The 115,343-nt window shown below is 45.2% G+C and carries 110 protein-coding genes, 1 other RNA gene and 1 pseudogene (1 of these 112 running past the window's edge); 81 read left to right on the forward strand and 31 right to left on the reverse strand.

Features of this window, described 5'->3' with window-relative positions:
* Positions 1 to 1,651: 1,651 nt before the first annotated feature.
* The 8 genes from AB1K83_RS11445 to AB1K83_RS11480 all read left to right on the forward strand — a co-directional run bounded on the left by AB1K83_RS11445 (position 1,652) and on the right by AB1K83_RS11480 (position 8,700).
* Entirely contained in the window at positions 1,652 to 2,545 is an 894-nt protein-coding gene (locus AB1K83_RS11445) for an NERD domain-containing protein (RefSeq protein ID WP_413058326.1), read from the forward strand.
* Between the two features lie 333 nt (positions 2,546 to 2,878).
* On the forward strand, positions 2,879 to 3,403 hold the full coding sequence (locus tag AB1K83_RS11450; RefSeq protein ID WP_413058327.1) for a hypothetical protein: 525 nt from the start codon (positions 2,879 to 2,881) through the stop codon (positions 3,401 to 3,403).
* 168 nt (positions 3,404 to 3,571) lie between these two features.
* Positions 3,572 to 4,495, forward strand: a complete 924-nt coding sequence (locus tag AB1K83_RS11455; protein ID WP_413058328.1) for a restriction endonuclease — start codon at positions 3,572 to 3,574, stop codon at positions 4,493 to 4,495.
* Between the two features lie 306 nt (positions 4,496 to 4,801).
* On the forward strand, positions 4,802 to 5,524 hold the full coding sequence (locus AB1K83_RS11460; protein ID WP_413058329.1) for a hypothetical protein: 723 nt from the start codon (positions 4,802 to 4,804) through the stop codon (positions 5,522 to 5,524).
* Between the two features lie 64 nt (positions 5,525 to 5,588).
* On the forward strand, positions 5,589 to 5,843 hold the full coding sequence (locus AB1K83_RS11465; protein WP_413058330.1) for a hypothetical protein: 255 nt from the start codon (positions 5,589 to 5,591) through the stop codon (positions 5,841 to 5,843).
* A gap of 61 nt (positions 5,844 to 5,904) precedes the next feature.
* Complete coding sequence (locus tag AB1K83_RS11470; RefSeq protein ID WP_413058331.1) at positions 5,905 to 7,284, forward strand: M20/M25/M40 family metallo-hydrolase; 1,380 nt, start codon at positions 5,905 to 5,907, stop codon at positions 7,282 to 7,284.
* A gap of 955 nt (positions 7,285 to 8,239) precedes the next feature.
* The gene (locus AB1K83_RS11475) at positions 8,240 to 8,509 is read left to right on the forward strand and encodes a hypothetical protein (protein ID WP_413058332.1); all 270 of its coding nucleotides are present in this window, start codon (positions 8,240 to 8,242) and stop codon (positions 8,507 to 8,509) included.
* 14 nt (positions 8,510 to 8,523) lie between these two features.
* Positions 8,524 to 8,700 (forward strand): hypothetical protein, encoded by a 177-nt coding sequence (locus tag AB1K83_RS11480; RefSeq protein WP_413058333.1) that lies wholly within the window; start codon positions 8,524 to 8,526, stop codon positions 8,698 to 8,700.
* A 203-nt stretch (positions 8,701 to 8,903) separates the two neighbouring features.
* On the opposite strand, the pseudogene AB1K83_RS11485 reads toward AB1K83_RS11480, so the two are convergent.
* Positions 8,904 to 9,812 (reverse strand): annotated as a pseudogene (locus AB1K83_RS11485) (catalase family peroxidase).
* Positions 9,813 to 10,071: 259 nt separating this feature from the next.
* Here AB1K83_RS11485 and AB1K83_RS11490 point away from each other — a divergent pair.
* On the forward strand, positions 10,072 to 10,980 hold the full coding sequence (locus tag AB1K83_RS11490; RefSeq protein ID WP_413058334.1) for an Rpn family recombination-promoting nuclease/putative transposase: 909 nt from the start codon (positions 10,072 to 10,074) through the stop codon (positions 10,978 to 10,980).
* 192 nt (positions 10,981 to 11,172) lie between these two features.
* Here the strand turns inward: AB1K83_RS11490 and AB1K83_RS11495 are convergent, their stop codons facing one another.
* Both AB1K83_RS11495 and AB1K83_RS11500 read right to left on the reverse strand, forming a co-directional pair.
* Complete coding sequence (locus AB1K83_RS11495) at positions 11,173 to 11,535, reverse strand: staygreen family protein (RefSeq protein WP_413058335.1); 363 nt, start codon at positions 11,533 to 11,535, stop codon at positions 11,173 to 11,175.
* A complete protein-coding gene (locus tag AB1K83_RS11500) occupies positions 11,513 to 11,632 on the reverse strand; it encodes a staygreen family protein (RefSeq protein WP_413058492.1) in 120 nt (39 codons plus the stop codon). The genes AB1K83_RS11495 and AB1K83_RS11500 overlap by 23 nt, the downstream gene beginning before the upstream one ends.
* Before the next feature lie 286 nt (positions 11,633 to 11,918).
* Here AB1K83_RS11500 and AB1K83_RS11505 point away from each other — a divergent pair, with 286 nt between their 5' ends.
* On the forward strand, positions 11,919 to 12,290 hold the full coding sequence (locus AB1K83_RS11505; protein ID WP_413058336.1) for an SET domain-containing protein: 372 nt from the start codon (positions 11,919 to 11,921) through the stop codon (positions 12,288 to 12,290).
* Between the two features lie 65 nt (positions 12,291 to 12,355).
* On the opposite strand, the gene AB1K83_RS11510 is transcribed toward AB1K83_RS11505, so the two are convergent.
* The 3 genes from AB1K83_RS11510 to AB1K83_RS11520 form a co-directional block, all read right to left on the reverse strand.
* Complete coding sequence (locus AB1K83_RS11510) at positions 12,356 to 13,507, reverse strand: CaiB/BaiF CoA transferase family protein (protein ID WP_413058337.1); 1,152 nt, start codon at positions 13,505 to 13,507, stop codon at positions 12,356 to 12,358.
* A gap of 441 nt (positions 13,508 to 13,948) precedes the next feature.
* Positions 13,949 to 14,704, reverse strand: a complete 756-nt coding sequence (locus tag AB1K83_RS11515; RefSeq protein ID WP_413058338.1) for an SDR family NAD(P)-dependent oxidoreductase — start codon at positions 14,702 to 14,704, stop codon at positions 13,949 to 13,951.
* Between the two features lie 157 nt (positions 14,705 to 14,861).
* Complete coding sequence (locus AB1K83_RS11520; RefSeq protein WP_413058493.1) at positions 14,862 to 15,011, reverse strand: sugar diacid recognition domain-containing protein; 150 nt, start codon at positions 15,009 to 15,011, stop codon at positions 14,862 to 14,864.
* 533 nt (positions 15,012 to 15,544) lie between these two features.
* Here AB1K83_RS11520 and nhaC point away from each other — a divergent pair.
* The 3 genes from nhaC to AB1K83_RS11535 all read left to right on the forward strand — a co-directional run bounded on the left by nhaC (position 15,545) and on the right by AB1K83_RS11535 (position 18,774).
* Positions 15,545 to 16,999 (forward strand): Na+/H+ antiporter NhaC, encoded by a 1,455-nt coding sequence (nhaC, locus tag AB1K83_RS11525; RefSeq protein WP_413058339.1) that lies wholly within the window; start codon positions 15,545 to 15,547, stop codon positions 16,997 to 16,999.
* Positions 17,000 to 17,337: 338 nt separating this feature from the next.
* On the forward strand, positions 17,338 to 18,021 hold the full coding sequence (locus AB1K83_RS11530; RefSeq protein ID WP_413058340.1) for an NUDIX hydrolase: 684 nt from the start codon (positions 17,338 to 17,340) through the stop codon (positions 18,019 to 18,021).
* A gap of 45 nt (positions 18,022 to 18,066) precedes the next feature.
* Complete coding sequence (locus tag AB1K83_RS11535; protein ID WP_413058341.1) at positions 18,067 to 18,774, forward strand: SDR family NAD(P)-dependent oxidoreductase; 708 nt, start codon at positions 18,067 to 18,069, stop codon at positions 18,772 to 18,774.
* 99 nt (positions 18,775 to 18,873) lie between these two features.
* Here the strand turns inward: AB1K83_RS11535 and AB1K83_RS11540 are convergent, their stop codons facing one another.
* A complete protein-coding gene (locus AB1K83_RS11540) occupies positions 18,874 to 20,583 on the reverse strand; it encodes an ABC transporter ATP-binding protein (RefSeq protein WP_413058342.1) in 1,710 nt (569 codons plus the stop codon).
* Between the two features lie 229 nt (positions 20,584 to 20,812).
* Here AB1K83_RS11540 and AB1K83_RS11545 point away from each other — a divergent pair, with 229 nt between their 5' ends.
* From AB1K83_RS11545 to AB1K83_RS11580, 8 genes are all read left to right on the forward strand, one after another.
* Positions 20,813 to 21,574 carry an SDR family NAD(P)-dependent oxidoreductase gene (locus AB1K83_RS11545; RefSeq protein WP_413058343.1) on the forward strand — a complete coding sequence of 254 codons (762 nt, stop codon included), beginning with the start codon at positions 20,813 to 20,815 and terminating at the stop codon, positions 21,572 to 21,574.
* Positions 21,575 to 21,862: 288 nt separating this feature from the next.
* A complete protein-coding gene (locus AB1K83_RS11550) occupies positions 21,863 to 22,273 on the forward strand; it encodes a topoisomerase (RefSeq protein WP_413058344.1) in 411 nt (136 codons plus the stop codon).
* Positions 22,274 to 22,855: 582 nt separating this feature from the next.
* Complete coding sequence (locus AB1K83_RS11555) at positions 22,856 to 23,296, forward strand: NUDIX domain-containing protein (RefSeq protein WP_413058345.1); 441 nt, start codon at positions 22,856 to 22,858, stop codon at positions 23,294 to 23,296.
* 101 nt (positions 23,297 to 23,397) lie between these two features.
* Positions 23,398 to 23,907: a DinB family protein gene (locus AB1K83_RS11560; protein ID WP_413058346.1), complete on the forward strand. Its 510-nt coding sequence runs from the start codon at positions 23,398 to 23,400 to the stop codon at positions 23,905 to 23,907.
* A 280-nt stretch (positions 23,908 to 24,187) separates the two neighbouring features.
* Entirely contained in the window at positions 24,188 to 25,426 is a 1,239-nt protein-coding gene (locus tag AB1K83_RS11565; protein ID WP_413058347.1) for an HAD-IIA family hydrolase, read from the forward strand.
* Positions 25,427 to 25,732: 306 nt separating this feature from the next.
* The gene (locus AB1K83_RS11570) at positions 25,733 to 26,332 is read left to right on the forward strand and encodes a hypothetical protein (protein WP_413058348.1); all 600 of its coding nucleotides are present in this window, start codon (positions 25,733 to 25,735) and stop codon (positions 26,330 to 26,332) included.
* An 82-nt stretch (positions 26,333 to 26,414) separates the two neighbouring features.
* Complete coding sequence (locus AB1K83_RS11575) at positions 26,415 to 26,588, forward strand: Zn-dependent hydrolase (RefSeq protein WP_413058349.1); 174 nt, start codon at positions 26,415 to 26,417, stop codon at positions 26,586 to 26,588.
* On the forward strand, positions 26,575 to 27,150 hold the full coding sequence (locus AB1K83_RS11580) for a Fic/DOC family protein (protein ID WP_413058350.1): 576 nt from the start codon (positions 26,575 to 26,577) through the stop codon (positions 27,148 to 27,150). Before AB1K83_RS11575 ends, AB1K83_RS11580 begins: the two co-directional genes overlap by 14 nt.
* Positions 27,151 to 27,183: 33 nt before the next feature.
* Here the strand turns inward: AB1K83_RS11580 and AB1K83_RS11585 are convergent, their stop codons facing one another.
* Positions 27,184 to 27,384, reverse strand: coding sequence for a hypothetical protein (locus tag AB1K83_RS11585; protein WP_413058351.1), 201 nt, complete (start codon positions 27,382 to 27,384; stop codon positions 27,184 to 27,186).
* Between the two features lie 74 nt (positions 27,385 to 27,458).
* Positions 27,459 to 27,842 carry an SLAP domain-containing protein gene (locus AB1K83_RS11590; protein WP_413058352.1) on the reverse strand — a complete coding sequence of 128 codons (384 nt, stop codon included), beginning with the start codon at positions 27,840 to 27,842 and terminating at the stop codon, positions 27,459 to 27,461.
* Between the two features lie 114 nt (positions 27,843 to 27,956).
* On the opposite strand from AB1K83_RS11590, the gene AB1K83_RS11595 reads away from it, so the two are divergent.
* The 7 genes from AB1K83_RS11595 (at position 27,957) to AB1K83_RS11625 (ending at position 38,426) form a co-directional block, all read left to right on the forward strand.
* Complete coding sequence (locus AB1K83_RS11595; RefSeq protein ID WP_413058353.1) at positions 27,957 to 31,808, forward strand: DEAD/DEAH box helicase; 3,852 nt, start codon at positions 27,957 to 27,959, stop codon at positions 31,806 to 31,808.
* A 12-nt stretch (positions 31,809 to 31,820) separates the two neighbouring features.
* On the forward strand, positions 31,821 to 32,576 hold the full coding sequence (locus tag AB1K83_RS11600; RefSeq protein ID WP_413058354.1) for a hypothetical protein: 756 nt from the start codon (positions 31,821 to 31,823) through the stop codon (positions 32,574 to 32,576).
* A gap of 75 nt (positions 32,577 to 32,651) precedes the next feature.
* Complete coding sequence (locus tag AB1K83_RS11605; RefSeq protein WP_413058355.1) at positions 32,652 to 33,743, forward strand: GerAB/ArcD/ProY family transporter; 1,092 nt, start codon at positions 32,652 to 32,654, stop codon at positions 33,741 to 33,743.
* Positions 33,744 to 33,768: 25 nt separating this feature from the next.
* Complete coding sequence (locus AB1K83_RS11610; protein ID WP_413058356.1) at positions 33,769 to 35,232, forward strand: spore germination protein; 1,464 nt, start codon at positions 33,769 to 33,771, stop codon at positions 35,230 to 35,232.
* Positions 35,225 to 36,373, forward strand: coding sequence for a Ger(x)C family spore germination protein (locus AB1K83_RS11615; protein WP_413058357.1), 1,149 nt, complete (start codon positions 35,225 to 35,227; stop codon positions 36,371 to 36,373). The genes AB1K83_RS11610 and AB1K83_RS11615 overlap by 8 nt, the downstream gene beginning before the upstream one ends.
* A 199-nt stretch (positions 36,374 to 36,572) precedes the next feature.
* A complete protein-coding gene (locus AB1K83_RS11620) occupies positions 36,573 to 37,964 on the forward strand; it encodes an MFS transporter (protein ID WP_413058358.1) in 1,392 nt (463 codons plus the stop codon).
* Between the two features lie 12 nt (positions 37,965 to 37,976).
* Complete coding sequence (locus AB1K83_RS11625; protein ID WP_413058359.1) at positions 37,977 to 38,426, forward strand: DUF3237 domain-containing protein; 450 nt, start codon at positions 37,977 to 37,979, stop codon at positions 38,424 to 38,426.
* A 92-nt stretch (positions 38,427 to 38,518) separates the two neighbouring features.
* Here the strand turns inward: AB1K83_RS11625 and AB1K83_RS11630 are convergent, their stop codons facing one another.
* Together AB1K83_RS11630 and AB1K83_RS11635 are read right to left on the reverse strand one after the other, a co-directional pair.
* Positions 38,519 to 39,403, reverse strand: coding sequence for a TIGR01777 family oxidoreductase (locus AB1K83_RS11630; RefSeq protein WP_413058360.1), 885 nt, complete (start codon positions 39,401 to 39,403; stop codon positions 38,519 to 38,521).
* Between the two features lie 186 nt (positions 39,404 to 39,589).
* Positions 39,590 to 39,778, reverse strand: coding sequence for a hypothetical protein (locus tag AB1K83_RS11635; protein ID WP_413058361.1), 189 nt, complete (start codon positions 39,776 to 39,778; stop codon positions 39,590 to 39,592).
* Between the two features lie 238 nt (positions 39,779 to 40,016).
* Between AB1K83_RS11635 and AB1K83_RS11640 the strand changes: the two genes are divergently transcribed.
* Entirely contained in the window at positions 40,017 to 42,554 is a 2,538-nt protein-coding gene (locus AB1K83_RS11640; protein ID WP_413058362.1) for an EAL domain-containing protein, read from the forward strand.
* Between the two features lie 258 nt (positions 42,555 to 42,812).
* Positions 42,813 to 44,180, forward strand: a complete 1,368-nt coding sequence (locus AB1K83_RS11645; RefSeq protein ID WP_413058363.1) for a cyclic 2,3-diphosphoglycerate synthase — start codon at positions 42,813 to 42,815, stop codon at positions 44,178 to 44,180.
* A gap of 55 nt (positions 44,181 to 44,235) precedes the next feature.
* On the opposite strand, the gene AB1K83_RS11650 is transcribed toward AB1K83_RS11645, so the two are convergent.
* Positions 44,236 to 44,508 (reverse strand): amphi-Trp domain-containing protein, encoded by a 273-nt coding sequence (locus tag AB1K83_RS11650; protein WP_413058364.1) that lies wholly within the window; start codon positions 44,506 to 44,508, stop codon positions 44,236 to 44,238.
* A 194-nt stretch (positions 44,509 to 44,702) separates the two neighbouring features.
* On the opposite strand from AB1K83_RS11650, the gene yfkAB reads away from it, so the two are divergent.
* Both yfkAB and AB1K83_RS11660 read left to right on the forward strand, forming a co-directional pair.
* The gene (yfkAB, locus tag AB1K83_RS11655) at positions 44,703 to 45,818 is read left to right on the forward strand and encodes a radical SAM/CxCxxxxC motif protein YfkAB (protein WP_413058365.1); all 1,116 of its coding nucleotides are present in this window, start codon (positions 44,703 to 44,705) and stop codon (positions 45,816 to 45,818) included.
* Between the two features lie 216 nt (positions 45,819 to 46,034).
* A complete protein-coding gene (locus tag AB1K83_RS11660) occupies positions 46,035 to 46,118 on the forward strand; it encodes a putative holin-like toxin (protein ID WP_413058494.1) in 84 nt (27 codons plus the stop codon).
* Between the two features lie 406 nt (positions 46,119 to 46,524).
* Here AB1K83_RS11660 and AB1K83_RS11665 read toward each other — a convergent pair whose 3' ends face one another.
* Both AB1K83_RS11665 and AB1K83_RS11670 read right to left on the reverse strand, forming a co-directional pair.
* Complete coding sequence (locus tag AB1K83_RS11665; protein ID WP_413058366.1) at positions 46,525 to 47,082, reverse strand: YusW family protein; 558 nt, start codon at positions 47,080 to 47,082, stop codon at positions 46,525 to 46,527.
* 83 nt (positions 47,083 to 47,165) lie between these two features.
* Positions 47,166 to 48,257 (reverse strand): CotH kinase family protein, encoded by a 1,092-nt coding sequence (locus AB1K83_RS11670; protein WP_413058367.1) that lies wholly within the window; start codon positions 48,255 to 48,257, stop codon positions 47,166 to 47,168.
* Positions 48,258 to 49,541: 1,284 nt separating this feature from the next.
* On the opposite strand from AB1K83_RS11670, the gene AB1K83_RS11675 reads away from it, so the two are divergent.
* A complete protein-coding gene (locus AB1K83_RS11675) occupies positions 49,542 to 50,075 on the forward strand; it encodes a DUF1572 family protein (RefSeq protein ID WP_413058368.1) in 534 nt (177 codons plus the stop codon).
* A 61-nt stretch (positions 50,076 to 50,136) separates the two neighbouring features.
* On the opposite strand, the gene AB1K83_RS11680 is transcribed toward AB1K83_RS11675, so the two are convergent.
* Both AB1K83_RS11680 and AB1K83_RS11685 read right to left on the reverse strand, forming a co-directional pair.
* Positions 50,137 to 50,373, reverse strand: a complete 237-nt coding sequence (locus AB1K83_RS11680) for a YkuS family protein (RefSeq protein WP_413058495.1) — start codon at positions 50,371 to 50,373, stop codon at positions 50,137 to 50,139.
* 194 nt (positions 50,374 to 50,567) lie between these two features.
* Positions 50,568 to 51,617 carry an LLM class flavin-dependent oxidoreductase gene (locus AB1K83_RS11685; RefSeq protein WP_413058369.1) on the reverse strand — a complete coding sequence of 350 codons (1,050 nt, stop codon included), beginning with the start codon at positions 51,615 to 51,617 and terminating at the stop codon, positions 50,568 to 50,570.
* 488 nt (positions 51,618 to 52,105) lie between these two features.
* Between AB1K83_RS11685 and AB1K83_RS11690 the strand changes: the two genes are divergently transcribed.
* The 11 genes from AB1K83_RS11690 to AB1K83_RS11740 all read left to right on the forward strand — a co-directional run bounded on the left by AB1K83_RS11690 (position 52,106) and on the right by AB1K83_RS11740 (position 64,802).
* Positions 52,106 to 52,399, forward strand: coding sequence for a WXG100 family type VII secretion target (locus tag AB1K83_RS11690; protein WP_413058370.1), 294 nt, complete (start codon positions 52,106 to 52,108; stop codon positions 52,397 to 52,399).
* An 81-nt stretch (positions 52,400 to 52,480) separates the two neighbouring features.
* Positions 52,481 to 52,720, forward strand: a complete 240-nt coding sequence (locus AB1K83_RS11695; protein WP_413058371.1) for an EsaB/YukD family protein — start codon at positions 52,481 to 52,483, stop codon at positions 52,718 to 52,720.
* 13 nt (positions 52,721 to 52,733) lie between these two features.
* Entirely contained in the window at positions 52,734 to 54,095 is a 1,362-nt protein-coding gene (gene essB / locus AB1K83_RS11700) for a type VII secretion protein EssB (protein WP_413058372.1), read from the forward strand.
* A 54-nt stretch (positions 54,096 to 54,149) separates the two neighbouring features.
* Entirely contained in the window at positions 54,150 to 58,628 is a 4,479-nt protein-coding gene (gene essC / locus AB1K83_RS11705) for a type VII secretion protein EssC (protein ID WP_413058373.1), read from the forward strand.
* Positions 58,625 to 61,453, forward strand: a complete 2,829-nt coding sequence (gene esaA, locus AB1K83_RS11710; protein ID WP_413058374.1) for a type VII secretion protein EsaA — start codon at positions 58,625 to 58,627, stop codon at positions 61,451 to 61,453. Before essC ends, esaA begins: the two co-directional genes overlap by 4 nt.
* A gap of 4 nt (positions 61,454 to 61,457) precedes the next feature.
* Positions 61,458 to 61,985, forward strand: a complete 528-nt coding sequence (locus AB1K83_RS11715; protein WP_413058375.1) for a type VII secretion EssA family protein — start codon at positions 61,458 to 61,460, stop codon at positions 61,983 to 61,985.
* Positions 61,982 to 62,335: a DUF5082 family protein gene (locus AB1K83_RS11720; protein ID WP_413058376.1), complete on the forward strand. Its 354-nt coding sequence runs from the start codon at positions 61,982 to 61,984 to the stop codon at positions 62,333 to 62,335. The genes AB1K83_RS11715 and AB1K83_RS11720 overlap by 4 nt, the downstream gene beginning before the upstream one ends.
* A 23-nt stretch (positions 62,336 to 62,358) precedes the next feature.
* Complete coding sequence (locus tag AB1K83_RS11725) at positions 62,359 to 62,667, forward strand: YwqI/YxiC family protein (RefSeq protein WP_413058377.1); 309 nt, start codon at positions 62,359 to 62,361, stop codon at positions 62,665 to 62,667.
* Positions 62,664 to 64,046: a ribonuclease YeeF family protein gene (locus AB1K83_RS11730; protein WP_413058378.1), complete on the forward strand. Its 1,383-nt coding sequence runs from the start codon at positions 62,664 to 62,666 to the stop codon at positions 64,044 to 64,046. The genes AB1K83_RS11725 and AB1K83_RS11730 overlap by 4 nt, the downstream gene beginning before the upstream one ends.
* A gap of 48 nt (positions 64,047 to 64,094) precedes the next feature.
* On the forward strand, positions 64,095 to 64,262 hold the full coding sequence (locus tag AB1K83_RS11735) for a hypothetical protein (protein ID WP_413058379.1): 168 nt from the start codon (positions 64,095 to 64,097) through the stop codon (positions 64,260 to 64,262).
* 87 nt (positions 64,263 to 64,349) lie between these two features.
* Complete coding sequence (locus AB1K83_RS11740) at positions 64,350 to 64,802, forward strand: hypothetical protein (RefSeq protein WP_413058380.1); 453 nt, start codon at positions 64,350 to 64,352, stop codon at positions 64,800 to 64,802.
* 98 nt (positions 64,803 to 64,900) lie between these two features.
* On the opposite strand, the gene AB1K83_RS11745 is transcribed toward AB1K83_RS11740, so the two are convergent.
* On the reverse strand, positions 64,901 to 65,164 hold the full coding sequence (locus AB1K83_RS11745) for a KGG domain-containing protein (protein ID WP_413058381.1): 264 nt from the start codon (positions 65,162 to 65,164) through the stop codon (positions 64,901 to 64,903).
* 111 nt (positions 65,165 to 65,275) lie between these two features.
* Positions 65,276 to 65,860, reverse strand: coding sequence for a protein-L-isoaspartate(D-aspartate) O-methyltransferase (locus AB1K83_RS11750; RefSeq protein ID WP_413058382.1), 585 nt, complete (start codon positions 65,858 to 65,860; stop codon positions 65,276 to 65,278).
* Positions 65,861 to 66,028: 168 nt separating this feature from the next.
* Here AB1K83_RS11750 and AB1K83_RS11755 point away from each other — a divergent pair, with 168 nt between their 5' ends.
* Both AB1K83_RS11755 and AB1K83_RS11760 read left to right on the forward strand, forming a co-directional pair.
* A complete protein-coding gene (locus AB1K83_RS11755; protein WP_413058383.1) occupies positions 66,029 to 66,271 on the forward strand; it encodes a PepSY domain-containing protein in 243 nt (80 codons plus the stop codon).
* Between the two features lie 225 nt (positions 66,272 to 66,496).
* On the forward strand, positions 66,497 to 67,162 hold the full coding sequence (locus AB1K83_RS11760; RefSeq protein WP_413058384.1) for a hypothetical protein: 666 nt from the start codon (positions 66,497 to 66,499) through the stop codon (positions 67,160 to 67,162).
* A 493-nt stretch (positions 67,163 to 67,655) separates the two neighbouring features.
* On the opposite strand, the gene AB1K83_RS11765 is transcribed toward AB1K83_RS11760, so the two are convergent.
* Positions 67,656 to 68,027 carry a DUF2512 family protein gene (locus AB1K83_RS11765; RefSeq protein ID WP_413058385.1) on the reverse strand — a complete coding sequence of 124 codons (372 nt, stop codon included), beginning with the start codon at positions 68,025 to 68,027 and terminating at the stop codon, positions 67,656 to 67,658.
* 137 nt (positions 68,028 to 68,164) lie between these two features.
* On the opposite strand from AB1K83_RS11765, the gene AB1K83_RS11770 reads away from it, so the two are divergent.
* Positions 68,165 to 68,632 (forward strand): low molecular weight protein-tyrosine-phosphatase, encoded by a 468-nt coding sequence (locus AB1K83_RS11770; protein ID WP_413058386.1) that lies wholly within the window; start codon positions 68,165 to 68,167, stop codon positions 68,630 to 68,632.
* 66 nt (positions 68,633 to 68,698) lie between these two features.
* Positions 68,699 to 69,193, forward strand: coding sequence for a DUF1648 domain-containing protein (locus AB1K83_RS11775; protein WP_413058387.1), 495 nt, complete (start codon positions 68,699 to 68,701; stop codon positions 69,191 to 69,193).
* 96 nt (positions 69,194 to 69,289) lie between these two features.
* Here AB1K83_RS11775 and AB1K83_RS11780 read toward each other — a convergent pair whose 3' ends face one another.
* Positions 69,290 to 70,543, reverse strand: a complete 1,254-nt coding sequence (locus AB1K83_RS11780) for an erythromycin esterase family protein (protein WP_413058388.1) — start codon at positions 70,541 to 70,543, stop codon at positions 69,290 to 69,292.
* A 111-nt stretch (positions 70,544 to 70,654) separates the two neighbouring features.
* Here AB1K83_RS11780 and AB1K83_RS11785 point away from each other — a divergent pair, with 111 nt between their 5' ends.
* From AB1K83_RS11785 to AB1K83_RS11800, 4 genes are all read left to right on the forward strand, one after another.
* Entirely contained in the window at positions 70,655 to 71,428 is a 774-nt protein-coding gene (locus AB1K83_RS11785; protein WP_413058389.1) for an alpha/beta fold hydrolase, read from the forward strand.
* A 50-nt stretch (positions 71,429 to 71,478) separates the two neighbouring features.
* A complete protein-coding gene (locus AB1K83_RS11790; RefSeq protein WP_413058390.1) occupies positions 71,479 to 72,330 on the forward strand; it encodes a dimethylarginine dimethylaminohydrolase family protein in 852 nt (283 codons plus the stop codon).
* A 287-nt stretch (positions 72,331 to 72,617) separates the two neighbouring features.
* The gene (locus AB1K83_RS11795) at positions 72,618 to 73,037 is read left to right on the forward strand and encodes a DUF948 domain-containing protein (protein WP_413058391.1); all 420 of its coding nucleotides are present in this window, start codon (positions 72,618 to 72,620) and stop codon (positions 73,035 to 73,037) included.
* Positions 73,038 to 73,060: 23 nt separating this feature from the next.
* Positions 73,061 to 73,609 (forward strand): DUF948 domain-containing protein, encoded by a 549-nt coding sequence (locus AB1K83_RS11800; RefSeq protein ID WP_413058392.1) that lies wholly within the window; start codon positions 73,061 to 73,063, stop codon positions 73,607 to 73,609.
* Positions 73,610 to 73,652: 43 nt separating this feature from the next.
* Here the strand turns inward: AB1K83_RS11800 and AB1K83_RS11805 are convergent, their stop codons facing one another.
* On the reverse strand, positions 73,653 to 74,102 hold the full coding sequence (locus AB1K83_RS11805) for a DUF948 domain-containing protein (RefSeq protein ID WP_413058393.1): 450 nt from the start codon (positions 74,100 to 74,102) through the stop codon (positions 73,653 to 73,655).
* Between the two features lie 22 nt (positions 74,103 to 74,124).
* Positions 74,125 to 74,625 carry a DUF948 domain-containing protein gene (locus AB1K83_RS11810; protein WP_413058394.1) on the reverse strand — a complete coding sequence of 167 codons (501 nt, stop codon included), beginning with the start codon at positions 74,623 to 74,625 and terminating at the stop codon, positions 74,125 to 74,127.
* Positions 74,626 to 75,110: 485 nt separating this feature from the next.
* Between AB1K83_RS11810 and AB1K83_RS11815 the strand changes: the two genes are divergently transcribed.
* Both AB1K83_RS11815 and AB1K83_RS11820 read left to right on the forward strand, forming a co-directional pair.
* Positions 75,111 to 75,479 carry a YppE family protein gene (locus AB1K83_RS11815; protein WP_413058395.1) on the forward strand — a complete coding sequence of 123 codons (369 nt, stop codon included), beginning with the start codon at positions 75,111 to 75,113 and terminating at the stop codon, positions 75,477 to 75,479.
* The gene (locus tag AB1K83_RS11820) at positions 75,476 to 77,746 is read left to right on the forward strand and encodes a DEAD/DEAH box helicase (RefSeq protein ID WP_413058396.1); all 2,271 of its coding nucleotides are present in this window, start codon (positions 75,476 to 75,478) and stop codon (positions 77,744 to 77,746) included. The genes AB1K83_RS11815 and AB1K83_RS11820 overlap by 4 nt, the downstream gene beginning before the upstream one ends.
* A 62-nt stretch (positions 77,747 to 77,808) precedes the next feature.
* Here AB1K83_RS11820 and AB1K83_RS11825 read toward each other — a convergent pair whose 3' ends face one another.
* Together AB1K83_RS11825 and AB1K83_RS11830 are read right to left on the reverse strand one after the other, a co-directional pair.
* Positions 77,809 to 78,873: a type I restriction endonuclease gene (locus AB1K83_RS11825; RefSeq protein WP_413058397.1), complete on the reverse strand. Its 1,065-nt coding sequence runs from the start codon at positions 78,871 to 78,873 to the stop codon at positions 77,809 to 77,811.
* Positions 78,874 to 78,970: 97 nt separating this feature from the next.
* Positions 78,971 to 79,381, reverse strand: coding sequence for a helix-turn-helix domain-containing protein (locus AB1K83_RS11830; protein ID WP_413058398.1), 411 nt, complete (start codon positions 79,379 to 79,381; stop codon positions 78,971 to 78,973).
* A 504-nt stretch (positions 79,382 to 79,885) separates the two neighbouring features.
* Between AB1K83_RS11830 and AB1K83_RS11835 the strand changes: the two genes are divergently transcribed.
* The 9 genes from AB1K83_RS11835 to AB1K83_RS11875 all read left to right on the forward strand — a co-directional run bounded on the left by AB1K83_RS11835 (position 79,886) and on the right by AB1K83_RS11875 (position 89,030).
* Positions 79,886 to 80,059, forward strand: coding sequence for a hypothetical protein (locus tag AB1K83_RS11835; protein WP_413058399.1), 174 nt, complete (start codon positions 79,886 to 79,888; stop codon positions 80,057 to 80,059).
* A 172-nt stretch (positions 80,060 to 80,231) separates the two neighbouring features.
* Positions 80,232 to 81,002, forward strand: a complete 771-nt coding sequence (locus tag AB1K83_RS11840) for a hypothetical protein (protein WP_413058400.1) — start codon at positions 80,232 to 80,234, stop codon at positions 81,000 to 81,002.
* A 207-nt stretch (positions 81,003 to 81,209) separates the two neighbouring features.
* Positions 81,210 to 81,785 carry a Zn-binding domain-containing protein gene (locus tag AB1K83_RS11845; protein WP_413058401.1) on the forward strand — a complete coding sequence of 192 codons (576 nt, stop codon included), beginning with the start codon at positions 81,210 to 81,212 and terminating at the stop codon, positions 81,783 to 81,785.
* On the forward strand, positions 81,775 to 83,055 hold the full coding sequence (locus AB1K83_RS11850) for a ribonuclease H-like domain-containing protein (RefSeq protein ID WP_413058402.1): 1,281 nt from the start codon (positions 81,775 to 81,777) through the stop codon (positions 83,053 to 83,055). Before AB1K83_RS11845 ends, AB1K83_RS11850 begins: the two co-directional genes overlap by 11 nt.
* Positions 83,056 to 83,144: 89 nt before the next feature.
* Positions 83,145 to 83,444, forward strand: a complete 300-nt coding sequence (gene gpsB / locus AB1K83_RS11855) for a cell division regulator GpsB (protein WP_413058403.1) — start codon at positions 83,145 to 83,147, stop codon at positions 83,442 to 83,444.
* A 74-nt stretch (positions 83,445 to 83,518) separates the two neighbouring features.
* An RNA gene (rnpB, locus tag AB1K83_RS11860) (RNase P RNA component class B) lies at positions 83,519 to 83,902 on the forward strand.
* 289 nt (positions 83,903 to 84,191) lie between these two features.
* Complete coding sequence (locus AB1K83_RS11865; protein ID WP_413058404.1) at positions 84,192 to 85,937, forward strand: putative bifunctional diguanylate cyclase/phosphodiesterase; 1,746 nt, start codon at positions 84,192 to 84,194, stop codon at positions 85,935 to 85,937.
* Positions 85,930 to 87,060 carry a THUMP domain-containing class I SAM-dependent RNA methyltransferase gene (locus AB1K83_RS11870; RefSeq protein ID WP_413058405.1) on the forward strand — a complete coding sequence of 377 codons (1,131 nt, stop codon included), beginning with the start codon at positions 85,930 to 85,932 and terminating at the stop codon, positions 87,058 to 87,060. Before AB1K83_RS11865 ends, AB1K83_RS11870 begins: the two co-directional genes overlap by 8 nt.
* Positions 87,061 to 87,119: 59 nt before the next feature.
* Entirely contained in the window at positions 87,120 to 89,030 is a 1,911-nt protein-coding gene (locus AB1K83_RS11875) for an ATP-dependent DNA helicase (protein ID WP_413058406.1), read from the forward strand.
* Positions 89,031 to 89,094: 64 nt separating this feature from the next.
* On the opposite strand, the gene AB1K83_RS11880 is transcribed toward AB1K83_RS11875, so the two are convergent.
* Positions 89,095 to 89,553, reverse strand: coding sequence for a chemotaxis protein CheX (locus AB1K83_RS11880; RefSeq protein WP_413058407.1), 459 nt, complete (start codon positions 89,551 to 89,553; stop codon positions 89,095 to 89,097).
* Positions 89,554 to 89,715: 162 nt separating this feature from the next.
* On the opposite strand from AB1K83_RS11880, the gene AB1K83_RS11885 reads away from it, so the two are divergent.
* From AB1K83_RS11885 to AB1K83_RS11895, 3 genes are read left to right on the forward strand one after another with little or no spacing between them, the layout of a single operon-like run.
* A complete protein-coding gene (locus AB1K83_RS11885; RefSeq protein ID WP_413058408.1) occupies positions 89,716 to 93,318 on the forward strand; it encodes a dynamin family protein in 3,603 nt (1,200 codons plus the stop codon).
* A gap of 9 nt (positions 93,319 to 93,327) precedes the next feature.
* Positions 93,328 to 94,140, forward strand: a complete 813-nt coding sequence (locus AB1K83_RS11890) for a sulfurtransferase (RefSeq protein WP_413058496.1) — start codon at positions 93,328 to 93,330, stop codon at positions 94,138 to 94,140.
* Positions 94,141 to 94,180: 40 nt separating this feature from the next.
* Entirely contained in the window at positions 94,181 to 94,771 is a 591-nt protein-coding gene (locus AB1K83_RS11895) for a metallophosphoesterase family protein (RefSeq protein ID WP_413058409.1), read from the forward strand.
* Between the two features lie 298 nt (positions 94,772 to 95,069).
* Here the strand turns inward: AB1K83_RS11895 and AB1K83_RS11900 are convergent, their stop codons facing one another.
* Complete coding sequence (locus tag AB1K83_RS11900) at positions 95,070 to 95,471, reverse strand: ribonuclease HI family protein (protein ID WP_413058410.1); 402 nt, start codon at positions 95,469 to 95,471, stop codon at positions 95,070 to 95,072.
* 85 nt (positions 95,472 to 95,556) lie between these two features.
* Between AB1K83_RS11900 and AB1K83_RS11905 the strand changes: the two genes are divergently transcribed.
* Positions 95,557 to 95,745, forward strand: a complete 189-nt coding sequence (locus tag AB1K83_RS11905) for a zinc-finger domain-containing protein (RefSeq protein WP_413058411.1) — start codon at positions 95,557 to 95,559, stop codon at positions 95,743 to 95,745.
* Positions 95,746 to 95,782: 37 nt separating this feature from the next.
* On the opposite strand, the gene AB1K83_RS11910 is transcribed toward AB1K83_RS11905, so the two are convergent.
* The 4 genes from AB1K83_RS11910 to AB1K83_RS11925 all read right to left on the reverse strand — a co-directional run bounded on the left by AB1K83_RS11910 (position 95,783) and on the right by AB1K83_RS11925 (position 98,302).
* A complete protein-coding gene (locus AB1K83_RS11910) occupies positions 95,783 to 95,992 on the reverse strand; it encodes a cold-shock protein (RefSeq protein WP_413058412.1) in 210 nt (69 codons plus the stop codon).
* A 132-nt stretch (positions 95,993 to 96,124) separates the two neighbouring features.
* Positions 96,125 to 96,505, reverse strand: a complete 381-nt coding sequence (locus tag AB1K83_RS11915; RefSeq protein WP_413058413.1) for a DUF2500 domain-containing protein — start codon at positions 96,503 to 96,505, stop codon at positions 96,125 to 96,127.
* An 87-nt stretch (positions 96,506 to 96,592) separates the two neighbouring features.
* Positions 96,593 to 97,132, reverse strand: a complete 540-nt coding sequence (locus AB1K83_RS11920; protein WP_413058414.1) for a transcription repressor NadR — start codon at positions 97,130 to 97,132, stop codon at positions 96,593 to 96,595.
* 15 nt (positions 97,133 to 97,147) lie between these two features.
* Positions 97,148 to 98,302: an IscS subfamily cysteine desulfurase gene (locus AB1K83_RS11925; protein ID WP_413058415.1), complete on the reverse strand. Its 1,155-nt coding sequence runs from the start codon at positions 98,300 to 98,302 to the stop codon at positions 97,148 to 97,150.
* A gap of 99 nt (positions 98,303 to 98,401) precedes the next feature.
* On the opposite strand from AB1K83_RS11925, the gene nadB reads away from it, so the two are divergent.
* The 14 genes from nadB (at position 98,402) to AB1K83_RS11995 (ending at position 115,089) form a co-directional block, all read left to right on the forward strand.
* Positions 98,402 to 99,976: an L-aspartate oxidase gene (gene nadB / locus AB1K83_RS11930; RefSeq protein WP_413058416.1), complete on the forward strand. Its 1,575-nt coding sequence runs from the start codon at positions 98,402 to 98,404 to the stop codon at positions 99,974 to 99,976.
* The gene (nadC, locus tag AB1K83_RS11935; protein ID WP_413058417.1) at positions 99,945 to 100,790 is read left to right on the forward strand and encodes a carboxylating nicotinate-nucleotide diphosphorylase; all 846 of its coding nucleotides are present in this window, start codon (positions 99,945 to 99,947) and stop codon (positions 100,788 to 100,790) included. The genes nadB and nadC overlap by 32 nt, the downstream gene beginning before the upstream one ends.
* Positions 100,791 to 100,803: 13 nt before the next feature.
* Entirely contained in the window at positions 100,804 to 101,913 is a 1,110-nt protein-coding gene (nadA, locus tag AB1K83_RS11940; protein WP_413058418.1) for a quinolinate synthase NadA, read from the forward strand.
* A 145-nt stretch (positions 101,914 to 102,058) separates the two neighbouring features.
* Positions 102,059 to 102,907 (forward strand): neutral zinc metallopeptidase, encoded by an 849-nt coding sequence (locus AB1K83_RS11945; RefSeq protein ID WP_413058419.1) that lies wholly within the window; start codon positions 102,059 to 102,061, stop codon positions 102,905 to 102,907.
* 257 nt (positions 102,908 to 103,164) lie between these two features.
* Positions 103,165 to 104,868 carry a methyl-accepting chemotaxis protein gene (locus AB1K83_RS11950; RefSeq protein ID WP_413058420.1) on the forward strand — a complete coding sequence of 568 codons (1,704 nt, stop codon included), beginning with the start codon at positions 103,165 to 103,167 and terminating at the stop codon, positions 104,866 to 104,868.
* Between the two features lie 154 nt (positions 104,869 to 105,022).
* Positions 105,023 to 105,991, forward strand: a complete 969-nt coding sequence (locus AB1K83_RS11955; protein ID WP_413058421.1) for a proline dehydrogenase family protein — start codon at positions 105,023 to 105,025, stop codon at positions 105,989 to 105,991.
* A gap of 167 nt (positions 105,992 to 106,158) precedes the next feature.
* Entirely contained in the window at positions 106,159 to 106,800 is a 642-nt protein-coding gene (locus tag AB1K83_RS11960) for an FMN-dependent NADH-azoreductase (RefSeq protein WP_413058422.1), read from the forward strand.
* A 156-nt stretch (positions 106,801 to 106,956) separates the two neighbouring features.
* On the forward strand, positions 106,957 to 108,549 hold the full coding sequence (locus AB1K83_RS11965; protein ID WP_413058423.1) for a long-chain-fatty-acid--CoA ligase: 1,593 nt from the start codon (positions 106,957 to 106,959) through the stop codon (positions 108,547 to 108,549).
* A 165-nt stretch (positions 108,550 to 108,714) separates the two neighbouring features.
* Positions 108,715 to 110,598, forward strand: coding sequence for an ABC-F family ATP-binding cassette domain-containing protein (locus tag AB1K83_RS11970; protein WP_413058424.1), 1,884 nt, complete (start codon positions 108,715 to 108,717; stop codon positions 110,596 to 110,598).
* A gap of 73 nt (positions 110,599 to 110,671) precedes the next feature.
* Positions 110,672 to 111,808, forward strand: coding sequence for a conserved virulence factor C family protein (locus AB1K83_RS11975; protein ID WP_413058425.1), 1,137 nt, complete (start codon positions 110,672 to 110,674; stop codon positions 111,806 to 111,808).
* Positions 111,809 to 111,859: 51 nt separating this feature from the next.
* The gene (locus AB1K83_RS11980) at positions 111,860 to 112,294 is read left to right on the forward strand and encodes a BrxA/BrxB family bacilliredoxin (protein ID WP_413058426.1); all 435 of its coding nucleotides are present in this window, start codon (positions 111,860 to 111,862) and stop codon (positions 112,292 to 112,294) included.
* Positions 112,291 to 113,070 (forward strand): class I SAM-dependent methyltransferase, encoded by a 780-nt coding sequence (locus AB1K83_RS11985; protein WP_413058427.1) that lies wholly within the window; start codon positions 112,291 to 112,293, stop codon positions 113,068 to 113,070. The genes AB1K83_RS11980 and AB1K83_RS11985 overlap by 4 nt, the downstream gene beginning before the upstream one ends.
* A 287-nt stretch (positions 113,071 to 113,357) precedes the next feature.
* The gene (locus AB1K83_RS11990) at positions 113,358 to 113,957 is read left to right on the forward strand and encodes a YpjP family protein (protein WP_413058428.1); all 600 of its coding nucleotides are present in this window, start codon (positions 113,358 to 113,360) and stop codon (positions 113,955 to 113,957) included.
* A gap of 154 nt (positions 113,958 to 114,111) precedes the next feature.
* Entirely contained in the window at positions 114,112 to 115,089 is a 978-nt protein-coding gene (locus AB1K83_RS11995; protein WP_413058429.1) for a thymidylate synthase, read from the forward strand.
* 56 nt (positions 115,090 to 115,145) lie between these two features.
* Here the strand turns inward: AB1K83_RS11995 and AB1K83_RS12000 are convergent, their stop codons facing one another.
* On the reverse strand, positions 115,146 to 115,343 hold the end of the coding sequence (locus AB1K83_RS12000; RefSeq protein WP_413058430.1) for a sigma-54 interaction domain-containing protein. 1,170 nt of this gene lie beyond the right edge of the window; only the last 198 of its 1,368 coding nucleotides appear in the window; its start codon lies beyond the right edge, outside the window; the stop codon is at positions 115,146 to 115,148.

Raw genomic sequence — 115,343 nt, forward strand, 5'->3', positions numbered from 1 at the left:
ATCGGGAGACGTTATTTTAAGCGGAAAGTGTCCAAATTTAACGAGCAAAAAGTGTCCAAAACTACTTGACGGTTACAAAAAGATAAGGATGGAAGAGATTATAGTATTTCAGTTCATGGTAATAGGATAGTATCCTATTTAGTATTTGAGGACATAGATTCTTCGATATTAAAAAATCCTTCATTTGACCTTTCTAGATATATTAAAGAAACAAACATAGATGATCACGTGCAATGTAACTATGAATTATTAGTTCAAATTATTAATGACTTTTATGAAAATGCTGTACTTCCAACTTTATTTAAAAACCTTAAAAAGTGTCAACATATTGTTGAGGAAATAAACAAAATAAAAACAACGATCAGTGAATCGCTTGTTTAAAAAGAATATAAACTATCAGTGATGTTTTTAGGATCCCAATTACTCTTTATATATATTTTGCTTTGAAGTCAGTCATGATGACTTCATTACGTGGCTTATAACGACGATAGGCGGTTCATGGATTGATTCAGCCCAAGGCAGCAAGGAAAACTCTATTTCTATATAGTGTAAGGTGATAGCCTGTTCGCTTTATTTGCGGAGTAAGGAAAAATAAGGATATAAAGAATGTTAATTAGGTACTCAAACTAAAAAAAGAAACAAGTGTATTATTCTGTCTTTTGATAACAAAGTTATGAAAAGTGAAAGTAGTGATAGAGCATTGCCCCCGCAACGTGTTTTTTCTCAAACGTAGTCAAAAACGTAGTCAAACATTTGGAATAGCAGTCAAAAACCCTTATAATTAGCTGTATTATAGCGTTTATCCTCGTGGCGGGTTCGACTCCCGCCGTCTCCATAGTTTAATTTCATTTAGTTTCATTGAACGTCACAAATCTTGTCATTTCAAGGTTTGTGCGTTTTTCTGTGTCGTAAGCCCGTAATATAAAAAATGTACGCCCATAAAGGCGCACAGCACAAATAGCCCTGGCATTCGAGTTTTTACGAATGCAGGGCTATTCTCTTCCCAGGAAAGACGGATGGTCTTAGACCAAGGCAAATAATTGTATAGATGGCTTAGGCTAATACGCTGGGACCTGCGATACTCCGTTGAATGGCCGGCTGCGGCGCCTTGCCGCGTACAATTTGGGCAGGGAGAGATATATACATCATTCTTACAGTGTGTACATTCATATGCCTGTTTCGGGCGTATTGTATTTGAATTTCTCCGTCTTGGATCCATAAAGAAGCTTGGTCAGATTTTGCACTTGCTGGGTGAGTGATTCGATTTGTTTTGGTAAGTTGCAGGACCTATTCGTTGGAATGGACCATCTGGTCTTCTAATAGCCGGATAATCTTTTCGTTAGATGACTTATTTGTCATCTCGCTCACCGCTTTCCGTTCCGTTTTGTTTCTTCTATTATAATGGGTTCAAAGGACGGAGGAAAGATGAATATTAGAACGCGCCTTTCGGCGATGCTTGAATCGCCGAAAGGCTGTTGAATGGACAATCCTTTGAGCAGCCAGCGAAGCTTCTACTGAGTTAAGTTCTCAGTAGACTTTATTTGATTAAGGGTTTACTAAAAAAAGGAAGCTTTCCAAGTTTTATGGTATTATTGTAATATCTATAAAAGTAGTTATATTGGCGTTGTTGCCAATTGAATGGGGGGATTTCATGAATGCAGGTAACAATATGATCTCGGGATTTTATGAGGGTATTTGGATTGCAATCAAGATGTTCATTTCATCAAGTGTGTTTCCATTTGTCGTCCTATTTGTTATTTTGTCGATCATAGTGCAGTGGAAAATGCCCGTTTTTAAAGGGAAGTATGGGGAGTGGGTTGTAAGGTCAAAGCTCCGGAATTTAGGGGATGCGTACACGGTTTTCCATGATGTGTATATTCCCAATGGCAAGTGGGGACTGACGCAAGTGGACCATATTGTGACTTCAGTGCATGGCATGTTTGTCATCGAAACAAAGCATTACGGAGGATGGATTTTTGTCGATGAATACAAACCGTACTGGACACAAGTCTTCTATAAACGAAAAACAAAAATGCACAATCCAATCCGGCAAAACTATGGTCATATTCAAGCTTTCCTTACTTACATAGGACAAAAGGAAATGCAAGATGTCCATTCCATCATCGCCTTTTCACCTAACTCCACTTTTAAGTTCAAAAAGGAATTCACCTCCGCGCACGTTATCCAGTTTCCTGAATTGCTTTCAACAATCGGACAGTACAGGGAGCGACGTATTAGTGAGGATATTGTGAAAGAGATTAACGAGAAGCTTGCGGGATTGTTAGTAAAGGATAAAAGTGACAAGAAGCGTCTAAAGGCAGAGCATATGCAATCGGTACGAAAAGCGAAAGGTGCCAAGCGACCTGCTCCTGTACAAGCTGGCCATGCAAAAAATGAAGCTAGGCAGGTTGCCCCCTCATCTTGTCCTAAGTGTGATGGTCAACTGACCTTAAAGACAGGTCGGTACGGGAATTTTTATGGTTGTAGTAATTATCCAGAATGTCGGTATACGGGGAATGTGAATGTCGATCGGCAAAGTGTTTAAAATAATTACCAGGCAATCGAACAATTACGAATTGAATAGATGCCTGGTGTCTCAAACTCATATGATATTGAAAGGCAAAATTTTTACAAAGAGATTTGCAAGCTAATTTGGAATGTTGATTTGCTTAACAAGAAACACCTTCTAAACGTATCAGGGTGAGAATCACTTTTCTGTGATTGAATTGTCATAGAATATTACACGGAAAAATGCCATGGTCACAGTAAAAGAATTGCGTAGTGGATATGAGGATTGTTTTCTAGTTATTCCATAAACGTACGGGTGGTTTTATTTTCCTGTAAACGGGTATGTCGGTACTAGCAGGAGGGAGATACATTGAAAAAAGTGCTAATCGCGTTTATGACACTCGGACTACTGACAGCCTGCACCGATGTGGAAGAAGAGCCAGAAAAGGAATCTATACCAATTGAAACGCCAGTTGAATCTCCGACTCAAGATGAGGCACAGGAAGTTATAGAGGAAAAGCCCGATCTTAAAACGCAATCAGAAGCGAATGCAATAGAGCATCCCCCGAAACCAGGCGCGATGTTATACGATAAAACTGAATCAAAGTTTAAGGGTATGAATTATCATTTTAAAGGCACGCTGGTTAAAATTGAGAAGCTAGAAGGGTTATTCGGCAAAGTGACAGATGCTTTATTGGTCAAAAACGAACAAGGATATGTAATGCCGATTTTCCCTCCTTACGAAGTTACTACATCTGAAGGTGACGAAATAGAAGCATGGGGTCCTCTATCAGGTGATGGGTATGCCTCATCTGACCTCGGGGTAGATAATGTGGTAGGAGTTGCCGGTGCAATGAATGCGTCATTGATGAGTGTGAACGGTGAAATGCAATAAGTATAGAAGGGGCATCCGAAAAGTCGGATGTCTTTTTAAATTTCTTGAGAAAGGATGAACGTCTTAAAGAAGCCGGCTAAACCTGTTATTCTTACTAATAATAATTACCAAGCATGTGGTAATATATTGTAAAAGCGCGTTGCTAAAAAGTGGCGGATTACTTATGAGGTGATTACTTTGGCAATTCCAGGTTACCAGGATTTCATGTACCCCTTCCTAGCCCAATTGGATGACGGTGAGGAATGTACTTTGCAGGAGATGTATCAAACGCTTGGAGATTATTTCAATCTAACGGAAAGTGATCGGGAAGAGCTGTTGCCAAGCGGCAATCAAAGGGTTTTTCACAATCGAATTGGCTGGGCAAGAACGTACTTAAAGAAGGCGGGTTTAATTGATAATGTGCGCCGAGGGATCTTTAAAATAACGGAAGAAGGAAAGAGTGTGTTGTCTGATCCGTCTATTTCAAGAATAGACAACAGTTTTTTAATGAGGTACAAGAGGTTTCGTATTTTCAAAGGTGTTGGAATAAAAGACAACCCACATACTGTAATAATTGAGGATAGTACGAACATGGAGAAAACACCCCGTGAACTACTGGATGAGAATTATAAATTGTTAAAAGAGGAAACGACGAGTGAATTATTGACTAAGATTTTAGAAAACAATCCGTCGTTTTTCGAGAAGCTAGTGGTGGATCTTCTGGTTGCCATGGGGTATGGAGGCTCGGTATCTGATGCAGGCCGTGCAATAGGAAGATCAGGAGATGAAGGCATTGATGGTATCATTAAGGAAGATGTCCTTGGACTCGACATGATTTATATTCAAGCTAAGCGTTGGAGAAATACGGTTAGTCGTCCGGAAATACAAAAATTTGTCGGTAGTTTAGAAGGGCAACGGGCCAAAAAAGGAATTTTCATCACTACATCCGACTTCTCTGATGGCGCACATGATTATGCTGGAAAAATTGACAAGAAAATTATATTAATCGATGGTCGCAGATTGACGGACTTAATGTTTAAATATGATGTCGGTGTTTCTAAGGAAGAGATTTTTGTTACGAAGAAGATAGATTTAGATTACTTTGAGGTTTAGTGTCTTGCAATGAAATAGAAATAACATGAGGTACCAGTTTCATTTTTCTCTTTACTGCCACTGGAAAGGGTAATTTAATGAGATAAAAAGTTAATATGAGATGACCTTTCTGTTTGAAGTATGATTGAGGAAAAACGGAGTGCTGCGGCTACACCGAATCGGGAAGCACTTCATTAGGATTTCCGAGAAGTAATATCGGTAGGAAAACCAACTTGAAACCTCTGGCTGAAAAGAAGGAACGGAAGCCTAAAGTGTAGATAGTAGTTTATCATTTTTCTTTATCCCTAAAAGTAAGGAGATCTATTCATGAAGTCATTAAAAACCCTCTCCATCGACGAGCTCCTTGACCGTCTTGATGAGCTGAACGAAGCCCGGATTGGCGGGGAAGATTATCACCTTTATCAAATTATCGCGATTGAAGAGATGCTCATTAGAAAGTTTAGCAAAGAAGAAGATGGCCAATATGGTGTGGAAAAAACTAAAAAAGATCTTATTGTCCATCTTGTAAAATACGGAACCTATTTAAAAACGGAGTATAAAAAGGATGATAATTCAGCCAAGCTAACATTAAAAAAAGCATTGCAATACGATAAGGAAATCCCCCAGGCACATTACAGACTTGGATTCCTTGCATATAAAGAAGAGAACTATGCTACTTCCCTTCAGTACTTTCAGAAGGCACTTCGGTTTCATAACGGAAATCCGAGACATGCTTTCGGCCTTTTCAAGCAGCAACAATACAATGCCAATCTGTATTTAAGTAATTGCGCGCTTTATATTGCAGCAGATGCGCAGAAGGTGAGCGAGGAACTGGCGGAGGATATCGATGTGGAAGAGAAGCGAATCGATAGCTTGGCACTTTCTCCTTTATATGATTTGATTGCCGAAAATGATATGTGTTTGATGAAACACGCATACACCCTGCTTACTCCTTTGGGTACTCGCACTTGTTCTAGGGAGGATTACGAACAACTGGACAAGGAGTATCTAGATCATATTCTTCTTAACTTGGCGGGGGGCGAAGCCTAGTATTGGCTATAGAGGACAAAGTGTATATATACCTATCGGACTTGCAGAGGTTCTGCTCATCTTAATGAAAGACGCCAGTATGGATAGCCCGGCAGAGAAGGATAAGATGGAAAGTGTTTTGCAAAGTAAGGCCGGTGAGTTAGATACGAATACGTACAGTCAAACAATCCGGCGCATCCGTGAAAAGTTGAAGGCAATTGGATTACCTGGTGAGGTGATTGTCACGGTGCCGAAGACGGAAAAGCGTGATACGGCATACTACTATGATGCTTCCCTTATACCTTTTATAGTGATTCAGAGAACCGATGATATCCGATGACAAGGGTGTCATCGGCTTTTTTATATACTACAGTTACCAAATCAAAAGGAGCTGTTGAGATATGAAAAAGATGAAGACCTGGAATCAATTGTTTGTGCGGCATGGATGGGTAATGGAGAGGATAGAGGGGAACGTATTTGATTGTAAAAACGAAACAAAAGCGAACCTGGCCTTTCTGTTGGATTGTTTGAACGAGGCGGGTGTGCAGTATCGGTTTACTGGTTCCACACTTGAATTTCTGGAGAATACCTTTGATGAAAACCTGCTTATTCCTGTGCTCGAATGTGAAGAGCGAGGCGTTACGGGAAGAGTAGGACGCTATGAGGATAAGGAACAACTTGTTCTTCGGGATCTTGATACGTATATCAGTGGGGTTGTTCGACAACTGGAGCGGCTCGGCTTTCCGACTGTTTACTCTTGTGATGGGCATGAGCGTCGCCGTCCGTTTATTGCCATTTTGAAAGATGGGGATATCAATCAGTTGGAGGAATTGCTACTGGTATTAGGCGTAGCGTCTCGAGTAAATCGTGATAGAAGGCAACATGATACTGTTTACTTGCAGACGAATCGCACCTTCCTTTTAGATTTGGCAGAGTCGTTAAGCTTAGTCGAACCGGACTGGTTGACGGAAGGCCCGGATTTTATTAAAGAGGAATTGTTCTACATCATGCTGGAAGAACTACTAAATGTACCGGGAGCAAGCGGCAATGAAGAGGCCATACGCGCCGTCGTTAAAGAAAAATTAGCCCCCTTTGTGGATCGGATGACTACAGACCGTCATGGGAACTTGCTTGCCGAAAAAGTGTATCGCACTGGAAATGGACCGGTAATTATGTTGAATGCACATTTGGATATCGTTACGGAATTGGTGCCGGGGCGGCAAATTGTGAAAGAGGATGGGGTTTGGCGCAGCGATAAAGGAATTCTTGGCGCGGATGACCGAGCGGGTGTTGCCATCACCCTCCAAATTGCTAAGAACCTGGCTAAGTCTTCATTTAACGGGAAAGTGAAGTTTGTATTTACTGTAAAAGAAGAATGCGGTTTAGTAGGTGCTTCACTAGTGGATGAGTATTTCTTGTGGGACGTGGATGCTGCATTTGTGGTGGATCGTCGCGGGACGGGTGATATCGTTACATCATGTGGTGGCTATATCCCATTTTGCAACGAGGCATTCGGCCATTGCATTGAAGAAATTGCAGAGAGAACAGCGACCGGAAAATGGGCGTGTACAGCTGGCGGCAGCAGCGACACCAGAATCTGGGCAGCTCATGGAATCCAGAGTGTTAATTTGTCAGTGGGTTATTGGAACGAGCATACGGAAGATGAATCGCTTGATGTTGGTGCGTGTTATCAGACTGTCTCTTTACTTGAAGGGGTTTTTGAACACTCGAGGGATATTCGTACGATTGCAAGGCGGACTGGATTGCAGGATGTGATGTGAGGTATCGATTCATAGCAATTCATCAAAGGAATAGAAATAGAGAGACCTTCACATCAGTCTAAAAACTGATGTGAAGATCATTTGTTAAATTACTACAAGATCTACATTGCAACATTAATATTTGAAAATGACGAATTAATGTATCTAAGAAAGCTAATTATTTTATTTGGGAGAGTTAATAAATTAGATATAACGGTTTGTTAATTTAAGTACGGGATCAAAATAAGCATGATAAAAAGAGGGAACAGATGTACAGGTGACGTGATTCCTTTCTATCTCACGCAAAGGCAAGTATGTATGACTTGAGTTGCGTGGTTCTAAAATTCATACCAAGAACCTTAAATATGTAGGTCAGCGCTATACTGTATAAAACCAGCGATTGATGTAAAAGTCTCGTTGTAAATGAAGGGAATTATTGGGGGTTCTTGAATCGAATGAGGAGAAACAATCCAATTAAATTGTTTCAAACCGGTAGTGACTCTACGGCAGCAGTGAATGGGTTCAAAAATCGCTCTCAATATAACCAAATTGCAAATTATGTATATACGGAACAGGTTGTTAATTTAGCCATAAAAAATTAAGCACCTAAAGAGTATTTGGAAAGGTTCAGGAGCAATGTCTGACAGAAGGTCTCAAGATTGGTGAGATTAAAGATGCCGAAGAATTAAAGGGGAATTTGGAAGAAAATTGTATTCCGGAATCAATTTTTACAATGACTGCAGTGGATTATGCTGATTTCCTTGAAGAGTGTCGTAAAATGATGGCTCAAAAGATTAAAAGATTTTACCAGAGTCTATAATTCCCAATAACCCCCAGGCACCTAAACAATTCCGAATTGAATAGGCGCCTGGTATTTCAAACATATGGCAAGAGCAAATGGGGCAATATAGAAATCGATGTAGGAGGAAGTTATGAATAAGTCAGTGTCAGTCGTTTTTAAGCCAAAGCCTGAATCGTGGGGGCTCGAGGTGATCCATATTTATGGGATGAATTAGAGCAGGCTTTTGCAACTATTTCATTATCTTGCTCCAAGGCGTATTTTATCGACCAATTTGAAAAGTTCTTTCAAGAGCTTACAAATCATACTTTTAAGGATAATAAAGAATGTGAAATTTTTGTGGAAAAATACGCCCGTGGCGGTATGTCAAGTGGTAGTATCAGCATGGAATTTTGGCAAAGGGAAGCTCTACCACTATTACTCAATCGTTTAGAAAAAGCTAAATGAAAAGGAGTGGTGTTTTGAAAATGACACCCGATGAACTTGAGAAATGGATTAAAGGCGTACCTGTTGAACGTGATGAAGAAGATGAAATAAGTGATTTATATGGTTTGGACAAAGATGATTGTCTTGCACGTACTTACCCTGGGGTTTCCGATGAGGAAGAAGTAACTGCTCGCATGCCTTACAGATCATAAGAGCAACATTATCTTTAATTCATATATAAGGTGATTCAAAGTTGGTCGGTGTAACTGTAAGGTGGAATTGGTTCTTATGCACTTTTGGAGCGTAGTTATGCGAAACCAAGCGAGCCTTCTAATAGGATATTAAAGATGACCATCCCAAATTGGGGCTGTCCATAGCGGGCAGTCCCTATTTGTAGATACTGCCGGGGAGAAGATTATAACCTTGCTTTCCGTCGCCGGGCAGATTCTGCATAGACGGCAGATCGGTATTGAAGGACTGGATCATCTGTCAGTTCGATGCCCGGGACAAGGACTGTCGGATCGAAGACAATTTCCTCTGCGCCATCATTTCGGATTTTTTGGAGGGTGAGTATGCCTGCTTCGATGAGTTTCCGTTCTTCAGGCCACATCGCACTCGGATCATTTACCGGATCGTCGGCTTCCGCTATTTGAAAAAGCAACTTGAATTTTACAGGCATCCTCTCGAGACGATCGGAAAGTTCATCCTCCAAATTATTTATATCGCCATGGCCTTTTACTTGTGACGCATCTATAGGCTCCCAGCGAAAACGCACAGCTTGTCGTTCACCCGCTTCATTCACTAAATAATATGCGTGTATGGTGTGGTACGTCTCCGTCGCGAAGGTGGAAGGCGGCTTCATTTGTTAGGGCAGTTCCGGAATCGAGGAGTATTCCGGGGAATCGCACAAGATTTTGAATTTCTCGGAAAGTGGCAAAGGCTCCTTTGTCATTGTTTGCATGAGTCGAACGAAAGCTTCCGGTGTTTTGGTAATAAAAACGGGGATATTGGCCATCGTCAAATGAGTGAATGATCCATCAGGCAATTGAAAGCGGACTGCCATTCCTTTAATCGGTACGAGCGCCTCGATCGGGTCAGGCGAGGGCCAGCTATGGGAAAAGCGGACAATCGTCGGAATCGGACTGTTCTGCAAATGGCCGGCAGTCGTAAAAGGAGTTGCTGCTCCATTTGGTTGAAACACCGCATCACAGGCGATTCCTTTCGTATGCGCTCGTCTGCAGCCCGGATGCTTCCCGGCAATCTGTTCAATCGTATCAATGGCTTCCTTCGGGAGTATCGGCTTTTGTTGTTTCGTCACATTCATCTCTCCTCACTTCTACCATTACCATACCCATCCACTAGGAACAAAACACCGCCCCTAAATAAACTCTCTCTTGTTGTTATAAAAGAAGAAAGAAGAAGATGGAAGTTTATGTATTGAACGTATGTTCGATTATTGGTATAATTAATCCAATAATAAAATAATTATTGGGGGTGTTATGTAAGTGGCTATGGTATGGGTTATGGAAGAAACAATGCACTATGACGGAAAAGCGGTCGATCAGGATGGTTTGTGGAAAAAGGTGATCGAAGAACTGTTCGGAGACTTTTTGTTATTCTTTGCACCAGAATTGTACGGACACATTGATTTTGGTAAAAAGCCGGATTTCTTAGATAAAGAATTGTTTCAGGAAGTTATGGATAAGAAAAAAGGCAGGCGTTTTGCAGATCAATTGGCCAAAGTGCGTTTGAAAAACGGAACAGAGCAATGGATTTTGATTCATGTGGAAATCCAAAGTAGAAAAGAGCAAGAATTTCCAGAAAGAATGTTTCGCTATTTTTACCGCATCTATGACCGTTACCAAGAAAAAATCGTTGCGATTGCTGTCCATACGTCCCCAAGTAACAATGCTGTACCTGAACATTTCACATACAATTATTTTGATACGCAGCTGCACTATTCGTACAGAAACTATCGAACAGAATCATATGCAGATGATGAACTGGAACAATCGGATAACCTTTTTAGTAAAGTTATTTTAGCTTCAAAAGTACTGCATCAAACGAAAGATGAAAATCATCAACGTTATTTGTTCAAAAGAAAGCTAATGCGTGAACTCTTCCGCAATCCAAACTATTCACGTACAGCGGTTCAAGCTGTTTTTCATTTTATCGACTACTTGTTACAATTGCCAGAAGCATATACAAAACAATTATCGGAAGAATTTCGACCGATAATTAGAGAGGAGACGGAACTGATGGAACTATATAATAGAGAAAATGCTTCCCCTACGATTAAAAACGCATTTGATTTGGAGTTGGAGAGGGGAATTGAACAAGGAATAGAACGGGGAATTGAGCAAGGTTTGGAGCAAGGCGTGAAAAAAGTGGTCCTTGAGATGTTGAAGAAAGGACTTGCGACAGACCTCATTATGGAAGTTACACATTTAGAAGAAAGTGAAATTGAGAAGTTACGTGAAATGCTGCAGTAATAGAACGGCTAGGCCAAACCACCAACAACAGATCCCCTGTTGAAATCTGGTATAGACCAAACAATTTTTCTCAAAACAACTGAATTGACGATGTTCAGCTCCCGGTAGTCGAATGTAGTAACTTGTTGTAGTCGAGAAAAGGTTGCCATGGCCTACTCAATCAAAGTCGATTCGAGTGGGGCATGGCAACGGTCAATTTTGATGGCGGGGAAGATCAGGAGATTGGATAGATTGGTTCAAATATTGACGAGGTGTACCATAAAAAGCAACGTGTCGATATTGCGGATAACTGGATAAGTAATAGATATAGATCGGTGCATCAACAAGGAAAGGATAGTGTATGTAAAATGGACGGTCACCATAGACAATTCCATTAAGTGCAGTCGCCATCTCTTTTTTGAAGATGGTAAAACGTGTTTCTGCAACTTTTCGGCTGAACTCCCCACCATCTACATACGCTGTTCCGATTAAATTTAAACAACCATGTACATCTATTTTCCATTCTGCTAATACTTCATCACGCATTATGGGGTTAATGGATTGATAGTTGTACACATATCCAATATCTAAAAAATAATTCCGCTGTGCGATCTGAATGCGTGAGTGTATATTTTCTTCCTTCAACGGGCTGAGCGAAAGTGGCCGGTGGCATAAGTTTTACGGATAATTTCTGTGGATCAAAAACCGACAAATAATCCCCCCTATATGTAAGATGAATCTTCTTCTATTAGACCGCCTGACGTTCGCCGCAACGAGCAGTCCTTTTCATTTTATTCCTTACCCACAAATCTATTCTTGTTATCTGTATTTTATTGTTATTCATTACCATCGAAGCTATTTCCTCGATTCTTCAGCTAGCCAGGATCGTGAAAAGAGCTCCACGTCCAATTTTATGGTACAGTTAGAAAGTAAATTTAAAAAGTGAGTAGGCGAACTATATGATAGAAATAAGAACATCTTCCATAAGTGATGGGGAATTCAATAGAGGAGTATTCGCAACATGTGATATCAAAAAAGGGCAGATTTTACATGAGGCGCCTGTTATTTCGTATCCGAACGAGCAGCATCATCACATTGAGGAAACATTACTCGCGGATTACGCTTTCGAATATGGCATCAATCATACGGCAATCCTTCTGGGATACGGTATGTTGTTTAACCATTCGTATGAACCGAATGCGACGTATGAGATTAATTTTGGAAATCACACGTTTGACTTCTATGCTTTCACCGATATTAAAGCGGGGGATGAGATCCTCATTAATTATAATGGGGACGTGGATGACAAGGAAAAACTGTGGTTTAATTAACACAGCTGCAATTGATCGATCAGTTAAAGGGGTTATGCAATTTGAAAATTGCATAACCCTTTTTTTTATTGAGATAAATTAAATTTAGACAGGATTTCCTGATTATGCTCTCCCGGATCCGGTGGATGAAGGTCATACGTAACGGGTGTCCTGGAAAGTTTCAACGGGCTGCCGATTGCTTTTACCGTCTCTGCTGTAGGATGTTCGTACTCTATGAACATTTCTCTTTCCCGCAGTTGCGGGTCCCTACTGACTTCCGCAATCGTTTGGATCGGTCCGCACGGGATGTTATGCGCATGACATTTCTCAAGCCAATAGGCAGTTGGTTTGGTTTCCATGACCTCCTGTAATAGAGAAACGAGGAGCTCCCTATGTTGCACTCGGTCCGCATTCGTGCGGAACCTGGGATCCTTGCTTAACGAAGGCTTTTCTAATATAGAACATAACTGTTTAAATTGTTGATCGTTCCCCACAGCGATGACCATTTCGCCATCCTGCGTGGTAAAGGTTTGATAAGGAACAATATTGGCGTGGCTATTCCCAAGGGCAGTCGGAACTTTACCGGACATTAAATAATTACTGCCCACGTTCACGAGTGAACTGACGGCGGAATCGTAAAGGGATATATCCAGCTTTTGTCCTTTGCCGGATTGTGTTCGTTCCAGCAATGCGGACTGGATGCCGATGCACGCATATAAACCGGTTAAAATATCGGTAATGGCAACCCCCATTTTTTGAGGGCCAGATTGTTCGGTGCCGGTAATACTCATCAGCCCACTCATCGCTTGGATGATAAAATCATACCCCGGCAAATCTTTGTAGGGCCCAGTTTCCCCAAATCCGGTTATGGAACAGTACACAATCCTCGAATTCAGTTGTGCGACGGTTTCATAATCGAGACCGAAACGCTCCATTGTTCCAACTTTAAAATTGTTAATAAGGACATCAGATTCAGCAATTAACTGTTTGATGAGTGTGATGCCTTCCTCTGATTTCAGATCCACAGTAATGCTTTTTTTATTACGATTCGCACACAGATAATAGGCACTGACATTATTTTGGAAAGGCGGGCCCCATCCACGGGTTTCGTCACTGCCACCTGGAGCTTCCACTTTGATCACCTCGGCACCCAGATCCCCCAGAATCATCGTGCAATAGGGACCCGCCAGCACGCGGGTGAGGTCCAACACTTTAATACCGTTTAAGGCACCAGTCATTTATAATTCCTCCTATACCATTTTGTTAATAAAAAAAGCCAGCTCAAATGAATGCAAAATCTGCAATTCAATTGAACTGGCTTTTACTTGTTGGTCCATGCTTGGATTAGGCATGTGAACAAATTAGGCAGTTATTATGAATATTAAATGGGAGTAACATGTATTGTATACTATTCTGAAAAGTATGTAAATAGGTCTCCTGCGAATCTCAATATTGTACTTCCATAATACAAATAATCCATCCATGAGTGGCTAGCTCTAATAGGATGGATTATTTCATCTTAGCGCTGATCCCCCTGTTGGGAACCTGCTATTACATTGACCATTCTATGTTGCTGCATGGAACGGTTTTTTTATTTTATACATTCTCTACCACCGGTATACCTTTTCAAACTCCTTGGTTCAAGTAGGGAATAGCTGATGAAATATATCTTAACCCACTCACCGCAACATAATCGACCCGCCATCCACCATAATCGTTTGTCCTGTGATGTATTTGGAATCGTCGGAGGCTAGGAAGACCGCGACTCGTCCGATATCTTGCTCGATGTCGCCAAAGCGCCCCAAAGGGATTTTGTTGAGGACTTCTTGGTAGTACTCCGGTTGTGCTTCTGCCCAGGCGCGCACTCCGGGAGAGTCGGCGATTGGGCTGATCAGGTTGACGTTGATACCGAAACGCCCCCATTCATTGGCTGCAACCCGTGAAATGGCGCGGATTGCTTCTTTCGCTGCGGCATAGGCGGCCTGTGTTTCGTGCCCAGCTAGCCCAGCACCGGATGCGAAGTTGATGACTTTTCCTTTGGATTCCTTCAGGTGTGGCAGAGCGGCTTGCATTAGATAGAATGTCGGATAGAAGCCTGTCCCGAATGATAAATCCAAATCCGCTTGGGTGGTCTCTTCGAAGGTCGCTTGTTTGGACGCATGCGCATTATTTACTAGCACGTCCAATTTGCCGTATGTGTCGATAACGGTTTGAATGATGTCGCCTAAAGTTTCCCGTTCCATCAAGTTCGCCTGAAGGAACATGGATTTTGGGGAGATTTCCTGCAATTCTTTTTCCGTTTGTTTGCCAGTCTCTTCATTTAAATCGACGATGACCACGATAGCGCCTTCTTTGGCCATGGCTCTTGCCATCCCACTGCCAATTCCTCCAGCTCCGCCTGTAATCACCGTTATTTTGTCCTGCAGTCTGCCCATTCGCAACCTCTCCTTCTTATGGTAGAATTCTTCTCTATTGTAACCATTGGGGATTAGGGGAGACAAAGAATTGGTATTTTGTTTATTGAATGGACATGTTACGAGTGCTCTGTTTGTGAGGCAGCCATCTTCTTACTACCTAGATCTGCTACTTAACTTATGTTTGATCATCCACGCCTTCCAGTAACTTATCGTATAATCCTAATCTCTTTCTTTCGGACACGCCGATAAGAATTCCCTTTTCATTTGAAATACTGACAGGGTACCCAATAATCTTCTTCGTATTATCTGATAGTTTTTGGGCGATTTATTTTAAGATCTATCCTTCTATTCTTTCTAAAAACGACTATAGTGATTCTTACGCTTTTAGTTAACTTGGCCAATTCAGAAGTCAAACATGATGAATGTACATGCACAAAAATGAAAGGCGATTCCAGCATCAACGGGGGACAAGCCTCCTCAGAGGAGAAGTGGTGTATGGTCTAGAAGAACTATTCTTCTTGTTATGACACGACATAATTATGCAAGTTGCACATTTATAATGACCAACTATTTTAAATTATTGTTTAATTTATCCGTAGATTTGGCTGCCTGGATAAACTACACTTAGAGTTAGAAAATTCAATCAGACGCCTGCTCACTGTTGACACATCTTCTTTCATCTTGAAGAAAGGCGGGCGCGCTCAGAAAAATCTTTGATGTAGTAGGAGATGACGAGGAATGGGTCCGCCTACCTTTGAAAGCGCTTTCCGGTGGAGTGAAGGGAATAGCACTTGTTGACAATGGTACATACACAACTGGTTTATGGAAGTGAAATAATAATAGGGGAGTTGTGAAGGTATGAAAGAAAAACAAATTCGTCTACCCAGTTCATTTGAACTTTTACTTGTCATGGGATTGTTTTTGGCCATCATGTATTTTTCGCTCGCTGTGTTTGAACTACCTATTCATCTAGCCTTGATCGCTGTATGGTTTGTACTTATTTTTCTTGGTTTACGCTTAGGTCATTCCTATGACAATTTGCAGAAATCAATTGCCACAGGTATTTTCACTGGGTTGGAAGCGATCCTTATTATTATTTTTGTCGGGACGTTAATCGGATCGTGGATTGCAGGAGGAATTGTCCCAACGCTCATTTATTTTGGACTCCAGATCATTCATCCCAGTATATTCCTCGTAGCTACCTTACTTATTTGTGCGTTAACTTCACTAGCGACGGGAACGTCCTGGGGAACAGCGGGAACTGCAGGGATTGCGATGATGGGTATCGGTGAAAGTTTTGGTTTGCCGTTAGCACTTGTAGCGGGAGCTGTCGTGTCAGGTGCCTATTTTGGGGATAAATTGTCGCCGATTTCCGATTCTACGGTGATGACGGCTTCTTTAGCGAAAGTGGATCTGATTGCCCATGTTCGATCCATGCTACTCATCAGTTTTCCAGCACTTGTTCTATCGGGAATCCTATTTCTAATTGCCGGCTTTTTCTATACGAGCAAAGGGAACGACCTCAGCATCGTTACAAATAATATTCAAGCATTAAGCGCCAATTTTAACGTCTCGTGGTACATGCTGATCCCAATGGTCGTCGTCATTGTCATGTTGGCGAAAGGGATACCGGCTATGCCGACTTTAGCGTTCGGATCTGTGCTAGGCATTATATGGGCCACCATTTTCCAGGGGGTCGACCTCATACCAGCAATCGGTACATTATATAGTGGTTTTGTGATTGAATCAGGTGTCCCTTTTATCGATTTATTATTTAATCGCGGGGGCATTGAATCGATGTTAGGTGTCATTGCCATTATGATTTTAGCTTTAGGGTTTGGCGGTCTTATGGAGCAGGTCGGTATCTTGGCGGTTATGACCAATATATTGTCGAAGTGGATTACGACGGCGGGACGATTGACATCGTCAACCATTTTTGCAGCCTTTTTAGGGAACTTCTTTGGAAGTGCCGGCTATGTTTCGTTAATTACCGGATGTAAAGTGACGGAGAAGAACTACGACCATTTAAAAGTTGACCGACGTGTATTATCAAGAAATATGGAAACGGGAGGAATCTTAACATCACCCTTAGTGCCATGGGCCGATAATGGGATCTATATGGCGGCTGTTCTCGGCGTGTCCACGATGTCTTATCTTCCCTTTGCCTGGTTAAATCTTATTGGTCTTGCCATTGCGTTATTTTATGGCTTCTCTGGTAAATTCATCTGGTATACAGAGGAAGTCGAGAGCGATGTCAAACAGGATAGCCAACATACAATTACAGTAGAGAAATCTGAACAACCGATTATTTAAGATGGGAGCATTGACAGTTACGAAAGGGCGTTATTTGGACCCAGTTAATCAGGAGGCAGGTGTATTTTACAATGACCATGGCCTGTACAGTGATTATACCGGGGTATGATGTGAATGATTAATTGAATAGTTTGGGGTAAAAAAGTGTCAAGTCAGGTAGAAATTTTAATTACCGAGAACTTGACGCTTTTTTTATTGGGCTAGGAAACTTTTGCTGTCTTTTCGATGATCGCTTGCTTGGGCGTAAGTATGTGAATAATCCACTTCGTCTCTCCTTTATCTATCCACCAGCAAGTGATACGATGAAAGGAAGAACAAGTAAGGCGAGGGATTTTTTCATGTTCCTAGACAAATTGAAAGAACAGTTACATCAACATAAATCCCGGTTTATCGGTGAGGAAACCGCTATGCGTTCTGCGGTTTTGATTCCATTGGTTCAAGTGGATGACGAGTGGCATATTCTTTTTGAAGTGCGTGCTTCCACGATGAGGACCCAGCCGGGTGATATCTGTTTTCCCGGAGGCCGAATCGATGCCACAGATCCGTCCCCGCATGCGGCAGCTTTACGGGAAACGCATGAAGAATTAGGGGTGGATCCAACTACGGTAGACATGTTAGGGCAGTTAGGTCCGTATGTTGCATCGCCTTCCTTTGTTGTGTACCCGTTTGTAGCGACTGTAGCATACGATCAAATTATTCATTCTTTCAACAAAGATGAAGTGGAAGAAGTATTTACCGTGCCCGTCCAATGGCTGTTGGACTATGAACCGTATATGCATCGGGTGGCTGTGGAAATGGTGCCTCCAGCTGATTTTCCATTTGATAAAATTATCAACGGGGCCCAGTATCAGTGGAGAACCCGATACGTGGAAGAATGGTTTTTTGAATATGGACAGTATACGATTTGGGGATTGACCGGAAAGATTTTACAACATTTTATTGGGATTTTGAAGCAAGATAATCTGCTGCTTCAAAGCGCGAAAGATGTATTGGAATCGCCGCAGGACTCGCTTCCATCTTAACTTCAAAGGGCTAGCTAGCAAGCCTCGCATAATAGGAGGGAACTCATGGAATTCCAAGACAAGGTCGTTGTTGTCACAGGTGGTGCTGCCGGGATTGGGAAGACGATAGCGGAGGAGTTTCGCAAAGAGGGCGCTATTGTTTGCATCATCGACATGAGCGAGAATGATTACTTTGTAGGAGACATAGCTGATGAACAGACACTTGAAGCATTTGCTGAGAAAGTGATTGCAGAACATGGCCGTGTGGATTGCCTGATCAACAATGCCATGCTTAGCCGTGGCGGTATACGGGATTGCTCTTATGATGATTTTACTTATGTACTGCGAGTTGGAGTGAGTGCACCATTTATGCTGGCTAAGCTTTTCTCTGCTTCTTTTGGGCCAGGCGCAAGTATCGTGAACATCTCTTCTTCGAGGGATCGGATGAGCCAGCCCAACACGGAAAGCTATACAGCGGCCAAAGGGGGGCTGTCCGCCTTGACCCATTCGTTGGCAGTAAGTCTAGCCGGAAAGGTACGTGTCAATTCCATCTCTCCGGGTTGGATCGATACGGATTTCACGGCCTACCAAGATGCCAATGCCTATCAACACCCGGCCGGACGAGTCGGAAATCCACTGGACATTGCCAATATGGTGCTCTATTTGTGCAGCCCCAAAGCGGGTTTCATCACAGGTGAGAACATTTGTATTGATGGGGGAATGACCCGACAGATGGTGTATCATGATGACTTCGGATGGACTTTTAAGATGTAGTTTTATTCCCTCCAATGTTTTTGTCGTTTCTTTTTCTTCATTTTCAACTGTAGAACAGTAAAAGAACTGCTCAGGTTTATACCCGGGCAGTTCTTTTATTTACACTTGATTCGCATGCAATCTTGCAAACATCCCACCTTGCTCGACCAGCTCCGCATAAGTCCCTTCCTCTTCAATGCCGTCCGCTGTGACGACGATGACGCGGTCGGCGTTGCGGATGGTGGTGAGTCGGTGGGCGATGACGAGTGTCGTCCGGTTTTCGGACAGCTCTTCCAGTGATTCCTGGATGATCCGTTCCGTCTCGGTGTCGAGGGCGGAGGTCGCTTCGTCCAAGATGAGGATCGGCGGATTTTTCAGGAACATTCGGGCGATGGCGAGTCGCTGTTTTTGCCCGCCGGATAGTTTCAATCCGCGTTCGCCGATTTGGGTTTCATATCCTTTTGGTAGATTGTCGATGAATTCCTCCAGATGAGCACGTTTGGCGGCTTCTTCAATTTCCGCATCGGTGGCATCGAGCTTGCCATAGGCAATATTTTCCCGGATGGTGCCTGTAAAGAGGAACACGTCTTGCTGGACGATGCCGATCTGGCGGCGCAGCGATTTCTGTGTCATCTGGCGGATATCGAGACCGTCGATCGTGATCTTTCCTTCCTGTACATCATAAAACCGTGGAATGAGGGAACAGATTGTCGTTTTTCCAGCACCCGATGGCCCGACAAATGCCACGGTTTGTCCCGCTTTGATAGTTAAACTGATGTTTTGCAGGACCGGTTTGTTGTTTTCGTAGCCGAATGTGACATCGGACAGTGTGATATCGCCATTCAAATGAGGGACTTCGATGGCGTCCGGTGCATCTTTGATCTCAGGCTCCTCGTTCATCAATTGGCGGAATCGGCTGAAGCCGGCCATTCCTTTTGGATACATTTCCAGCAATGCGCTGATCTTATCGATCGGCTTCGTCAGAATGTTGACGAACAGAATGAAACTGACAAGCTCACCGTATGTCAACTTTCCATTGTATGTGAACCATGCACCGAGAACTAGGATGACGAGGGTCATGAGCCGTGTCGACATGTAAATGGAAGAAGAGGTCCATGACATCACTTTATAGGCGACCAATTTGGAGAGCCTGAAATTGTCGTTGTCTTTGTTGAACCGCTTCATTTCAAAGTCTTCGTTCGTAAAGGATTTTACGACGCGGGATCCAGAAACCGAGTCTTCCACGCGACCGTTCACTTCTGCGATTTTGCCGTACATATTATGCCAGGCTGCGTTCATTCGCTTGTTGCAGTACGTGATGATAACAACGAGAATCGGAATCATGACAAAGGTAATGAGCGCAAGTTCCGGATTGATGGAATACATGATCCCGAATGCACCGAATATCGTCATGATGGCGATGAAGGCATCCTCCGGCCCGTGGTGCGCAAATTCTCCGATATCGAACAAATCGGTCGTGATCCGGGTCATAATATGCCCGGTCTTCGTATTGTCGAAAAATCGGAAAGATTGCCGCTGGACATGTTCAAAGAGCTCCCTGCGCATGTCCGTTTCAATATTGATGCCGAGCTTATGTCCGAGATAGTTGACGATGAAATGGAGAAAGGTGCTGAGCACGTAAATGAAGAGTAACAGCACGCTGATTGCTGTGATGCGCCCCCAATCGCCGGAAGGGAGCAGGCTGTCGATGAACCACTGGACAGCGACCGGAAATGCGAGCTCCAGCAAAGCGACAAACACCGCACTGGAAAAGTCGATGATGAACAGTCGACGGTGCGGTTTATAATAGGAGAAAAATTGTTTTAACATAGCGTTTCCTTTCTAATGAGGTAGACCTTTCAAAAATAAAAAGAAACCATTATATAGTGAAGGCTACCGTGCAATTGAGATTGTTTCTCAATAGGAAGTATATCATAGATTCACCCAATGCCACTGTTTTTTCAGACACTATGGTTCATTATGTTGCAAAACAACCCATAAAAAGGGTTTACCGTGCCATTGTCGAAATTAGGTCTATACTTTAAAGGGGGTTACAGGAATGGGGAAGTTGATGCAGGATAAGGTTGGAATTGTTACAGCGGCCGGAAGCGGAATCGGCCGGGCGAGCGCCTTGGCGTTTGCTGAAGAAGGAGCGAAGGTAGTAGTATCGGATATTAATGAAGAGGCAGGTATGGAAACTGTACGCCAAATCGAAGAAAATGGCGGGGATGCGATTTTCATTTACTGTAATGTGGCAGAAGAGCAGCAAGTCATCGATCTGGTGAAACAGACGGTTGCGCATTATGGACGCTTGGATTGGGCTCATAATAACGCAGGAATCGGTGCGCCGACCAAACCCATTGCGGACACCGAGACGTCGGACTGGGATCGTTGTGTTCAAATTACACAGACCAGCCTCTATTTTTCATTGAAACATCAAATTCCCGCCATGCTGGAGTCCGGAGGGGGAGCCATTGTCAATACAGCATCCACTGCCGGCTTAATGGGCTCGGAAAACTTGGCGACCTATAGTGCGACCAAATGGGCCGTTAACGGAATGACCAAGTCCGTCGCTCTGGAATATGGAAAGAAGGGAATCCGGGTCAACTCCATCTGCCCTGGGATGACATTAACCGCTGCTGTGGAAGCCTGGTCAAAGGAAGTGCCCGAGCAGGCCAAATACGTAGAAAACGATATTCCCCTAGGACGGATGGGTCGGGCAGAGGAACAGGCACAAGCCGCCGTTTTTCTTTGTTCGGACAAGGCCTCTTATATCACAGGCGTCAACTTGGCCGTGGACGGCGGAGTAACGGCTAAGTAAGGAAGGTGCTGGGTCTAAAAGGAACCTGGAATTTTACTATATGAAAGAATGCCAAGTTTCGCATGGACGTTGCATGGAACTCGGCATTTCAATAAAAGGGACACAATTCGCATATGAATTGTTGTCCCTTTATAGTTGTTGCATCATTATGTTACAACAATTGGCATGTTAGTTTAACAAGATTATATTTCAACGTGAAACTTTTACCAAATAGATACCGTCGAAATTACGTATAGAGACTTGTTGTAGAATCTGTAATTTATTTTGTTGAAAGGGGAAGTAGAAGTATTGAAAAAAGCTATAATTTCAGGAATTGTATTTAGTTCAATTTTGTTAGTTGGGTGTAATGGAAACAAGAACGAAGAACCTGTTCAAGTATTAGCTGAACAAGACGTAGTAGTTACTTCACAAAACGGTGAAAGCGATGCAAATGTATCACCAGAATCAAATTTATTATCTGAATTACACAATGAAATAACAAGTTCTATTTCAGAACAAACCGAACTTGGTGAGTCAATGGCAATCTCGTTAGGTGGTAATTCTGAAGAAATTTCTGTATCAGTAAGTTTTCCAAAGGATGTAAAAGTTGATAATACGATGATTCAACAAATAGTTGAAGATTCTATAAAGAAAGTTTCTGAAACAGAAAACGTAACCATTAGCGAAGAAAATATAACAATAAAAATTGAGGAATACTAACCGAGAAGTTTTTATTCAACATAAATAAAGATTAAGGGAGGTTGTTTACCTGGGCATTTCTGAAACTATAATGCTGGTATTGATTTACAGTGGGCTTCTAATTTTCTTTTTGGTTCCATTTTCTAAAAAAAAGCAATCGATAGTGAGTACAGGATCAATGTGTTTCCGCTCCATTTTTAAGGAGAACTTAGTTGAAATGGTCTTTCAAAGAAAGGCTATATTTGCCTTCGTGTTGTTCGGGTTTGCGTTAATCAGTATTCAATCGGGGTTTGCCGGTGCGCAATGGCACTATAATGCTCATAGTGGTTATGCTCCGATGAGTAATAGATTACCTGCCTTATTCACTATGGGAAGTGTAGTGATCTATACAGTTATGCTATGGCTGGCACTAGGATATATCAGGGCGATAAAGAGCATGAAGGATACGTCAAAAATCAAAATATGATTTCCAATAGATTACTTTTTAGTTGCATAGTAAATAAAATACTTTCTTACTATGTTAAAATAGATTGAACAGTTTATATGTTATAAATAACCTTTGTTCATGCAAAGGGTTATTTTCGTGTAGAAAGGAGTTTTGATTTGAAAAAGATTGACGCTTTAAAAGCGGGAGTTGCTGTAATTATTTTGAACCAAGAGAATCAAGTTCTACTGCAAAAAAGAGCTGATGTGGGCTTGTGGGGAATCCCTTCAGGACATGTGGAAATTGGGGAAACAGTGTCTGAAGCAGTTATAAGAGAAGTAAAAGAAGAGACAAATTTAGATATTAGAATTGAAAAGCTGATTGGTGTTTATTCCGATCCCGATTCACAAGTTTTCAATTATCCAAGTGGCAAAACAGTGCATTTTATAACGACTTGTTTTCTGGCTGAAATTACAGGTGGGGAACTTACATGTAATTCAGATGAATCGCTTGAAATTAAATTCTTTAGTCAAGACAACTTGCCGGAAGATCTGTTAACCATGCACCCTCAATGGTTAGAGGATGCTCTCTCAAAAAAGGAAGCGGCTTTTATTCGCTGACTTAGCAGGAGTCAAAACTATTACAAAGTATTGAATTGTCGATTAACTTTTACGACTCTAGTATAATGGATGGAGAATTTACATAAGGGGGATTGGTTAAGATGACAATTGAAAAACTACGAGAAGGTTCGGCAACGATGAATGCAGCAATCCAAGGGATGGTAGAATTGATTGAAGCAACGGACACATCGCTATTGTACAAGAAGCCATCTGCAGAAGAATGGTCCGTCATGCAAATTGCCTGCCATGTCATTGAAGCGGTGGAATTCTGGGCAGCAGATTTGGAAGCGTTGCTCATCGTGCCAGGAGCCAAATGGGGCCGCAATCATGAACACGTCCGGCGCTTGGCGGCGATTGAAGAAAATTCAGTGGCTGCTGTTACGAAAGAACAAGCAACGGAACGTCTTCAGTCGCTGATGCCACAAGTAGAACGGGTATTTGCAAAAGTGCAGGAGGAAGACTTGGAAAAAACAGCCCCGAGCTACAACCCGAATTTTGATGGCAAACCGCTATCCTTCCTGATTGATCATTTACTCATTAAGCATGCGGTTGGCCACTTAGGCCAGATGGAACGTCATTTGGCGAAAGTCCAAGAACAACCAGTTAACTAAGAGGATATTCGCCACTTCATCCTTAAAAGGTATCCTTGAAAAAGGTCTCATCAATCAATTTCCGTAGCTCTCCGGTGAAATACCCTGGAAGCCTGCGGATTTTTTTCTTTTTAGATGCCATGACGGTAATCAGTAGAGCGCGGTACATAACGCAATAGGGACTATACGAAAAGGGGGCTTACGGAATGGGGAAGTTGATGCAGGATAAAGTGGATAAATCGGCAGTTGACCAGGGTCTTGGTAGTGTCGCTAAATTAGCTATTCATAAGGAGAGAATATTATGCTAGTTGATGAATTTGATGTATTTTTGTTTGATTTAGATGGAGTGATTTATATAGGACCTGAACCACTTCCAGAAGCGGTAGAATCGCTCAAACGTCTTCGGCAAGATAAGAAAATGATTCGGTTTTTAACAAATGATCCATGTACAACACGTGAAAAAACAGCAAGACGGTTAAATAGTCTTGGTATAGATGCAAGTAGCGAAGAAGTAATTACATCAGGTTGGGCGACTGCCCAATATTTAAAAAGTGAAAAGATCAGAACTGCACTTGTTTTAGGTGATGAAAATTTAAAATGGGAATGTCAACAGGTAGGTATTAATACTGACAATCAAAACGATGTTGAAGCCGTTGTTGTCGGGTGGGACAATGATGTGTCTTTTCATGACATCCAGCAAGCAGCAAAATTAATTCATAAAGGATCAAAATTTATTGCGACAAATGCTGATAGAACGTTTCCAACTCCAGAAGGTCCTTTACCTGCCACTGGAGCGATGGTAGAAGCGATTCGGATTTCAACAGAGAAGAGACCTATCATTGTGGGAAAACCATACCCATATATGTTTAAAAAAGCTCTTGAAGATTTTAGCCCATCCTCCAGAGCAGTAATGATTGGTGATAATCCATATACTGATGTTTTAGGTGCACATCAGGCGGGGATTCCAGCCATTTTAGTATCAGACCAAAAGATAAAAAAATTTCCATCAGAAAAAGATTTTCGTAATCCAGATGCTACCATACCAAATTTAAAGAGTTTATTTGACAGTAATATAAACATTAAAAAATGGATTTCTCCTTCCTTTACTTGGCCCGAGAATATTAAAGCAGGAGTAGCAGGTATTATTTTTGATAGAAAACAGCGAGTGCTTCTGATGAAACGTGCAGATAACGGTTTATGGGGGATTCCTTCGGGCCATGTTGAACCGGGAGAAACTGTAGAAGAAGCAATCATCAGAGAAATTAGGGAAGAAACGGGTTTAAGCGTCAAAGTAAATCGGCTTATCGGAGTATATTCTGATCCTGTTTCCCAAGTTTTTTCATATCCAAACGGGAAAGTGAGTCACTTTATTACAACTTGTTTCGAATGTGAAGTTGTGGAAGGAACTCTAAATAAGGAAAATGAAGAAACATTAGATGTGAATTACTTTGATCTAAATCATTTACCAGAAAATCTCTTACACATGCATCCAAGATGGATTAAAGATGCCTTGGAAGAAAGTATTTCTTATATCCGTTAATATGGACCCTTCGATAGAATAGGAGAATGAAAAAAGACTGGAGGTTAAGACTTCGAGTCATTTTCATTTTGATAACAATAACTAGTAGTGGTAATTCCAACTTTGAAGGAGAAGCTAGAAATCATATGAAAAAATTTGAAAAACACAGTGGATATTCGAGAACATTTAAGGCAAATAATCTTACGTTTGTAATCGGTGCCTGTGTCCGAAACAAACATGAATTTTAAAACATTCATGTTTATTCAAACTAACACGATTGTTTTAGTGCCTGGCACCGTGAAACTACTGCAAAGGAAAGGAGATCCGATGACTTCAAAACTAAACATCAACAAGCCGGTGGCAGCGGATAATCTTATTGTTTTTACATTTTTTCTGCACCTTTTGTTACTGTTAGTTGCCAGCTCTGTCCCAGAAGGACGTTTCCTCTTTTGGCTGCCCATCAATCTGATAGTGGAGGCTTTCATTATATTCCGACTCCTCCTATTGTGGAGGCGTTATAGTAAGCACGAACCGAGGCGGTACAACTCCCTCCAGTTGTATTGGATACTTACCGGACTTTCTATTTTTGCAATGATGCCTTTTGTTAGGGCGACATATGGTTCGGTAGCTTTTTGGCCATTCCTGATCGCTACAATATTTTTATTCCTATTGAGTCATTTATGGAAAGAGCGGATTACCTCAGTATTTGTGAATCCCCGCAAAACAAAGCAATTCGTCAAGTGGCCGAAAGTGCTCGCCATCATTGTTATCGTTGGACTTGTCATAATGACTACGCTGCGCTTCACGCCGGCACATCCTAACTTGGGGCTTAGTATTTTCACATATATGATAGGTGGCTTTTTGATTTTTTATGCAACCCCTTTTTCACTTGACAAAGAACGAATCGAGAAGCTGATGGCCGAATAAGATGTGCCTGTCACCACGATGGTAAAGGCTGTGCGGGTATTGTATAATAGAGGAAAGGGAAGTACTTGGAAGGAGCCGGATCATGAAGGAATTAACTTTGGAATCCAAAGAGTTCAAAAGAGTGCTTCATAATCTGCATTTGGAAAATATGTCTCTCCATTCGTCTCTGCAAAAAAAAGTGGTCGACCTCGTCAATTCAGGAGTTCCCATCACATCAAACGTGATTAAGGAAACTTTGAAGCGTGAAAAGTTATAATCATGGAGATAATGATCCGTACCCACTACAGCATAATCTGCTAGGCCTCCAAACCTATGAAGAATTGGAAGAGGCGGAAGCATTGGTCTTCTCGCTTCGTGCAGCTGAATTGGAGAAGGAAGGCTATTCGTTTTCCTTCACGAAAGACGGTTTTAAGAACTTGCACAAGCATTTATTCCAGGACATTTATCCGTTTGCCGGTGAATTCCGGACTGTACAACTAATGAAGGGGAGTACCCGTTTTTGCCAAGTTCAGTTTCTTGAACAATATGCCACCGAATTATTTGGCAAGCTCTCTGAGGAGCCGGATTGGGCTTCGTTGGAAGAAGCTGCGGAACGGCTGGCCTTTTTCAAGTCCGAGTTGAATATGCTCCATCCTTTCCGTGAAGGGAACGGGCGGACCATCCGGATTTTCATCCACGCCTATGCCCGCTCGAAAGGAGTGGAGTGGCAGTATGAAACGATCGAGCGGAACGCTTACATGCGGGCGATGGTTCAATCGGTCACTTCCACCGAATTGTTGAAGGCCCTGTTTCTTGAGACGATTCATTTTTATAAATAAGGAACCCACACACATGTGCATGGGTTCCTTTTTTCATTCATTGAAATCAAGAGGTCTGCACTGCTCATTGTTCGCACGTGAATCTCTGTTCCTGTTGTCAAAGTCCTCAGCGAGTTCGACGTTGCGATTTTCCCCTTTGTCATTCGTATTGCTGTTGCTGTTCCGATTGTCTTTGTAGACGTCAAAACTATTATGGGTTCTTTCGTTCATAGTCTTTTTGTTGTTTTTGTTCATCACGGGTCACCTCCTCTTGCCTACTATGCTCGTAAGCGGAGGATGTATACGTTTGTATCTGAGGCGGTTGTTTGTTACTTGATTTTATAAATGACCGTCATTTCTTCAGAAGGAACCTTATGTCGCATCACACAATCCGCCGGAAAGACAAACGACCAAGGGAGCGCTGACGAAGCGGGGATGTTGAGCTGTACGTCAAAAAGATGATCCGCAACCACGTCTTTTGAACGATCTAACAATTGGACTTGTAACGATTGCAACAAGATGTCCTGATGGGAGTTATTCCGTAAAAATACGGTGGCGACCAAGCCGCCATTTTTCTTATATTTGATGCGGATGGGCGATAGATCAAATTCATTACCACTTGCGGGAAGTGCATGAAGAAGTTGAGCCATCTCTTCTTTTTGACTGTTCGATAACGTTCGATCCCAAACGTCTTGGAAATGTAGAATCGTCATAACATCCATCCTTTCATTATGGAATTATCATAACATATCCAAATCATGACCCAAGTCATTTATATCCTCCCGGACTCCATGATATGATAGAGGGACGTTTTTGGGAAAGTAGGCATGACAGTGAACCAACAGGTCTTGATCAAACAGGAAATCCAGTGTGCTCTGAAAATGACGGATAACGCACGTAAAGGGTTTTCTAAATTCATACAAGATGAGCATGCTTTTTTTGCTATGCAGCGTGCTTTTGATGTACATATTGAAAAGCGTCCGGTCAATAAACATGGCAATCTGTCGTTTTCGATTTTCTTTGATAATGAAACAAATGAGGCATTGGCAACCCAATTGAACGCTAGGGTGGCGGTGATGGAATGTGTTTATCAAAACGATGGGTTTTTAGCGACGGGTTTTCATGTGCGCGGTAGAAAGGAGCCGGTCCGCACAAATCGCCGTCTCCCTGTCCGTCTCCAGTTTCAACTAGGACGCAACGTCCATGCTCCCTTGCCGATTGAATTGTACACCAGTCTTCGGGAATTACCCATTGCGGATGAACGTTCTGAATATGTTCAGAAACGAATTGCCAGTTGGGAAGGATATTTACGAATTCAGGAACGGAATGCGGACGTGGAAGATGTGACCGCGTCTTTCGCAATGTCAAATTTGAATAAGGATTTCACTAGGCTGCGCCTCATTTGTAATGGCTTGAAGGCCAAGGAATGGAAAACGATCACGGGATTCAGTGCGAAATTCAAAGGGCAGCAACAGGATATCGGAAATGTGGTCCAAGTCAATACATCACAAAACCTTGTGGAAATCGAGTTGAATCGCAGACATCAGGAGATGGCGAGACGGCAGGAATGGCCTCCTACCTCCTATAATGAAGTCGTCTTCAGCAATTTTGCGGAGCTGAGCCAAGTCAGAAGACTTCGAAAAGGTTTCAAGGATCTTCAAGACGGGCTTGCCGCCAATTCCAATTTGGAGAAAATCCTCTTTGAAGAGCGGCCGGTTGTCCGTATTTCGAAACAGCAGCTCGATCTTGATTTTCATAATAGATTAAACGAATTCCAAAGAGAAGCGGTAACCGGGGCGATGACGGCGAATGATATATATGTCATCCAAGGGCCCCCGGGTACCGGGAAAACGACGGTCATCTCTGAGATCTGCCACCAAAATGTAAAGGCGGGACTTCGCACACTTGTCGCCTCCCAAGCGAATCTGGCTGTAGACAACGCCCTTGGCAGATTGTTATCCCATCAGGATATCCGGATTTTGCGTTACGGTAGGACGGAGAGCATTGAGGAGGAAGGGAAGCGGTTCATTGAAGAAAATGTAGCTTCCCATTGGAGAGACCAAACCTTACTGGCTATCCAGGAACATCTTCAAGCGCATGCTAGACGGGAAGCTCAGCTAGAGCAGGACATCAGACAATGCGAGCAGCAATATGAACAAAACCGACAAGAATTGGAACGGCTGATGGAACAGATTCGATTGAAAAAAGAAGCTCAAATCGAGCAGCAATCCTGTTCCAAAGAGTTGGACATCCTGGCAGGCAAGAAGAAGCATCTACAGAATGAACTGGACAACTTAGTAAAAGTCCAAGAAGAGTTGAACCGATCCGCTGAACAAATCGCGGAAGACATAAAACAAACCGAACAGTTCCTTCATTCCAACAGCAGCAGTCCAGAAATGGAAAAGCAGATGGAGGAATTGACACGGCAAATTACCGATTTGCAAAATGAAATCAGGTATCGCGAATTGTTACAGCAGATGGATACGCTTAACACTTCACTTGAGATGAACTATAAGAAGATAGAGATGGAACAAAGCAGAATCACTCTATTACAAGGATTGTCCAAAGCGCTGCCTGGCATGACCAAGCTGGACGTTTTACAACATGGTATTTCGGAGGTCGGAATCATACCGACCAATGCAATCAAACAAAGCATGATGGAACTAAGTCGGTTAATTGAAACGATACAATCGGAACCCAACGCCATTGCCTATACAGAATGGATTCAGTTAAACGACCGCCTTTCCAAGGCAATGGAAACGATCCAACGTATATTGGAAAGCCAAGGTTTTTGGAAACAAGCCCTTCATTATCCGATACCGGCAAGCCGCCGACATACTTCCCCGCAAGACATCAACGCACTGATCGACAGCATCGGTCGTTATCTCGTGAAGCCAGCTATCAAGCAAACCCTTGCCTTACGGACGTATGCACCTCAAAAATATGAAATCCTTGAACATATAGCTACGGCTTTCAACTTATTGAAAGACCGCAAAAAGTTCACGGAATCGCAACTTACGACCGTTGAACAGACGAAAACCGTTTTCCTTGCCATCAAAGAAGGCCTGATCGATCAAGTGAATCACACCATTGCAAAAATGGATCAGGAAATGATTATTTTGCAGGCGGAGGTCGAAAAAGAGGAAAACCGACTGCAAGACTTCCGGCAATTAATTTCGAACCAACTTGCAACTGTCGGCACACTTGATGAAACCGTTGATCTGACGGAACTGGTTGAGCGATTGAAGGTCATTGAAAAAACGATCGCTTCATATGAAGAGTCAAAAGAGTTATGGAATCAAAAAGCTTCGGAACTGGAAGGGAAAAAGAAGGATCAGTTGGCGTTAGCAAACCAAACCGAAAGTAATGAGGTTTCGCGTTTTGCAATAACCGAGGAAGTGGAAACTTGCCAAAACAAAATGGATAGCCTTCAAACAAGGCTGCAAGAGTTGGAGGACCTACTCGCCCAACAGCCCGAAGCTGAGCACCACCGATTGCTCACTGAAAATGAAAAGCTGTCCAAACAAATGGGTGAGATGAAGCGGGAACAAAGCCGATTGCCTATGACAAAGGCTCTTCAGCAAGAATGGGTGACCCTGTTAACCGATGCAACGGACTATGATCTGGATGAAATCAGGAAATTATATGTACGGCATGCGAATGTAATCGGAACGACTTGCGTAGCATCTGCCAGACGGGATTTCATGGAAGAATACCCCGATTTCGATGTCGTCATCATCGATGAAGTTTCCAAAGCGACCCCTCCCGAATTACTCCTTCCGATGTTGAAAGGGAAGAAGATCATTTTAGTAGGGGATCATCACCAGCTGCCGCCGCTTGTCGGTCAGGAAACGATGGAGGAATTCCTGGAGGAAATCGACGACCGTGATGAAAAACGGGAACTGGAAGCGCTACTGAAAGAATCGTTATTCGAACGGCTTTTCAGAACATTGCCGAAGCAGAACAAGACGATGCTGGGCATCCAATATCGCATGCACGAAAGTATTATGGAGACAATCGCTCACTTTTATAAAGAAGGAGATTCTCGGTTGCTCTGCGGATTGGACAATTCCGATTCGGTGCGGGATCACTTGCTGGAATCCCGCTTTGTAAAAAGGAAGGATCATCTGCTGTGGTTCGACATGCCGAATGAGCCGAAGTTCTTTGAAGAGAAGGTGAAAGGGGGCACTAGCCTCTACAATCAAGCTGAATTGACGATGATACGTACCTTGTTGGAAGACTTGGATGATGCAACAGAGAAGGCGAAGCGGGCAGGCAGAATGGGTCCGGATGATCGAAAAAGCATTGGAGTTATCAGTTTCTATGGAGAGCAGGTCAAACGGATCGATCGATTGATTCATCAAGAATTGATGCCGGAGCATTTGCATTGTCGGACCGGATCGGTGGACAAGTTTCAAGGGATGGAAATGGACGTCATCCTATTAAGTTTTGTCCGTAATCATCAAGAAAAGGGCGGCAGTATCGGTTTTGCGAAAGATTATAGACGATTGAATGTTGCCTTGTCGCGTGCGCGGGAATTGCTCATCGTTGTCGGAAGTTCGGAAATGTTCACCATTCGGACGAAAGACTTGAACACGCGGGAAATGTACGGGCGGCTTTTGGCTGAAATGATCAAAAATCAAGGCTTACGTGATCATGAGGGAAACACCATCGTGTAGGGGGAGGCGAAAATGGTGGAGGAATTAAAACGCCGGCTCACAAAGGAATTACAAAAAGATGTCCACGTGAAAATCTTGGAGTCGCTGACGTGGAATCTGCCTGTCCGATCCATCGACATTGAATATGAAACGATCAAGAAGTCGAAAATGGATATTTTAATGAAGATGATGTTAATCGCCCTTCAAAAAGGATCGGTTTCGGACACGGAGGAACTGAGCGAACTCCTACTTGTAGAACCGTTGTTCATCAATGATTTAATTGCCAAGATGCAGAGGACGGGCATCCTTGTAAAAAATGGCCCGTTTTTTGCCTTGACGGCAGCCGGAGTGAAACAGCTGGAAACCGGAGTGTTTGAAAATGAGCCGGAGCAGGACACTCGGAATGTCCTGTACAGTCCATCCCATCAGTCATTTTTGGTGGGAGAGTGGAAGGAGCCTTGGGAACAAGCGACCGAAGACTATCGCTATTCCGAAGGGGCTGGTGACTGGAATGTCTCACAATTGGAAGACAGCGAGATGATTGAAGCTCTCCGGAAATTAGAGGTCGAATCGGTGTATGAAAACACCCAAATTGTCGTTTCTGACATTCTCTCGGCTTCAGATATCCAAGTCAGGCGGGTGTCCTGCATAGAATTCCGACTTCGCCATGTTTCGGATGACATTCTCTATGCGCGCGTGTGGAATACGTTGACGGAACAATGGGATGAGCAGCTGGAAGCCGAATTGAACGAAAAGGAACGGAAAAGCTGGCGGGAGCAGTACAAGTGATGGTGCTAGGATTGCTTATAAATGAGGAGGATTATGGCAAGATTGAGTCATATCGAATAGAGTAGGGATTTTTATATGAATCGAGTCGGAACGATCAGTGCCCTTCACGTCATTTTATTATCGATGACCGTCATCGGATTGAAAAACCATGTGACGATCATTCCGTCGCTGTTGAAAGGAGCGGGACGTGATGGGTGGATATCCGTCCTTCTTGCAACGGCGGCTATCGTGCCATGGCTCTTCCTGTTGGTCTTCATTCATAAACGCTCGGAACGGGCGCCGCTAGCGGATTGGCTGCAACAGAAGATAGGAAAGCGGCCATCCACGATTATCCGCTACGCTGTTGCCGTCTATTTCCTCATCATGGCCGTGTTCACGATGGCGGAGACGCTGCAGTGGATCAATTCCACCTTTTTGCCGAATTCCCCGATACCGCTTATGTTGTTGGTGTATACCATCCTTTGTATCTGGCTGGCGACGACCAATTTGCAGACGATCGTGATGGTGAACGCCATCGTCCTATTCTGGGTGATCATTCTTGGTTTCTTTGTGGCGCTTACGAATATCCAAGTGAAAGAGTATGTATTACTGCTACCTATCCTGGAACATGGTCTGTTTCCGGTCGTCTTGTCCATGGTGTATCCACTATCCGGATTCGCCGAGCTTTTGTTACTCTTGTTCATCCAACATCAAGTGAGGGACCGATTCCGTTTTTATCATTTCGCTATCATGCTTTTTATCCTGCTCGGCTTGACCTTGGGCCCTTTGGTCGGCGCCATCACCGAGTTTGGGCCGGATGAAGCGATGAAACAGCGATACCCTGCTTATGAGGAATGGGGCCTTGTGTCAATCGGCCGGTTCGTCGAGCACCTCGACTTCCTATCCATCTACCAATGGCTGACAGGGGCATTCGTCCGGGTCGGGCTCATTTTATACATCGTCATTGATTTACTGAAACTGACGGGAGACCGGAAACGGATCTGGACTATCATCGGGCCAGCCTTCTTTTTCATGAGTGCCTCTTTATTTCTTTTCAGTGACCATCTATTTCTAAAAATAAAAGGCGATTATTTACTCATCGCAACTTTCGTTTTCCTTTTTTCACTTGCTTTCTTCTTATGGATTGTGGCTCTTGCAAAATCGAAATCACCCAGCAGGCAGGGATAAACCACATGGAAAATGGTGAAATGCAATGCAATCGGCTGACAGAAGAATGGACCTCGCATCATTAAGGCAGTTGTTTCAAAAGTCCGCAGATGTCCAGTTCCAAGAATATACGTTCAATGGGCATCAAGTCGTATTCATCACGTGTGATGCCATGATCGACACACAGCTCCTGAATGAAGTCATTGTCCCACGGGTGCAGCTCGTTATCGAAAAGCTCGGAGAGGGAATGGTCCAAGAGGCTGTCGAGACGCAACTACATATCCCGGACCTCAAAAAAGAAACAGATGCGGGATCGATCATCCCTCGCGTCTATACGGGGCATGTGCTGTTGTATTTCGTTGAGGAAGGCCTCCTCTATACGGGCAATATCGCGAAAAAGCCGAACCGGAATCCGGAAGAGACCCGGGTGGAAGTGCCGATCAAAGGGCCACGGGATAATTTTATCGAAGACATTGCTGTCAATATCGCGCTCATCCGTAAACGGCTGCCGACCAATTCATTGTGCGTGGAGAAGTTTGTGCTAGGCAAGCGGTCCCGAACGACGGTGGCTCTCTTGTATTTTGACGATATTGCAAGCAAGGAGATTTTGAATGGCATCCGAAGGAAACTAGAAAGCACGGATACCGATATTATATACAGCGCGGATTTGCTGATGGAAAATGTGAATATCAGTGCCAAGCTCTTCCCGAGGACGGACTATACGGGGCGGCCGGATAATGCGGTGCAGTCCTTGGCAAGGGGGCGCTTCCTCATTTTCGTCGATGGTGTGGCGTATGGCGTCATCCTTCCGGTCAATCTATTCTTGCTCGTCAAAACAAGTGAAGATAATGAATACCCGGTTATCTTCAGCTCGGTCGTCCGGTTGATCCGAATTTTTGGCATGTCAATCGGATTGGTGCTGCCGGCGTTTTGGCTCGCCTTGACGACCTACCATCAGAATCAATTGCCACTCCAACTGTTAGCAACGGTTGTCCAAGCGAATACGGGACTGCCGCTCCCGTCCTCAGTAGAAATGCTGCTCATGCTGCTCATGTTCGAACTGTTCCGTGAAGCGGGACTGCGCCTTCCATCGGCCCTCGGTGGGACAATCGGGGTCGTCGGGGGATTGATCATCGGCGATGCCGCCATCCGGGCTGGAATCACGAGTCCCGCGATGGTCGTCATCATTGCCATTTCGACCATCGCTACATTCACATTGGTTAATCAGGCAGTCGTGACGTCGGTCAGTGTGCTCCGCGTCTGTTTCATCCTGCTGACTTCGTTTTTCGGGCTGTTCGGCCTTCTCATGTCCGTTTACTTCACACTCGTCTACTTGGCGAACATCCGAGTTTTTGGGGTCCCGTATATGAATGTCTCTGCGGATCTGAACTGGAGGACGTTCATCAAAACATTCTTCCGTGCACCGTCTTCTTTCTATAAGAGGCGTCCGGAAATGTTGGATCCTATTGACAAGACTCGCAGCAAAGAGGGGAAGTCGTCGAATGAATAGACGCATCATGCTGCTTCTGTTGTTGCTGTTGCCGGCCCTAACGAGTTGCTGGGATATGAACGAAGCGGAACGGATGTTGTACATCAACGGAATTGGGATTGATTATAAAGACGGCCAGTACGAGTTATATGCACAGATCATCAATTTTGCCAATATCGCGAAATCTGAGCAACCGCCGCCCGATGGAGCGCAGGCGGAAGTGGGCCGCGCTTCGGGTATGACGCTCGATGAAGCTATCTTCAAACTGTACCATTCCGTCGACCAGAAGGTGTATTGGGGTCATTTATCCTACTTGGTCGTATCGGAAGAGGCGATGAAACAGGTCAAAATGAGCCCGGTCATCGATCTGTTCATCCGCTTTAGAGAAACCCGTTATCAAATCTGGGTTTATACCACGCAGGATTCCATCGTGGATTTGCTGTTGGTGCGTCCGGTCGTTAATAAGGCCATCATCCTGTCCAAGCTCGGAGATCCGGAAAACTCATACGAACAGGAGTCGTTTGTCATGCCGCTCGATTTCCGTAAGCTGATTATCGGAATGAATGAGCCGGGTCATGAAGCGCATATTCCCCTCATCACCATCGAAGAGAACTGGACATCCATCAAGGAGACGATCAAAGCACCTGTTCTGACTGGAGTGGGGGTGGTTACCCCGGATGGGTTCAAGGGCTATATCAAAGGGGAAAATGCACGGGGGATCCAGTGGATGTCAAACGAGACGAAAAGGGGAGAAGTAACGATTGAGACGGATGACGGAAATCATATGAATGTCGTCATCGACCAAGTGAAAGTGAAGATCGAGCCGCATATCGAAAACGGCCAAGCCCGCTTTGACATCGATGTCAGTTTGGGTGGAAACATCAGTAACATCGTCGGGGATGTGACGCCCCGGCAAATTAAGGAATGGGTGAGAAAAGAAGTCGAGAAGGAAATCAGAACGACTTTCGAGGAAGCGTTGAAACTGAATTCGGATATCTATGGACTGACGGAACAATTGTATCGGAAGGACGTCAAAGCTTGGAAACGTTTTGAGAAAAAAGGAAGGATCGAACTGACGGCAGACTCGATCCGCAAGTTGGACATCACAGTGGAAAAACTGAAGTCGAACCGGAAAGCATATGAAGAAACGATTGAAAGATAAGATGCCGGGGTGACTGTCACTCATTTGGCCAAGTTTCCGGAAGGGATGACGGAAACTTGGTCTTTTTCGTCAAAATAGACCAAAATGCGACAGTATTTTTCTACATTTCACGGATAACAAAATGGGACGGCTGCCTTTACAATGGATAGATCAACGCAGGAATGTAAGCGTTATCTTTTTCAATGAAGGAGGAATTCCAATGAACTCTGTGAACCCGGTTTCTATCATCGACAAGGCGAAGGTTCATTCGTTTCATGTGATGCTGGCATTTTTGTTGTTTTTGATTATTGTGTTTGATGGCTATGATGTGGTCATTTATGGCGCGGTGGTTCCGTCCCTTATAGCGGAGTGGGGCATTTCGGATGTAATGGCAGGCGCAATCGGCAGTTATACCGTCATGGGAACGGCTATCGGAGCCGTGTTTTTTGGAATCTTGGCGGATAAAATCGGCAGAAAAAAAGTCATCGTGATCTCTACTGTTTTATTCAGTTTATTTACCTTGTTAGCAGGATTCGCAAGTGGGCCGGTAATGTTTACGGTTCTTCGCATTCTCGCCGGACTAGGTCTTGGCGGCGTAATGCCGAATGTCATTGCAACGATGACGGAATATGCACCGAGACGCGTTCGGTCTGCGATGGTATCTCTTGTGTTTACGGGTTACTCAGTCGGCGCATTGATCGCCGCGCTAACGAGCCGTTCCTTGCTTGCGACGGGGGGGTGGGAGCCTATTTTCTGGATCGGAGGCCTCCCGTTACTGTTCCTGCCGATCATTGTAAAACATATTCCGGAATCGGTCGGTTTCTTGCTGGAAAAAGGAAAGGAAGAGGAAGCGAGGGAAGTTTTGACTCGGGTGGAGCCTGCTTTGGCCAATTCGTTCGACTTCGAATTGACCCGCCCGGCGCCACGTTCCGGGGGACTGCCTGTTGTCAAGCTGTTTGAGGACAAGCGTGCCCTAAGCACGGTCATGTTTTGGGTGTCTTGCTTCAGTGCGTTCATGCTCATATATTCCATGAATACATGGCTTCCTAGACTGTTGATGGAATCGGGGTTTGATTTGAACTCCAGCTTGACTTTTACAGCGGTAATGCAGATCGGGGCCATAGTGGGAACGATTGTGTTTGGACGTTTAGTCGATAAGATCGGCTTTAAAAAAGTGCTCATTCCTCTATTTTTCGCCGGAGCACTTGCGTTGGGAATGATTGGTTTCACGAAAACTACTTTGTTGATGTTCGGGTTGATTGCCATCATTGGCGCCGCTTCGGTCGGTGTGCAAAACATTTCCAATGCTTTTGTCTCGCAATATTACCCAGCCCAGATGCGAGCAACAGCCATCGGCAGCACGATGGCTTTTGGGCGAATCGGAGGCATTGCCGCCCCGACCTTCGTTGGATTGCTGCTTATGATGAATTTGCAACCGCAGTTTAACTTTGGCGCAATCGGTCTCGCAGCGTTGGTCGGCGGTATCGCCATGTTGTTCGTCCAGGAAAAGCACGCTGCCTACCAACAGGACGAAGAAGTGGAGGCGGATACGGACACGGAGACTTTAGGAGAACGGAATCTCGTCCCGCTGCAAAATGAGCGGGGTTCCTAAGGAGGGAAATGGATGGACAAGGCACATTCCTTTCAAGTGAAGATAACGGTAGGCACGCCGATTGAAATCGGGCACACGGGGGCTGGAATCCGCAGGGTGATTCCCATTACTGGCGGCACAGTCGAGGACTTGGATGTACGCGGGGAGGTCTTGCCAGGTGGCGCGGATTATCAGTTGATCCGGAACGATGGTGTCACGGAGGTTGTGGCCCATTATGTAATTCGGATGGATGATGGGGAACTGATTTACGTGGTCAATAAAGGGTATCGCCATGGTCCACCCGATATTATGGAAAAATTGAAACTCGGAGAACCGGTGCCTGACGACGCTTATTATTTTAAAACGACCCCTGTATTTGAAACAGCAAGTGAAACATATCAATATTTGAATCGGACGATTTATGTCGGGAACGGAATCAGGCGGCCGACTGAGGTGGAGATTACATTTAGGGAAGCTACGTGATAAAAGTGACGGACTTCGAGCCGTCACTTATTTTGTAGCTGGCATGAATAGCCCTGTTCGGACAACATATCCGAACGGGGCTTCGGTGACAGTTATTTCATCATTTGTCCGAGCACTTTATCAATGGTGTCGTAGGAAAACTGGAATCCCTCTTTCAATAGACGGTCAGGGAGTACCCAACGGCTTTTGAGTATCAATTCCGTTTCGGTACGCATGAAAAAAGCACCCATTTCCAGCATCCATTCGGGAGAGGGAAGGCCGAGTTTCCGGTTCATCGATTTCCGTAGCTGTGCCATGAATTCCCGATTCGTGATCGGGTTAGGAGCGGAACAATTGAAGACCCCATCCAGCCGTTCATTGGCCTGGAGGAATAAAATGATCCGGAACACGTCTTCGATATGGATCCAGCTAAACAATTGGTCACCTGATCCTTGCACGCCACCGAGTCCGAACCGCACTAAATTCCGGTATGGTACCATTACCCCGCCTTCTCCGAGAACGATGGCTAGTCGTAAGGCAACCATTCTCGTTTTCGGTAGCTCAAACGAGAACAACGATTGTTCCCAGGCTTTTGCGACTTCAACGGAAAAGCCTGTTCCGATTTCGCCATCATATTCCGTCATTGGTCTGTCTTCGGCATGCCGATAGATCGTGGCCGTGCTGGAATTGATCCAAAGCGGCGGCGGATTTTCGCAACTGGCCAATGCCTGTCCGAGTATTTCCGTCGTTTCAGTCCGCGAGTCCATGATTTCTCTCCTGTTTTTTGCATTGTATCGACAGTTCACCGATTTTCCTGCCAGATTGATGAGCATCTCTGCGTCTTCCAGTGCTTGGCCAATGCCTTCTCTGTCTGTCCAAGCAAGATGGTGGGGTTGTCTCGAAATAAGGTAGACTTTATACCCCGAATCAGTGAACTTCTTTTCAATATACTGGCCGATAAAACCAGTCCCTCCTGCAATCACGATTTTCTTTTCCATTGGAATTCCCCCGTCTCTAAGATGTTCTTACCTAACAGGACGTCAGGTACTGAAAAAAAGGTGCCAGGCACGGTTGACCTACACAGGTGGAACAGGGATAAGGCGCATGAATTTAATCATGCGCCTACTTTATTTTACGCGTTATCGTGCGATTCATTTAAAAATAATCTCATGCTTTGGTAATGCTCACGAATTTGGCTTCATCTGCTGCAATCCGGCTCGCATGGCGGCGATTGCGCTTGTAATGTTGAGGATCAAAGCTAGCCCCACACAGACCCATTTTAGTGTATCTGGCAAATGGACAGTGAGCGCGACGACAAGCAGCGCACAGCCGATGACGAGCATGAATAAATACCGGTACAGTTTTTTGGACACAAGACGGGCCTCCTATTTCAGTGTTTCTCTAAGTGTAGCATGAAATTGAAGATATGGTCAGGGCAGTGAAAAATTCCTATTTATTTAAACAAAAGTGATTGCTTGTACTTTCACGATTGTTTTGGTGCCTGGCACCCAAAATGGCACCCAAAATGAAAACTGTGGTATAATAATATTAAACTGATTATTAGGAATTGCCATTCATTTACATTCAAATTATAGGGGGGTGCGTGGCAAGTTGCTTACTAATCTCAATAAAAAGAGGAAATTAAAGGCTTACTTGGAGCAGGAAAAGAATTCTTATCCGGAAATCTTCGAGAATTCTCCCGACATCCTGCTATTTGTCATCGACATAAAAGGGGTTATTGTTAATGTCCGTGGAGGAACGACTCAATTAGTCGGTATGGATCCGGAGAAAATTATCGGAAAAAAATATCAAAGCTTTATATACAAGGAAGACTTGAAGAAAGTAGAAAGTTATTTTGCTAACGTCTTGAAGGGGGAAACGCAATATGTGCACTATCGGGTAACGAGTGAAACAGGAGATATCATCCCAATCGATATGACGCTCACCCCCATTCAACTCGCAAATCATGAAGTGATCGGTTTTTACGGATTAACCCATAATATATCCACCGAACAACAATTAAAGCAGGGAATTCAGGAATTAAAGGGGAGACTGAAAACCTTAATACACCATGCCCACGAAATTATAGGGATTTTGGATGCGAAAGGAACCTTCATCTTTGAAAGTCCGTCTATTGAGGCCACGCTAGGTTACAACGTGGAGGAAATCACGGGGCAGAACAGTTTTGACTTAATGCATCCTGAAGACTTGCCGATCATGAAGAGGAACTTTGATGAAATTCTCAATCGACCGAATACCCCGTTTCCTGTGGAGCTTCGCTTGCGTCATAAAAATGGGGAATGGCTACATTTTAGGGTGGTTTGCACGAATTTGCTGAATAATCCAAATGTCAATGGGGTTGTTTGTAACTTCCACGACATAACTGAAATAAAAAAACAAGAACTGGAAATTCAATATATGGCGCATCATGATTATTTAACTGGATTACCTAATCGACGCGCTTTTGAAGAAAGATTGGATCTTGAAATTCGGTTGGCCAATGTGGATACGCGAAAGTTTGCTGTTCTCATTTTCAATTTGGACGGGTTCAAGTTTATAAATGACTCTTTCGGACATGATATTGGCGATCTATTATTAAGGGAAGTTACGAGAAAAGTGACTAGTACCCTTCATGATGATATCGAAATGATGGCAAGAATCGGCGGGGATGAGTTCGCCATTTTAACGACCAGTCTACAAGGAGACGATTCTATTCAAAGAATCGCAAAAACGATATTGCACGTGTTTGACCAATCGTTTGAGGTGAAAGACTATCAGCTATTTCTCACTGCAAGTATCGGCATTAGCATTTATCCCGAATCGGGAGACGACACAGGTTCGCTCATGAAGAACGCAGGCCTTGCCTTGTATCTTGCAGAAAAAGCAGGACATAATTGTTATCAAATCTTTTCACCAACCGCGAACGTCGCGACTTATAAATTATTTTCATTGCGCAATGAGCTTCAGTATGCGTTACACAATGATCAATTCCTTGTCTATTATCAACCGATACTGCATGCGGAGACGAATGAAATTGATGCGGTGGAGGCACTCATCCGTTGGAATCATCCAGTTTGGGGAATTGTGTCACCGAATGAATTTATACCACTTGCCGAAGAGTCGGGGCAAATCATTAAAATCGGCGAATGGGTATTAAAAACAGTTTGTAGAAAGTTACGGTCCTGGCATGACGACGGATATATCGTTAAAGGATCTGTCAATCTATCGATACTCCAATTTTTACAAACGGATTTGATTGACATGATTGCAAGCACTTTGAAAGAAAATGAATTAGATGCAAAATGGCTAACTCTTGAAATCACCGAAACTGCGATGTTGGAACAAAAAGAGAAAGTGTTGACGAAAATAGACGATTTACGTGCGTTGGGAATTACAATTTCACTGGATGATTTTGGAGCAGGATTTGCTTCATTTAAAAACTTAAAAGATATCAAACCGGATATCTTGAAAATAGACGGTTCCCTAGTAAGGGGCATTCCTTCCGACATAGATAGTGTCGAAATTGTATCGTCCATCATTCAACTGGCACATCGACTTTCCATCCAAGTGGTAGCGGAAGGTGTCGAAACAAAAGAACAGCAAGAATTTTTATTGGAACTAGAATGCGAGAGGATGCAGGGATATTTATTTAGCAAACCCGTTTCCGAAGACATTATGGAGAAACTGTTAAAAAGGACAGCACAGACGGAGGTTGACCCAACTCCTGAAATGGAACGAAGGGGTTACTTCAGAATCGATTTCCACTATCCGATGGAAGCGCTAATGACGATTTCGGAAATGAATGGGAAAAAGGTTCAGTTAGGAAATACGAAAGTCTTATTAGAAAATTTGGGGCCAGGTGGCTTACGTTTTCTATCAACGATTACACTTCCTGTGAAATCGGATATGCTCCTAAAGTTTAAAATGACCATAGCTGATAAAGAAATGACCCTATATGGAACGATTATCCATGACTCTGAATATAAAGAGTTGAATCGGTACGGCGTCCAAATCCTTGTTGATGAGCAGGAAAGGGAAGAACTGATCAAACAGTTCAATCAGCTGCAAGTACAGCTTAGAAAGACCCCGCTATTGCCGGGGTGCCACTTCGTGACAGAGAATGTGTTTGCCTACTTCAAGCAGTTATGAATACATCTATGTAAAACATGATTGCCATCATTCCCCCGTTACAAAAAAGAAATCAACCGCCGCAAGTCTCGGTTGATTTCTTTTTTGTTGAAGATGAGCTTATAGCAGAATGGTTTTTTGACAAATGCGTTACATTCTTATGTAATAATTTCCTTAGTTTAGCACTAATCTTCACTCTCAAAAAACTTTTCTTTGTATTATTATACAAAATGATTTATAATAATGAGAGTTATTGAATGGATTAGGAGAGAAGATTCTATGAATAGAAAAAATGTCATTATTATCGGCGCAGCCGGCAGAGATTTCCACAACTTTAATACGTATTATCGAGATAATGAAGCTTTTCAAGTCGTTGCTTTTACGGCAACTCAAATACCGGATATTGACGGACGGAAATATCCAAGTGAATTAGCGGGCGAACTGTATCCGGAAGGTATTCCGATTTATTCACAAGAACAGCTACCTGAGCTGATCAAAGAGCTGGAAGTGGATGAATGCGTCTTTGCTTACAGTGATGTCAGTTATGAAGACGTGATGGGGATCGGTGCGATCGTCAATGCAGCAGGTGCCAATTTCACATTGCTAGGACCAAACAGCACGATGATCAAAAGCAATAAACCTGTCATTTCAGTTTGCGCTGTGCGGACCGGAACAGGAAAAAGCCAAACGTCCCGAAAAATTATTGAAACCTTGCTGGAGCATGATTTAAAAGTTGTTGCCATTCGCCATCCGATGCCTTACGGAGACTTAGTGGCGCAGCGAGTTCAAAGGTTTGCGACAGTGGAGGATTTGAAAGACCATAATTGTACTATTGAAGAAATGGAAGAATACGAGCCACATGTAGCTCGCGGAAATATTGTCTACGCCGGTGTTGATTATGCAGATATTTTAAAAGCCGCTGAAAATGACCCGGATGGTTGTGACGTGATTTTATGGGATGGAGGAAATAATGACTTTTCATTCTACGAGCCTGATTTAGCGATCACTGTCTTGGACCCACATCGCCCTGGCCATGAGTTGAAGTATTATCCAGGCGAGGTGTGCTTGCGTACGACTGACGTAGCAATCATTAACAAAGTGGACAGCGCCGCGGCCGAAGCTGTTCAAATCGTTGAAAATAATATTAAGAAAGCGAATCCGGACAGCATTATTATTAAAGCCGAATCTAAAATTACGGTTGACCAACCGGAACAAATTGAAGGAAAGCGCGTCTTGATCGTGGAAGATGGTCCGACGTTGACGCACGGCGAGATGAAAATGGGAGCAGGCACTGTCGCAGCCGAGCGGTTGGGTGCGAAGGAACTTGTGGATCCTCGTCCATTTGCTGTCGGTTCTTTGCAGGAGACATTCGAGAAATACCAACATATTGGAAATGTACTGCCTGCAATGGGGTATGGCGAACAACAATTGAAAGACTTGGAGGCGACTATCAACCAAGCGGACTGTGATGCCGTGATCATCGGAACACCGATGGATCTATCCCGTGTCATTTCGATCAACAAGCCTTGCACACGTGTACATTATGATTTAGAGGAAGTTGGCAGCCCGGACTTGAACGACATTTTACAAAAATTTATCGAACAGCATCAGCTTGTGAAAAAACAGATTCCAGAAGCTAAAATCTGATAAACAAAACCCACCATTTCGCTTTGAATAGCGTCGTGGTGGGTTTTTGATTAGATTACTCGATTGTCAATGTGGAGCCACGGTCACCCTCGATCCACTCCAGTTCCAATTCGAGCTTCATTTTGTCGTTCCGTTTCTCGAGTTTCACTTCCAGTTCGACATTTGAAGAAGGGGTGATGGCAAAAGGCTGTCCATCGTAAGTCATCGTAAAAGAGCCTTCTTCTTTTAATTTCTGGGCGATGGTGGCAAGAAAGTCAGCAGCTTGAGAAAGCGCCATTTTTTCCTCATGTTCCACGAGCACTTCCGTCTTACGTGTTTCATTTGTCATAAAACATCCCTCCATCCTTTTACCTCTATTATATAGGAACTCAAGCAGAAGTGGGGTGCCTGGCACTCAAACAGTGCGGTTTATTCAAACAAACGTGAATATCTAAACTTTTGCGTTTGTTCGGGTGCCTGTTCCTCGTTTGACAACAGGTGTATAATGAGTGGATGAATCATGAATGAAATGAGTGAGCTGAAATGTTGAAAATGACACCGATAATGGATCCTTGGGAAGCCTATTTGGATATAGAACATCACGGGAAATTGACCTTATCGAGTATCGAATTTACGACTACATATCTATGCAATATGCGATGTGAGCATTGCGCGGTCGGCGATATGCTGGCCCATCAAGATCCGGATGCTTTGCCGCTGGATTTGCTGATCTCCCGTCTGGAGGAAGTGCCGCATTTGCGAACGATGAGCATTACGGGTGGGGAGCCGATGTTCTCCAAGAAATCAGTGCAGAATTATGTGCTGCCTTTACTGGAATATGCCCATAAGCGGGGCGTGAAGACGCAACTGAATTCCAATTTGACGATGCCGCTCGATCGCTATATGGCAATCGCCCCATATTTGGACGTTCTGCATATTTCCCATAACTGGGGCACCGTCAATGATTTTGTCGAGGGCGGATTCGCCAATATGGAGCGCAAGCCGCCTGTAGACAAGCGCGCAGAGCAGTTCCAGCGCATGATTGACAACAGCCGCGCGCTTGCAGAAGCGGGTGTGCTCGTGTCTGCGGAGACGATGTTGAATAAACGGACAGCGCCGTATTTGGAGAAAATCCATAAGCAAGTGGTGGAGGAAATGAAATGCGCAAGGCATGAAATTCACCCAATGTATCCAGTCGCGTTCGCTTCTAATTTGGAAGTTTTGTCATTGGAAGAAACGCGCACGGCGATCCATCATTTGTTGGATATTCGGGATGAATCGATCTGGATGCTGTTTGGGACATTACCTTTTTACGCTTGCAGTGACAAGAGGGAAGACCTTGAACTGTTAGCGCGTCTCTATGACAGCAAAAACGTTTCGCTACGCAATGATCCGGACGGCCGCTCCCGTTTGAATGTTAATATTTTCACAGGGGATGTCATCGTCACAGACTTCGGCGATACGCCGCCGATGGGGAATATCCAGCAGGATGCGCTCCCGGTCATGCTCGATCGCTGGCTGGAACGGCCGTTGGCACAATCCATCAGCTGTCATTGTCCGGCCGTCCGTTGCCTTGGTCCGAATTTATTGGTCAAAGATGCGTATTACCGGGAAGAGGATTTCATGGGCAAGCAGGCCCGAATTGAACGTGTCCGGTAAGAAGAGTCAACTGAAAAGATAATATCAATAGAGGAACCGGCAGGGAATAGTCCAGTCCGTTCCTCTATTTGCAGGACTTAAGATAGAGGTTTCAGTGCAGAACATTCAGGAGATAAGGGTAATAAAAATACGAACATATGTGTGGTATACTGATAGAGTAATAGAATAGGTTGCTCGAGGGTGGTTGGCCATTTCCCGTTGAAGGGAGGTGGTTGTATGACAGTATTTGAGGCGTTCATGCTTCTGTTTACGTTCGGAGCGTTGCTTGTTTCCGTATTGTCATTTCACCATAAAAAATAATCCATCCTTGAGTTAACGGCTCAGTAGGATGGATTATTTCCGCTTGCTGCCGATCCCCTTGACGGGAACCTGCTATTGCATGGCCGTTCAATGCGACACCATTGGACGGTCATTTTATTTTATTCAAACGCTACTCCTAGTATACCTTGTGTCCCGTCCATTTTCAATTGAAAGTGGGGAGCTGTTGGTTTGCTTTGAACCTCACATAATTTGCGCTGCATTTTAATACATTGAATAAATGAGATAGCGAGAGGATGAGTACTTGAAGCGTTGGTTCCTTTACACAGTTACCGTCTTCGTCGGCATGATTTTGGGCATTTTAATGACTATTCTTATGGAGTTATAGAAACAATCATTTATTGAAACAATCGTGTTTGTTTGGACAAACACGATTGTTTCAGGAACCTTATCGAATATCTTTGAATTCAATTTTTGTCCCGTCTTTGAACCTGATTTCCAGATCGAATTTAACATAGTCGGTTGGTAAATTAAAAATGGAAAGTGTATCGGTGATGGCTTGTTCCTTGTCGGTCTGCTGTGTAATCGTCAATTGTTTTACCAGCGGGAACAACTCATTGAACGCACCAATCCCTTCTTTCTCAACACCATTCAAGGAGTCTTCCATTCCTGCTTTAATGGAGCCGTCCTTTTTCTTTTCGAGTTCAACCTCGTATTCCATATGATCCGCATACTCGACTTCCAGTTCAAATTCCACGTACTGCAGTTCCTCCATCTTTTGCTGCATCTCTTCTTGATCGGAAGCTTCTGTCTGTACCTGGGTTTCATTCACGGATTGAGCTGCCGGCTGTTGGGTGGCATCATTAGCTTGAGCTGATTCTTCCTGTGACTGTTCCACTCCGGATTGGTTTTCTTCCACAGTAGGTGCTTGATCCTTGTCATCTGCACAAGCCATTAATAAAAAGGAGCAGGCCACTACAGAAGACCATTTGCTTAGTTTTTTCATCAAAAAACCTCCTTCTATTCTTGCATACCCGGTTATTAGTAATTTAATGTACGGCACTATTTTGTTTGAAACCAAAAACAGCCTTAATCAAGAAGGTTTAATTTACTTGTAATATAAGCTGCCCGTGCTTCGATGAAGCGGTATATATACTCGGGTTCTTGGTCAAAGAAATCGATGCTCTCTCTTTTGTAAGGATCCATTAATAGATAGGGCCGAATGAACCGATACATACTTTCTATTTTTGGTTGTAGATAGGCCAAAGTGAACTGATTGTGCAAAATTTCTTCCAGGAGTTTTTTATATTGACGGCGATAGGTTTGACAATCGAGGATTCTGGCTGTCAGCGTATTGAACCCTTCCATTCGTAAATAATCACTTCGCATTTCCTCTCCGTTTACGTCCCTGCCCCAAGTCGCATCATAGTCCCAAGGAATGATTTCGTATTGTCCCGTTTCGCGGTTTTGATACAGTGCATAATTATGGACAAATCCGTCGAAGTTTTGCGTGAGGACCACCCCAGCAAGCCAGCGTAAGTATTTATCTACATTCATATATTGTACAATTTCCTTTTCGAAGTCCTCCCTTGGAATCGTATTGATTTGCATAATCATTTTTTGTAAATGAAATTCGTCTTCTATTACCCCGCTTTTTTGTTCATATCCAACGGAAAGTGATTTCTTCACTTCTTTATCCAAATCACTCATTAATGAAAAATTAGCATCTCCGTCAACCGCATAAAAAATAGGACCTAGTGGCAACTTTCGATTAGTCAGGAAATGATCATCAACTGATTCTAATTCCAAATAAACCCCTTCGTTTTTTCCATTCAGTTTTAAAAAGATAAACCGTGCCTGGGGTGCCAAACAACCGATATCATGGAAGAAATCAAATGACAGTTTATTTCGTATTAATGAGGGATCTTTGAATTCCGCATTTAAATGAAATACCTTCGCATTTCGATACATGGGTGGTTTGTAGAAGGATACAGTAAATGATTTCTTCGGAAAATCCCGAATGTGAGAGCCGCGATAGGCAAGATCGACTTCAAACTTTTTCCCGTCTATTGTAAGTTTCGCCGAAACAGGATCATCATTCCAAATATCACTACGAAGTTCTTTAACGTCTTTTGGATGAATAAAAAGTCGATATTCAGGCAGTTTCTTCCCAATCTCCATGATATGACCACTCCTTTGTCCATTACTCTATTTCTATGAATGGCAGCAAAGGAAGTTTACATAACAATATTCGGTATGGATTGTGCTCTTCACTCTACTCCTATCCTTCTAGCGACGTACCTTAAGATGAGGGAAATAAAGTAACAATGCGGAGCCATTCACTACTAATACTTTCTCTCAGTAAAAGGAGAGGAGGGATACTCATGTCATTATTTTTTCAGGATGAAATTAGCAGAGCGGTAGAAAAGGCGAATCATTTAGGGCTGAAAGATTTTATGTTCCAAGACACTCGCAGCAACAGAAGAGTCACGAGTAGAAAACGGAGAACTACAGACAGAGTCCTAGCGACGTTCCGTAACCGCAAACGCACAAGCCGTGTTCGCCGAACCACATCGCATGGATGCTGCGGAGACAGAATTCGTTTTACGTCACGCAATCGCCGTCGCACGGACCGAGTTCGAGGGATAACGAACAAACGCCGTCGGACAGACCGGGTTCGAGGGACGACACGCAAACGCCATCGCACGGACCGAGTTCTAGGGACGACACGCAATAGCTGTCGCACGGACCAAGTTCGAGGGATAACGAACAAACACCGTCGGACAGACCGGGTTCGAGGGACGACACGCAATCGCTGTCGCACGGACCGAGTTCGAGGGATAACGAACAAACGCCGTCGGACAGACCGAGTTCGAGGGACGACACGCAATCGCCATCGCACGGACCGAGTTCGGGGGACGACGCGCAATCGCTGTCGCACGGACCGAGTTCGAGGGACGACACGCAATCGCCATCGCACGGACCGAGTTCGGGGGACGACGCACAAACGCCGTCGGACAGACCGGGTTCGAGGGACGACACGCAAACGCCACCGCACGGACCGAGTTCGAAGGACGACGCACAATCGTCGTCGCACAGACCGAGTTCGAGGGACAACGCGCACTCGCCGTCGTACGGATCAATTCCGAAAGACGACACGCAATCGCCGTCGTACGGACCATGTTCGAGGGACGTCACGAAACCGCAGAAAAGATGCTTTTGGCTCGAATCAGCGACCGAATTGCAGAAACAGGGCAACCTGTCGGAATCGGTGGTACTAAAATATTGACCATTTAAATGGTCGATCAAGCGGGAAGTAACTGTCACACCTTTTTAAAGGGGAGACGGTTACTTCCTTTTTTCATTACAGGTGACGTGTTAAACTTTTAAACAATCTATATAATGAATAGAAAGATATGTTCTGTTTGTGAATAGAAACGGAGCAAAAGGAGGGAGTTTACCATCATGTCAGTAGAAACTGAATACTTACGAGTCATGCAGGAGCGTTTTGCAATTTTGAAAGAACAGGGAGAGAAGACGTTCGCCCAATTGGAAGAGGAGGATTTTCATTGGACCTTACATCATGCTTCCAACAGCATTGCAATCATCATCCAGCATATGAGCGGAAATATGATTTCCCGATGGACAGACTTCCTGACGTCCGACGGGGAAAAGTCGGACCGGAACCGGGAAGGGGAATTTCTGGACCATCGTCTGTCCCGTGAAGAATTAATGGTGCGATGGGACCGTGGTTGGAAAACTTTTTTCGAAACGGTGAGAAGTCTAGGTCCGAAAGATTTATTGAAGCCGGTTCGCATTCGCGGGGAACAACATTCAGTACTGGATGCAATTGAAAGGCAGCTCGCACATTATGCCACGCATATCGGGCAGATCCTGTTCATCGGGAAGCAGATCAAAGGTGACGATTGGAAAAGCTTAAGCATCCCAAAAGGAGAATCAGCGGCCTATTTGAAGCGGATGCAGGAAGAAAATAAGTAATACTACCCTAAAAAAACAGAATCTAGGCGATTGCCGTAGATTCTGTTTTTTCCTACTCGACTCATTGCAGAAGGTTTACCTTTTCTTCTACCGCCTGCATGACATCATCAATGGATCTGCCTTTCATCGTGATGACCGGAAAATTGAACTCATGGGTATTCCCTTCGTTAATGGCGCGCACGATTCCAAGGTCATACCCAGTCACCTCTTCGTCCGTACTAAACATCTTCACTTCATATCCTTTTGCTTGCAGTGCGGCCATGACGTCTTCATATGGCTGTTCAACAGCGATTTTCACCAAGTGACGTTTCCTCCCTTCATTGAAAAATTCAAGTTCCCAACATAAAGTTCCCTGTATTTTGGGTTTTATGAATAAAATCATCAAATAACCTGAAGTGATTCTAATAGATCGTTCAATTTTTCCTACTTTTCTATGAAAACAAAGGGCTCCCATAAAGAACGGCCCCCGAACAATTCGAAGGGCTGTTTCATTTATAACTCCGCTTCCCACTCGGCAACTTGTTCCCGAACTTTGGGAGCCACTTCCGTCCCGAGCAGCCTAATGGCGTTTAACACGTCCTCATGCGGCATGGATCCAAGCGGCGTATGGAGTAGAAATCTCGTTATGCCGACGTTTTTCCGGAGATGAATGATTTTCTCAGCTACGGTATCGGAATCACCGACGTAGAGTGCGCCCTCCAAGCTGCGGGCGGCATCGAATGCAGCCCGATCATAATGGCCCCAACCACGCTCCCTGCCTATGACGTTCATCGCATATTGGGTGGAGGGGAAAAACTTGTCTCCCGCCACAACGTCGGTTTCCGCCACAAATCCGTGGGAATGGGAAGCGATCGGCAATTTCGACACATCATGCCCTGCACGTGCTGCCGCTTGTTTATATAACTTGACAAGCGGAGCGAATTGCAGAGGACGGCCACCTATAATGGCCAACACAAGGGGCAGCCCCAATTGTCCCGCTCGAACGACCGATTGAGGCGTGCCGCCACTTCCTATCCAAATCGGCAACGGTGTCTGAACGGGCCGCGGATACACACCACGGTTTGGAATGGAAGGTCGGTGTTTACCTGTCCAATTCACAATTTCTTCCGACTGCAGTTTTAATAATAAATCGAGCTTCTCGTCAAACAGTTCATTATAATCCTGCAAATCATAGCCAAATAGCGGAAACGATTCAATGAACGATCCACGCCCCGCCATAATTTCCGCACGCCCTTCTGAAATACCGTCTAAAGTCGCAAAGTCTTGAAATACTCGGACGGGATCTGCCGAAGAAAGGACTGTCACCGCACTAGTCAGACGGATCCGCTTTGTACGGGATGCCGCAGCTGCCAAGATGACTGCCGGGGAAGACGCGGCATAATCCTTCCGGTGATGTTCTCCCACACCAAATACATCCAATCCGACCTCATCCGCTAGGACGATTTCCTCTACCACTTCACGTATCCGTTCTGCATGACTAATCGTTTGCCCAGTTTTCGTATCAGGCGTCGTTTCTACAAAGGTACTAATGCCAATCTCCATTTTCCGAACCTCCTGTAACTTACCTATCATTTATTTTTATAGAATCCATACTATCCGCATTTCTGCACTGTAGCCGATTGTAACATTCTTTTCCCATAATCGTCCTGAATTGCAGTCTCCAGTCGAGGTTGCAAATAGCATATCCAATTTCTTCAAAATAAAAGTCGATAAATGAATCGAAAGAGCCAAAATCCTAGCATCTTAGGTTTTTTCTATAATTTAATGCTTATTTTTCGCCTGGGACTCATTGTCAGTACCCTCCTTTTTTGATCGATGCAAGGTAAGGATGACTAAAACCTCGGTAACCTTATACCTATCTATTTTATCTTGATTTTTTACTTCTTTTGACAACGAAAATGTCGGTATGCTATTCATTACATGTAGAACCTTTTTCATAGTTTCAGATTTTTTCGGAAATATCTGTAGCGAAGGTTGATCCTTCCAAGCAGTTATTTTATAAAAACATTAATGAAATGGAGAGATGAAGCATGTCAGGAATCATTCGCGTTACACCGGCAGAGCTCACAGCAATGGCCAATCGTTATAATCATGAATCAGGAGAAGTCGCATCACAAATCGGTCGTCTCGATGGCATGATCGGTGAATTGCAATCTGTTTGGGAAGGGGCTTCCAGTGTCGCCTTCGCGGAGCAATATGAACGCCTCAAGCCGCATTTCAATGAAATGAGAGAGCTGTTAAGTGAAATCGGACTTCAGTTGAACCGTGCGGGTGAAGCATTGCAAGATGCGGATCAGCAAGTAGCAAGTCAAATTCGCGGCTGAATTCAATCCATAGGTTTCGTATTCAGAAGCGTCTTTCTTTCCTAGTGGAAGGCGCTTCTTTCCTTGGAGGAGGGTGCCACCATGTACATAGAAGTCACCATTGACCTGACCCATTATGATGCTGAAGAATTTGACTTGAGGCTATCCAATTTCCATTCGATTAAGAAAATGATCGATATTGCATGGCAAGCGCGATCGATTTCTGAAAGACAACGGGAAGGGCATTGGATCCGGGTCGTCAATAAAAACACCATATTTCCGGGATATCTCACGTTAGCTGAATGCGGCATCACGACCGGAGACCGGCTAGAAATTATTTAAAGGGGAAATCGAGATGTCCAAAAAGATCAGTTCCTATTTTGAAAGTATAGTAGATACCGAATTTCTTCGAGAAGACAACCAAATTATAATGGCTTTTCAAAGAGAAAGGATCGGCTTGAAAAATCAGGCCGTGGTCGAATTTCTCCGAGAAGTGGATTCTGACATCCCAAAAGTCATTCGGACGACTGAGGATGAATTGATCATCACGGCAACCATTCCACCGACCTTCCGTACATTCGATACTCTTCGGAAGGAAGATATGAAAACAAGATGGATCTTTGCCCACCAACTCATTGAGAAGGCGGAAGGCCATCCCCATGATCGCCTGACGCTAGTTGTCTGTCCGGACAACATCGTGTATAACACGGGAATGAAGCCGTTTTTCATCCATTACGGGGTGATGGACGGATTGCCGCCTTCCGAAAAAGATCCCGATCGGGTCTGGCTGGAGACGAAAGCTTCCGTGGCATCTGCCATAGATGGGTCCAAAACGTTTGATGAGTATATTAAATATGCAGACGCCTTGAATTTGAGTGAAACAGAATCTGCAATTCTTTCCGCAACCAATCCCCATGAATTAAAAACGTATTGCAAAGAGCAGATCGAATCGCTTGAGCAACAAGAGAAACTTTACGTACAGATACCGAAGAAGAAATGGAAGACTTGGAAAATTACTGCATTCGCCCTCGGTGTTTTATTAACACCCGCACTTATATTCCTGTTTCATTATTTTATTTACGAAAAACCGACGAATGAAGCATATTTGTCCAGTCATCAGCAATTCTTAAGTCATCGTTACAGTGAAGTTGTAACCATCCTGGAACCACAGAGCGTGAAAAAGATGCCATATGTCGTGTTATATGAAGCGGCTTATTCGTACGTGACAAACGAGCGATTGGATGAAGAGCAGAAACGGAATGTGCTGTCTAATATCACGCTCCAAACCGATGCGGATTATTTGAAATATTGGATCCATATTGGGCGGGCCGATGCAGAACAGGCGGTCGATTTGGCAAGGTCGATGGAGGACGGCGAATTGATTGTGTACGGCTTATTGAAAAGGCGCGAAGAGATCTTGGCGGAGAAAGAGTTGACAGGTGAGGAAAAACAACGGCTGTTAGAGGAGATCGATCGCGAGGTCGAAGAATATGAGAAGTTGATGGAACAAGAAGCCGAATCGCAACAACAATTGGAAACGGAACAGAACAAGCCTTCCGTGGATGAAAAGCCAGAAGTGACACAGCCGGCAAAAGAGGATCCACCGAGCAAGGCACCAACGCCAGCAGATGAAAAGCCGAGCGAGGACAAGACGAAGCCTGCTGAAGAAAAAACGGCTCCTGTGAAAGAAAAAGAAGCAACACCCCCAAAAGAATAACTAAACATAGAAACACCGGAATCGGTGGATTACATAGGAAAGTAGGTGAGTGCTTTGTTGGAGCTTTGGCTGTTTTATGATCGGCATTCCCAGAGGATCCAGGTCAATGAATACGACTTCAAACGATTGACAATCGGTCCTTCCGTCGAGGATGACGTGACGATGCTGACTTTTCCCTTTCCCCGCGGCCCCATAGTAATGGAGGAAGGGAAGGATGGATTTGTCATCCGGGAAAACGGGGAGCTGTTAGGTGTTCTGAAGAAAGAAGAAAAGGTGTCGATTCTCCGGAAAGGGAGAGTGCTGGATCTTTATTTGACCTCCGCCATATCCCGTGAAAAGTCGTATTTTATAGGGTTTGAAAAGGAGATTTCGTTCGATTGTCGGAATGATCTTGCCATCTGTCATCTTTTAGATCATGGATTTCCCGATCGCCCAGGAGGTTCTTTCTCTCTTTTGAAGACGTCGTCGGGCTGGCGCATTGAAATGGGCGGGGATTCCCAATTGTATCGAAATGGGGAACAGTTGGAAGGCCATCCGATTTTGGAGCTAGGCGAAGTTGTGCAATGGGAAACGATGGAGATCCGGTTGCTTGAAGAGGACGTGCTGGCTATCCGATCAGTCGGTTCTTATCAAACTGTCCTTCCCGAATTCGAGTTGCCGAAATCCGAGATGGCGGATCTCTATCCCGAGTACCGAAGAACGCCTCGCATGATATATGAACTGCCGGATGACAAAGTGAACTTGACGTTTCCGACCCAGGAGAATGATCATTTGGGCAGGGGGTTATGGCTTATTGTGGCGCCTCCCCTTGTCATGCTCATTGTCTTGGGGTTAGTGGCGATTTTAATACCACGTGGCATTTTCATCATCATTTCCATCACGATGTTCACAGTCACGCTAATAACGTCCACCTTTCAATATTTCAATGATAAAAAAAGACGGAAACAAAGCGAGGAAAAGAGGAAGCGTGTCTATACAGCGTATTTGCAAAATATGCGGGAAGAACTGTATGCCTTATCCAAAAAACAAAAGGATGTCCTCGATTTTCATTATCCCTCTTTTGAACAGATGAAACATATGACGGGCCAATTATCCGGCCGCATTTGGGAGAAAACGTTGGATAGTCATGACACGTTGGAGTTTCGGCTTGGAACAGGTTCCGTCCCGTCCAGCTATCACATTTCCATGTCTTCAGGGGATTTGGCGAATCGGGAAACGGATGACTTATTGGAGCAGTCACAGAAGATGGAGTCTGCATTCAAGGAAATTGCCAACGCCCCGATCACGGCTGGTTTGGCTAAAGGCACGATCGGGTTGATCGGAAAAGAGTCGATACTCCGCAAAGAGCTGAACCAACTGCTTGGGCAGCTCGCTTTTTTCCATAGCTACCACGACATGCGGTTTATCTATATTTTTAAACATGCCGATTATCCGAAAGTGAAGTGGATGAAGTGGCTGCCTCACTTCACGTTGCCTCATATGCATGCAAAAGGGTTTATTCATAATGAGCAGACGCGGGATCAGCTATTGTCCTCGCTTTATGAAATGATCCGGGAGCGGGACTTGGATGAGAATAAAGGAAAAGTGATCTTTTCCCCGCATCTAGTTTTTGTCGTATCAGATTATCAATTGATTGCAGAGCATATCATCCTGGAATATTTGGAAGGGAAAAACTTAGAGGAACTTGGTATTTCCGTCATCTTCACAGCGTCCGCCCAAGAACGGATCCCGGAGAACGCCAAGACGCTCGTCCGCTATTTGAATGAGCGGGAAGGCGAAATGATTATGGACGCGAAAAGGGCAGTCCGTGTGCCATTCCGGCTAGATGCAGTGGAGGACGGAACGAATGAGCGGTTCGCCAGGATGTTAAAGACTTTGAACCATCAAGTCGGAATGGTCAGTTCCATCCCGAAAATGGTCAGCTTTCTGGAATTGTACGGCGTCAAAGAAGTCGAACAATTGCCGATTGACTACTTGTGGATGACGAACGAATCGGCGAAATCGATGGCGGTGCCGATCGGGTTCAAAGGGAATTCGGATGTGGTGGAATTAAATCTCCATGAAAAAGCACATGGTCCCCACGGACTCCTTGCTGGAACGACCGGTTCCGGGAAGAGTGAATTCTTGCAAACACTGATCTTATCACTTGCTGTCAATTTTCATCCGCATGAGGTCGCTTTTTTATTAATTGACTATAAGGGCGGAGGGATGGCCCAGCCATTCAGGAAAATCCCGCATTTACTTGGGACGATCACCAATATCGAAGGCAGCAAAAACTTCAGTATGCGCGCGCTCGCTTCCATCAACAGTGAATTGAAGCGCAGGCAGATCCTGTTTGATCGGTACGGTGTTTCGCATATCGATCACTATACGACGCTGTATAAAGAAGGGAAGACGCCGGAGCCGATGCCGCATCTGCTTCTCATTTCAGACGAATTTGCGGAGTTGAAAAGCGAAGAGCCGGAGTTCATCCGGGAGCTGGTCAGTACGGCACGGATCGGCCGGAGCTTGGGCGTCCATCTCATTTTGGCGACGCAAAAGCCGGGCGGTGTCATCGATGAGCAGATTTGGAGCAACGCGCGGTTCCGGGTCGCCTTGAAAGTGCAAGATGAATCGGACAGTAAAGAAATCTTGAAAAATAATGACGCGGCTTCCATCACAGTGACCGGCCGGGGCTATTTGCAAGTCGGCAATAACGAAGTGTATGAATACTTCCAATCTGCTTGGAGCCGGGCCTCTTACATGGAAGAGACCTTTGAAGGGGAAGATGAAGTCGCCATTGTGACGGATCTTGGTTTGTACCCGCTATCCGGTATCCAAACCCGGTCCGACCGCAATAAATCCAAAATCACTGAAATCGAGGTCGTCACCGATCGGATCGTTCAAACCCAAGAAGAACTTGGGATCCGGAAGTTATCGAGCCCGTGGCTGCCGCCGCTTGCTTTGCGGATTGAGAGGAAAGCGGAGGCAGACACTAATCCATTCGAAGTTCCAATTGGGATGATCGATGAAGCTGAAAAGCAAAGTCAGTCGCCGATCAGCTATCGTGTAATGGAAGACGGAAATGTCGGCGTGTTCGGTTCTCCGGGCTACGGAAAATCGTATTCGTTGTTGACGTTGCTGCTTGGTATCGGAGAGAGGCTATCTCCTGAGAAAGCTCATTTTTATATTTTGGATTATGGTAACGGCTCTTTATTGCCATTGCGTCAACTTCCTCACACGGCGGATTATTTCACGTTAGGGGAAGATCTGAAACGCCATAAACTGATCAAGCGGATCACGGACGAAATCGCCAAGCGGAAACGGGCATTCCAGCAAGCGGAAGTCAGTCATATCAGCATGTATAACGAAGTGGCCTCCGAGCCGTTTCCATTATGGTACCTCGTCATTGACAACTACGATATTGTGCGGGAAGAGATGGAAGAGACCGAAATGCTGATGAACCAATTCGGCCGCGATGGACAGTCGCTCGGCATTTACATATTTGTCGGGGCGACAAGAGCGCAATCCGTCCGTCAATCGCTCATGAATAACCTCAAAACGAAAATTGTCCATTATCTGATGGATCCATCGGAAGCGTATGGAATTGTTGGACGCCTGCCGTTTGAATTGGAACCATTTTCGGGCAGGGCAGTCATCAAAAAAGAAGAAGCCTATTTTTCACAGCTATACTTGCCGGCTCAAGGAGAAACCGATTGGGACGTCCTCGAATCGGTGAGGGAAGCTGTCCAGGCCACCAAAGCGAAATATCGCGATTATCCGGAGGCCGAGCCGATTCCGATGTTGCCGCTTGAGTTGACGACAAATAATTTCTTCGACTATATAAACCGACCTGTACCAGTCGGGCAACTTCCCATCGGCTTGGATGAAGATTCCGTGCAACCAGTCCTTCTGGATTTCACAAAGACCAATCATTGCTTGCTTATTGGACAGCCGCAACGCGGGAAAACCAATTTGTTGAAGCTGTTGCTCCATCAATTGGCCAAACAAGAGAAAGGCTTCATCGGCATTTTCGATTCGTTTGACCGGGGATTGGCGGAGTTTGGCAAGGATGACGATGTAGATTACTTGGAATCGAAAGAGCAGTTGATCGATTGGCTGCAAGTGGTGGAGTTGTACTTTGAACGTACAGAGGCAATCTATTTGGAGAATCTCCGAAATGGCAAGCCGAATACGATTCTGCCATCGTTTTTCATCATCGACGGCTATACGAGATTTTTGCAAACTGTCGACATCGGCATCCAGGACCGGCTAGCCAAGCTGATGAAGAAATACACGCATTTAGGATTGAATATCATCGTATCCATCACCAATGCGGAAATCACGAAAGGGTATGACACATTCACCAATGAGTTGAAACTCATACGGCAAGCTCTCCTCTTCATGAGAAAATCAGAGCAGACATTGTACACTCTGCCGTATGAACGGAAAGAGCCGGAATTACCGCTGGGCTATGTCCACTATGTCTTGAACGGATATGATCAAAAAGTGCTCACACCTTTATGCAAGTTGGAGAGGAAGATTGTGCAATGAAAAGCAATAGAAGAAAAAAGATTGAATTGATAGCTGGCGTGCTGTTGATTCTCGCGATCCCCATCGTGTTTTTTCAGTTGATGGGCGGCAGTCTCCTCCATATGAACGGACATCAACAGCGGATCATCGCAATTGTGAATGAAGACCTCGGGGATGCCCGGGATGGGGAGTCGATCGAGATGGGACAGGAAGTCGTTTCGATCCTATCCGATAATTCGCCTTATGAATGGATAGTGATGGGACGTGGAGCTGCGGCAAATGGACTGAAGTCGAACCAATACGAAGCCATCGTCTACATCCCTTCTGATTTCTCGGAACGGATCATGTCCTACGACCAGCAAAATCCGCAAAAAGCGGAGTTCTCCTACCAAGTGCAACGTCAGAAGGATGGCGCGCAAAAGGAGAAGGTGCTGAATGAAATCAAAGAAGCCACCAATCGGGTGAATGACAAAATATCCACATTGTATTGGAGTTATGTTGCGCTGGAAATGGACCATATCAAAAAGGAATTCGATAACATCTTGACGAAAGAGACTGAATTCCTCGATGCGATGTCCACCTATTACAAGCCGGGCTCCGAGGCATTCGCGGAAAAGATGAAACAGCAGAAAGAGCAGATGGAAGGACTGCGCTCCATCATTGGGAATGCGGGGGAAGCCCATGATTCGCATATTCAGGATGCAGAAACGTTCGGCTCGGAATTGAATGAATTTGTTTCCTATGTCGAACAGTATAAAAACTTCCAAAGCGAACAAAAGCAAATCCTTCTTCAAGTGCAAAGCGATAGCTTAGAGAAGATACAGAGTGCGGCTGCCGCACAAGCACAGCGATTCAACGAATCCCTCCTCGCCTTGGAAGAAAATAATGAGGAACTGAATTCGAAAATTACAGAAGTGAATGAAGCGATTGTTGAGAATAAAGAAAAGCTGATTGCGTTAGCCGAACTGCGTCAACAGCAAATCGATCGTCAAGTGGACGAATTGCTTGCGGTGCACGGGACGGCTATCGATCGATATAACTATTCGCTTTTCAATCGGTTGGAAAAAGAGTTGGAACAGGGGAAGAGAGGAGGTTCGCAGGGACTTTCTTCCGCAAACATCAATGGCTTGCCATATCAAAAAGAGTGGCAGGCAATCCAAAGTGATTTGCTCGCGAAAGCGCAAGAAAAGGCCAACCGGACCATTCCCGACATGGCCGATGAACAACAAAAAATACAAAATCTGTTAGCAACGTTGGCATCGCTGAAAACGACAGTGGGCGATGATGAACTAGGTATGCAGCTCGCAGCGGATCTTTCCCAATTGGAAACGGAATTTAAAACGTTGAATGACTCGATGACAGCGAAAGCCCAGTCTTTGAACGAAATGGCTAGCACGGATATCGGTGATTTCCGGACAGCAGCTAATGAATATCATGAACTCTATACTTCATTTGAGACATTGGCCGGGAAGCTCAACACTTATCAGTCCATGTTAGAAAATACGTCATCAGATCAAACCGCTATCCGGTATGCAATCCATTTGAAAGAAGAAGCATTACTGAAAAATCCGGCTTTGTCAGCTGTCGAACAAGAACAATTCAAGAAACTGTTCCATCAAAGTCCGGCCTCCGCGGAGACCGCTTCCCTCATGTCCTATTATGCGAAACTGGACCAATACGAGTTCATGCTCAATGAGCGCCAACGGGGAACGATGAAAAACGAATTACTTCAAGACAAAGTGGTAAAAGATCTATTGGAACATGCCGTTAAAATCAGTGAAGAAGAGCTCACAGGCTGGAGCACAGTTGGCGAAAGCCTCCCTCAGACCGAACTTGGTATGGGTAACTTAAGCTCTTCCTTCGCAGCGATCATGTCCGGTTATGAGCAATCCATGGAAGAACAACATAAGGCGTTGCAGGATGACCTGGATTCGATCAATGAGCAAGCGGCAGCCCTTTTAGCTCAACTCCAATCGACAGAAGGGGAGCCGGTCCAGGCTGTCGGAGAAGGCCAAGTGGTTGGAGGTCAACAAAATATCAGCTCCCAAATAGTGTCTTTAAGCAGCCAGATGGCATCCTTGTCCGAACGCCAGGACGGATTGGTCCATTACGCGGCGGACTTGTATGGGAAAGCGAATGAATTAAAAGACACATCCGCCATCTTTAGCGACAAATGGCAAACAAATCTGAATGAGATGTCCGAGTTCCAGGATGACATTCAAAATTATCTCGCCAACACCTACGTGGATGGACAAGAGAACGGATACGTATTCAATTACCTCGTCAATCCATTGGAAGTACGGGGAGAAGCATTACTGGCGGATGAAATGAAAAAAGTGCCGCCTCTGATTCTTTTCATAATCTTGTTGATCAGCAGTCTATTCATCGGTTTCTTCACACACCGTTTTACTGAGGGGACAGGAACCCGCGTAAGTTTAGGAATAACGGTTCTGCTTTCTGTGCTCGTTGGTTTGATCATCAGTTTATATAGCGTCAATATGTATATTTTGCGGGATGATAGAGCAATTGAGTGGACTATATTTACCGTGTTATTATTGCTGGCAGGCGCGGCGCTAATCCGGACGGCGCTCGACATCAGCCCGACAGTCGGTTGGATGGCCGCCATGGTGCTCATGGCACTGTATGTTATTCCAATGCTTGTCCTAGGTGTACCAGAAATCCGGATTCCAGACGTTGTCTCCAAAGTGTTCATATCCATCAAGTATGAGCCGGAAACCCTATTCGGGTGGGGTGCAACCATTGTTGGCGTTATTGCATGCGCTATGTTAGCAATTTCCTATTTTCTCAATCGACCCCGAATAAATGAAACTTCCACGGTGGAATAACGGTATGAAAAGAAAGCGTATGAGGATCGTACTTCTATTGGCTGCGCTTGGGTGGTTTATTTTTCCAAAGCCTGGTCTTACGAATTCTGATGAAACCATCAAGGACTTGGAACCGGTCTTGTATAACAAATTGCAGTTTAAAAAGAACACCGATTATCTACATGATGCAGGAAAGATTGAAATGAAGAATACGATCCCCGTGAAACAATTCAACGTCCAGTTCGATGGAACCCGAAAGCTGCCCGCCCGCGGCGACACCACTTCTCTGTTCCGGGAAGCGGGACGCAGCGAGAGGAGCACTGTTGCCGCCAAGTCGAAGGAAATTGGTTTATTTACAAAAGAAGTGCCGATACGCAATGGAATAGATGGTCATCCAAATACGTTCCAAGAACGTTCAGCGGATCACAGCGGGCGAACGATCATCTTTGTCCTGTTAATTGTTATTGGGGTCGTTGTGTTATTCACCGTTTTCATACCGAAAATCATTCAAGCATCTCCCGCGGAGGAGAGGAAAAGGGGGAGTCACTCATGATAGGCTTTTATATTGCGTTAAAAGCGAAGAAATTGAATGAGGTGGCACGGCTGCAAGCTTGTCAGTCAAACTTGGAGAGCAAGCAAGGCGAATTCCGGGAAAATGAAGGGAAATGCCTGGAACCTGATTTGACACTGACGACATGGCATGGGAACCATGCTTCCGATTTTGATGAGATCCGGGATGCGGACATACATGCTTCCTACTTGGAGCTGTCGGGCGAGCAATTCACGAAGGTGTTCGATGCCATAACAGCTAAAATAGCAGCTCTTCAAGCGGAAATTGCAAGTATTCAAGCGACGATTGATCGGTTGCTGGCAGAACAGGCGGCAGCTTCTGCGCAGTCGTAACCAAAATGAAAGGAGGCTTCACCATGACAGAAATGAAAGTCATATATGCCGAGGTGGAAAACCAGCTCGGTGAAATGACCAGCGCGGCGGAGGGGATTGACCCGAAGGCGGTTCCCCCGATCTCTCAAAATCAGCTGGACGTCGTTACTAAATTAACCAATTTGCAATCCCAACTGGAGACATTGTTAACTAACTACAAGACGCTATTGCTTAAAAATATACAAACGACAGAGAACTCGGTCGAATTCATTCTCGCCTCGGATGAAACCATCGGCACAGGCATCACTGGAGGTACTCCGACCACACATGGCCAAAGGAGTGCAATTCTATGAAAATATTGACAGTGAGTACTTTCTCCGATGGCTTGCAAAAAAATCTGGAGATGCTTGACCGACTGGAAGGTGAAATCCAACAAATTGATATGGCAGTCCAGAAACTGGTCGGCATGGACGACGCATTAAAAGGGAAAGGCGGAAGTGCCATTCGCTCCTATTATCAGGAATGTCATCTCCCGCTCCTACAGTTCTTGCAGCTATTTAAAAGCAATTTCTATAGCGTTTTGACCCAGATGAACGCAGCGCTGGATGCATTGGAACCGAACCCGGACGGTTATATTCAAGAAAGTTTCTTGGAAGGGGATGTGGAAGAGGCTCTTACGGATATCTCTCAACTGACCACCGGTTTGACGGATGAAGCGAATGCCATCACAGCCAAAGTGGCTGATATAGTCGCTCTCCCTCAATTCAATGACAGCGATGTCCAAAGTGGGATCGATACTGCGAAAAAACGCCGGGACCGTACGATTGCCGATCTGAATATGTTCGATTCGACTCAAACGGATTCGTTAGCAAGTGTGGAATCCGATTTGTTGACGATGGAGCTTTGGTTGATGGATATTCAGTCGCTGATGGAAGACAATCTGACGGACATTTCATTTCCGGTCGATCAGTGGGCCACATATGCCGCCAAGACGCCGTTGCAAGTCGTTATGGATCACCGTACGACGCCTGTCGGAGGCACGCTGGCGTCCGGCGAAAAGAAAGAGGAAGTCGGGAACGGCTATTTCAATCTGGAAGATCTGCAAGGGTTGAAAAAGGCGGCGGCGGACTCTACGGCACAAGAAAGAATTACCGCAGTCGATAAAACAGTAGAAGAACTTGCGCAAGGAAATATCAAATGGCAAAGTGATAATGGAAAACATGTCATTAGCACCGGTGTTCCTGTAAATTATAATGCACTGGGCGTGGAAACCGACTCAATCGACCTGTTTGGGTATGAAGTCAGGTATACGGTGCAAGACGGCCAATTCATCCTGTTCAAAGATAACCCGCAACTGCATTACTACACACAAGGTGCAGAGCAAGGGAAATTCAATTACTATGCCGGAAAAACAACGCAAGCGGTAGCCAATTTGTATGGAACGCTCGGCATGATGAAAGTGCTTGGCAAAGTTCCGGGCGTGAACATGGCAGCGGACCTCATAAACAAGAAAGCTCCGACAGCCGGATCGATTGGGAAAGGCGTCGCTTCTTATGAAATTCAATCACGTGTACCAATATGGGGCGAAATTATCGGGACTTCGGTGCCGGCGGTCGGATCGAAGGAAATCATTCTCTACATTAGCGAAGATGGAGAGGAATGGCCAAGACGGGTACGTTTCGTAGTAAGTCCCGAAGGTGTGGTCGCTCCACATAAATGGGAAGTGAAATAAGGCGAGTGGATGTGGACAATCGCCGTCCAGTAGGCCAGGAGGTTTGGAATGGGACCGATTCAACTTGTGATTGTCATTTCCGGCGTCATGATTATCAAAAATCATTTCTGGGAAAAAGACAAACGGAAACCGAATGTAGGGCGCACACTGTTTGAAATTGCAGCTGTCGTTGCCATCATTCTTACACTGGAACACTTTTTCCCTTTTTTAAAATGAAAACTTTCGAAGACAGGGTGAGTTTCAACCTGTCTTTTTTCGTTTTTAGCTGATGGGAGCTACACAATATGAATGAGGAGGAGAGCCGTGTTTAACAAGAAAAAGGAATTACAAGCACATTCAAAGTTTTTTAATGTCGCCATCATTTCAAAAATAGAGATATCCGACGAGCAATATGAAAAATGGACGGATGAGGTAATGGACACGGCCGGTAATGTGGGGAGTACAACATGGATGATGAGAGAGGATTGGGATGCTGAACAGGTGAAAATGCTGGAGCGTCGTTTTCCCGATGTCCGATTGAATGAGACTTTCTTCATAGTCAATGAAATCATTTCAGACGACATACAGAGGGAAGTGAAGGAACTGGAAAAGCGCCATCCATGGAAGAAGTTTTTCAATATGATTCCGTTAACGGACTATATCGACGCCGAAGATCGGGCGGTGCTGAATGCTGCCAAGACACTGGCTTGCACAAACGACCTATTTGAAGTGAAACGCTTTTTATTGGAACAAGGTAGTCAGGAAAATGAAAACTGAACTTAGGATAAAAAGGTAGTCATTTCACCGAAGGGATTGGAAAAGAACCTGAAAAGCATGGAAAAAGGCCCTGCTAAGAGGGCCTTCCGGACGTTGAATTAGTCGTTCTTCCGTTGTCTTGCCCGTGCTTCTCCGCCTTTGCGGCCCGCCTCTTCTTTGCTCATTTTACCATCGTTGTCATCGCTGTCGTTTTGGCGAGCACGAGCTTCTCCACCTTTACGTCCAATCTCTTCGTAGAATTCACGGTCATGATTTCGGGAAGTGGCTTCTCCGCCTTTGCGTCCAATTTCTTCGTAAAACTCGCCGCCTTTACGACCTGCTTCTTCCACCGTCATTTTTCTGTTGTTGTTGTCTTTTGCCATCGTGAATTCCTCCTCTAAGATTTAGTATTCGTGGTGCTGGTAATCTTCTTCCCGTTGTGCATTTCTATTAAACATGCAAACTTTTTCAGGGGGAGGAGGTGGGCAATTTTTTTAGTATTCATATTTTCCTTTGAGCGGGACAAACCGAACTTGATCGATCACTTCTTTTTGAATATTTCCTTTGGCATCTTTCGTAATAAGGAGAAGTTCCTGCAGGAAAGAGGTTCCTACCGGGATGACCATTTTCCCGTTGGGAGCTAGCTGCTCCAGCAGTTCAGCAGGCACTTCCACGGCAGCAGCCGTCACCATGATGCGGTCATACGTCGCGTTTTCCGGCCAGCCCACACTGCCATCATCCAGCTTGAAATGAATATTGGAAAATCCGGCTTCATGCAGCCGTTCTTTCGCACGGGAATGAAGCGCTTCAATACGCTCAATCGTATAGACGGTTTCAGCAAAGGCAGCGAGCACAGCGGTTTGGAAACCGGAGCCTGTTCCAATTTCCAGCACTTTGGAATCGCGTTGCAAATCTAAGGCCAATGTCATATCCAAGACTAGAGAAGGTTGAGAAATGGTCTGTTCATGACCGATCGGAATCGGTTCATCGTACGAGGCGAACTCTTTTAGCTCATCCATGTAAAAACTGCGGTCCATTTGACGGAGATAGGTTTTGATTTCATGGTCCAGATTAGGCATAAGTCGGTTCCACTCCTTTTATTTATCAGAATAGGGTAAAAAGGAATAAAATCAATTGATTTGATTGCAGAGGGGCCGACGTGGATACTTCTGGAGCCCCTCACAAATCACTCTTCCCATCTTCGGCACATAAAATGAAAGGGATTGGATGAATGGGGAGGGGAAAGTATGTCAAACGGAAATTTGAATTGGGAAGGTCATTGGCAACACCCGCGGTATCGGAGGATTTCGTTGGAACAAGCTGTATCCATTGCGCTGCAGCGCGTTCCCGGCAACGTCGTGAAAGCCGAATTGGATAATGACGATGGTCATTTGGTCTATGAAATCGATATCCGAACCGCGAACGGATTGAAATATGAAGTGAAAGTGGATGCTAATACTGGTCAAATCATTCGGGTTAAATTGGACTAAATGAACCCGTGCCTTGTTTGGCAAGCAGAGACTGCCATCCGTTTGGCCAATCGAACTCGTTGCCATTTTTCGAAGATGATTTAATAATGGAAATCCCAAGCCATTATGTACATGGTCTTGGGATTTTTCTGTAAATGCAGTGAAATCTAGAAGCATAGGCCGTCTTGTCGTATACTTAAACTAGTCAGTTAATTCACTGCGCAGGCAGAAGAAGGGGGCGAGTAGGTGATCCAGTCGGCGACGCTCTATACGGATCGCTTGAAGTCGTTGAGACGATTTTATGGATTTGTGCTTGGTTTGGATGTAACGGAAACGGCGGATGAGCAGTTCACGGTACGAGTCGGGACTTCTCATTTGACATTTAAGCAATCGGAGCTGCCTGCCTATTATCACTTCGCCATCAATATTCCGGGAAACCAATTTTCAATGATGAAGTATTGGATCACCGAACGGGTCACGTTGAACCGGGATAGCGGGCGTGATGAAGTCTACTTTTCGGGGTTTGACGCGGACTCCATGTATTTTGAGGACCCGGCCGGCAACATCGTGGAATTAATCGGCCGCCGGAAGCGCGATTTGTTCGGCGATCTGACGAAGGAATCCTTTCTTAATATAAGTGAAATCGGAATCGTAACACCTTTTGTCACGGATGCCGGCGAACGGTTGATGGATGAGGGCATTCCTCTCCGGAAAGGAACTGAGGTGGACCCCAACGGCTTGAACTTCCTCGGCCGGGAGGATTGGTACCTCGTACTGGTACCGCCTGGTCGCACTTGGTACTTCTCGCAATCACGGGCCGCCACATTCCCGCTTGAATTGACATGGGGGGACGCGCAGCGGATATCTGTGGATCCGGAAGGCAGGCTTCAAGTCGAAAAAATCGAGAACTGAAAAACTCGTTTACTGGCAGGGAATAGCCCTTTTTGTTATGATTAGCAGTAACATTGAGTTTATTGGAAAAAGGGGTGTCCTCCTAGGAAGACACCCCTTTATTTACATAAGGAATTTGAAGTTTTGAAGTTATTTTTCAACCCGATGATTCGGGGATCGTTTACCGATGAAAGTATAAACTCACATTGCCGCGGTCATTGTTCCACTGGGTGTCTTCTAACCTAAGCAACGCAAACCCTACCTACTTTTGCGTCCTTGCGACCCTTTAGTCGCGCCAGTGTGAATAAGTATGCTTAAAAACAGTTCGTTGGAAGCCAGAATTCAAATGATTATCCTTACAAAATTTCATTATATCAGTATGTAGGTTGATTGTCAATGGAAGTGGATGGAGGAAATAATCCTTCATCCGTTGGAGAAATTAGGGGAAATCCAAAGGACCTTCAGAGGGATAAAAAACCCCGAATGCCGACGAATGGCTTTCGGAGTAATTTATTCAGACATGATTATGAGTATATTGTGTCCGTAGAAGCCAGGCGTGGTAGAAGTATTCTCCCAATGTAATGAGGGAGCCGGTCAGCAAGGCTTCACCCAATGAATTATCATATCCTAATAGTAGGAGTCCAATCCATAAAAGAAAAAAACCGATGACCAGATCGCCGAACGTAGCTGCTCCATTTCCCATTCTTGGCAAAATCATCATATCGCCGGCTACATACGAAACGAGTAAAACGGCAACACCCAATAAAGTGGAATCAAAAAAAGAAACGCCGTATATGAGGGATAGTACAATCCAAACGACCGGAAAGATCAAGCTCGCTTTGATTGCTAATGAGCGTCCATGATTGACACGAGGATTTTCATTCATTTCTATTACTCCTCCATTCATTTTTTTTACGCTATCCCTAAACTACCCAGAAATCGTTTTTAATTTACGTGGAAAAGAAAGTCAAATCTTCTCGGATGGATAATAGACAATAAAATATAGATAATGAGGTGCTACTGATGAGTCATGTATTATTCGTTTGTCTCGGCAATATTTGCCGATCGCCTATGGCCGAAGCCGTTTTCCGGGAGCTAGTACGGAAGGAAAACTTGGAGGATGTAATTTCGGTGGATTCTGCTGCCACTAGTTCTTGGCATATCGGCAAGCCTCCGCATGCCGGGACGATTGGCAAATTAAAAGAATACAACATTTCGACAGAAGGAATGAAAGGACGTCAACTGGATAAGGCGGATTTTGAGAAATTCGATTACATTATCGGGATGGACGGGAGCAATATCGAGGAGATCCGGCGTATGCTTGGACAGCCGGATCACCCTAAAATTTTGCGCTTGCTTGATTTGACCGAAAATCGGATCGATGTCCCCGACCCTTATTATACAGGGGATTTCCAAGAGACGTACGATCTCGTTACGGAAGGTTGCCGGGCATTGCTGGCTAATATTAAGGTTACCGATCTTTCGAAATAGCCCGCAGGTATTGCGGATCGGAAACAGAATTTGCATTTATGAAAAATCTTGGCTAGGGGGAGGCCGATGATCAATCCACCGAAGTTGGATATCCCAAGGTCAGCAGGCCAGCGTTGGTTCGACCGGGTTACAATGGGGGTATTTCTGGCGGTTGTCATCTACGGTATATTTTCGTGGCCTGCCTTGCCCGAAGAAGTACCGATGCATTATTATGTCACCGGAGAAATCGACGGTTGGGGACATAAAGGATTCCTGTTCCTGTTGGCGGGAATTGGCGCTTTCTTATGGATTATACTGTCCTTCGTCGAAAAGCATCCCGAAACCCATAATTACCAAGGGTTGACTGAGGAGAATGCACCTCGATTGTACCGCAATTCAATATGGCTCGTGAATGTCATGAAAAATGAATCGCTTCTATTCATTTCCTACTTGACTTGGAAAATCATTGAGAACGCTTTTGGCCGCTATCTTGGCGGGGGAGCTTGGGATATGGCCGTTTTCCTTGTCGTCCTGTTCGGTTCCTTGGGATTTTTCATTTACCGAAGTTTCAAAATCAAGTAATACGCCTGCCGCTCGATGAAAGAGGACAGGCGTTTTTTTTGTTCGGGATAGCAGACGGACAGAATGGCTGCGCCCTGACAGTTCCGTCAAGTCACCTCAAAGCGGCCGCAACGCAGTTGTTTGGTCAATAAAGATGAAGGCGTCATAACGATGGCTGACACGAGATGAAACGTAGTTGCCATATGCCTTGAATTCCGGGTGGTAGACGACTCCGATGGCGCGGTGGCCGATCCACTCGTGAAATAAAGGACGGTTTTCTTCATTGAATAGAAGGACTTTGTCTTCTTCCCCCGCCGCGTGGAGCTGACCTTCCCACGTATTGAAGGGAGCGGGTGGCACGGTCATTCGCCGGAATGGATCGCCCCAGTTTGCAGCTGCAATGACTGTTCCAGCATAGGTGCCAAATCCGATGGCGTACGTGTTGTCCTTTCCATACTGCTCCCGGACCAATTGGCCGACATTGATCATGTCCTCTCGCTTCATCGACGTTTCGGAGGCGTCCCCAATATGGGTGTTATGTTCCCAGACGATGATTTTCGCTCCGTCTCCGTGGTAATCTTTGAGTTTCTTGATTGCTTCCACCATATGGACATCCCGGACATTCCAAGAAATCGCGTCTTCCTTCATCATCGCCCGGTAATACCATTCGGCATTTTTGGCAACCAAGGCATTCATGGCAAGATTAAGGTCTCGCTCCTGCCCTTCACCATAGCGGGAAGCATTACTCCGGATGGAAGCGAGTAATTCTGATACTTCTTGAATGCATTCATCTGAAAAATGAGAGGTTGAAATCGCATAGTGCTCAGGCATGCGGTTATATGGCTCGAAGCAGGAGAAAGCCTTTTTTGCCAGGTCCAAATCCACCCCGAAAGATGGATTTTCTTTTAAAAAATTCAACACTTCATCAATCGATTCATATAAGCTATATAAATCAATACCGTAAAAACCGACTCTTTGCTCCGATTGCCGCTTATCGTTCTCTTCCTTCAACCAGTTCACAAGCGCTTCAATTTCCTCATTCGCCCACATCCACGTCGGCCAACGATGAAATGCCTCCTTCAGCAGTTCAGCCGTGTCCTTTCCTTGCGTGTCGTACCCCTTGATGTACTGATTGACATCCTGTGCAGACGGCCAATCTCCCTCGACCGCTATAATAGTGAACCCCTTTTCTTGAATCAACCGCTTCGTCAGATCTGTCCGAACTTCATAAAAATCCGATGTCCCGTGCGATGCCTCTCCAAGCAACACGATTTCGGCATCTCCAATTGCCTCAAGGATTGCATCAAATGTAGATTCTTCATGCAGGGGAAGGGCATTGGATTGAATGGCCTTCACAAGTTTCTTGGACAATTTTCTTCCGTCTCCCTTCTTCTTCGAACCATCTGGATCAGGTGTTACAATTAGTATACCCATGGGGTTTCTGAAAAAACGGTAGCTTGATGAAAGAAAGGGGTGGGACGGATGGTCGTTCGCTATGAACAATTCGGAAAAATAGGAGACGGACCGCTTCTCGTCTTTATTCACGGTGGCGGGGCCGGGGGATGGATGTGGGACAAGCAAGTCAGCTACTTCACAGATTATCATTGCATTGTGCCAACTCTACAAGGCCACGGTGTACGAAGTGAAGAGGGGACGTTCTCCATTCGTGACAATGCCAAGCAATTGATAGATTTAATTGAAAACAAAAGGGCTAGTCGACCCGTCCATGTCATCGGCTTTTCAATCGGCGCCCAAATCATCTTGGAGATGCTTAGCTTAGCTCCGCATCTTATACGGACCGCTGTCGTCAATAGTGCTCTCATCCGCCCGATGGCCTGGGTCTTCCCGCTTATCGGGCCAACAGTTCGCATGACGATGCCACTCGTCCACGATCGGAAATTTGCGAAACTACAAGCCAAACAACTTTATATGAATAAGGCCCCCTATTTTGAACGGTACTATGAAGATAGCGTGAAAATGAAAGCTGCGACATTGGTCGATATGCTGCGAGAAAACCTGTCATTTTCACTCTCTGACGAAATTTCCAAAAGCTCGACGTCCATCCTCGTCACAGCCGGGATGAAAGAAAGAAAAAGCGTCATCGAATCGGCCAGGGAACTTGCTGTATTTCATCCAAACTGTCAATATCTCCTGATTCCTGGCATCGGTCACGGATTTCCAATTGCACGGCCAGATCTATTCAATCAAACCGTTGGCCAGTGGCTGACGGAACAATCCATCGAAGGTTTAATTTAAAGCGGAACGGGAATACCCACCAAGAGAAACTGCATTTGGAGGATGAAGACATGGAATCTCCCGTAACACAACAGCCGACAACGAAATGCGATACTGAATATGAACCGCTGAAGCGAGTTGTTTTGTGCCAACCGAAATTTATGGCGATTGAGGATGTTATCAATGACGTCCAAAAGCAATACAAGGATGAAAACATCGATGTGAAAGTTGCAATGGAACAGCATCGGGAATTTGAACGCCAGCTGCGGAAACATGGTGTGGAAGTGATCAAGCTCCCATCTTCCGAACAATTTCCGGAACAAGTTTTTACACGGGATATCGGATTCACAGTTGGAGACGATCTGTTCGTAGCCGAAATGGCAAGTGATATCCGGAAAGGGGAGGAGGAGGCGCTCGAGGAATGGTTGGAGGATGAAAACATTCCTTATCAAACGACGGCCGACCGGGTTGAAGGCGGGGACGTCATCATCGATCGGGAAAAGGTCTTTGTCGGGATCAGCAGCCGCACTTCCGAGCAGGCCGTATCCAAGTTGGAAAGAGATTTGCCGGATCGTCGGATCATCCGCGTCCCATTTGAGGAAAAGTACCTGCATCTGGATTGCGTGTTCAATATATTATCCCCTGAAGTGGCTTTGATTTTTCCGCAAGCACTATCCGACGATATGGTGGACTTCTTGGGATCGATGTATACATTAATCGAGGTATCTTCCGACGAACAGTTCACGATGGGGACGAACGTTTTATCCATCGGGGACGGCAAGGTGTTCAGCTTGCCGCAAAACAAAGGCGTTAATGCGGCGATGCGGGTACATGGCTTCGAGGTAATCGAGGTTGATTTTTCCGAAATCATTAAATCCGGAGGCTCCTTCCGCTGCTGTTCCATGCCGTTGGAGCGAGAATAAATTCAATCGATAGGGGATGTTCATCAGCATGAGGACATCCCTTTTTTATTTTAAATTGAATATCAAAACGTTTTCGGTAAACTTTATTACGTACCGCAAGAACTTCATAATGCTCCGGGACAGCCTCGAAACACTTTGTGTTGACCTCCCAACGTTCCTAAGCAAACCTCATTAGATTGAAATCGCGTTGGCAATTACATATTCCTTCCCGCTTCACTTTTAATCCCTCTCACGCTTAAACTGCAGGAAAAAGTGGTATAGAACAAAAGAGAGGAGGTTCGGAAGTAATGTTGAGTGCGATTGGAGTATTGCTTATCGCTGTTTCGTTTGCCATCTTTTCCATTTACGTGGCGAAACTCTTGCATCGGGTTGCCCAAAGTATCGAATCGCTTGGCAATGTCGCCAACCGGATGGAAGGACAAGTGAATGAAACCGCTGGCGCAGTGGAACAGACATTGGAGGAAGCGGATTGGACAATTCGTGACATCGACGTCAAGCTGGAGGCATTGGATAGCGTCTTCGATACAGTGGAAGAAGTCGGAGAAACCGCCTATCTGACGAGCACCGGTTTGAAGGAGGCGACAGGCGTTTATGCGAAAAGCGAAGTCATGCCCGGGACGAAACCGTTCGTCCGGGTTGTCCAGTTTTCTGAACTGACACTGGGCATGGTGGATTCTTGGAAACGCGGCAAACAAGCAACATATTAATTAAATAGAAAGGATGTGAAAGTATGAGTTTGACAGGAGTTGGCGTACTGCTGCTAGGAGTCGGATTTTTGGTGCTCGCGATTTTTATCGCTCGAGTACTCCATCATTTCAGTTCCATTTTGGAGGGGGTCAACGAGACCGTGGACCGTCTGCCGGATCAGTTGGACGAAGTACTTTCCGAGACCGGCGAGATCATCCGACATTCCAATGATACATTGGCGGATGTCAATGAAAAGCTTGGGACGCTCACCCCACTCTTTCATGTTGTGGGGGATGTCGGTGAGACGACACGGAAACTCTCTTCCTCCCTTGTCGATGTGGCCGAAGCGGCAAAGAGCAAGGTCGTGGATATTGATGAGGAGAAACGGAACAAACGCCTCGGCGGTCTATACGGGACGGCAGCGCTAGGCCTCTATGCAGCCCGGAAACGGAAAGAGGCGAAAAGCGGCGGTTTGAAGAGGCCTCGTAATCTCGTGGCGACCGGAGAACAAAAAGCATTCGATATCGCCCGGATGAAAGCAGAAGCCAAGGAAGCGGCACAGGAAGGGAAATATATTGTACAGGACCAATGAAAAGCGTAGAGGAACCCAACGATGTGTGGGCCCTCTACGCTTTTCATTTTTCCGGAGAAATTTCCGCAATCTCTTTCATCTCTTTCCTTCTCTGTGAGAGGAAGAAGAGGAACGACAAGATACCGTAGAGTCCTTCGTATTTCTCCTGTTTCGAGTATTCCATTGCACTTGCGGTCTGCACCTTAAGCAAATTCGTTTTTTCCAATGCGGATAATGTCAACGACCGGGCCGCTTTTCCAGTATCGCCTACGATATGGAAAAAGGGATTAAGCGAATGGACTTGGTTGTTGACCTGATCCAATGTCGCGTTGCTCGTCTGCAACATATCCGTCGCCTGAGCCGACACATCGTCGACTACATCGGGAAGGCGATCGGTCGTTTCCTGCAAGCCTTCCAGCAAATCGGCCGCTTTGTTCAACGGTTTGATGAGCAGGATGACGAGGACCACAAACGCAATGCCGATGAGCAGTACGCCGATACCCATCCAATCCATATTGTATCACCTCTATTTTCGTTTATTCCCGACTGTGGTATTCGAGTTGCGGGACGGATGCCGAATGGGAAGGCGCTCCCGCGGATTGCTTTGCCGCTTTTTGTTGGGCCGCTTCTTTCTCCCGCTTCAGCCGATAATAGATCCGTGCCGTCGCTTCCGTCAAGGCGGTCGCTTTTTCCATCAACGGCCGCAGTTTTTTAGGTGGTGTCGCGATTTGTTGAGATAAAGACTCGAATGATTCGTTCAAGTGCTCCGTCGTTTGGCCGAAATTTTGAGCAGACTTGGTCAACTGATCCAATGATTGTACTTTGGTCTCGACATCGTCCGCAATCCGGTTCGTTTTCTCCATCAATTGCGCGGATTGCTCCGTGATGCCGTTTAACTTCGTTTCCACTCGCTGGACGGTTTCCGACAATGAATTCATCGTCTGTTTTGTACTTTTCAGAACGAGGAAGACAAAGACCGCAATGAGAGCCAAAGATAGAGCTGCGATGGCTGCGCTCACATATAAGAGGATGTGCAACGATTCTCCACCTCCATTTCAAGATGCGTACTTCCTTCTATTTTTACCACCAATCTTATGTAGGTAAACACGTAGGCTGGCAGTAGTTAAAGAGCGGATCCTGGCTTGGCTTCGATGGATTCGACATTGGATGGAGGAAGAGTTCTTCAAACTTTTTAGACGTACGTAAGGGGAAGAAAGATTATTAGAAAAGTAGGTGATACAATGTTGATAATGTGATACATCACAAGTTGCGATCACCCTTTTTAGTTGGCATTCCAGAACTCTTATAATCATATTATGTAAACTAATTGAAAAAGGAATTTTGAAAGTCCCTTAACTGCCGCGACCATTTGGAAGTAGGCAATCGGGCAAACTGCGAAACAACCCACAACCCTGTAAAAGCAATTCTCACATACCGATACAAATCGGAATGCACGTTCGTTAGGCTATGGTGAGCGAGTGCAATATCTGCTAGAATGAAGAAAAACAGTCGGAAGGAGCAGATGGGTTTGCATTTAATCAAAGAAACAGAACGACTGCTCTCCGTTTGTCGAGAATGTCTGGAACGTCATGCCGATATGCGAGAGCAGGATAGAGAACCGGATTTTTTCCAAGAAGTAAAGCCGTATGCGGATCAAACGCATGCGTGGCTGGATGAATGGACGAGCAAGGTTTCACAATGGATCAAAGTCGCAAAACCGCTTTACGTCCATCCTCATCAAATTGAATCGCTGCATGATTCCATGAAGCAATTCATCGTCCAGTCGTTCTATCCGAAAACTGGGAAAAAACGGTTTGTCTTATCGATCAATTCGGCTGAATATACATTGAAAACTATTTTGGATGCGCTGCGAAAGGAAGAGGGCCAATGAAACATACCAAACTGTCCATTCCGGAAATTTTGGAACATCTGCAGACGGATCCTTCTTTTTCATCCAATATTATCCATACAAGAACCATCCCGGGGAAAGAGGCGGTCTATGCCGAATTTCCGGAACGACTGCATCCTTCCATCATCCGGGCGCTCGGTACGAAAGGGATACGGCAACTGTATAGCCATCAGAAAGAAGCGTTCGAATTGGCAGCAACGGGGCGATCTTTCACTGCGGTGACACCGACAGCGTCCGGGAAATCGCTCTGTTATCATCTGCCAGTCATGCAAAGCATTTTAGAGGACGATACATCGCGTGCCATTTATCTGTTCCCGACGAAGGCGTTGGCTCAGGACCAGTTGGCCGATCTTCACGAATTGATCGAAGCGAGCGGGGAAGCGATCCTCAGTTATACGTATGACGGGGATACGGCGCCTGGGCTGCGTTCCAAAGTCCGGAAGTCGGGACATATTGTGCTGACGAATCCCGATATGCTCCATTCCGGTATTTTGCCACATCATACGAAATGGGTTTCGCTCTTTGAGAACTTGAAATATATCATCATCGATGAACTGCATACGTATAAAGGCGTGTTCGGAAGCCATGTGGCGCACGTACTCCGGAGATTGAAACGGATCTGCAATTACTATGGAAGTGATCCGGTTTTCATTTGCACTTCGGCGACGATCGCCAACCCGAAAGTATTGGCGGAATCATTGACGAATACGGAGATGCGGTTGATTGAGAACAATGGGGCGCCAGCGGGAAAAAAGCATTTCGTCTTTTATAATCCGCCCGTCGTCCATCCGACATTCGGCATCCGGCGCAGCGCCATCTTGGAAGTCCGAGATTTGGCTTCATTCTTATATAGGGAAGGAATTCAGACGATCATTTTCGCGAAAAGCCGAGTGCGCGTCGAAATGCTCGTCACCTATATGAAAGAACTGACGAAGAAGAAACTGTTTGATGAAACGATCATGGGCTATCGGGGTGGTTATTTGCCATCGGAGAGGCGAAAAATTGAAAAAGGATTGCGAGAAGGCGATATTCGGACCGTCGTTAGTACAAATGCGCTGGAACTCGGGATTGATATCGGTCAATTGCAAGCGTGCATCATGACGGGTTACCCGGGAAATATTGCGAGTGCTTTCCAACAGGCGGGCCGGGCTGGCAGACGCCAGGAAGAAGCTCTCATCATCTACGTCGCCCAATCGATGGCGCTCGACCAATACATCATTGATCATCCTGACTATCTCCTTGGTCAATCACCGGAAGAGGCCCGTATCCATCCAGATAATCTCTTCATTTTAATGGATCATTTAAAATGCGCTTCTTTCGAATTGCCTTTCTCGTTGACCGAAACGTACGGCGAGTTTGAGGTGCAGGACTTGCTCGCTTTTCTAGAGGCGGAAGGAGTGCTTGTCCGTACAAGCGACAAATGGCACTGGATGACGGATCGTTTTCCGGCAAGTGAAGTAAGCTTGCGGTCCGCTTCGCAAGAAAATGTTATTATCATTGATAAAACCCATCCAAAGGATACGACGGTCATCGGAGAGATGGACCGGTTTAGCGCGATGACGCTCCTTCATGAAGAGGCGATCTATATCCACCAAGGCACCCAATACCAAGTCGAAGAACTGGATTGGGAGGAAAAGAAGGCTTATGTGACGGAAGTGGACGTCGATTATTTCACGGATGCGAACCTTGCAGTGGAATTAAAAGTGATGAGCGAAGATGCAACGAAGGAATTTGGAGATAACGTCGTCGCCTATGGTGATATCGCCGTGCTTGCGATTCCGACGATTTTTAAGAAGATTAAGTTTGGTAAACATGACAATATAGGCTCGGGATCGATTGACTTACCGGCGGAAGAACTGCATACGAACGGGACTTGGCTTGCATTCGACATACCGGTTGGTTGGAAAGAGGCCGATCTGACAGATGCTATGACATCCTCAGCGTATGCCATCCAGTCATTGGTTCCTCTTTTTATTAAATGCGACCGGAATGATGTGCATGTAGTACCGCAAGTAAAGGCAATCCATACAGGGAAGCCAACAATCTTCGTTCACGACAGCTATCCGGGTGGTATTGGATTAAGCGAGAAGATATTTGAACGGTGGCAGGAACTGCTTTGCATGGCCGCTGACCACGTGGCAAGCTGTGCATGTGAGTCTGGCTGTCCAATCTGCATTGGCGCACAGGAAATTGGGCAGAAGGAGAATAAAAGACGTGCTGAAAAGCTGTTGCGCGTATTGGCAGAATAAAAGAAGGGTTGAAGCTGTCTGATTCAAGGCTTTAACCCTTCTGCTTTTTATTTCGATCCGTTTTACGCGAATTGAACAGTCGTCTTTACAATTTGTTCTTTCATAGATAATAAATCTATTGGCTGTTCAAACTCGATAAGGGTTCGATCTTTATCAACTGGTGCATCATTCAGGATAATATAGTTTCTATTTTTATCGAAATACACTCTCATGATCCACTTTCGAATGTTGTCATCGATTAGAATATTGAAGTAACTTCTGTTATCTCTATAGTAAACTCTATCAATATTAATTGTGTCTTTAAGGATAACTTTCGACATAGCGTAACATTCCATCTCTTCGTGTGTTGTGACTATACCATCATCCTCATTCTCCACAACCTGCATTTCTTCAATAATGACTTTGCTTTCTGTAGTCGAATTCAATGCTGCATTCAACTTATCATTTACTTGTTCATTTACAATTTGCTTGATTCCTCTTTTAATGATTGGGGTGAATTTTTCTATTGCAGCTTTCGTTTTGACACCTTCGTAAATTTCCCCTACCAAATATCTAACAAAGTCTTCCGAAGGGTCTTCGAATTGCTTGGACAAATACTCTTTTAAAGCGTTTAAATATTTCAATTCGGATGCGTTGCTCGTAATTTTATCGACATCAAAAGATTCTTTTCTGAATTTAGCTATTTCGGAAATATGGACATCTCTTAATTCTGTTATTTTAAACGTAAAGAAAGGGGAAGTATCCATCTTGTTTGGTTCTTCGAGATCGGTGAAGAATTTATATTCGATGCCGTTAGTTAAAATGCTGAACTTTGCTGTAGTAGTCCCGAAATAACGGAATAGTTGCGAATCGTGTTTTGTTAACTCCTGATTTATACCTTTACATTCAATCAAGATTACTGGGTGACCATCGTGCAAAATGGCGTAATCCACTTTTTCCCCTTTCTTAATTCCTACGTCGGCAGTAAATTCCGGATTGAACTCCATAGGATTAAAAATGTCATAACCTAAAATTTGGAAAAACGGCATAACGATTGCTGTCTTTGTAGCTTCCTCCGTTTCAATGGAGGTCTTTAGTGAATCCACTCTTTTTGCTAGTCCACGTAATTGCTCTACAAACTTCTCCATTCTTTATTCCCCTTCCTCCCAGTTAATTTGTACTGGTTTATTTGTCCTATTGAATAGCTAAAAATAAAAAGCCCGGTTAGGCCAATTTACAATCTTCTCACTCGTCGAAACTATCGCCGTACTCACCTTCATCTTCTTCCAGTAACATTTTCTTCATCTGGTAGAGCTTGACCAATTCTTTAATCTTCTTCTCCGGATTAGACGCCAAGTCATGAAGCATAGTAGGGTGCTTTTTTAGTTCGTTTAGAAGTTTTATCTCTTCTTTTGTTATGTTTATTATTTGATTTGCAACAATAATCTTAGACTCTGTTGCCCCTAGTAAGTAATCAAGAGAAACATCAAATATTCGAGCTAATTTTTGTGTTGAGTCATGGTCTGGTTCTCTTTTGGATTTTTCACTTTCATAATATCCATACGCTTGCCTAGTTATGCCTAGTTTGTTAGCTACATCTTGCTGGGTTAATTTCGCTTCAAGTCTTAAATTTTTCAATCGGCTTTGGAAGCTCATAAAATATCCCCTTATAAATACTAATTATTATAATTATACAGCAACAATTAGTTGCTTTGTTAATAAGAAACAATTAATTGCATAAATTTGTAAAAGGAAACGAAGTGTTGCTTGTAATTGCTTTTTAAGAGCAACAAAATGTTTCTTTAAAAGGTGTTAATTTTAAAAAGTGTTTGTTCCTGCGTGGAAAATAAAGCAAGTTTTAATTGAGATCTCGACAATTCCGGAAATACCAAGCATGACAGCTATAAACCGACGTTGATCCAATTAGAATACGATAGTAGAGTGTACTGTATAAAATTACAATTTGAAATTGACCGGAAAACAACGAAGCAGGCTTTTGAATGTGTGTTAAATGTGGCATAGACATTATCCACGGAAGTCGAGGTTATCATTGCTGAAAAAATTGAAATTTTATAGTAAAACACAGCATCATATAGCGTTATTTTTATTGTCTTAATTCCCCTTAATAAAACATACATTGTGGAAGGAAGGAGGGGTAATTTGGATTTAGAAATAAAAGATATCAAAGAATATGATGAAAAGTTAGTTGTATTGCGGGATGCAATTGCATGGTTTGAAAAAAGGCATAGAGATTCAAAGGAAAGAATTGAAACGATTAATAAATTAAAACGTCAAGTTAATATCCTTGAACTTCAAATTGGTAATTGGATTTAAGCACTCTCAATTGAGGGTGCTTTTCAAATGCCTTCCAGAATTACTAGTAGAGGCTTTTATTGGACAGTGTGTGTATGGACTATAATGCGCGGTAATAGTGGTAGTAAATGAAGGACTCCATCTTATTTTGTCGAAAAAATTGAAAATGACTAATGGGATGGTGTGCCAAATTATGAGACTAAGTGAAATCAAAGGCTTTGAGGTTAAACATTTTTTAATGGCAAAATTCACATCAAAAGAATGGGTCCATAGTTTTCTTGAAGGAATTATCTATATGAATAACTTTAAACATTTCATTGATCAGGAAAAAGCCAGTAAAGTAAAAGGTCAAGGCGATGCTTACGAAGGAGCTCATGTCTTAGAAGTTAGTGACATTAAGATTTATGATCAACAGAATAGGTTAGTTGGTACAGCTGAACTAGGAAATCTTATTGAGCGTTATGAGGGCGTTAACAGGATTCCTATGTTTTGTGTGGCTAATTTCAGTACAAGAGACTTTGTGGTTTTAGAACAAACCGAGGATCGCATTCGTATTAAACTTGAGATACCTTCCGAAGATGTATTACGGATAAAAGAAGTCTTTAATGCCGATACAGTAGCTCTTACATTATCGCCACATATATTCATAGAGCGCTTTAAAAAAGCAGCAGAGAAATCTGATATGGGCTTAGCCTACGGAATGGTAGACTATGCTGATTATAGGATTTTAAGTGATGCGCGAAGAGCAAGTTTTGACGAGGGAGAAGTAGACTTTCTATTCACGAAGCATGATTCTCTAGCTTATCAGAAAGAGTTCAGATTCATCTTAACAAATGTAGAGACTGAGGTTCCGATTACTGTAAATGTAGGTAACCTAAAAGATATATTTATTCAGATGAATATAGATGACTTTCTCACCGGGACATTTTTAGATATGAATATAAAAATTATAGAAGATGATTAACCTAAATATTAAAGGGGCTTTCAAAGTAGTTCAGTTTAAAACTGACTTTCTGGACAGCCCCTTACCGGACAGATATTAATGCTCTTATATCTATATAAAAATCTCTCAAGTTTACAACGGTGAGAAGTTTTTATTTCCTATGAAATAATATAAAGATAATTAACGTGCCTGACCTGGATATTTGTACTGGGAATGAGGCTGCCAGCAATGAATGGTCTTATTTTTTATTCAGTAATTCATGATAAAATGAATGTAGAGGTGATGGTGTTGGTCACAATTGAACATGGCCGAGTATACAACCTATGCTTTATTAAGAAGCAATTCGATACACATGACAATATCGGGTCCGGTCCGATTTCATTGCCGGCTGAAGAGCTACATACTTCTTCCACTTGGTTCACATTCGATGTTCCGGAGGGGGTGAGCGCTGGTGGTCTGACAGATGCAATGACAGGGGCAGCCTATGCCATCCAGTCGTTCATACCCTTATTTGTCCGCTGCGATCGGACGGATATCCATGTAGTGCCGCAAGTGAAAGCCGTCCATACCGGGAAGCCGACTTTCTTCATTTATGATAGCTATCCGGGTGGAATTGGACTGAGCGAAAAGATTTTCAAACGGTGGAATGAATTGCTCGGGCAAGCGGCGGAACATGTGTCATCTTGCCGATGCGAATCCGGCTGTCCGGTTTGTATCGGGGCGCAGGAAGCCAGGATGGGGATGAAAAAAGAGGTCGCTCAGTTGCTGCGGGACCTTGCGGAGAGTGCCAGCAATGTCGTATGAGCAAAAATTAATGCAAATGAAGAAGCTTTTAAAGAAGGCTGACCCTGAACCAGTAATGCAGCAAAGCAAGCCTGAGGAAAGGAAGCTTCCTCCACCGCCTGCCTATGAACAAAATTGGTTGGCGGCTGGTTTGACGAAAGAACAAAATCCGCATGGCATCGTCTATAAAAAGACGGTCGAATACGCCAACGACTACCGGCATGGCGATATCGCCTTGTCCGGATTGAAAAAGACGATTGATGATTGGACGGAATCGGGGGAGATCCATCCGCTTTCTCCGGATCTCTCTAAGCCCATTTTGTTTTTTGATACGGAAACGACCGGTTTGAAAGGCACGGGAACGTTGGTCTTTCTCATGGGGTTTATTGAGCAAACCGCAAGCACTTTCCGTCTTACGCAATATGTTTTGCCGAGTCCGGATCATGAAGCGGCGTTCCTCTATGCGTCCCGTCTGTGGGAAACGCCCTCGACACTCGTGACGTATAACGGAAAAAGTTTCGATATTCCTCAGATGGAGATGCGCTGGACGATGAACCGCAATGAATTGCCGCCACTGCTCGACCATGACCAAATCGACTTGCTGCATGGGTCGAGGCGCATTTGGAAAGAAGAGATGGGGACGTTCCGACTTCCGGCCATCGAGGAAGAACAGCTTGGCTTCCGTCGTGAAGGAGATATCCCCGGGCATATGGCGCCGATTATTTACCAAGATGCGGTGAAAAGCGGACGTCCCGAACTGTTGATGAAAGTGTTGCTTCATAATGAATGGGATATCCTGTCGCTCGTCGCTTTATATATCCGCTCGACCGACCTGTTGTTGAAGACGGAAGTGACCGAGTCGGCCGTCACGCACACAAATATCGGGAAATGGTTTGCCGATTTGAAATCCTATGAGCGCAGCGGACACGTTTTCGAACAGGTCATCAAAGAGTACGGCATCGATCATCCGCTTACGCATTACCATCTTGGGTTTCATTTAAAAAGACAAAGCAACTATCAAGCGTCCATTTCCGCTTTTACTATCGCGGCAAACGGGCTGACGGGAAGGCAGCGTATTTTGGCATTGGAGGAATTAGCGAAGCTTCAGGAGCATAAAGTGAAAGAGTTGGAGCAGGCGATGGGAAATACGAAACTTGCCTTGCATTATATAAAGGAAGACACCGAACTGTCCGAAAAATTCCGCAAGAAGGCGGGAAATGATTTCCGGAAACGGGAAATACGGCTTGACCGGAAACTATTTCCCGGGGAAGCGCATGAACCGACAAAATAAGGCTTTGGTTGCCGTTCAAATTAAGACAGGGAAGGACAAAATATGTTATAATAAGAGTCATGTAACGACAGACGGAAGGGCGTAGTCTTATGGAAATTAAATTGGACTCTAAAACAATTCTTGAAAAAGACTTCAAAACGGGCCTGCGCGGCTATAATCAGGAAGAAGTTGATCTTTTCCTTGATGATGTCATTCAAGATTATGAAACATACAAAAAAATTGTCGCAGAGCTTCGGCTTGAAAATGAACGCTTAAAAGAAGAGTTGGCAGCAAATAAGAAGAGAACGGCCGCTGGAACAGGTGGTACGACGAATTTCGACTTGCTGAAGCGCATTTCCAACTTGGAGAAACATGTGTTTGGCAGCAGGCTTTCCGAACAGGATGGTTAAAATTACAAGAACAAAGTTTCGGCATATCCATTGAAAGTGATCAAAAAGTACTGTATACTGAACAATACCATAGCGAATTTAGGTAATCGCTGCAACGCAAGGTTGTAGAGGAAAGTCCATGCTCACACGGATCTGAGATGACCGTAGTGTTCGTGCCTGGCGAAAAAATAAGCCAGGGCATCGTGCATCGCGCGGTGACGGCGGGGATAAATCCTAAGTCTTCCGAGATATGGATGAGGTCTCCTGAACAGTGCCACAGTGACGTAGCTGGTCCGGAAACGGGCTGGATGGAACGCGGTAAACCCCACGAGTGAGAAACCCAAATTATGGTAGGGGCACTCTTCGGAAGGAATTGAACGGAAGAAGGGACAGACAATAGTCTGTAGATAGATGATTACCACCCTAAGTACGAGGCGGAAGCCGTTTGAGTACACGGGAACAAAACATGGCTTATCAAATTTACTATGGTTCTAACATGTAGTTGAACGCTCTCCTATTCTTGTGGGGAGCTTTTCTTATGTAATTAGAAGAATTTCTGCTATAATATTAATCTTATAGATCAACGATGAATCGTAGTTGGAACGGTCCTCTTGCAGGCGTTTGTAACTGTCAGGTCCGTTTAGGATCTCGCTGAATGGATATGAAAACAGGTTTCATCCCAACGTTTCGAGAGGTATGAAACTGTACTATCAGCCGCTTCGCTTTCGGCATTTGTCGAATTAGGTTATAGGGAATGGGTGAGTTTCAATGAGCTCTAATAATCGATCCTTTGCTTCATCTGAAGTCCTATCTGAATATCCGAAGGAGCTTTCGGAGAAAGTATTCATGACAGTGGATGAAGGGATTATGATTACAGATAAGTACAGACGGATTGTCCATGTCAACCCTGCGTTTGAGCAAGTGACGGGTTACCTTCGGCACGAAGTTGTCGGGAAAACTCCTCGCATTCTTCAGTCGGGTGTACATACTGCACATTTTTATCAAAATATGATGAATGTCATAGACAAAGAAGGACGATGGAGCGGGGAAATCTGGAACCGTAGGAAGAATGGCGAGATTTATCCGGAGTGGTTGCAAATTATGGAAGTTCGTGATGATAGTGGGGAAGTCACCCACTATTGCGGCATATTTGTCGATCTTTCCGATCATGAGGTGGCCTTGAAAAATTTGAAGGACGCTTCCATGACGGATACATTGACGAAAGTGGGAAATCGGCAATCCTTTTATAATCGGATGGAAGTATTGTTTAACTCGACTCAAGAAAATGACGTGATGTTCGCTATTCTTTTTCTGGATTTGGATCGCTTCAAACAAATCAACGACACGCTTGGCCATGCGATCGGTGATGAACTTCTGAAGGAATTTGCTAGAAGGCTTCGGAAGTTGTTGAAGAACAAAGATGTCATTGCCCGTATTGGCGGTGACGAGTTTGTCATCGCGTTGACAGGCTTGAAGCATGCCGGGGAAGCAGCCATATTTGCGGAGCGGATCCTAGAGAAATTGGAAAGGCCTCACCATATTGGTTCATATGAATTATTCATCTCCTCGAGTATAGGAATAAGCTTTTTCCCGAAGGATGGAAAAACACTCGACGACTTATTGAAAAAGGCCGATTTGGCAATGTATGAATCGAAAAGAAGCGGGCGCAACAATTACACATTCTTTTATGATGATCTTGTAACCGACGTGACTCGGATGATTGAACTGGAAAGTCGACTTACGACGGCAATCGAGGAGAAGAAATTCGGCCTTTCTTATCAGCCGAAAATTGATTTGAAATCGGGACGAATTACCGGAATCGAGTCGCATATCCATTGCCTTGTTTGTCAGAATGTCTCGCATGCAATTTTAGATTTCACCCCTTTTGCAGAAGAAATGGGACTGATGGTGCAAATTACAGATATAGCCCTCGAAAAAATTTGCGAGGATATTGTAGCGATGCAAGCGGAAGGGATAGATCCAGGTCAAGTCGCTCTCAATATTACCGCCATTTACTTTATGCAGCCCCATCTCATTGAATCATTGTTGAATACGATTAATCGATTTGGGCTCTCGCCGCGCCTATTCGAGTTGGAGATTGATGAAAGTGTCATCATGGCCAATGGCGAGCGCTCTATCCAAAAACTGAGCGCATTGAAAGCAGCCGGGTTTTCGATAACTATCGATCATTTTGGAAACGGTTTTTCTTCGCTAAGTCTGTTATCGAGAATATCGGTCGATACTATTAAAATCGATTCGGTTTTCATCCGGAATATGTTCGAAGCAGATGAAAATCGGATTATCGTGGATATGATCATCCAAATGGCAAATCGTCTGGGCATTACAGTCGTAGCTGATGGCGTCGAAAATATCCGCCAGATGAGGCTATTACGGTCAATGGGTTGCGCGATTGCGCAAGGCGGTTATATCAGTGATGCGATTTCCAAATCGGAACTCGGCGAAGTCATTGGGATGTTTGATGAAATGGGAATGGAGTGGGGAGCGCGTGAGTGAATTTAAATTAGTGGCCACCTCAGCGATGGGGTTGGAGTCCATTGTGGCAGAAGAAGTGAAAGCATTGGGGTTTGAAACCCATACCGAAAACGGAAAAATCTATTTCCAAGGTGATGAATCGGCAATAGCGAAGACGAATATGTGGCTCCGCGTGGCGGATCGCGTTCGGGTAGTTGCCGGTGAATTTCACGCGACGACGTTTGACGAGTTGTTCGAACGGACCAAGGCGATTCCATGGGAACAATATCTGCCTGTAGATGCCGCATTTCCAGTTGCCGGAAAATCGGTGAAGTCGACATTATTCAGTGTCCCAGATTGCCAAGCAATTGTGAAAAAAGCAATTGTGGAACGGTTAAAGTCGGCTTATAAACGGATCGGGTTTTTAGATGAATCTGGCCCTTTATTCAAACTGGAAGTTTCGATTTTAAAAGATAAAGTGACGCTCACGATCGATTCGAGCGGAGCGGGACTCCATAAACGTGGCTACCGGGTGGGTCAAGGGGATGCGCCCTTGAAAGAGACGTTGGCGGCGGCGCTTGTCAAATTGACACGCTGGAATCCCGATCGCCCATTTGTCGACCCATTTTGTGGATCTGGCACGATTCCAATTGAGGCGGCCATGATCGGCCAAAATATTGCGCCAGGCTATAATCGGGAGTTTTTGAGCGAACAATGGCCATGGATCCCGAAAAAAACGTGGGATGACGTGCGGCTGGAGGCGGAGGATTTGGCAAACTATGACCAACCGTTATCCATTTTCGGCTTTGACCATGATCCGCGGATGATTAAAGTGGCTCGCAACAATGCCATTGAGGCAGGGTTCCTCGATATCATCCAGTTCGAGCAACGCGATGTGCGAGACTTGCAAGTAGAGGGTTTGAACGGCGTCCTTGTTGGCAATCCTCCTTATGGTGAACGCCTTGGCGAGATTGAGGAGGCGGAAGAGATGGCGCAAGTGTTGGGCGATGTAATGAAAGATCACCCTTCATGGTCCGTCTATATGCTCTCTTCCCTTGAAAACTTTGAAACGATGTATGGAAAAAAAGCGACGAAAAAGAGAAAATTATTCAATGGCTTCATCCGGACGGATTTCTATCAGTTCTGGGGCCAACGTCAGTCATAAATAGTGTTGGAAGAGGATGACGCCTCTTCCTTTTGCATGTAATTAGGAAGGAGTTCCCTATGAAAAGAAAACTGCCATTCCCTTTATCGAAAGAAAAGTCATTTTATGATTCATTAAGTGATTGGATCGGAGATACTTTGTATGATGACTTGACCGAAAAAGGGTTTGAATGCCGCGATGAACAAATTTTTATGGCTTTCCAAATCGAGCAGGCCTTAAAGGACAAGAAAGTGCTATTCGCGGAAGCAGGTGTCGGGACAGGTAAAACCATTGCCTATTTGTTACCGGCCATCGCATATGCCCGTTATACTGGAAAACCTGCGCTCATTTCCTGTGCCGATGAAACGCTGATTGACCAGCTTGTGAAAGAAGATGGAGATATTCGGAAAATCAGTGCAGCCTTAGACTTGGACATCGATGTCCGTTTGGCAAAAGCTAGAGCACAGTATTTATGTTTGAAGCGTTTGGAGGAGACGGGCGATACAACGAACGAAGAGTTTGTCGAACTGGTGGAAGATTCTCTTCCCGACTTTGTCTATGGCAATATGTCACTCCAATCGACGGAAGCATATGGAGAACGTTCCGATTATCCGGAATTAAGTGACGCGCAATGGAAGATGGTGAATTATCATCCGATCCAGCAATGTGAAGCCTGTGATTTGCGCAATAAGTGCGGTCAAACGCTCCACCGGAATTATTATCGGGAAGCGGTGGAAATTATCATCTGTTCCCATGACTTTTATATGGAACATATTTGGACGAAAGATTCTCGGAAACGGCAAGGGCAATTGCCATTGCTGCCGGATGTGTCGATGGTCGTATTCGATGAGGGGCATTTACTTGAATATTCAGCGCAACGTGCTCTGACCTATGAAGTTCAAAATAGCACGCTGCTCCTTTTAATGGAGCGAATCATGGTAGACGGCATCCGGGAAAAAACTCTCGGCTTGATGGAACAGCTTATCGACGTCCACGCATCATTTTTTGACCGCTTGGATGCGTCCAAAGAAATCACCGATAATGATCGGAAAGCGATCAATCGGTCAGATGACCTATTGGCCCTCGGCAAGGAGGCGGTCCGGTTATCCCATGCCATTTTAGAGGAGTTCGTTTTTGAAGGCGAGTTGTTCATTATTCCGGAATATGAATTGAAAATGGTGGAGGAATATCTCGATCAATATATCTATTCCATGGATCTGTTCACTTCCCAAAACGATGCGGTCGATTGGCTGGAGAATCGGGAAGGGGAATTGACCCTAGTTGTCATGCCTCGGTTAGTGACAGATATTCTTCGGGAAAAATTGTTTTCTTCGAAACTGCCAATTGTGTTTTCTTCAGCAACACTTTCCGTTTTCAAAGACTTTTCTTACTTGGCGGACGGGTTGGGGATCGAGGAGTATCTGTCTTTTTCCGTACCGTCGCCGTTTGATTATGATGAAGTGATGAAGGTCGTATCGACTGATGTGGAGGATCGTGAGAAGGCAGAGAAAGTGCTTGAACTATTGGAGGATGGGGAACAGACGCTCATCCTGTTTAAATCCGAACAATCCATGAATCGGTTCCAATCGCAACTTCCAGCTGCCTGGAAAGAAAGAGTTGCGTTTGAAGGAGAGCGGGAACTTTCTTCTATTGTCCGTGATTTCCAACAGAAACAGATTGCTATCCTCTGTTCCTATCATTTGTGGGAAGGCTTGGATATTCCGCAAGATGCGTTAACGCGCGTCATCATCCATGATTTGCCGTTCCCTCCATCGGATCCGCTATTCGACGCCCGCCGCAAACATGCAGACGATCCTTTCCGGCAAGTCGATTTGCCGTTCATGTTATTGCGTTTGCGACAAGGTGCCGGCCGTCTCATCCGGACATCGGAAGACTACGGTACCGTTCATCTATTGTTGAATCCGTTGGAGCAACAATTGAAGCCGGAAATCGAATCTATTTTCCCTGTCCCAATGGTGGCACAAGTCTAAACATGAAACAAAAGCTCTTCCAGTTATTCTGGAGGAGCTTTTGTCGTTGTGTGACCGTATGTATCTACCCTTCATCAATCGTTAACAATACGGTGAGCATGTTACCGCCTTCGAGTTGGATTGGGAGTTTGAAGGCTTGTTTGAAGCCGTACATCTTCGTTTTCCCGGTCATGACAGTGGGCGGGGAAATATCGAGTTTGACGCCATCATTTTCCAGTACGGTACATAGATTGCCAGCGACCATATTGCCGAGCTCCCCGGTAAACGATTCCACCATTTCCCCTTCGATTTTCATACCGAACATTGATTGCCCAATCACGTCGATCGCTTCTTCAGTAACGTCGATCAACAGCCTACCTTTAATATCGCCAACCAAGCCGATCAACACGCTTAACTCCATTTGTTCATATGGCTGGACGGTCATGGATGGAGCGAGGACATCCAATTTAACCGGAATGACGGTCGATAAGGAAGAAATGGTTCCATTTAAAATCATTTGGACGTTCTTGGATGTCGTAGTCATTTGGGTTCCACCTTTCTGAGTGTTATGGTAGTTCGATTATACCATGAATAAAGACGTAAAAACGAGTTGACGGAAAATTTATCTTTTGATAAAAATGCCCGGCTTTAACAGTTCAAAAATGGTATGATATGAGAAGCAATTGATGAAGGGATCGAACATGATATGCCTGAAATAGAGAATTTGATTCAACAAACGGTGTTACTTGGACAGTACTTTAAAGAACATGAAGACGAAGAGCGATTTAATAAAACAGCCCTATTTGCGGAGAAACTGCTCCGCCAAGAATATACGATCGGCTTTGCGGGCCATTTTTCGGCTGGGAAATCATCCATGATCAATGCGTTGACTGGGGGAGATCTCTTGCCATCGAGCCCGATTCCGACGAGTGCCAATATCGTGAAAGTACAAAAGACTGATACCGATTATGCCATTATCCACTATACCGACGGCAAAGCAGTGAAATATAACGGACATGGCTTTCCCAATGCGCTAAAGAAATTTAGCAAGGATGGGGCTGCGGTGGCACTGATTGAAATTGGCCATACAGCATCCAATTTGCCAGAAGGTATCACGGTGATGGATACGCCGGGCGTCGACTCGACGGACGATGCTCACCGCTTGTCCACCGAATCTGCCCTGCATTTGGCGGATATCGTCTTTTATACGATGGATTACAACCATGTCCAGTCGGAGCTGAACTTCCGTTTTACGAAAGAACTGATGCGGTACAATGAAAACGTATATTTGATCATCAACCAAATCGATAAGCATCGGGAGAGCGAATTATCGTTTGAAGCGTTCAAGAAGTCCGTAGAGGATTCCTTTAAAACGTGGGGAGTCATTCCAAAGGGGATTTTCTATACTTCACTAAAACGGAACGATTTGCCCGAGAATGACTTCGAGCAAGTGAAGGCGATTGTCGAAGGCTCCATGGAAAACTGGAGAGAGCAATTAGCTGTGAACGCACAGCAGACACTATTAAAGTTGAAAGATGAACATATCCAGTTTTTGAAAGATGAAATGGAAGAACGGAAAAATAATTTTTCAGAAGTGGTGTCGGAAGAGGAATGGTCGCAGCGGGAAGAGTTGGCGGAGGAAGCCTCTGACGCCAAAAATATGTTGGGACGCCTGTCAGGCGATGGCTTTGCGATTGCCTATGAAAAGGAACGGGATAGTCTATTACAAAGCGCTGCCATCACGCCGTATGAAACGCGTGAGTTATTGAAGGAATATTTGGAGTCGTTGTCTTCCCGTTTTAAAGTAGGCTTCCTATTCGGTGCCAAAAAGACCGCGGAAGAACGGGAGCGGCGAAAACAAGCGTTGGCGGACAACATCACGAAGCTTATCCATACGCATATTGAAGTCCATCTGAAAACCTTGATGAAAAAATCATTGAAAGAAGCCGGAATCTTGACGGATGAACGTTCCCTGGCCATAGATGGACTAGATTTGTCTGTCCCATTCAGCGATATTGAAAAAGAGTTCAACGTCTCTGACACGATTACGGGCGATGCCATACTGAATTATTCGGATCGCATGCGGTCTGCCATCCATCTGGCATTTCGTCGGATGACCGAGCCTTGGAAAAATGAAATGGCCGCGATCGCTTCCGAAGCAGGGAATGAAAAGACAGGAATGCTGGAACAGAAAGTGCGACGGCTGGAGGAGAAATTGTTCGCCATTGACCAAGTGGTACAGGTCGGAAAGCGCCTGGACACATTGGAAACAAGTATTGCCGATCCTTCCAAACAAGCTCTTGAGCGAAGTGAATCGCTGTTGCAACAATGGAAGGCAAAAGAAATTGTAGAAATGGCGGATTATGAAGAGCTCCCTGAAACGGAGCGAGTAGCCGTCGATCCGGAAAGCCTTCAAGAGGAAGCTCCAGTTGTGCTCACTGATGAAGCGTCCGATTCGGGATCGGTGATCGATCATGCGGTTCACGTCGCCAAATCGGTCGATCGGATCCCTGGTTTTCAAGAGATGTCTGAGTATTTGAAGCGCAAAGCGGATCGGCTGGAAGGTCAGCAATTCACCGTCGCGTTGTTTGGTGCGTTCAGTGCGGGTAAATCATCATTCTCCAACGCTTTGATCGGAGAAAAGGTGTTGCCTGTATCTCCGAATCCAACAACGGCGGCCATTAACCGCATCAAGCCTGTGGAAGCCGGGAAAGCGGATGACACCGCGGATGTGTTGCTGAAGACAGAGGAGCGGATGACGGAGGATGTTTGCCGGTCGTTTGAAGAAGTGGGGGTCCAGGTCGCTACATTGGACGAGGCGTTCCTGAAGGCGGACGAAGCGCTCACAATCGAGTTGGCTGATGAAAACCTTCATATTCATAAAGCGTTCATCTCCGCTTTCCAAAAAGGATATCCGGTCTATCGCGATGTGCTCGGATCGACAGTCAACGTGGAACGGGAAGAGTTTGTCCGTTTCGTCGCCGAGGAAGACCGCAGTTGTTTTGTCGAATCGATCGATTTTTATTTTGATTGCGAGCTGACGCGCAAGGGGATTACGCTCGTTGATACGCCTGGAGCCGATTCGATCAATGCGCGTCATACCGATGTCGCGTTTGAGTATATCCGGAATGCGGACGCCATTTTGTTCGTTACGTATTATAATCATGCGTTCGCACGGGCGGACCGGGAATTCCTCGTCCAATTGGGCCGGGTGAAAGACGCATTCGAGTTGGACAAGATGTTCTTTATCGTCAACGCCATTGATTTGGCGAACGATGAGGAGGAAGCGGAAGCTGTAAAAACGTTTGTTGCCGAGGAGCTGCATAAGTTCGGTATCCGTAGACCACGCGTGCACGGCATTTCTAGCTTGCGGGCATTGGAAGCAAAACTGGACGGACAAACCGATCCGCTCATGGGCATATTCGAAGAGAAATTCCATCATTTCTTGGAGCATGACTTGAAAGGGTTGGCCGTTCAAGCGCTGGAAGAAGAGACCGTGAAAACGATCGAACGACTTGCCTCCCTCATTACCCGGACCGAAACGAATATGAAACGGAAAGCCGAGCGCTTGACGGAGTTGGATCGTTTGGAAGGGGAAGTCCGACAGCATTTCTCTTATAACTTTGCAGAAGTGTGGACAAAGGCGGCCCATAATGAGTTGGGTGAATTAATTTACTATATTTTGCAGCGCGTGTTTTTACGATTCTTCGATTTCTTCAAAGAATCCTACAATCCATCCGTCTTTGCGAATTACTCTACAGATCGGGCACTGAAACATGCGTTGGCTGAAACGGTTCAAATGGTCGGGTTTGATTTGACCCAGGAGTTGAAAGTGACCAATCTCCGGATGCTGAACTTCATGGTGAAGCAGTTGACGGCGAGACAGCGCCAGGAAGTTTCGTATTTGCAGGAGAAGGACGGCTCGTTTGCCCCTGCGCCATACGAGCCGCAGGATGCCGAGATGCTATCGTTCGAAGCGCCGTATGCTGATCCCAACGTCTATAGCAGTGTCAATAAATTGTTCAAAAATCCGAAGTCGTTCTTTGAAAAAGGCGACCGGGATGTGCTGAAAGAAAAGCTGGAAGAACTGATGAAACAGGATGCTGCCGTCTATCTCGGGAAAGAGAAAGAGAAATTGGAGAAATGGGCGGACGCTTGGATTGACAGTGAAGCGGAAGGACTTCGCCAACATTTGTTGAAACAGAGCTTAGACCAAATCGCTTCGGAGCGTGCGTTGCTGTCAGCGACCGAAGAGCTTGGTGAATGGCGTGCCATTTACGAAAAACTGCGGTTGGAGGAGTTGGTATAATTGGCAAATGTGTTTGTTTCAGTAGATGAGTTGAATACTCAACAAGCAAAATGGATCGATGCCCGTTTTTCATTGCAAGACAGCGGGGAAGGTAGGCGGCTTTATAACGAGAGCCATGTCTCCGGTGCGATCTATTGGGATTTGCTGAAGGACCTGTCGGACATGTCGAAAAAGGACGGCCGCCATCCGATGCCCGAGAAAGATGCCTTGACGGAGCTTTTCAGAAGGAGCGGACTGGAACTCGACGATTTGATCATCGTGTACGATCAAGGCGGGAGTCCTTTCGCGCCACGAGCTTGGTGGTTCCTCCACTATGCAGGGTTCCAACATGCAGTTATCGCGCTGGAAGGATTTGATGAACTGCAAGCGAAAGGGCTTCCGGTCGATACTCTCGAACCAAGCCCTGCTCGTTCCGCTGTCCAGCCTGTATGGAATGAAGAGCTATATGCCTCCCGGGAGTTTGTCGAACAGACGGTGGCGGGCGATACCGGTAGCCGCTTGGTCGATGCCCGATCCGCTGTGCGCTTTCGCGGAGAAGTGGAACCGATTGACCCGATTGCCGGCCGCATCCCGGGCGCCCTCAACTTCGATTGGGAACAATTGAAGGAGGACGGCCGTTTCCATGCCGATGCGACCCTCCGGGAACAATTGGCGTCCGTTGTGAAACCGGAAGAAGAAGTGACGGTCTATTGCGGCAGCGGAGTGACCGCGGCTCCTCTATATGCCATGTTGAAACAGGCGGAATATCCAAATGTGCGCCTCTACGTTGGCAGTTATAGCGATTGGATTTCGAAAGAGGATGCGCCTGTCGAGAAAGGGTAAAAATCTTCAACTTGATTTCAAGGGATGTGTAGATGACTTAATGAAATATGCGTTGTTAGGGGATATTCATTCTTCGAAAGAGGATTTGGAAGTGGTGCTCTCCGATATGGAGGCGAAAGCACTGGATGCCATCCGGGTCGGCACAGGGGATTTATTTGAGTGTACGATCAGTAAAAAAGATCTTAAAGGCCAAACGTACACCAGTATGGAAGAGGTGATGCTCCTACCAAAAGGATTGGTGGAACTGTTGACCTTTGTTTCGGTCCGCGGGAACCAGGAAGAGCGTATTCTTCTGTTGACGGATACGGAAGACACCCTCCGCAACAAATTGCTGTCGATGCCTGAAACCTTTTCGATCGGAGACGCGAAAATCATCCATGGTCATCAATGGCAGTGGGGTGGGGACCCGTGGTCGCTCATTCACGCTGATGTCGATCGGTCTCCAGTTTTTTACGGTCATAGCCACGAATCCGGATTATCGCGTGGCGGCGTCAAAATACCAATCGAATTTGGCGTACCATATTCGGTGGACGGGGAAAACGTCTTGGTGAATGTCGGTGCGGTCGCCGGTGAACGGGAATGGGTGTTGTATGATTTGGCAAATCAGACGGTGACATTCATGAAAGCATGATCAATCACGCCTCGGCGTGATTGTGTCCGGATTTTTTCGAGCTCGCTCGAAAGCTCCTCTTAAAAATCCGTGACATCCGCCGGCCGACAAAAACGCCACGTCCTGTGGCATTGTCGGCACTAGTACATCGTGTACGTCGGAGGCTTTTATCTTTGTTCAGCGAGAGTTTAATCACCCTGAACAGGGAATAAAACTGCATTCATCTCGCCGCCTATTGAGGTGGAAGTCTTCTGTAGCTAACGCTTCGCTTTCAATACGATAACACTTGCTGAACAAAGATAAAAAGACGGAAAAGATGTCAAGGTGCATCTCTTCCGTCTTTTTGTAATGCTTGTCTCGCGAGGGCGTCCGCAGCTTTATTTTGTTCATCCGGAATCCATTTGATAAAAAAGTATTCAAAGGTGTTCGCGATGTCCAATATGCGGGATAAGCAGGCTTTATGTTTTTCATTTTTCACGAATTCTTTTTCTACCGCCTGGACGACAACTTGCGAATCCGACTTCGCCGACACCATGCCAGTTGTCAATTTAGCGGCTTCTTCCATGCCACGCAACAGCGCCCGGAATTCCGCAGTATGGTTATCCGTCGGTTCAATCGGTTCCGATATTCTGATTTGATGGCCATCGCCTTTCAAATATATGCCGATTCCGCTTTTTCCCGGATTTCCGGCGCTTGCCCCATCGACAAATAATTCGATCATAGTGATTCATCTCCTATTTCGATGAAAGTTGCAACATCCTCGATTGCGTATTAAAATAGAGGAATCTTGTCTTATGGAGGTTACAATGGACAAAGTTATGGTCATGACCGAAATCAATGAGATTCTCGATACATTTTGCCATGATTGCTTTTTGAAGAGACAATTGACAAAAGATAACGGAAAGACACAAGCCCATAAATTCTGCATTACGACATGTACGGTAGGGGAGCAATTACAGTTTCTCGGTTCAGAAATGAATAAAATTGCAAAATAAGGTCCCGCTGATCTAGTATCAACGGGACATATCACGTTCACTCATCATCCATTTTCAAGACATTCGCCGCTTGAGGGCCGCGATTCCCTTCGATGATCTCGAAGGAAACGGTCTGTCCTTCATCTAGCGTTCTAAATCCTTCGGACACAATACCGGTAAAGTGGACGAACACATCTTCCCCGTCATCCGCTTCGATGAAACCATAACCCTTTTCATTACTGAACCATTTCACTTTTCCCTGGTACATGTTATTCCTCCTCAGCGATACGATGTCCCATCCATTATCAACGCATGGATGTCTAAACTATACAATAATCGACAGGGAAGGTCAATTAATAGCGAAATCTTCAGAAGCTTTGAGCGTTTTCAGATTCAACCTTCAACTCGGTCCATGGAGTTGTATCCGTTCAAATTCCAGGTAACGTGTGCCTTGAAAAGTAAGCATTCCCACGTCGCCTTCAGCCAGCATACCGAACTCGTTTCCTCTGACACCTAATTCCATCCGGTCGCCACTTTCCACTTGAAAGGTGACATAATACCACGTGCTGGCAGACGAATCGCCGTTGCCACCTGAGGTTTTCGTCCTTTTTGTGATGACTTCGGCGGGAACCGTCAATTTTGGAGAATTATTGTTTTTCGTCCACTGGCTGATCCCGGTCACGATGATAAAAACGAAAACACTAATCACTAGAAAAAACACAATACCAATAATGATAGAACCGTAGGAAAACATGAAATGATCGAAAGCATTAAACCCCATATTGATCCCCCTCATGAACAACGTCTTTCTCTATTTACGTGCAAGTCACGATATGGTTTCAATATGCGGTAAAAAAGCGGTTACCCATCATTCGACGAGTATATCCGCTTTACGTAACGCTTCCTCCGCGTCCTTAATCTGCTGTTCATTGTCGGCTAATAGGGTATGCAGGTGAATGCCGCCTTCTGCAAGTTTGGATAAATAAATGGCATTGGCATCATCAATTTCACGAATGAACGCCTGCACTTCCTTGCGGTTCGACACCATGATCGAAGCGCTCAAGTCCCCGTACACTGGATGTTCGATCTTCACATCTTTCACCGTCACGCCATTATCGACGAGGATATTCAACTCTTCTTCAGTCTGTTCGGGCCGATGCTGGCAGACGATCGTTTTTTCCACTTTCCGGGGCGCCGCATGGGCGTGTAGATAAAGGTAGCCTTGGTTCGTCGCTATGATTGGTTCATTTCTTGCTTTCAGCAAAGTAATATCCCCCACAATGACTTGACGGCTGACATTTGTCATCTCGCCGAGCTCCCGTCCCGGGATCGGTCGGTCGGCTTGTCGCAATGCGTCGAGAATGACTTCACGACGTTCTTCCCCAAGGATTTTTTCATTTTCATTCATATCGTATCATCCCCCTCACCCGTTGATTTCCGTATATGGTGCAAGCTGCCGAGCCACTTGGATCAAGCGATCGGCCAACAGTTCAACACTTTCTACTGTCGTGTCCCGGCCGAATGAAATTCGGATGAATTCTTTGGCGATTTGTGGATCGATTTTCATGGCGACCATCGTTTTGGACGCATGCTGTTGACCGACCTGGCAAGCACTGCCGGTGGAAATAGCGAAACCGTGCCGATTGAGTTCCAGCATGATCAGTTGTCCTTCCACTCGTTTAATGCCAAGTCCGATAATTTGCGGAAGTTGTTTCTCCGGCTCGGATGCTTCATATATAGTGAAAAATTCTTTGATATTCTTTATTTTATCATAAAAAGCTTGCCGTAATGAATGGTAAAGCAGATTTTCCGACTCTTCATCGATTGCCGTCTTTGCGGCGGTGACGAAAGCGGCAATACCGGGTACATTTACTGTTCCGCCCCGAAACCCGCCTTCATGGACGACTCCCGGAAAGACGGGGGAGAAGCGGTGCTTCGGATGGATATATACCGCCCCGACCCCTTTCGGACCATACACTTTATGGCTTGAAACCGTCATGGCATCGACCCAATTAGCCAATGGGCGTACATCCACCTTGCCAAACGATTGCACGCAGTCGCTATGGAACAAAATACCGCGCCCCGCTATCAACCCGGCAATCTCTTCAATCGGTTGGATGGTCCCGATTTCGGGGTTGATATGCTGAACGGATAGCAAAATTGTCTCTTCCTGGATCGCCTGCTCCAGCAGATCCAAATCAAGAATTCCATCGTTTCCGAATGGCACCGTTGTAACAGAAAAACCTTCCATCTTTAAATAGTCCATCGCAGAATCGACGGAGGGATGCTCACCCGCCGACATGATGAGATGCGACCCGCGATGTCGATTGGCCTTCGCCAATGAAATAAGGGTCAGCAGATTGCCTTCCGTTCCGCCCCCTGTGAAATAAATTCCATCCGCTTCTACTCCAAGCATGCCAGCCAATTCATTCCTCGCATAGGCCAGCATGTTTTGTGCTTCGCCTCCAAACTCATGCAGACTGCTCGTATTACCAAAGCAACGTTCGGACAAGGTGTAAAACACTTCGGATGCTGCAGGAAGTAAAGGCGTGCTCGCCGCGTAGTCAAAATAATACATAATCGATTCCTCCAAAATATCTAGTAGATTCATCTTGTCATATCGAAGCAAATATGTAAAGATAGGTGTCAAGACACTAGTCGGGAGGCAGTCAACAAAATGACCTATCATTGTATTATCGTTGGGGGTGGCATCGCTGCGCTTCAACTGGCCCACCATTTGAAGCAAGATATGAAGATTCTAGTACTAGTGAAAAAGACGATTCGTTCGGGCAATACCTACCGGGCCCAAGGAGGCATTGCCGCGGCCATCGGGAAAGATGATTCGCCTACCCTTCATTACGAAGATACGATCCGAGCCGGAGGGGACTTTCACAACTACAAGGAAGTCGCTAATTTGGTAAAAGAAGGACCAACACTCATTGAGGAACTTCTGCAACAAGGACTGTCTTTCGACCATGGCTCGGATGGACGTATAGCACTTGGAATGGAAGGCGCGCATAGCCGAAACCGGATTGTCCATTGCGGTGGGGATTCGTCCGGCAAATGGGTGGCCGAGCATCTGATCCGCATGCAGAAACCGGACCTTGATATCAGGGAAAACCGATTCGTGTTCGAATTGATCATCGATCCTTCATCGAAAAGGTGTATCGGTGTCAAGGCGATCGACGAAGATGGTCACATCGAAACATATTACGGCCGACATATTATTTTGGCTACAGGCGGTGTCGGTGGGCTCTATGAGCATACGTCGAATGACCCTTCGATCACCGGGGACGGCATCGCACTTGCTTACAGGGCGGGAGCGGACATCGTTGATATGGAATTCATCCAATTCCATCCGACTCTTCTTACCGGAGACAATCGGATGGTTGGCCTCGTTTCCGAAGCGGTACGCGGAGCGGGTGGGCGTTTGGTGGACAACGCAGGTAGGCCGGTCATGGAAGGCAAGCATCCGCTCGGCGATCTGGCTCCGCGCCATATTGTCGCACATGAAGTCTTCAGATTGCGTGCGCAAGGGGAAGAGGTATTTATTGATATATCCAGCATCGACAACTTCCAAAAGCAATTTCCGACCATCACCGAACTCTGCGAAGGGAACGGCATCTTGATCAAGAAAGGGATGCTGCCCGTAGCACCGGGTTGCCACTTTCTCATGGGCGGCATTGCCGTGGATAGCGTTGGACGGACGACTGTTCTGGGTCTTTATGCACTCGGGGAGACGGCCGCGACTGGTGTCCATGGGGCCAACCGGCTGGCAAGTAATTCTCTGTTAGAAGGACTATATTATGGAAGGAAGCTTGCATTATTTTTGAATGAACTGCCGGAGGAACTGCTTTTATTTGAACCGGACAGTCAGATGTGGACGAACTCAATAGCGGAAGCGGCATTGCCGATGCAGGACGAAATCCGCCGAAAAATGATGCAGCACGCGGGGATCATCCGTTCAGGGGCAGGGTTGGAGGAACTCTTCCAATGGCTGGACCGGTACAATTGCGACGTCCCATTAGAGGGGAAATCCATTTCCGACATGCAGACCATTTTCATGCTGCAGACTGCCAAGCTCATCGCGAAGTCGGCTTTTCTCCGGGAAGAGAGCCGGGGGGCACATATCCGCGAAGAGTTTCCGGCTGAATCAAGACATTTCGGAAACACGCATATCATCCAATCGAGAAACGGAATTGAAATGAGGGACAGACATCGTGAATACGATCAAATTACGATCTATGCTTGAACAGTTTTACATAGAGGATATCGGGGACCAGGATGTTTCATCGGATTTTTTATTCCCCGAAGATATGACGGGGCAATTGGAGATCACAGCAAAAGAGGATGGCATCTTTTGTGGCATGCAGGTGATTCAGGAAGGGCTGCACGTCATGGATCCGAACATCATCGTCAATATGAATGTAAAAGACGGCGATGCGATTGCAAAAGGCGATGCTGTCGCCATCGCATCGGGCCCTGTCCGGAGCTTGTTGAAAAGCGAGCGGGTCATTTTGAACTTGATTCAGCGGATGAGCGCCATTGCAACCGAGACCCGGGCAATTGTCCGCAAGCTGGAAGGGACGGCGGCGCGGGTTTGCGATACCCGCAAAACGGTGCCCGGCCTTCGTATGCTCGATAAATATGCCGTCCGTGTAGGGGGCGGTGTGAATCATCGGTACGGGCTGTATGATGCGGTCATGCTGAAGGATAACCATATTGCATTTGCGGGTGGATCAATTGAAAAAGCGGTCGAAACCGTGCGCTCTGCTCTCGGGCATACGATCAAAATCGAAGTGGAAATTGAAACGATGCAGCAACTGAAAGAAGCGATCGCCGCCAGAGCGGATATTATCATGTTCGATAATTGCACACCGGAAACGATTAAGGAATGGATCGGACTCGTGCCAAATACCGTTGTCACGGAAGCGTCCGGCAATATTAATTCAGACAATATCCGCGCTTATGCGGAAGCCGGTGTCGATATGATTTCACTTGGTTATCTGACCCATTCGGTGAAGGCGTTGGATCTGAGCGCCAACGTGTCATTCATTACAAACTAATGGAGGAATCAGAATGTCGATCTTACAATATTTTGAAGAGAAACAGGGCGGAACGTTACCAAAAGAATACCGGGAAATGACGACGTCGCAAATGGAAGAACGAATCCGGGAAATCAAGCAAATACTTGGGGATAAGTTATTCATTCCCGGCCATCATTATCAGAAAGACGAAGTGATCCAGTTTGCTGATGCGACGGGGGATTCTTTGCAATTGGCCCAGCTTTGCGCAGCGAATGAAAAGGCCGAGCATATCGTCTTTTGCGGCGTTCACTTCATGGCGGAAACTGCGGACATTTTGACCAATGACGAGCAACGTGTATATTTACCGGATATGCGGGCGGGATGCTCGATGGCGGATATGGCGGATATTTATCAGACCGATCGCGCATGGGACGCCTTGACGGAAATGTTTGGCGAGACAATCGTACCGTTGACGTATGTCAACTCGACAGCTGCCATCAAGGCGTTTGTCGGACGCAACGGAGGTGCCACGGTTACGTCGTCGAATGCCCATGCGATGGTCAAATGGGCGTTTACGCAACGGGAACGTATTTTGTTTTTGCCGGATCAGCATTTGGGACGGAATACGGCATATGACATCGGTATCCCGCTGGAGCAGATGGCCGTGTGGGATCCGATCCAAGACAAGCTCGAATACGAAGGGGCTTTGGAAGACGTCAAAGTGATCCTCTGGAAAGGACATTGCTCAGTGCATGAGAATTTCACGGTGAAAAATGTCATCGATGTGCGCAATGAACATCCTGATATGCGCATCATCGTCCATCCGGAATGTTCGCGTGAAGTCGTCGAGCTGTCGGACGACAACGGATCGACCAAGTACATCATTGAGACGATCGAAAACGCGGCACCGGGAAGCGAGTGGGCGATCGGGACGGAAATGAACCTCGTGAACCGGTTGATCCAGTCACATCCGGACAAGAAAATCATTTCGCTGAATCCGAGCATGTGCCCTTGCCTGACGATGAACCGGATCGACTTGCCACATCTGCTCTGGAGCTTGGAATGCATCGTCGACAACGAGTATGTCAATCAAATCAAGGTAGATCAACAAACGGCGGAGGAAGCGATCTCGGCATTGGATCGCATGCTGGCGAGAGCTTGATAAAAAAAGGAACACCTAGTCGGTTTTGACTAGGTGTTTTTCTATGCCATGACAACCTCAGAGATTTATATGCACTATTTTTGTCATTAGGGGGTATACCAGTAGTGACTAGATTGCATTGGATGGAGATCGAGGAGGGACGATTATGGAATGGAAAGGGAGAAGAGGCAGTTCGAACGTCGAGGATCGGCGGGGCCGCGGTGGAGGAATGATGATTGGCGGTGGGCTCGGCGGTATCGTATTGGTGCTCATTGTCATGTTTCTCGGCGGAGACCCGGGGGAGCTGCTGGGTAATATGGGGTCCACGGGAACTGATAGCAATATAGCGTATGAAGAAACAGCACAGGAAAAAGAGCTCGCTGACTTCGTATCCGTCGTGTTGGCAGACACCGAAGAAGTGTGGACATCCATTTTCGAAGAGCAGGGCCTTGAATACAAAAAACCAACGATGGTCTTATATACAGGAAGCGTACAGTCTGCCTGCGGGACCGCCAGCTCGGCGGTAGGTCCATTTTATTGTCCGGGCGATCAAAAGCTCTATATCGACCTCAGTTTCTATAATGAACTGCAAAACCAGTTCCAAGCACCGGGCGATTTTGCCATGGCCTATGTCATCGCCCACGAGGTCGGGCACCATGTCCAGACATTGCTCGGCATATCGGATGAAATCATGCCACTGCGCAACCGGATGGGTGAGACGGAGTTCAATAAATACCTCGTCCGCTTCGAACTGCAAGCCGATTATTTGGCCGGTGTCTGGGCACATCATGCACAAGGGATGGGCTACTTGGAAGAAGGCGACCTGGAAGAAGCGCTGACCGCGGCAAGTGCAGTCGGGGATGACACGATTCAGCGAAGGGCCCGTGGTTATGTCGTACCGGATAGTTTCACGCATGGAACTTCCGAACAAAGAAAAAATTGGTTCTATAAAGGATTCGAGGCAGGCAATTTGGAAGAAGGCGATACGTTCAATTCTATCCTTCCAAAAAAGTGATCTAGTTTGCCCGATGAAAAAGCCATTTCTACTTCTACAGAATGGCTTTTTTCATTGTTATTTTTATACAAATGAGTAAGATGATCCAGATTGCACCAATTATTCGCATTGTATGTTATATTGTACATATATATTTAACAATTGTGCTTCATTTGACCTAATTAATTCTTTAAATCTCTTTGTTTCTGTCGAAATTAAGAGTATTATAGGAATTGAGACAACCTCCAATAGAGCCACTTTTTAAAGACGGGAGCAGAATGATGAGAAATACATTAACGGTACAACTGGGGACTATTATTGTGGGAATAATGATTGCAATGCTAGCGATTACTTCATTTTCCACTTATAAAACAGCATACGACAAATTATATGACGCTGCAGGCGTTGAGGCGTATGGTTGCGCGAATATCACAACGGGCCTGATTCGTCCCGACGATATCGAAAAGATGTTGGCCGGTGATGAGACAACGAGGGAAGCGGTCGGTAAGCAATTGAACTGGACGATCAACCATAAAGATATTTTCGAAACCCAGTATATCCTCGATTTAGATGGGACGATTCTCGCATTAGATGATAATTTGCGGGATAAAGGATTTAAACCGGGAGATTCCTTCCATATGGATGAAAAAGCGATCGATATGCTGCTTTCCATGAAGCATCCTACCTATTCGGAGTTGTATGAGGCAGGCGGTATGCAACGTTTGTCTGGTTATGCTCCAATCTTCAAGGACCATGATCCGGATAAGGAAATAATAGCGATCAGTGTCATTGATTTTGATGGGTCTATCGTAGGCGAACGAACTTGGGATGTTGTACGAAACGGCATCTTAATCAGTCTGATCCCAATGTTGATCGCATCGATTATTACGCTTTACTTGATCAGAAGAAAAACAAAGCCAATTTCATCCTTGATAGCGCATGCGAAAGAGATTGCGAATGGAAATCTAGCGATTGAAGATACGGTTGTCAAAGACAACGATGAGGTTGGCGATCTGGGACGGACGCTAAATATTATGACAGCCAATTTGCGCGAAATGATTGGGACGATCCAATCGACATCTGTCCAACTAAGCCAAAACTCTTTTGAAACGGCTGCTACTTTGAATGAGATGCAAGCGGCAGTCCAGCAAGTTGCCCAGAATATGGTGCATACCGTGGAGTCGATTTCAGATGGGACAACGAACGCGGAAAATGCGTCTTCTATTCTTCATTCTTTGGCGGAAGATTTACAAGATACGAGGGAAAAAGCGGATGTGACTGTCCACAATTCTAGAAGCACAATGGAGATTTCATCAGAAGGGCAACGGCGTGCTAATGAAATTCGTGAGGACATGGAAAAAATCCGCAATTCCTCCACTGAAGCAAGCATGACCGTACAAAACCTGATTGAATCTACGAAAAGGATTCAGGACATTACTGGCTCCATTTCGGCAATTGCGGCACAGACGAACTTGTTGGCGCTCAATGCTTCGATTGAAGCGGCACGTGCCGGTGAACATGGGAAAGGGTTTGCTGTCGTTGCGGATGAGGTGCGCAAACTGGCAGAACAGTCAAATGAAGAAGTATTGGAAGTGGAAAAATTGGTCCAGGAGATTACGATGAGTATCCAGGACGTCGTCCATTCGACAACAGAAAGCACGAAATTAATTGAAACTGGAACGGAAACCGTACGATTGACAGCTGAGTCGTTAAGCGAAATTTCGAAGGCGGTAGCTGAAACGGTGGAAGAGATCACGATGATATCCGACATGACGACAGCTGAAGCGGAAAGTTCGGAACGTGTCGTCGAGCTGATCAATCAGTTGACTCAATCGATACGGTTGATTGAAGATGCCACAAATAATATTTCGGCAGCTACTGAACAAACTTCCGCTTCCATCGATGAAGTGGCAAATCGCTCAAATGAAATGAGCCATATGTCACAGGAACTGGAGAAGATTGTCGGCCAATTTAACATTTAATGTAAATTAACAATCAAGCCCGGGGAAGTGAATTCACTCTCTCGGGTTTTATTCTTACAGTGGAATGGTAAAGATAAGAGGTGTACTAAAATATTATACGAAAGAAAGCATTAATATATTTAAGGGTCAAATAATATAATGAGGAGCATGCGTCATGTTAAAGGATTTGTTTATCGGCCTATCCCAAAATCAGTTTCTTAACAGTGCGGCAAAAAAATATGGCTTGAAGCTTGGCGCACAAAATGTCGTGGCAGGCACAAACATTGAGGAAACGATTGAAAGTATAAAAGAATTGAATGCGCATGGGATTTCATGCACCGTAGACAATCTTGGGGAATTCGTTCTTAAGAAGGATGAAGCGACTGCCGCCAAGGAACAGATTTTGGAAGTGATCGAAGCAATTCATGAACATGAGGTGGATGCTCACATTTCTTTGAAGCCAACGCAACTCGGCTTGGACATTGATTTTCAATTTTGTTTGAGTAATTTAAGGGAGATTGTGGAAAAAGCCAATAGCTATTCTATTTTCGTAAACATTGATATGGAAGATCATACTCACTTGCAACCCTCATTCGACATTTTGGATGAGTTGTCTACCAAACACTCTAATATTGGAACCGTCATCCAGGCTTACTTTTATCGGGCCGAGGAGGATATTAAGAAATATAAAGACTACCGTCTCCGGATTGTCAAAGGGGCTTATAAAGAACCGGAAGAATATGCCTATCAGGATAAAAAAGACATCGATGCGAACTTTATCAAGTTAATCGAATATCATTTATTGAACGGTACATTCACTTCTGTTGCGACGCATGATCACCACATCATCAACCACGTCAAACGGTTTGTGAAAGAACATAACATACCTCTAGCTAAATTTGAATTTCAGATGCTATATGGGTTCCGCCGCGATATGCAATTGGAATTGGCAAAGGAAGGCTACAATTTTTGCACCTACGTCCCATTCGGCAGTGATTGGTACGGTTATTTTATGCGCCGTCTCGCGGAAAGGCCGCAAAACTTGAACTTAGTCGTCAAACAAGTATTTAATAAAAAAACGAACACGATGATCGGACTTGCAGCAGGTGCATTCTTGCTTGGTCGTTTGACAAAGCGCAGATAATCATGAAAGCAAGCATGCTTCCTCAAAGGGAGCATGCTTTTATATTGCCATCCTCACCTTTGACCAACCTCTCAAGCAGTCAAATTGTGAATTTTCCCTCGTTCACCTATAATAATAGATGGTTTTCATTTCAGAAAAACATTTACATATAAAGGAGTCAGATCTTTATGAATTTATTAGTAGTCAAAGCGAATAACCGGCCAGCGGATCAAGCCGTAACAAGTAAAATGTACGATGTGTTCATGGAAGAAGTATCAAAAGGCGATCAGCTCTCCATTGAAACATTTGATGTTTTCAAAGAGGATATGCCGTATTTTGGTCAAGATTTTCTTACCGCCATGGGGAAAGAGGCGAAAGGTGAGGAACTGACGGAAATCGAGCAAAGAATTCTAGCGGCTTCCACAAAAGCACTGGATGCCTTCATGAAAGCCGACACGGTTGTGTTCGTGTTCCCTCTTTGGAATAAAACCATTCCGGCACCGCTCCAAACGTTTATCGACTATATTTACCGGGCAGGCGAAACATTCCGATATACGGAAGAAGGGCCAGTCGGCTTGGTGCCTGAGAAAAAAGTGATCATCCTCAATGCACGCGGTGATGTCTACTCCGCACCACACATGCGCCATATGGAAATGAGCGTCAGCTATGTCCGGATGATCATGGAGTTCTTCGGGGTTCAAGACATCGAGGAAGTCATCATCGAAGGTCATAATAAACACCGCGACCGCGCTGCGGAAATCATTGCGGAAGGCATGGAAAAAACAAAAGAATTGGCAACTCGCCTCGCAAAAGGCACAGTCCATGTATAATTGACAACAAGGCACCTCGTTTGGGGGTGCTTTTTTATTGTTTCCATACCTTTCATAACAATGGAAAGAGTAATGCAATTCCCAGTCTTTCCAATTCTACTAATGACGAACAATATTAAATGTTATATACTGTAATAAAACAGAGGGGGTAGAGAAATGAATGTACCATTAGTATTGCCACAATTTCTCGATCGGGCGGTTTCTTTATATGGGGAAAAGGAAGCCATTCACTGCGAAGGCCGGAGTTTTACGTATAACGAGTTGAATGGCCGGGTCAACCAATTATCCCGAGGTTTACAGGATCTCGGTATCCGCAAAGGTGATCATGTCGCCTATTTGGCGGGGAACTCGGTTGAAATGCTGGAAGGCTTCTACGGGGTGTATCAGGTGGGGGCGGTCATGGTTCCTCTGAACATCCGACTGAAACCGGAAGACTATGTATTCATTTTGAACCATAGCGAATCGAAAGTGTTATTTGTCGACCAAGATCTCTACGAATTGATTCAACCAGTCAAAGATCAATTGGACTCGGTTCGTCACATCATTGTCCATTACAAAGATTCGCAGACAAATGAAATCGATTACGACAATTGGCTTGCTACTTTTTCTACTGAAACTTTCGATCGAACAGAGCTCGATGAGAATGACGTCTGCAGCTTGTTGTATACGAGCGGGACGACAGGCAATCCGAAGGGGGTCATGTTGACTCATCGGAATAACTATCTTCATGCACTTAGCACGATGCACCATCTCCGCATTCAAGATAGTGATGTTCTGCTACACGTCTTACCGATGTTCCACGTGAATGGCTGGGGGTCGCCGTTCTATTATACGGCGAATGGAGCATCGCAAATTTGTTCAAGGAAGGCAACGCCAGAGTCGATTATCAGAGCAATCCAAGAGCATAAAGTCTCGATTCTACATATGGCTCCGACCGTCCTGAATTCAATTCTTCAATATTATGATCAGCATAAGCCGGTCATCGACCATGATGTCCGCGTTGTTATCGCAGGTTCGGCTCCGCCTCCCGCCTTTATTACACGCGTCGAGGAAGAGCTCGGTTGGGAATTTATCCAAGTGTACGGCATGACGGAAACCTCCCCGCTTAGTCTTGTCTCGACAATCCGGTCTCATCTGGATCATTTATCCGATGAGGAAAAAACCAGATTGAAAGCGAAAGCTGGCTATCCAATGATCGGTGCGGATGTCCGGATCATTGACGATTTTGGAAATGAAGTTCCGCATGATGGGGAAACCGCTGGTGAAGTGGCTGTCCGTAGCCATGGCGTCATGAAAGGCTATTGGAAAAATGAAGAAGCGACCGCAGAAGTGCTCCAAGATGGCTTTATGTTGACGGGAGATATGGGCACGGTTGATGAATACGGCTATATAAATATCGTGGATCGGAAGAAAGATGTTATCATCAGTGGCGGAGAAAATATCTCTTCTATTGAAGTGGAAGGTGTCCTCTATGCCCATCCTGCCATTCTGGAAGCGGCTGTTATTGCGGTCCCGCATGAGAAGTGGGGAGAAACGCCGCATGCCTATGTGGTGCTGCGCGAGAATATGACAGCAACCGAACAGGAAATCATTGATTTTTCCAGATCTAAACTAGCTCATTTCAAAGCAGTGACCGGCATTACATTCGTCGATGAACTACCGAAAACTGCTTCCGGGAAAATCCAGAAAGTCCAAATTCGTGACGCTTACTGGGAATCCATCGGCAAAGAAGGCCGGAAAGTGAACTAAATTGTTACCAAGCTTGTTTAGGCAGGGGAATATACCTTTTGCCTAAACAAGCTTTTTCCTATTTAAATAGGGTAAGAAGCATCCCCGCGAAATCATCCCCTTTCAAAAACAAGCGGGAATCAGCTATGATAGAACTATGGAGTCATGAGAAATGGAAGTGAAGGTATGAGTCAATTGATCGTAGAAAACCTGACGAAGACGGTCGGGGAGAAAACGTTATTTCAACATATTGCATTTACAATAGTGAGCGGAGAGAAAGTAGGTTTGATCGGCGTCAATGGAACGGGCAAATCAACCCTTCTATCCATCATTGCTGGAGATGAGGAAGCCGATTCGATATCGAAAGATCATCCGAACCAATACCGTATCGCCTATTTACCCCAAGAACCGATTGTGAATCCCGCACTGACAGTCATGGAGACGGTCTTCATGAGTGATGCGCCCATCATTAAGTTGAACTTGGATTATGAGCATGCGCTTCAGGCATTATCTGAAAATCCGGAATCGGCGGCCTGTCAAGAGCAGTTCACCAATCTTCAAAATGAGATGGATGCACACGACGCTTGGGATCTGAATGCCAAAGCGCGAACGATTCTGACGAAACTTGGAATAGAAACGTTCGATAAAAAGATGGGTGAGCTTTCGGGCGGCCAGCAAAAGCGAGTTTCCTTGGCGAAAGTGCTGATCGAACCGGCAGATCTTTTGTTGTTGGATGAACCGACAAACCATTTGGACGTCCACTCGATCACGTGGCTACAGGATCATTTGATAAATGAGCAAGGTGCCGTCCTTTTCGTCACCCATGATCGCTATTTCCTCGATGCCGTCGCGACGCATATTTACGAGTTGGCGGATAAGAAACTGTATTCTCATACAGGCAATTACGGCGATTACATCGAGACAAAAGCACTTCGGGAAGAAATGGCAGCCGCGACGGAAGACAAGATGCGCAACCGCTACCGATCGGAATTAAAATGGATCCGGCGGGGGGCTAAGGCGCGCTCGACAAAACAAAAAGCACGTATCGGACGATTTGAAGAGTTAGAAGAGAAATTAAAAAAAGGCGAGCAGAAAGGCGACATGGATGTAGCTTTGAAAACATCCCGCCTCGGTCGGAAAGTGGTGGAAGCGACAAGCGTTTCAAAAGCTTTCCATGGGAATCAAGTCATTGCCGACTTTTCGTTTCTGCTTCAATCGGGAGACCGGATTGCGGTGGTCGGACCGAATGGAGCGGGAAAATCGACGTTACTCAATCTGATTTCCGGAAAGATAGAGCCGGACAATGGCATGATCGAAAAAGGATCGACCGTTAAAATTGCGCATTTCCATCAACATATACCTGAAATGGACGATGCAAAACGGATCATTGAGTATATCCGCGACACATCAAATGATATCGAAGATGCGGATGGGGTAAGAATTTCCGCTTCACAAATGCTGGAACGGTTTTTGTTCCCAACCTCGACACACGGGACGCCAATCGGAAAATTATCCGGGGGGGAGCGGAAAAGGCTTTACTTACTGAAACTGCTTATGGAGCAGCCAAATGTCCTGTTGCTGGACGAGCCGACAAACGACCTCGACTTGGAGACATTATCCGTATTGGAATCGTTCATTGACACATTCCCGGGAGTCGTCATCACGATTTCCCATGACCGGTTTTTCCTGGACCGTACGTCGACCAAGCTGTGGGTGCTGGATGGCACGGGGCAAGTTGACATGTATTACGGCTTGTACTCCGATTATTTGGAGATGGCTGCCAGTGAACCGGTGCGCGAGTCTGTACCTGTTAAGCAGCCGGCAGAGCCCGTAAAGAAGGAAACGAAGAAAAAGATGACGTACAATGAAAAGCGGGAATGGGAAACGATCGAGGCCGATATCGAAAAAGTGGAGGAGCAGATTGCCTCGACGGAGGAGGAAATGGCAGCAGCCGGCTCCGATTATGATAAATTAAGAGATTTAACAGCAACATTGGATGACTTGAACCACGCATATGAAACATTGATCGAACGCTGGTCTTATTTACAGGAAATCGCCGATTCAATTTAATTTCAGAAAAATGATTGCTCGAAAAGGAAGATATCATCGCCGAGGCGTAATTAATGAAGGAGGAAAAATTACATTGAAGATTAAAACGATCGAACCGACACCGAGTCCCAACTCGATGAAAATCGTGCTCGATACGGAATTGCCGCAAGGTGTGGCACATAATTATAAAAAAAGTGATGCTGACACGGCACAATCCCCGGTATCGGAATTGCTCAGGATCCATGGCATCAAAGGAATTTATCACGTCATGGACTTCATGGCAGTTGAACGGATTGCCAATGTTCCTTGGGAAGCCATCCTTGCTGAAGTGCAAGCCATACTAAACGATGAGCAAGGCGATCAGACAGAGACGCAGGAAGAAGTCATTGATGAGACGTACGGGGAAGTCTATGTACATGTCCAGACGTATAAAGATATACCGCTACAGGTGAAAGTGTTTGATAGCACTTCCGAGGAACGGTTCGGGTTAAGTGAACGTTTTCTGAAAGCGATGGAGCAGGTCCATTCTTCTGAAACGGAAAACTATATTTTATTACGCAAGTGGGCGGATTACGGCATCCGGTACGGAGAAAAATCGGAAATCGGGCAACTCGTCATCCAGGAAATCGAGGCGGCTTATCCGGATGATCGTCTGCAAGAGATTATCCGTAATGTTGAAGAAGGACAAGAGCGGACGAGTCAGCGCGGCCGGAAAGTGACGTTGGAGGAATTTACTGTGGACGCCTGGGAGACGCGTTTCCAATTGCTTGATCAGATGCCAGATCCGGAATTGGACGATCTGCCGCTTCTCGAAAAAGCGCTCCATGATGAGAAAATGTCCATCCGCCGCCTTGCTACCGTTTACTTGGGCATGATCGAGGATGAGGCGGTTATTCCGTATATTCAACAAGCGTTGCACGATAAAAGCTGGGCGGTTCGCAGGACGGCGGGCGATTGTATGAGCGACCTCGGATTTCCAAGGTTTGAACAAGCCGCGATGGAAGCGTTGCAAGATAAAAACAAGTTGGTCCGCTGGCGTGCCGCGATGTATTTATATGAAACGGGCACAGAACAAGCGCTTCCTGCATTGAAACAAGCGGAAAACGATCCGGAATTCGAAGTGAAGCTCCAAGTCCGCATGGCCATCGCCCGGATTGAAGAAGGGGAAGAAGCAAAAGGATCGGTATGGAAGCAAATGACCGAAGCAAGGGCAGCCGCGCCAAAAGAATAAACGTATCAATGCGTCTTAAAAACAGTTGAGGAAGAAAGGGGTTTATTGATCATGAGGGCTTATGAAGAGTACATGCGCAGCGTATATAAACCGATGCGAGAAGAAATGGTAACTATGGGCTTCACTGAATTGACGACAGCCGAAGAAGTGGAGGGCATCATGGAAACAGTGGAAGGGACAGCGTTGATTCTCATCAATTCAGTCTGCGGTTGTGCAGCGGGCTTAGCTCGTCCCGCTGTCCGTGAAGCTTTACAGGAAGTCGAAATCAAACCGGACCATCTGTTCACCGTATTTGCAGGCCAAGATAAGGAAGCGACGGAAAAGATGCGGGAGTATTTCCCGGAAGTGCCACCGAGTTCGCCATCCATCGCCCTTTGGAAAGATGGAGCTCTGGCGTATTTCATCCCACGAGAACAGATCGAGAATTTCCAGATGGAGCAGATCAAAGACCATCTGGCAGACGTCCTCGTCCAAGTTGGCAAGTGAGTACGATTATCACCACCGGGGGACGGCCGGATGCAATATCACTAGAACTGGCGATGGAAGCGTCCCGGTCGCTCGGTTATCCGTTCGTCGAGCGGCGAAAGGCTTCCATTGCGAATTTGCAAAGACGCCACCAAGCCCATGTAATCGTCGCCGGAAAAGGGCGGTTTGAACTTTTCCGTATCGGCATGGACAAGCCATTTTTCTTCCATCCGAATACCGCCGTCTTTCGACTGAAACGCCTATCCAAAGGGGAGAAGGACCCGCTGGTCGAAGCGGCGGGACTAGTAGCGGGTGATTCTTTTCTCGATTGCACCCTCGGTTTGGCGTCGGATAGCATCGTGGCTTCCTTTGTTACTGGAGAATCGGGGCAGGTGACCGGCATAGAGGCAGACCGGGATGTTGCCTATTTAACAAGCAGAGGATTGCAGACTTTCCCGACCGATGCCAATAAATTGCGGGAAGCGATGAACCGGATTCAAGTTATCCACTCAGACGCGCATCTCTTCTTGCAATCCCAACCGGATGCCTCTTGGGATGTCGTCTATCTGGATCCGATGTTTCATGCCCCGATTGAGGAATCGTCCAATTTCACACCGCTCCGGGAAGTGGGCGTCCATAGCTTGTTAACAGACCTTTGGTGGGAAGAGGCGCTACGCGTCAGCCGGCGTCGCATCGTAGTGAAAGACCGATTCGATTCTACCGTTTTCGAGCGATTCAGTATGGAGCGGGTGAGAAGGCCAAATACAAAGTTCCATTTCGGGTATTTGATCAAATGAAAAACGCCGTCCCTTTCCTAATTGGAAAAGGCGGCGTTTTTGGCTTGTCCGTATTGTCATACGATTAATGCGTAAAGTTAAGAGAGCTTAAGTATAGAACCAAAGCGAGCATTCCGATACCGATCAATAGTTCAACGTTCATCTGTATGACCCTCCTTCAAAAAGACACACATTTATTCATTTTTTATTGTACAATGAAAAGAAGAAAGAAGAAACCTTTTCAATCGCTATTCGTCCAACAAGACAGCAGCATTTTATAAATTGTACACAAATGGGTGGTGAGATTAGTGAAAAAGTGGTTGCAGAAAACGTTGATCGTAACGGTTGCACTTCTGACCTTCGGCGCCATTTCTCCAAGCCATGAATTTTGGACAAACTTGCAGGAAAAGGATGAAGCCAATCCTGGACTGCACCCCTCTCGTGCGGATGACTTTCAGATTGCGGTCGCTGAACGCGATTTCGAACCAGAAACAATTGATCAACCGATCTCGATTGAGGAAACGCTTGTCTCGTCTGCAAAAGAATTATCCTATATGAAATTCGGTTCCAAGATCGGACCTGTCATCCAAGGTGAATTCGATGAAGTTATCTTTCCGAAAATTGAAGAAGCGATTCATATGACGCTCGCCAATTCAGATGATGTACATAAACGGCGACTCGCCATCAGCGAACGGCCGGCGGGCAATTATTCCGAGAAGATTTTTCATGTGTTCGACATGGATGCCAGGAAAGATTTGATCCGCTTCCACGTCCGTACCGAAAAACGGCCGCAGGAAGGATACTATTTCAATTTCCATTACCATGTCGCCCATGATGGTTTTATGGCACATCACACGATTGGCGACATCTATTGGTCCAAAAACACACCGCCGAAATGGTTATCCTAAACCGTTTCGGCTTTCTAAATTGGTTAGAATGCCATACGTTACATAAATTCAGTAAAAGATAAGTGCTTTTTCTCCTTTTAAAGAGGATTACAAGATATAATGGGTATTTGACGAACAATCATCATTTTTATTCAATCAAGGAGTGTTAAGACGAATGGCACATCCAGAAATGGAGTATTTGAACTTATTACAAAACATATTAGATAAAGGTGTAAAGAAAGAAGATAGGACTGGAACGGGAACATTGAGCTTGTTCGGTTATCAAATGCGGTTTGATCTGAATAAGGGATTTCCGTTGCTCACGACAAAACGGGTCCCTTTCAGACTAGTCGCAAGTGAATTGCTTTGGTTCATCAAAGGGGATACGAACATTCGTTATCTTTTGCAGCATAATAATCATATTTGGGATGAGTGGGCGTTCAAAAAGTGGGTGGAATCGGACGACTACACAGGACCGGATATGACGGACTTCGGCAGACGTTGTTTAGTCGATGAGGAGTTCAATCAAGTTTATCAAATGGAACTGGACAAGTTTTGCCAACGCATTCTAGAAGATGATGATTTTGCCGCCAAGTACGGCGACCTGGGCAACGTCTACGGGAAACAATGGCGGAATTGGACTTCTTCCGATGGTGAGCCGATTGATCAGCTGCAAGATGTCATCGAGCAGATCAAAACGAATCCGGACTCGCGTCGGTTGATCGTCAACGCATGGAATCCGGAAGATGTGGTGGATGCAGGGAAAAAGGGGAGCAAGGCTGTTTTACCTCCATGCCATGTGATGTTCCAATTCTCTGTGGCGGAAGGGAAACTCAGTTGCCTCTTAATGCAGCGCAGCTTGGACTCGCTACTCGGATGCCCATTTAACATCGCCTCCTACTCGTTGTTGACTCATCTCATCGCCCATGAGTGCGGTCTGGAAGTGGGAGAGTTCATCCACAGCATAGGGGACGCTCATATTTACTCCAATCATCTGGAACAAGTGAAAGAGCAGCTTTCACGAGAACCTAGAGAACTGCCGACTTTGAGAATCAATCCTGACAAGAAATCCATATTTGACATGGAAATGGAAGATCTGACAATTGAGGGATATGATCCACATCCAGCGATTAAAGCCCCGATCGCAGTATAAGACTCTTAATAATAAAAAGCGATACCTCTGCAAAACGCTGCAGGGATATCGCTTTTTTATTTTTCCTGAACAAGATCTTGGCAATGCTCGCGGATCAACCGGGATGCTTTCGATTGGCTGATGTCCAGATCTTCCGCGACAGCCCGTGTAGATCTACACTTCTGATACGACTCCCTGACCAATGTGCGAGTCAGCTGTTGCAACGCATCGTCCAAGGAATTCCGATGGACAAATTGAGGTGTGCCACCGACTTC

The sequence above is a fragment of the Sporosarcina sp. 179-K 3D1 HS genome (genome assembly GCF_047228905.1).
Taxonomy (GTDB): Bacteria; Bacillota; Bacilli; order Bacillales_A; family Planococcaceae; genus Sporosarcina.

What these genes read in the sequence shown, in the direction of transcription:
- AB1K83_RS11560 (WP_413058346.1), top strand. Translation starts at nt 23,398, where the DNA reads ATGACAATTGAAAAACTACGAGAAGGTTCGGCAACGATGAATGCAGCA.
- AB1K83_RS11830 (WP_413058398.1), bottom strand. Translation starts at nt 79,381, where the DNA reads ATGAGCTTCCAAAGCCGATTGAAAAATTTAAGACTTGAAGCGAAATTA.
- AB1K83_RS11845 (WP_413058401.1), top strand. Translation starts at nt 81,210, where the DNA reads ATGAATGGTCTTATTTTTTATTCAGTAATTCATGATAAAATGAATGTA.
- AB1K83_RS11460 (WP_413058329.1), top strand. Translation starts at nt 4,802, where the DNA reads ATGAAGTCATTAAAAACCCTCTCCATCGACGAGCTCCTTGACCGTCTT.
- AB1K83_RS11585 (WP_413058351.1), bottom strand. Translation starts at nt 27,384, where the DNA reads ATGAACAAAAACAACAAAAAGACTATGAACGAAAGAACCCATAATAGT.
- AB1K83_RS11570 (WP_413058348.1), top strand. Translation starts at nt 25,733, where the DNA reads ATGACTTCAAAACTAAACATCAACAAGCCGGTGGCAGCGGATAATCTT.
- AB1K83_RS11815 (WP_413058395.1), top strand. Translation starts at nt 75,111, where the DNA reads ATGGGTTTGCATTTAATCAAAGAAACAGAACGACTGCTCTCCGTTTGT.
- AB1K83_RS11805 (WP_413058393.1), bottom strand. Translation starts at nt 74,102, where the DNA reads ATGGATTGGATGGGTATCGGCGTACTGCTCATCGGCATTGCGTTTGTG.
- AB1K83_RS11595 (WP_413058353.1), top strand. Translation starts at nt 27,957, where the DNA reads ATGACAGTGAACCAACAGGTCTTGATCAAACAGGAAATCCAGTGTGCT.
- AB1K83_RS11725 (WP_413058377.1), top strand. Translation starts at nt 62,359, where the DNA reads ATGACAGAAATGAAAGTCATATATGCCGAGGTGGAAAACCAGCTCGGT.
- AB1K83_RS11895 (WP_413058409.1), top strand. Translation starts at nt 94,181, where the DNA reads ATGAAATATGCGTTGTTAGGGGATATTCATTCTTCGAAAGAGGATTTG.
- AB1K83_RS11500 (WP_413058492.1), bottom strand. Translation starts at nt 11,632, where the DNA reads ATGCCACCGGCCACTTTCGCTCAGCCCGTTGAAGGAAGAAAATATACA.
- AB1K83_RS11920 (WP_413058414.1), bottom strand. Translation starts at nt 97,132, where the DNA reads ATGAATGAAAATGAAAAAATCCTTGGGGAAGAACGTCGTGAAGTCATT.
- AB1K83_RS11960 (WP_413058422.1), top strand. Translation starts at nt 106,159, where the DNA reads ATGAATTTATTAGTAGTCAAAGCGAATAACCGGCCAGCGGATCAAGCC.
- AB1K83_RS11980 (WP_413058426.1), top strand. Translation starts at nt 111,860, where the DNA reads ATGAGGGCTTATGAAGAGTACATGCGCAGCGTATATAAACCGATGCGA.
- AB1K83_RS11575 (WP_413058349.1), top strand. Translation starts at nt 26,415, where the DNA reads ATGAAGGAATTAACTTTGGAATCCAAAGAGTTCAAAAGAGTGCTTCAT.
- AB1K83_RS11470 (WP_413058331.1), top strand. Translation starts at nt 5,905, where the DNA reads ATGAAAAAGATGAAGACCTGGAATCAATTGTTTGTGCGGCATGGATGG.
- AB1K83_RS11820 (WP_413058396.1), top strand. Translation starts at nt 75,476, where the DNA reads ATGAAACATACCAAACTGTCCATTCCGGAAATTTTGGAACATCTGCAG.
- AB1K83_RS11910 (WP_413058412.1), bottom strand. Translation starts at nt 95,992, where the DNA reads ATGTACCAGGGAAAAGTGAAATGGTTCAGTAATGAAAAGGGTTATGGT.
- AB1K83_RS11795 (WP_413058391.1), top strand. Translation starts at nt 72,618, where the DNA reads ATGTTGAGTGCGATTGGAGTATTGCTTATCGCTGTTTCGTTTGCCATC.
- AB1K83_RS11755 (WP_413058383.1), top strand. Translation starts at nt 66,029, where the DNA reads ATGTCAAACGGAAATTTGAATTGGGAAGGTCATTGGCAACACCCGCGG.
- AB1K83_RS11965 (WP_413058423.1), top strand. Translation starts at nt 106,957, where the DNA reads ATGAATGTACCATTAGTATTGCCACAATTTCTCGATCGGGCGGTTTCT.
- AB1K83_RS11735 (WP_413058379.1), top strand. Translation starts at nt 64,095, where the DNA reads ATGGGACCGATTCAACTTGTGATTGTCATTTCCGGCGTCATGATTATC.
- AB1K83_RS11775 (WP_413058387.1), top strand. Translation starts at nt 68,699, where the DNA reads ATGATCAATCCACCGAAGTTGGATATCCCAAGGTCAGCAGGCCAGCGT.
- AB1K83_RS11645 (WP_413058363.1), top strand. Translation starts at nt 42,813, where the DNA reads ATGAATAGAAAAAATGTCATTATTATCGGCGCAGCCGGCAGAGATTTC.
- AB1K83_RS11690 (WP_413058370.1), top strand. Translation starts at nt 52,106, where the DNA reads ATGTCAGGAATCATTCGCGTTACACCGGCAGAGCTCACAGCAATGGCC.
- yfkAB (WP_413058365.1), top strand. Translation starts at nt 44,703, where the DNA reads ATGTTGAAAATGACACCGATAATGGATCCTTGGGAAGCCTATTTGGAT.
- AB1K83_RS11715 (WP_413058375.1), top strand. Translation starts at nt 61,458, where the DNA reads ATGAAAAGAAAGCGTATGAGGATCGTACTTCTATTGGCTGCGCTTGGG.
- AB1K83_RS11505 (WP_413058336.1), top strand. Translation starts at nt 11,919, where the DNA reads ATGATAGAAATAAGAACATCTTCCATAAGTGATGGGGAATTCAATAGA.
- gpsB (WP_413058403.1), top strand. Translation starts at nt 83,145, where the DNA reads ATGGAAATTAAATTGGACTCTAAAACAATTCTTGAAAAAGACTTCAAA.
- AB1K83_RS11785 (WP_413058389.1), top strand. Translation starts at nt 70,655, where the DNA reads ATGGTCGTTCGCTATGAACAATTCGGAAAAATAGGAGACGGACCGCTT.
- AB1K83_RS11670 (WP_413058367.1), bottom strand. Translation starts at nt 48,257, where the DNA reads ATGGAGATTGGGAAGAAACTGCCTGAATATCGACTTTTTATTCATCCA.
- AB1K83_RS11765 (WP_413058385.1), bottom strand. Translation starts at nt 68,027, where the DNA reads ATGAATGAAAATCCTCGTGTCAATCATGGACGCTCATTAGCAATCAAA.
- AB1K83_RS11865 (WP_413058404.1), top strand. Translation starts at nt 84,192, where the DNA reads ATGAGCTCTAATAATCGATCCTTTGCTTCATCTGAAGTCCTATCTGAA.
- AB1K83_RS11875 (WP_413058406.1), top strand. Translation starts at nt 87,120, where the DNA reads ATGAAAAGAAAACTGCCATTCCCTTTATCGAAAGAAAAGTCATTTTAT.
- AB1K83_RS11510 (WP_413058337.1), bottom strand. Translation starts at nt 13,507, where the DNA reads ATGACTGGTGCCTTAAACGGTATTAAAGTGTTGGACCTCACCCGCGTG.
- AB1K83_RS11540 (WP_413058342.1), bottom strand. Translation starts at nt 20,583, where the DNA reads ATGTTAAAACAATTTTTCTCCTATTATAAACCGCACCGTCGACTGTTC.
- nhaC (WP_413058339.1), top strand. Translation starts at nt 15,545, where the DNA reads ATGAAAGAAAAACAAATTCGTCTACCCAGTTCATTTGAACTTTTACTT.
- essB (WP_413058372.1), top strand. Translation starts at nt 52,734, where the DNA reads ATGTCCAAAAAGATCAGTTCCTATTTTGAAAGTATAGTAGATACCGAA.
- AB1K83_RS11685 (WP_413058369.1), bottom strand. Translation starts at nt 51,617, where the DNA reads ATGGAGATTGGCATTAGTACCTTTGTAGAAACGACGCCTGATACGAAA.
- AB1K83_RS11625 (WP_413058359.1), top strand. Translation starts at nt 37,977, where the DNA reads ATGGACAAGGCACATTCCTTTCAAGTGAAGATAACGGTAGGCACGCCG.
- AB1K83_RS11945 (WP_413058419.1), top strand. Translation starts at nt 102,059, where the DNA reads ATGGAATGGAAAGGGAGAAGAGGCAGTTCGAACGTCGAGGATCGGCGG.
- AB1K83_RS11660 (WP_413058494.1), top strand. Translation starts at nt 46,035, where the DNA reads ATGACAGTATTTGAGGCGTTCATGCTTCTGTTTACGTTCGGAGCGTTG.
- AB1K83_RS11750 (WP_413058382.1), bottom strand. Translation starts at nt 65,860, where the DNA reads ATGCCTAATCTGGACCATGAAATCAAAACCTATCTCCGTCAAATGGAC.
- AB1K83_RS11840 (WP_413058400.1), top strand. Translation starts at nt 80,232, where the DNA reads ATGAGACTAAGTGAAATCAAAGGCTTTGAGGTTAAACATTTTTTAATG.
- AB1K83_RS11545 (WP_413058343.1), top strand. Translation starts at nt 20,813, where the DNA reads ATGGGGAAGTTGATGCAGGATAAGGTTGGAATTGTTACAGCGGCCGGA.
- AB1K83_RS11955 (WP_413058421.1), top strand. Translation starts at nt 105,023, where the DNA reads ATGTTAAAGGATTTGTTTATCGGCCTATCCCAAAATCAGTTTCTTAAC.
- AB1K83_RS11605 (WP_413058355.1), top strand. Translation starts at nt 32,652, where the DNA reads ATGAATCGAGTCGGAACGATCAGTGCCCTTCACGTCATTTTATTATCG.
- AB1K83_RS11915 (WP_413058413.1), bottom strand. Translation starts at nt 96,505, where the DNA reads ATGGGGTTTAATGCTTTCGATCATTTCATGTTTTCCTACGGTTCTATC.
- AB1K83_RS11630 (WP_413058360.1), bottom strand. Translation starts at nt 39,403, where the DNA reads ATGGAAAAGAAAATCGTGATTGCAGGAGGGACTGGTTTTATCGGCCAG.
- AB1K83_RS11600 (WP_413058354.1), top strand. Translation starts at nt 31,821, where the DNA reads ATGGTGGAGGAATTAAAACGCCGGCTCACAAAGGAATTACAAAAAGAT.
- AB1K83_RS11615 (WP_413058357.1), top strand. Translation starts at nt 35,225, where the DNA reads ATGAATAGACGCATCATGCTGCTTCTGTTGTTGCTGTTGCCGGCCCTA.
- nadA (WP_413058418.1), top strand. Translation starts at nt 100,804, where the DNA reads ATGTCGATCTTACAATATTTTGAAGAGAAACAGGGCGGAACGTTACCA.
- AB1K83_RS11995 (WP_413058429.1), top strand. Translation starts at nt 114,112, where the DNA reads ATGGCACATCCAGAAATGGAGTATTTGAACTTATTACAAAACATATTA.
- AB1K83_RS11850 (WP_413058402.1), top strand. Translation starts at nt 81,775, where the DNA reads ATGTCGTATGAGCAAAAATTAATGCAAATGAAGAAGCTTTTAAAGAAG.
- AB1K83_RS11745 (WP_413058381.1), bottom strand. Translation starts at nt 65,164, where the DNA reads ATGGCAAAAGACAACAACAACAGAAAAATGACGGTGGAAGAAGCAGGT.
- AB1K83_RS11610 (WP_413058356.1), top strand. Translation starts at nt 33,769, where the DNA reads ATGCAATCGGCTGACAGAAGAATGGACCTCGCATCATTAAGGCAGTTG.
- AB1K83_RS11530 (WP_413058340.1), top strand. Translation starts at nt 17,338, where the DNA reads ATGTTCCTAGACAAATTGAAAGAACAGTTACATCAACATAAATCCCGG.
- AB1K83_RS11515 (WP_413058338.1), bottom strand. Translation starts at nt 14,704, where the DNA reads ATGGGCAGACTGCAGGACAAAATAACGGTGATTACAGGCGGAGCTGGA.
- AB1K83_RS11535 (WP_413058341.1), top strand. Translation starts at nt 18,067, where the DNA reads ATGGAATTCCAAGACAAGGTCGTTGTTGTCACAGGTGGTGCTGCCGGG.
- AB1K83_RS11650 (WP_413058364.1), bottom strand. Translation starts at nt 44,508, where the DNA reads ATGACAAATGAAACACGTAAGACGGAAGTGCTCGTGGAACATGAGGAA.
- AB1K83_RS11695 (WP_413058371.1), top strand. Translation starts at nt 52,481, where the DNA reads ATGTACATAGAAGTCACCATTGACCTGACCCATTATGATGCTGAAGAA.
- AB1K83_RS11565 (WP_413058347.1), top strand. Translation starts at nt 24,188, where the DNA reads ATGCTAGTTGATGAATTTGATGTATTTTTGTTTGATTTAGATGGAGTG.
- AB1K83_RS11665 (WP_413058366.1), bottom strand. Translation starts at nt 47,082, where the DNA reads ATGAAAAAACTAAGCAAATGGTCTTCTGTAGTGGCCTGCTCCTTTTTA.
- AB1K83_RS11730 (WP_413058378.1), top strand. Translation starts at nt 62,664, where the DNA reads ATGAAAATATTGACAGTGAGTACTTTCTCCGATGGCTTGCAAAAAAAT.
- AB1K83_RS11720 (WP_413058376.1), top strand. Translation starts at nt 61,982, where the DNA reads ATGATAGGCTTTTATATTGCGTTAAAAGCGAAGAAATTGAATGAGGTG.
- esaA (WP_413058374.1), top strand. Translation starts at nt 58,625, where the DNA reads ATGAAAAGCAATAGAAGAAAAAAGATTGAATTGATAGCTGGCGTGCTG.
- AB1K83_RS11465 (WP_413058330.1), top strand. Translation starts at nt 5,589, where the DNA reads ATGAAAGACGCCAGTATGGATAGCCCGGCAGAGAAGGATAAGATGGAA.
- AB1K83_RS11770 (WP_413058386.1), top strand. Translation starts at nt 68,165, where the DNA reads ATGAGTCATGTATTATTCGTTTGTCTCGGCAATATTTGCCGATCGCCT.
- AB1K83_RS11675 (WP_413058368.1), top strand. Translation starts at nt 49,542, where the DNA reads ATGTCAGTAGAAACTGAATACTTACGAGTCATGCAGGAGCGTTTTGCA.
- AB1K83_RS11620 (WP_413058358.1), top strand. Translation starts at nt 36,573, where the DNA reads ATGAACTCTGTGAACCCGGTTTCTATCATCGACAAGGCGAAGGTTCAT.
- AB1K83_RS11445 (WP_413058326.1), top strand. Translation starts at nt 1,652, where the DNA reads ATGAATGCAGGTAACAATATGATCTCGGGATTTTATGAGGGTATTTGG.
- AB1K83_RS11885 (WP_413058408.1), top strand. Translation starts at nt 89,716, where the DNA reads ATGCCTGAAATAGAGAATTTGATTCAACAAACGGTGTTACTTGGACAG.
- nadB (WP_413058416.1), top strand. Translation starts at nt 98,402, where the DNA reads ATGACCTATCATTGTATTATCGTTGGGGGTGGCATCGCTGCGCTTCAA.
- AB1K83_RS11925 (WP_413058415.1), bottom strand. Translation starts at nt 98,302, where the DNA reads ATGTATTATTTTGACTACGCGGCGAGCACGCCTTTACTTCCTGCAGCA.
- AB1K83_RS11790 (WP_413058390.1), top strand. Translation starts at nt 71,479, where the DNA reads ATGGAATCTCCCGTAACACAACAGCCGACAACGAAATGCGATACTGAA.
- AB1K83_RS11800 (WP_413058392.1), top strand. Translation starts at nt 73,061, where the DNA reads ATGAGTTTGACAGGAGTTGGCGTACTGCTGCTAGGAGTCGGATTTTTG.
- AB1K83_RS11970 (WP_413058424.1), top strand. Translation starts at nt 108,715, where the DNA reads ATGAGTCAATTGATCGTAGAAAACCTGACGAAGACGGTCGGGGAGAAA.
- AB1K83_RS11880 (WP_413058407.1), bottom strand. Translation starts at nt 89,553, where the DNA reads ATGACTACGACATCCAAGAACGTCCAAATGATTTTAAATGGAACCATT.
- AB1K83_RS11905 (WP_413058411.1), top strand. Translation starts at nt 95,557, where the DNA reads ATGGACAAAGTTATGGTCATGACCGAAATCAATGAGATTCTCGATACA.
- AB1K83_RS11825 (WP_413058397.1), bottom strand. Translation starts at nt 78,873, where the DNA reads ATGGAGAAGTTTGTAGAGCAATTACGTGGACTAGCAAAAAGAGTGGAT.
- AB1K83_RS11590 (WP_413058352.1), bottom strand. Translation starts at nt 27,842, where the DNA reads ATGACGATTCTACATTTCCAAGACGTTTGGGATCGAACGTTATCGAAC.
- AB1K83_RS11900 (WP_413058410.1), bottom strand. Translation starts at nt 95,471, where the DNA reads ATGATCGAATTATTTGTCGATGGGGCAAGCGCCGGAAATCCGGGAAAA.
- AB1K83_RS11950 (WP_413058420.1), top strand. Translation starts at nt 103,165, where the DNA reads ATGATGAGAAATACATTAACGGTACAACTGGGGACTATTATTGTGGGA.